At 70.1% G+C, this 115,343-nt stretch carries 99 protein-coding genes and 2 pseudogenes (1 of these 101 running past the window's edge); 48 read left to right on the top strand and 53 right to left on the bottom strand.

Translation table 11 applies throughout. The annotated features are described in order from the left end of the window. The 3 genes from LY13_RS12990 to LY13_RS12980 all read right to left on the bottom strand — a co-directional run. Nucleotides 1–1,571 carry the 5' portion of a HelD family protein gene (locus tag LY13_RS12990; RefSeq protein WP_253828662.1) on the bottom strand. 589 nt of this gene lie to the left of the window's left edge, so only the first 1,571 of its 2,160 coding nucleotides appear in the window; its start codon is at nucleotides 1,569–1,571; its stop codon lies off the left edge, out of view. 67 nt (nucleotides 1,572–1,638) lie between these two features. Then, nucleotides 1,639–3,129, bottom strand: a complete 1,491-nt coding sequence (locus LY13_RS12985) for a SulP family inorganic anion transporter (protein WP_253828661.1) — start codon at nucleotides 3,127–3,129, stop codon at nucleotides 1,639–1,641. Nucleotides 3,130–3,384: 255 nt separating this feature from the next. Next, a complete protein-coding gene (locus LY13_RS12980; RefSeq protein WP_253828660.1) occupies nucleotides 3,385–4,632 on the bottom strand; it encodes an MFS transporter in 1,248 nt (415 codons plus the stop codon). 165 nt (nucleotides 4,633–4,797) lie between these two features. Here LY13_RS12980 and LY13_RS12975 point away from each other — a divergent pair, with 165 nt between their 5' ends. Beyond that, the gene (locus LY13_RS12975) at nucleotides 4,798–5,169 is read left to right on the top strand and encodes a MerR family transcriptional regulator (protein ID WP_253828687.1); all 372 of its coding nucleotides are present in this window, start codon (nucleotides 4,798–4,800) and stop codon (nucleotides 5,167–5,169) included. A 6-nt stretch (nucleotides 5,170–5,175) separates the two neighbouring features. Here the strand turns inward: LY13_RS12975 and LY13_RS12970 are convergent, their stop codons facing one another. Beyond that, complete coding sequence (locus LY13_RS12970) at nucleotides 5,176–6,060, bottom strand: hypothetical protein (RefSeq protein ID WP_253828659.1); 885 nt, start codon at nucleotides 6,058–6,060, stop codon at nucleotides 5,176–5,178. A 151-nt stretch (nucleotides 6,061–6,211) separates the two neighbouring features. Here LY13_RS12970 and LY13_RS12965 point away from each other — a divergent pair, with 151 nt between their 5' ends. After that, on the top strand, nucleotides 6,212–7,825 hold the full coding sequence (locus LY13_RS12965) for a peptide chain release factor 3 (RefSeq protein WP_372493823.1): 1,614 nt from the start codon (nucleotides 6,212–6,214) through the stop codon (nucleotides 7,823–7,825). Between the two features lie 105 nt (nucleotides 7,826–7,930). Next, on the top strand, nucleotides 7,931–8,824 hold the full coding sequence (locus tag LY13_RS12960; protein WP_253828657.1) for an LLM class flavin-dependent oxidoreductase: 894 nt from the start codon (nucleotides 7,931–7,933) through the stop codon (nucleotides 8,822–8,824). Nucleotides 8,825–8,844: 20 nt separating this feature from the next. On the opposite strand, the gene LY13_RS12955 is transcribed toward LY13_RS12960, so the two are convergent. Continuing rightward, on the bottom strand, nucleotides 8,845–9,684 hold the full coding sequence (locus tag LY13_RS12955) for a helix-turn-helix domain-containing GNAT family N-acetyltransferase (RefSeq protein WP_253828655.1): 840 nt from the start codon (nucleotides 9,682–9,684) through the stop codon (nucleotides 8,845–8,847). Between the two features lie 106 nt (nucleotides 9,685–9,790). On the opposite strand from LY13_RS12955, the gene LY13_RS12950 reads away from it, so the two are divergent. Further along, nucleotides 9,791–11,233 (top strand): FAD-dependent oxidoreductase, encoded by a 1,443-nt coding sequence (locus LY13_RS12950; protein ID WP_253828654.1) that lies wholly within the window; start codon nucleotides 9,791–9,793, stop codon nucleotides 11,231–11,233. Nucleotides 11,234–11,616: 383 nt separating this feature from the next. Here LY13_RS12950 and LY13_RS12945 read toward each other — a convergent pair whose 3' ends face one another. From LY13_RS12945 to LY13_RS12925, 5 genes are all read right to left on the bottom strand, one after another. After that, nucleotides 11,617–12,693 carry an ArsO family NAD(P)H-dependent flavin-containing monooxygenase gene (locus LY13_RS12945; protein WP_253828653.1) on the bottom strand — a complete coding sequence of 359 codons (1,077 nt, stop codon included), beginning with the start codon at nucleotides 12,691–12,693 and terminating at the stop codon, nucleotides 11,617–11,619. A 58-nt stretch (nucleotides 12,694–12,751) separates the two neighbouring features. Next, nucleotides 12,752–13,159 carry an arsenate reductase ArsC gene (locus LY13_RS12940; RefSeq protein WP_253828652.1) on the bottom strand — a complete coding sequence of 136 codons (408 nt, stop codon included), beginning with the start codon at nucleotides 13,157–13,159 and terminating at the stop codon, nucleotides 12,752–12,754. A gap of 24 nt (nucleotides 13,160–13,183) precedes the next feature. Then, a complete protein-coding gene (gene arsB / locus LY13_RS12935; protein ID WP_253828651.1) occupies nucleotides 13,184–14,287 on the bottom strand; it encodes an ACR3 family arsenite efflux transporter in 1,104 nt (367 codons plus the stop codon). After that, the gene (locus tag LY13_RS12930; protein WP_253828650.1) at nucleotides 14,284–14,736 is read right to left on the bottom strand and encodes an ArsR/SmtB family transcription factor; all 453 of its coding nucleotides are present in this window, start codon (nucleotides 14,734–14,736) and stop codon (nucleotides 14,284–14,286) included. Before LY13_RS12930 ends, arsB begins: the two co-directional genes overlap by 4 nt. A gap of 217 nt (nucleotides 14,737–14,953) precedes the next feature. Next, nucleotides 14,954–15,634, bottom strand: a complete 681-nt coding sequence (locus LY13_RS12925; RefSeq protein ID WP_253828649.1) for a TetR family transcriptional regulator — start codon at nucleotides 15,632–15,634, stop codon at nucleotides 14,954–14,956. A 111-nt stretch (nucleotides 15,635–15,745) separates the two neighbouring features. Here LY13_RS12925 and LY13_RS12920 point away from each other — a divergent pair, with 111 nt between their 5' ends. From LY13_RS12920 to LY13_RS12910, 3 genes are all read left to right on the top strand, one after another. Further along, nucleotides 15,746–16,936 (top strand): MFS transporter, encoded by a 1,191-nt coding sequence (locus LY13_RS12920; RefSeq protein WP_253828648.1) that lies wholly within the window; start codon nucleotides 15,746–15,748, stop codon nucleotides 16,934–16,936. A gap of 105 nt (nucleotides 16,937–17,041) precedes the next feature. Beyond that, on the top strand, nucleotides 17,042–18,265 hold the full coding sequence (locus tag LY13_RS12915) for a cytochrome P450 (protein WP_253828647.1): 1,224 nt from the start codon (nucleotides 17,042–17,044) through the stop codon (nucleotides 18,263–18,265). Between the two features lie 92 nt (nucleotides 18,266–18,357). Beyond that, complete coding sequence (locus LY13_RS12910; protein WP_253828646.1) at nucleotides 18,358–18,561, top strand: ferredoxin; 204 nt, start codon at nucleotides 18,358–18,360, stop codon at nucleotides 18,559–18,561. Between the two features lie 182 nt (nucleotides 18,562–18,743). On the opposite strand, the gene LY13_RS12905 is transcribed toward LY13_RS12910, so the two are convergent. Then, nucleotides 18,744–20,168 carry an MFS transporter gene (locus LY13_RS12905; protein ID WP_372493821.1) on the bottom strand — a complete coding sequence of 475 codons (1,425 nt, stop codon included), beginning with the start codon at nucleotides 20,166–20,168 and terminating at the stop codon, nucleotides 18,744–18,746. Nucleotides 20,169–20,379: 211 nt separating this feature from the next. Here LY13_RS12905 and LY13_RS12900 point away from each other — a divergent pair, with 211 nt between their 5' ends. Beyond that, nucleotides 20,380–21,036 (top strand): TetR/AcrR family transcriptional regulator, encoded by a 657-nt coding sequence (locus tag LY13_RS12900; protein WP_253828645.1) that lies wholly within the window; start codon nucleotides 20,380–20,382, stop codon nucleotides 21,034–21,036. A gap of 72 nt (nucleotides 21,037–21,108) precedes the next feature. Here the strand turns inward: LY13_RS12900 and LY13_RS12895 are convergent, their stop codons facing one another. After that, nucleotides 21,109–21,711 carry a response regulator transcription factor gene (locus LY13_RS12895; protein ID WP_253828644.1) on the bottom strand — a complete coding sequence of 201 codons (603 nt, stop codon included), beginning with the start codon at nucleotides 21,709–21,711 and terminating at the stop codon, nucleotides 21,109–21,111. Next, a complete protein-coding gene (locus LY13_RS12890) occupies nucleotides 21,708–22,856 on the bottom strand; it encodes a sensor histidine kinase (protein ID WP_253828643.1) in 1,149 nt (382 codons plus the stop codon). The genes LY13_RS12895 and LY13_RS12890 overlap by 4 nt, the downstream gene beginning before the upstream one ends. A gap of 163 nt (nucleotides 22,857–23,019) precedes the next feature. Between LY13_RS12890 and LY13_RS12885 the strand changes: the two genes are divergently transcribed. Both LY13_RS12885 and LY13_RS12880 read left to right on the top strand, forming a co-directional pair. Next, nucleotides 23,020–23,919 carry an ABC transporter ATP-binding protein gene (locus LY13_RS12885; RefSeq protein WP_253828642.1) on the top strand — a complete coding sequence of 300 codons (900 nt, stop codon included), beginning with the start codon at nucleotides 23,020–23,022 and terminating at the stop codon, nucleotides 23,917–23,919. A 48-nt stretch (nucleotides 23,920–23,967) separates the two neighbouring features. Then, nucleotides 23,968–24,687 carry an ABC transporter permease gene (locus tag LY13_RS12880; protein WP_253828641.1) on the top strand — a complete coding sequence of 240 codons (720 nt, stop codon included), beginning with the start codon at nucleotides 23,968–23,970 and terminating at the stop codon, nucleotides 24,685–24,687. Nucleotides 24,688–24,816: 129 nt separating this feature from the next. Here LY13_RS12880 and LY13_RS12875 read toward each other — a convergent pair. From LY13_RS12875 to LY13_RS12855, 5 genes and pseudogenes are all read right to left on the bottom strand, one after another. Continuing rightward, nucleotides 24,817–25,374 (bottom strand): annotated as a pseudogene (locus LY13_RS12875) (MSMEG_1061 family FMN-dependent PPOX-type flavoprotein); the annotation flags it as partial. Nucleotides 25,375–25,620: 246 nt separating this feature from the next. Continuing rightward, nucleotides 25,621–26,460 (bottom strand): annotated as a pseudogene (locus LY13_RS12870) (ABC transporter ATP-binding protein); the annotation flags it as partial. Further along, nucleotides 26,457–27,566: a FecCD family ABC transporter permease gene (locus LY13_RS12865; protein WP_253828640.1), complete on the bottom strand. Its 1,110-nt coding sequence runs from the start codon at nucleotides 27,564–27,566 to the stop codon at nucleotides 26,457–26,459. The pseudogene LY13_RS12870 and the gene LY13_RS12865, both read right to left, overlap by 4 nt. Beyond that, a complete protein-coding gene (locus tag LY13_RS12860) occupies nucleotides 27,563–28,546 on the bottom strand; it encodes a FecCD family ABC transporter permease (RefSeq protein WP_253828639.1) in 984 nt (327 codons plus the stop codon). The genes LY13_RS12865 and LY13_RS12860 overlap by 4 nt, the downstream gene beginning before the upstream one ends. Before the next feature lie 15 nt (nucleotides 28,547–28,561). Further along, nucleotides 28,562–29,587 (bottom strand): iron-siderophore ABC transporter substrate-binding protein, encoded by a 1,026-nt coding sequence (locus tag LY13_RS12855; RefSeq protein WP_253828638.1) that lies wholly within the window; start codon nucleotides 29,585–29,587, stop codon nucleotides 28,562–28,564. A 385-nt stretch (nucleotides 29,588–29,972) separates the two neighbouring features. Between LY13_RS12855 and LY13_RS12850 the strand changes: the two genes are divergently transcribed. Beyond that, a complete protein-coding gene (locus LY13_RS12850) occupies nucleotides 29,973–30,401 on the top strand; it encodes a Fur family transcriptional regulator (RefSeq protein WP_253828637.1) in 429 nt (142 codons plus the stop codon). A gap of 30 nt (nucleotides 30,402–30,431) precedes the next feature. Then, nucleotides 30,432–32,636, top strand: a complete 2,205-nt coding sequence (katG, locus tag LY13_RS12845; protein ID WP_253828636.1) for a catalase/peroxidase HPI — start codon at nucleotides 30,432–30,434, stop codon at nucleotides 32,634–32,636. A 125-nt stretch (nucleotides 32,637–32,761) separates the two neighbouring features. Here katG and LY13_RS12840 read toward each other — a convergent pair whose 3' ends face one another. Continuing rightward, nucleotides 32,762–34,276 carry an MFS transporter gene (locus LY13_RS12840; protein ID WP_253828635.1) on the bottom strand — a complete coding sequence of 505 codons (1,515 nt, stop codon included), beginning with the start codon at nucleotides 34,274–34,276 and terminating at the stop codon, nucleotides 32,762–32,764. 136 nt (nucleotides 34,277–34,412) lie between these two features. On the opposite strand from LY13_RS12840, the gene LY13_RS12835 reads away from it, so the two are divergent. Continuing rightward, nucleotides 34,413–35,006 carry a TetR/AcrR family transcriptional regulator gene (locus LY13_RS12835; protein WP_253828634.1) on the top strand — a complete coding sequence of 198 codons (594 nt, stop codon included), beginning with the start codon at nucleotides 34,413–34,415 and terminating at the stop codon, nucleotides 35,004–35,006. 47 nt (nucleotides 35,007–35,053) lie between these two features. Here LY13_RS12835 and LY13_RS12830 read toward each other — a convergent pair whose 3' ends face one another. Next, on the bottom strand, nucleotides 35,054–36,250 hold the full coding sequence (locus LY13_RS12830) for a hypothetical protein (protein WP_253828633.1): 1,197 nt from the start codon (nucleotides 36,248–36,250) through the stop codon (nucleotides 35,054–35,056). A gap of 220 nt (nucleotides 36,251–36,470) precedes the next feature. On the opposite strand from LY13_RS12830, the gene LY13_RS12825 reads away from it, so the two are divergent. Further along, a complete protein-coding gene (locus LY13_RS12825; RefSeq protein WP_253828632.1) occupies nucleotides 36,471–36,872 on the top strand; it encodes a hypothetical protein in 402 nt (133 codons plus the stop codon). 52 nt (nucleotides 36,873–36,924) lie between these two features. Here the strand turns inward: LY13_RS12825 and LY13_RS12820 are convergent, their stop codons facing one another. From LY13_RS12820 to LY13_RS12810, 3 genes are all read right to left on the bottom strand, one after another. Next, nucleotides 36,925–38,250 carry an MBL fold metallo-hydrolase gene (locus LY13_RS12820; RefSeq protein ID WP_253828631.1) on the bottom strand — a complete coding sequence of 442 codons (1,326 nt, stop codon included), beginning with the start codon at nucleotides 38,248–38,250 and terminating at the stop codon, nucleotides 36,925–36,927. Nucleotides 38,251–38,445: 195 nt separating this feature from the next. Beyond that, entirely contained in the window at nucleotides 38,446–39,198 is a 753-nt protein-coding gene (locus tag LY13_RS12815; RefSeq protein ID WP_253828630.1) for a class I SAM-dependent methyltransferase, read from the bottom strand. A 521-nt stretch (nucleotides 39,199–39,719) separates the two neighbouring features. Continuing rightward, a complete protein-coding gene (locus LY13_RS12810; RefSeq protein ID WP_253828629.1) occupies nucleotides 39,720–39,998 on the bottom strand; it encodes a WhiB family transcriptional regulator in 279 nt (92 codons plus the stop codon). A 461-nt stretch (nucleotides 39,999–40,459) separates the two neighbouring features. On the opposite strand from LY13_RS12810, the gene LY13_RS12805 reads away from it, so the two are divergent. From LY13_RS12805 to LY13_RS12785, 5 genes are all read left to right on the top strand, one after another. Next, nucleotides 40,460–41,650, top strand: coding sequence for a DNA polymerase IV (locus LY13_RS12805; RefSeq protein WP_253828683.1), 1,191 nt, complete (start codon nucleotides 40,460–40,462; stop codon nucleotides 41,648–41,650). Between the two features lie 203 nt (nucleotides 41,651–41,853). Continuing rightward, nucleotides 41,854–45,360: an ATP-binding protein gene (locus tag LY13_RS12800; RefSeq protein WP_253828628.1), complete on the top strand. Its 3,507-nt coding sequence runs from the start codon at nucleotides 41,854–41,856 to the stop codon at nucleotides 45,358–45,360. 80 nt (nucleotides 45,361–45,440) lie between these two features. Beyond that, nucleotides 45,441–49,211, top strand: coding sequence for a DNA gyrase subunit A (locus LY13_RS26180; protein ID WP_253828627.1), 3,771 nt, complete (start codon nucleotides 45,441–45,443; stop codon nucleotides 49,209–49,211). 285 nt (nucleotides 49,212–49,496) lie between these two features. After that, a complete protein-coding gene (locus tag LY13_RS12790; protein WP_253828626.1) occupies nucleotides 49,497–49,778 on the top strand; it encodes a type II toxin-antitoxin system Phd/YefM family antitoxin in 282 nt (93 codons plus the stop codon). Further along, a complete protein-coding gene (locus LY13_RS12785) occupies nucleotides 49,775–50,167 on the top strand; it encodes a type II toxin-antitoxin system VapC family toxin (protein WP_253828625.1) in 393 nt (130 codons plus the stop codon). Before LY13_RS12790 ends, LY13_RS12785 begins: the two co-directional genes overlap by 4 nt. Before the next feature lie 8 nt (nucleotides 50,168–50,175). Here the strand turns inward: LY13_RS12785 and LY13_RS12780 are convergent, their stop codons facing one another. Next, a complete protein-coding gene (locus tag LY13_RS12780; RefSeq protein ID WP_253828624.1) occupies nucleotides 50,176–51,084 on the bottom strand; it encodes an RluA family pseudouridine synthase in 909 nt (302 codons plus the stop codon). Nucleotides 51,085–51,119: 35 nt separating this feature from the next. On the opposite strand from LY13_RS12780, the gene LY13_RS12775 reads away from it, so the two are divergent. After that, complete coding sequence (locus tag LY13_RS12775) at nucleotides 51,120–51,593, top strand: nitroreductase family deazaflavin-dependent oxidoreductase (RefSeq protein ID WP_253828622.1); 474 nt, start codon at nucleotides 51,120–51,122, stop codon at nucleotides 51,591–51,593. Nucleotides 51,594–51,640: 47 nt separating this feature from the next. On the opposite strand, the gene urtE is transcribed toward LY13_RS12775, so the two are convergent. The 5 genes from urtE to urtA all read right to left on the bottom strand — a co-directional run bounded on the left by urtE (nucleotide 51,641) and on the right by urtA (nucleotide 56,357). Continuing rightward, complete coding sequence (gene urtE, locus LY13_RS12770; protein WP_253828621.1) at nucleotides 51,641–52,333, bottom strand: urea ABC transporter ATP-binding subunit UrtE; 693 nt, start codon at nucleotides 52,331–52,333, stop codon at nucleotides 51,641–51,643. Next, a complete protein-coding gene (urtD, locus tag LY13_RS12765; RefSeq protein WP_253828620.1) occupies nucleotides 52,333–53,109 on the bottom strand; it encodes an urea ABC transporter ATP-binding protein UrtD in 777 nt (258 codons plus the stop codon). Before urtD ends, urtE begins: the two co-directional genes overlap by 1 nt. Beyond that, complete coding sequence (gene urtC, locus LY13_RS12760; RefSeq protein WP_253828619.1) at nucleotides 53,106–54,188, bottom strand: urea ABC transporter permease subunit UrtC; 1,083 nt, start codon at nucleotides 54,186–54,188, stop codon at nucleotides 53,106–53,108. The genes urtD and urtC overlap by 4 nt, the downstream gene beginning before the upstream one ends. Next, nucleotides 54,185–55,069, bottom strand: coding sequence for an urea ABC transporter permease subunit UrtB (gene urtB, locus LY13_RS12755; protein WP_253828618.1), 885 nt, complete (start codon nucleotides 55,067–55,069; stop codon nucleotides 54,185–54,187). Before urtB ends, urtC begins: the two co-directional genes overlap by 4 nt. A 91-nt stretch (nucleotides 55,070–55,160) precedes the next feature. Beyond that, nucleotides 55,161–56,357, bottom strand: a complete 1,197-nt coding sequence (gene urtA, locus LY13_RS12750; RefSeq protein ID WP_253828617.1) for an urea ABC transporter substrate-binding protein — start codon at nucleotides 56,355–56,357, stop codon at nucleotides 55,161–55,163. Nucleotides 56,358–56,940: 583 nt separating this feature from the next. Between urtA and LY13_RS12745 the strand changes: the two genes are divergently transcribed. After that, entirely contained in the window at nucleotides 56,941–57,237 is a 297-nt protein-coding gene (locus LY13_RS12745) for a DUF3040 domain-containing protein (protein ID WP_253828616.1), read from the top strand. Here LY13_RS12745 and LY13_RS12740 read toward each other — a convergent pair. After that, on the bottom strand, nucleotides 57,234–58,088 hold the full coding sequence (locus LY13_RS12740) for a phosphoribosylaminoimidazolesuccinocarboxamide synthase (RefSeq protein ID WP_253828615.1): 855 nt from the start codon (nucleotides 58,086–58,088) through the stop codon (nucleotides 57,234–57,236). The genes LY13_RS12745 and LY13_RS12740 overlap by 4 nt on opposite strands. 74 nt (nucleotides 58,089–58,162) lie before the next feature. On the opposite strand from LY13_RS12740, the gene LY13_RS12735 reads away from it, so the two are divergent. Further along, on the top strand, nucleotides 58,163–59,950 hold the full coding sequence (locus LY13_RS12735) for a thiamine pyrophosphate-requiring protein (RefSeq protein ID WP_253828614.1): 1,788 nt from the start codon (nucleotides 58,163–58,165) through the stop codon (nucleotides 59,948–59,950). A gap of 283 nt (nucleotides 59,951–60,233) precedes the next feature. Here LY13_RS12735 and LY13_RS12730 read toward each other — a convergent pair whose 3' ends face one another. From LY13_RS12730 to LY13_RS12720, 3 genes are all read right to left on the bottom strand, one after another. Continuing rightward, nucleotides 60,234–61,835: a flavin monoamine oxidase family protein gene (locus tag LY13_RS12730; RefSeq protein ID WP_253828613.1), complete on the bottom strand. Its 1,602-nt coding sequence runs from the start codon at nucleotides 61,833–61,835 to the stop codon at nucleotides 60,234–60,236. Between the two features lie 308 nt (nucleotides 61,836–62,143). Then, on the bottom strand, nucleotides 62,144–63,352 hold the full coding sequence (locus tag LY13_RS12725) for an acyl-CoA dehydrogenase family protein (protein WP_253828612.1): 1,209 nt from the start codon (nucleotides 63,350–63,352) through the stop codon (nucleotides 62,144–62,146). A 23-nt stretch (nucleotides 63,353–63,375) separates the two neighbouring features. Next, nucleotides 63,376–64,671, bottom strand: coding sequence for an acyl-CoA dehydrogenase family protein (locus LY13_RS12720; protein WP_253828682.1), 1,296 nt, complete (start codon nucleotides 64,669–64,671; stop codon nucleotides 63,376–63,378). A gap of 288 nt (nucleotides 64,672–64,959) precedes the next feature. On the opposite strand from LY13_RS12720, the gene LY13_RS12715 reads away from it, so the two are divergent. The 13 genes from LY13_RS12715 to LY13_RS12655 all read left to right on the top strand — a co-directional run bounded on the left by LY13_RS12715 (nucleotide 64,960) and on the right by LY13_RS12655 (nucleotide 79,186). Further along, complete coding sequence (locus tag LY13_RS12715) at nucleotides 64,960–66,240, top strand: acyl-CoA dehydrogenase family protein (protein ID WP_253828611.1); 1,281 nt, start codon at nucleotides 64,960–64,962, stop codon at nucleotides 66,238–66,240. Further along, nucleotides 66,237–67,319, top strand: coding sequence for a phosphotransferase family protein (locus LY13_RS12710; RefSeq protein WP_253828610.1), 1,083 nt, complete (start codon nucleotides 66,237–66,239; stop codon nucleotides 67,317–67,319). Before LY13_RS12715 ends, LY13_RS12710 begins: the two co-directional genes overlap by 4 nt. A 73-nt stretch (nucleotides 67,320–67,392) precedes the next feature. Continuing rightward, nucleotides 67,393–68,454 carry an LLM class flavin-dependent oxidoreductase gene (locus tag LY13_RS12705; RefSeq protein WP_253828609.1) on the top strand — a complete coding sequence of 354 codons (1,062 nt, stop codon included), beginning with the start codon at nucleotides 67,393–67,395 and terminating at the stop codon, nucleotides 68,452–68,454. After that, nucleotides 68,451–70,127, top strand: a complete 1,677-nt coding sequence (locus tag LY13_RS12700; protein ID WP_253828608.1) for a long-chain-fatty-acid--CoA ligase — start codon at nucleotides 68,451–68,453, stop codon at nucleotides 70,125–70,127. The genes LY13_RS12705 and LY13_RS12700 overlap by 4 nt, the downstream gene beginning before the upstream one ends. Beyond that, nucleotides 70,124–71,242, top strand: a complete 1,119-nt coding sequence (locus LY13_RS12695; RefSeq protein ID WP_253828607.1) for an LLM class flavin-dependent oxidoreductase — start codon at nucleotides 70,124–70,126, stop codon at nucleotides 71,240–71,242. The genes LY13_RS12700 and LY13_RS12695 overlap by 4 nt, the downstream gene beginning before the upstream one ends. Nucleotides 71,243–71,273: 31 nt before the next feature. After that, entirely contained in the window at nucleotides 71,274–72,074 is an 801-nt protein-coding gene (locus LY13_RS12690) for an alpha/beta fold hydrolase (RefSeq protein WP_253828606.1), read from the top strand. Then, nucleotides 72,071–72,826, top strand: a complete 756-nt coding sequence (locus tag LY13_RS12685; RefSeq protein ID WP_253828605.1) for an SDR family NAD(P)-dependent oxidoreductase — start codon at nucleotides 72,071–72,073, stop codon at nucleotides 72,824–72,826. The genes LY13_RS12690 and LY13_RS12685 overlap by 4 nt, the downstream gene beginning before the upstream one ends. Before the next feature lie 86 nt (nucleotides 72,827–72,912). Beyond that, a complete protein-coding gene (locus tag LY13_RS12680; RefSeq protein WP_253828604.1) occupies nucleotides 72,913–73,338 on the top strand; it encodes a nuclear transport factor 2 family protein in 426 nt (141 codons plus the stop codon). 36 nt (nucleotides 73,339–73,374) lie between these two features. Then, nucleotides 73,375–74,463, top strand: a complete 1,089-nt coding sequence (locus LY13_RS12675) for an LLM class flavin-dependent oxidoreductase (RefSeq protein WP_253828603.1) — start codon at nucleotides 73,375–73,377, stop codon at nucleotides 74,461–74,463. A 79-nt stretch (nucleotides 74,464–74,542) separates the two neighbouring features. After that, nucleotides 74,543–75,097, top strand: coding sequence for a flavin reductase family protein (locus tag LY13_RS12670; RefSeq protein WP_253828602.1), 555 nt, complete (start codon nucleotides 74,543–74,545; stop codon nucleotides 75,095–75,097). After that, entirely contained in the window at nucleotides 75,094–76,380 is a 1,287-nt protein-coding gene (locus LY13_RS12665; RefSeq protein ID WP_253828601.1) for a bifunctional 3,4-dihydroxy-2-butanone-4-phosphate synthase/GTP cyclohydrolase II, read from the top strand. The genes LY13_RS12670 and LY13_RS12665 overlap by 4 nt, the downstream gene beginning before the upstream one ends. A gap of 43 nt (nucleotides 76,381–76,423) precedes the next feature. Next, entirely contained in the window at nucleotides 76,424–78,289 is a 1,866-nt protein-coding gene (locus tag LY13_RS12660; RefSeq protein ID WP_253828600.1) for a GAF domain-containing protein, read from the top strand. Between the two features lie 156 nt (nucleotides 78,290–78,445). Beyond that, complete coding sequence (locus LY13_RS12655; protein ID WP_253828599.1) at nucleotides 78,446–79,186, top strand: SDR family NAD(P)-dependent oxidoreductase; 741 nt, start codon at nucleotides 78,446–78,448, stop codon at nucleotides 79,184–79,186. Between the two features lie 31 nt (nucleotides 79,187–79,217). Here the strand turns inward: LY13_RS12655 and LY13_RS12650 are convergent, their stop codons facing one another. After that, entirely contained in the window at nucleotides 79,218–80,528 is a 1,311-nt protein-coding gene (locus LY13_RS12650; RefSeq protein WP_253828598.1) for a TetR/AcrR family transcriptional regulator, read from the bottom strand. 163 nt (nucleotides 80,529–80,691) lie between these two features. Between LY13_RS12650 and LY13_RS12645 the strand changes: the two genes are divergently transcribed. After that, nucleotides 80,692–81,903, top strand: coding sequence for an acetyl-CoA C-acetyltransferase (locus LY13_RS12645; protein WP_253828597.1), 1,212 nt, complete (start codon nucleotides 80,692–80,694; stop codon nucleotides 81,901–81,903). Between the two features lie 15 nt (nucleotides 81,904–81,918). Then, entirely contained in the window at nucleotides 81,919–84,090 is a 2,172-nt protein-coding gene (locus LY13_RS12640; protein WP_253828596.1) for a 3-hydroxyacyl-CoA dehydrogenase NAD-binding domain-containing protein, read from the top strand. 325 nt (nucleotides 84,091–84,415) lie between these two features. Here LY13_RS12640 and LY13_RS12635 read toward each other — a convergent pair whose 3' ends face one another. Continuing rightward, on the bottom strand, nucleotides 84,416–85,423 hold the full coding sequence (locus LY13_RS12635) for a 2-hydroxyacid dehydrogenase (RefSeq protein WP_253828595.1): 1,008 nt from the start codon (nucleotides 85,421–85,423) through the stop codon (nucleotides 84,416–84,418). Nucleotides 85,424–85,798: 375 nt separating this feature from the next. Between LY13_RS12635 and LY13_RS12630 the strand changes: the two genes are divergently transcribed. The 3 genes from LY13_RS12630 (at nucleotide 85,799) to LY13_RS12620 (ending at nucleotide 88,201) form a co-directional block, all read left to right on the top strand. Next, complete coding sequence (locus LY13_RS12630; protein ID WP_253828594.1) at nucleotides 85,799–86,509, top strand: alpha/beta fold hydrolase; 711 nt, start codon at nucleotides 85,799–85,801, stop codon at nucleotides 86,507–86,509. Then, nucleotides 86,506–87,483, top strand: coding sequence for a zinc-binding dehydrogenase (locus LY13_RS12625; RefSeq protein ID WP_253828593.1), 978 nt, complete (start codon nucleotides 86,506–86,508; stop codon nucleotides 87,481–87,483). The genes LY13_RS12630 and LY13_RS12625 overlap by 4 nt, the downstream gene beginning before the upstream one ends. Nucleotides 87,484–87,649: 166 nt before the next feature. Further along, complete coding sequence (locus LY13_RS12620; protein ID WP_253828592.1) at nucleotides 87,650–88,201, top strand: flavin reductase family protein; 552 nt, start codon at nucleotides 87,650–87,652, stop codon at nucleotides 88,199–88,201. 42 nt (nucleotides 88,202–88,243) lie between these two features. Here LY13_RS12620 and LY13_RS12615 read toward each other — a convergent pair whose 3' ends face one another. From LY13_RS12615 to LY13_RS12565, 11 genes are all read right to left on the bottom strand, one after another. Continuing rightward, the gene (locus LY13_RS12615) at nucleotides 88,244–89,035 is read right to left on the bottom strand and encodes an ABC transporter ATP-binding protein (protein ID WP_253828591.1); all 792 of its coding nucleotides are present in this window, start codon (nucleotides 89,033–89,035) and stop codon (nucleotides 88,244–88,246) included. Beyond that, nucleotides 89,025–89,909 carry an ABC transporter permease gene (locus LY13_RS12610; RefSeq protein ID WP_253828590.1) on the bottom strand — a complete coding sequence of 295 codons (885 nt, stop codon included), beginning with the start codon at nucleotides 89,907–89,909 and terminating at the stop codon, nucleotides 89,025–89,027. Before LY13_RS12610 ends, LY13_RS12615 begins: the two co-directional genes overlap by 11 nt. After that, nucleotides 89,906–90,928, bottom strand: a complete 1,023-nt coding sequence (locus LY13_RS12605; RefSeq protein WP_253828589.1) for an ABC transporter substrate-binding protein — start codon at nucleotides 90,926–90,928, stop codon at nucleotides 89,906–89,908. Before LY13_RS12605 ends, LY13_RS12610 begins: the two co-directional genes overlap by 4 nt. 41 nt (nucleotides 90,929–90,969) lie before the next feature. Then, the gene (locus LY13_RS12600; RefSeq protein WP_253828588.1) at nucleotides 90,970–92,247 is read right to left on the bottom strand and encodes a TRAP transporter large permease; all 1,278 of its coding nucleotides are present in this window, start codon (nucleotides 92,245–92,247) and stop codon (nucleotides 90,970–90,972) included. Next, a complete protein-coding gene (locus tag LY13_RS12595) occupies nucleotides 92,244–92,768 on the bottom strand; it encodes a TRAP transporter small permease (protein WP_253828587.1) in 525 nt (174 codons plus the stop codon). Before LY13_RS12595 ends, LY13_RS12600 begins: the two co-directional genes overlap by 4 nt. Further along, nucleotides 92,765–93,544, bottom strand: coding sequence for a maleate cis-trans isomerase family protein (locus LY13_RS12590; protein ID WP_253828586.1), 780 nt, complete (start codon nucleotides 93,542–93,544; stop codon nucleotides 92,765–92,767). The genes LY13_RS12595 and LY13_RS12590 overlap by 4 nt, the downstream gene beginning before the upstream one ends. 133 nt (nucleotides 93,545–93,677) lie before the next feature. Then, nucleotides 93,678–94,673, bottom strand: coding sequence for a TRAP transporter substrate-binding protein (locus tag LY13_RS12585; RefSeq protein ID WP_253828585.1), 996 nt, complete (start codon nucleotides 94,671–94,673; stop codon nucleotides 93,678–93,680). Nucleotides 94,674–94,954: 281 nt separating this feature from the next. Further along, the gene (locus LY13_RS12580; protein ID WP_372493822.1) at nucleotides 94,955–96,499 is read right to left on the bottom strand and encodes an acetolactate synthase large subunit; all 1,545 of its coding nucleotides are present in this window, start codon (nucleotides 96,497–96,499) and stop codon (nucleotides 94,955–94,957) included. Between the two features lie 119 nt (nucleotides 96,500–96,618). Further along, on the bottom strand, nucleotides 96,619–98,265 hold the full coding sequence (locus tag LY13_RS12575) for an FAD-binding dehydrogenase (RefSeq protein WP_253828583.1): 1,647 nt from the start codon (nucleotides 98,263–98,265) through the stop codon (nucleotides 96,619–96,621). 773 nt (nucleotides 98,266–99,038) lie between these two features. Continuing rightward, entirely contained in the window at nucleotides 99,039–99,536 is a 498-nt protein-coding gene (locus tag LY13_RS12570) for a DUF3830 family protein (protein ID WP_253828582.1), read from the bottom strand. Nucleotides 99,537–99,549: 13 nt separating this feature from the next. Continuing rightward, the gene (locus tag LY13_RS12565; protein WP_253828581.1) at nucleotides 99,550–100,803 is read right to left on the bottom strand and encodes an aspartate aminotransferase family protein; all 1,254 of its coding nucleotides are present in this window, start codon (nucleotides 100,801–100,803) and stop codon (nucleotides 99,550–99,552) included. A gap of 318 nt (nucleotides 100,804–101,121) precedes the next feature. On the opposite strand from LY13_RS12565, the gene LY13_RS12560 reads away from it, so the two are divergent. Next, on the top strand, nucleotides 101,122–102,588 hold the full coding sequence (locus LY13_RS12560) for an NAD-dependent succinate-semialdehyde dehydrogenase (RefSeq protein ID WP_253828580.1): 1,467 nt from the start codon (nucleotides 101,122–101,124) through the stop codon (nucleotides 102,586–102,588). 196 nt (nucleotides 102,589–102,784) lie between these two features. Next, nucleotides 102,785–103,396, top strand: coding sequence for a class I SAM-dependent methyltransferase (locus tag LY13_RS12555; protein WP_253828579.1), 612 nt, complete (start codon nucleotides 102,785–102,787; stop codon nucleotides 103,394–103,396). A 33-nt stretch (nucleotides 103,397–103,429) separates the two neighbouring features. Here the strand turns inward: LY13_RS12555 and LY13_RS12550 are convergent, their stop codons facing one another. Together LY13_RS12550 and LY13_RS12545 are read right to left on the bottom strand one after the other, a co-directional pair. Then, complete coding sequence (locus tag LY13_RS12550; protein ID WP_253828578.1) at nucleotides 103,430–104,125, bottom strand: GntR family transcriptional regulator; 696 nt, start codon at nucleotides 104,123–104,125, stop codon at nucleotides 103,430–103,432. Next, on the bottom strand, nucleotides 104,122–104,847 hold the full coding sequence (locus tag LY13_RS12545) for a maleate cis-trans isomerase family protein (protein ID WP_253828577.1): 726 nt from the start codon (nucleotides 104,845–104,847) through the stop codon (nucleotides 104,122–104,124). The genes LY13_RS12550 and LY13_RS12545 overlap by 4 nt, the downstream gene beginning before the upstream one ends. Nucleotides 104,848–105,057: 210 nt before the next feature. On the opposite strand from LY13_RS12545, the gene LY13_RS12540 reads away from it, so the two are divergent. Then, nucleotides 105,058–105,975: a D-2-hydroxyacid dehydrogenase gene (locus LY13_RS12540; protein WP_253828681.1), complete on the top strand. Its 918-nt coding sequence runs from the start codon at nucleotides 105,058–105,060 to the stop codon at nucleotides 105,973–105,975. Here the strand turns inward: LY13_RS12540 and LY13_RS12535 are convergent. Next, on the bottom strand, nucleotides 105,954–107,234 hold the full coding sequence (locus tag LY13_RS12535) for an MFS transporter (RefSeq protein WP_253828576.1): 1,281 nt from the start codon (nucleotides 107,232–107,234) through the stop codon (nucleotides 105,954–105,956). The genes LY13_RS12540 and LY13_RS12535 overlap by 22 nt on opposite strands. Further along, nucleotides 107,231–107,749, bottom strand: coding sequence for a helix-turn-helix domain-containing protein (locus tag LY13_RS12530; protein ID WP_253828575.1), 519 nt, complete (start codon nucleotides 107,747–107,749; stop codon nucleotides 107,231–107,233). The genes LY13_RS12535 and LY13_RS12530 overlap by 4 nt, the downstream gene beginning before the upstream one ends. A gap of 138 nt (nucleotides 107,750–107,887) precedes the next feature. Between LY13_RS12530 and LY13_RS12525 the strand changes: the two genes are divergently transcribed. Continuing rightward, nucleotides 107,888–108,862, top strand: coding sequence for an aldo/keto reductase (locus LY13_RS12525; RefSeq protein ID WP_253828574.1), 975 nt, complete (start codon nucleotides 107,888–107,890; stop codon nucleotides 108,860–108,862). A 153-nt stretch (nucleotides 108,863–109,015) separates the two neighbouring features. Here LY13_RS12525 and LY13_RS12520 read toward each other — a convergent pair whose 3' ends face one another. Further along, nucleotides 109,016–110,386 (bottom strand): WS/DGAT/MGAT family O-acyltransferase, encoded by a 1,371-nt coding sequence (locus LY13_RS12520; protein WP_253828573.1) that lies wholly within the window; start codon nucleotides 110,384–110,386, stop codon nucleotides 109,016–109,018. A 202-nt stretch (nucleotides 110,387–110,588) separates the two neighbouring features. Here LY13_RS12520 and LY13_RS12515 point away from each other — a divergent pair, with 202 nt between their 5' ends. From LY13_RS12515 to LY13_RS12505, 3 genes are all read left to right on the top strand, one after another. Next, complete coding sequence (locus tag LY13_RS12515; protein WP_253828572.1) at nucleotides 110,589–111,590, top strand: glutathione S-transferase family protein; 1,002 nt, start codon at nucleotides 110,589–110,591, stop codon at nucleotides 111,588–111,590. Between the two features lie 22 nt (nucleotides 111,591–111,612). After that, nucleotides 111,613–113,256 carry a thiamine pyrophosphate-binding protein gene (locus LY13_RS12510; protein WP_308216322.1) on the top strand — a complete coding sequence of 548 codons (1,644 nt, stop codon included), beginning with the start codon at nucleotides 111,613–111,615 and terminating at the stop codon, nucleotides 113,254–113,256. 84 nt (nucleotides 113,257–113,340) lie between these two features. Continuing rightward, nucleotides 113,341–113,754, top strand: a complete 414-nt coding sequence (locus tag LY13_RS12505) for a CoA-binding protein (RefSeq protein WP_253828571.1) — start codon at nucleotides 113,341–113,343, stop codon at nucleotides 113,752–113,754. Nucleotides 113,755–113,821: 67 nt separating this feature from the next. Here LY13_RS12505 and LY13_RS12500 read toward each other — a convergent pair whose 3' ends face one another. Then, complete coding sequence (locus LY13_RS12500; RefSeq protein WP_253828570.1) at nucleotides 113,822–114,070, bottom strand: winged helix DNA-binding protein; 249 nt, start codon at nucleotides 114,068–114,070, stop codon at nucleotides 113,822–113,824. Nucleotides 114,071–114,076: 6 nt separating this feature from the next. On the opposite strand from LY13_RS12500, the gene LY13_RS25660 reads away from it, so the two are divergent. Continuing rightward, nucleotides 114,077–114,445, top strand: coding sequence for an SDR family oxidoreductase (locus tag LY13_RS25660; protein ID WP_308216324.1), 369 nt, complete (start codon nucleotides 114,077–114,079; stop codon nucleotides 114,443–114,445). Here the strand turns inward: LY13_RS25660 and LY13_RS12490 are convergent. Further along, a partial coding sequence (locus LY13_RS12490) for an HNH endonuclease signature motif containing protein (RefSeq protein WP_253828569.1) occupies nucleotides 114,396–115,343 on the bottom strand: 948 nt, incomplete at its 5' end. The two genes, LY13_RS25660 and LY13_RS12490, sit on opposite strands and share 50 nt — an antisense overlap.

The following is a 115,343-nucleotide window of genomic DNA, read 5'->3' as shown; positions in this document are numbered from 1 at the left end:
AACGGGTTCACCGACTGGTTGGAGTCGCCGAGGATCGTCATCTGGCACGAGAACAGTTCCCGCAGCACGGCGTACTGGACGGCCGTGTAGTCCTGCATCTCGTCGACCAGCAGGTGGCGGATGTGGCCGAACGTCTCCTGCCGGGACGTCCTGATCATCGTGTAGATCAGCGGGAACACGTCCGAGTACTCGATTTTCTTCTTGGCCAGCGGTTTGAACATGGTCCGCCGGTCGCCGTCGGCCTCGTAGAAGGCCTTGTAGACGGCGAATGCGTCCTTGTAGGGCAGCATCGCCCGCACCTGCTTGCGGACACCGTTGGTGTCGGCCGCGCTCCATGTGCCGCCGCGGTCGCGCACCTCGTTCTTCAGCAGGTGCACCGCGGTGTCGGCCACGTGGTCGAGCCGCGTGAAGATCGGCATGGCCCTGGCGTCCGTGAACGCGTCGGCCACCCAGTCCTCGGACAGCCGCTTGCTCTTCTGCGCGATCTCGGCCGGGGTGAACTCGTCGGCGATGGAGGCGATCCACTCGTCGAGGCTCGCGACGAACTCGGGGATGGCTTTGAACCGCATGCGCTCGGCGGCCGCGTCGTCGACGCGGTCGAGGAGCTTGACCACCTGCTCGCTGAACGTCTCGTAGCCGGTGAGCTTGTCGAGGAACCTGCTCGCGATCCTGTCGAAGTCGATTTCGGCGACCCGCTCCTCGCCCAGTTCGGGCAGGACGTCGGCGATGTAGTCACCGAACACCTTGTTGGGCGAAAGGATCATGACGTTGTCGGAGGTAAGCGTGTCCTTGAAGCGGTAGAGCAGGAACGCCACCCGGTGCAGTGCGATCGACGTCTTCCCTGAGCCCGCGACGCCCTGCAGGATCAGCACGTCGGCGGTGTCGTTGCGGATCACCGCGTTCTGTTCGCGCTGGATGGTGGCGACGATGTTCTTCATGCGGTCGTCGGCCGACTGGCCGAGCTCGCGTTGCAGGATCTCGTCGCCGATGTTGAGCGCACTGTCGAACATGTACTCCAGGCGCCCGCCGGAGATCTTGTACTGCCGTTTGCGCGTGATCTCGCCGTGGGCGGTGCCCTTCGGCGTCTCGTAGGAGGCGGGTCCGGTCTCGTAGTCGTAGAACAGGCTGGACACGGGTGCCCGCCAGTCGTGGATCACGATCTCCTGGGTCTCGGGGTGCGAGAAGTTGTGTACGCCGATGTAGTGCGTTGCGGCGTCGTCCTCACCGTCGGTGTGGAAGTCGACGCGACCGAAATACGGCGACTGCAGCAGCTTCTCGACCCGCTTGTGCAACATCTGCGCGTGTTCGGTCATCTTGATCGACAGGTCGACCTCGCCGCGATAGTTGGCCTTCTCGGCGAAGTCCATGTCCCGGAGGTTGTCCCACAGGTGCTTCTTGCGGGCGTCGATGTCGCCCGCGGCCTTGTCGATGTCGGCGGAGAGTCGGTCCCGCTCCTTGCTCAGCAGGTTGAGCGTCTCGGACAGGGCGTGGTGTTCCTGCTCCTCGTCACTCGTGCGCGCGCCGGTCAACGCCACCTCCTGGCCGAACCGTGGATGGAACCCTTCCGTCACGTAAGAGTAGGACATCGGGTCGGGGCGAGCCATGGCCCGCCCCGACCCGACCGCACGGGAACGCCGGTCAGTGCGCCCCGCTCAGGTTGCCCGCCAGCGTGGCGTGCCGCTTCTCGCTGTCGTCGTTCATGCCGGTGATCGTGACCGTCGTGCCGCGTGCCTCGTACTTCGTCGTGATGGCGTCGAGCGAGGCGACCGTGGAGGCGTCCCAGACGTGCGCGTCGGAGAGGTCGATGACGACGTTCGACGGGTCGCTGGCGTAGTCGAACTGGAACACCAGGTCGTTGCTGGAGGCGAAGAACAACTGGCCCGTGACGTGGTAGATCTTCGTCGTGCCGTCGGGGTCGAGCACGCTCTCCACCGACACCAGGTGCGCCACCCGGCGGGCGAACAGCACCATGGCCACGAGTACTCCGACGACCACGCCGATCGCGAGGTTGTGGGTGGCGACGGTCACGCCGACGGTCGCCACCATGACGGTGGTCTCACTCTTCGGCATCCGCATCAGCGTCTTCGGGTGGATGCTGTGCCAGTCGAACGTCCCGACCGCGACCATGATCATGACACCGACGAGTGCCGCCATCGGGATGAGCCCGACGATCTGGCCGAGCGCGACCACGAGGATCAGCAGGAACACGCCCGCGAGGAACGTCGAGGCGCGCGTGCGGGCACCCGACTTCACGTTGATCATCGTCTGGCCGATCATGGCGCAGCCGCCCATGCCGCCGAAGAAGCCGGTGACGATGTTGGCGATGCCCTGGCCCCACGACTCGCGGGTCTTGTCGGAGTGCGTGTCGGTGATGTCGTCGACGAGCTTGGCCGTCATCAGCGATTCCATCAGCCCGACGAGGGCCATCGCGAAGGCGTACGGCGCGATGATCGTGAGCGTCTCGAACGTGAACGGGACGGCGGGCACGCCGAGGATCGGCAGGCTGTCGGGCAGGTCACCCTGGTCGCCGACCGTCGGCACGGCGACGCCCGCGCTCACGGTGAAGATGGTGAGCACGACGATCGCCACCAGCGGCGCCGGGACGGCCTTGATGAGCTTGGGCAGTCCGACCATGATCGCCAGGCCTACGGCGAGCAACGGGTAGACCTGCCACGGCACGTCGACGAGGTACGGCAGCTGCGCGGTGAAGATGAGGATCGCCAGCGCGTTGACGAAACCCACCATGACGCTGCGAGGCAGGAACCGCATCAGCCGTGCGACCCCCGCACCGGCGAGCAGGACCTGCAACAGCCCGCCCAGGACGACCGCCGCGAACAGGTACTCGACGCCGTACTCACGTGCCAGCGGGGCGAGTACGAGCGCGATAGCGCCGGTGGCGGCGGAGATCATGGCGGGCCTGCCGCCGGTGAAGGCGATGGCGACCGCCATGGTGAACGACGCGAACAGGCCGACCCGCGGGTCCACGCCGGCGATGATCGAGAAGGACACGGCTTCGGGGATCAGGGCCAGGGCCACGACCAGGCCGGAGAGGGCCTCGGTGCGCAGGATGCGCGGTGACAGCCAGGTCGGGCGGCCGATTTTCGGGCGCAGGGCAGCAGGAAGTGACATCAGCTTCTTTCGTGAGAAGGAGTGCGGAAGAAGAGAGAAAGAGAGGGAGCCGCGTCGACGGGGCTCGTACCGAACGAAGACGACTCTACCGTTACGTAAGGGAAGTATCGCGGGAAATGTGACCCACGTCCGATGTGATCTGCGCCCGGTTCTGTGGCTGTGCCGCCGGCCGTGGTGCAGACGTGCGCGTTCGTCGCGTCACCCCTTGGGGAGTCCGCGGCGCGGCCTGTGGCGTGAGGTGGCGTGTGAGGTGGTTCACCGCTGCGGTGGTGCCGGCGGTGGCGTGCGCACCAGAACGGCCGCGACCGCGACGGCGACGGGCAGTGCGGTCAGCATCAGGAGGATGGGGCGGTAGGTGTCGGCGGCGTCGTGACCGACGGCCACGAGCAGCGGGCCGAACGCCGATGCGCCCACGGTGATCGAATGCACGACGCCGCGGATGGCTCCGAGGTGGCCGAGTCCGAAGCACCGGGGGAACGCCACCGCCTCGAGGGTGCGGACACCGTTCGCGCAGGCACCGAGCGCGACGCCGTAGAGCACGGCCGTGAAGCCCGGGGTCACCCATCCGGCGCCGACGGTCGCCATGGCGAGCACGAGCATGGTCAACACGATCAGTACCCGGTCGGAGAACCGGTCGGCCAGCCAGCCGAGGCCGAACGTGGTGATCAGGCCTGCGATGGTCTGCGGCAGGAACGTGGCGGCGGCCTCGGTCGCCGTCAGGCCCCGTTCGCCCAGCAGGGAAACCTGATGGAAGTTCAGTCCGGTCGTGACGAGCGAGCACACGGCGACGCCCGCGGCGACGGCCCAGAACATGCCCGTGCGCATGGCCTGACCGCGAGTCCAGTCCACAGTGGGCAGTGGTCCGCGGTGGCGGTCACCCGGGTCCGTGTCGCGGGGCGGCGGGGGCGGTGTGCGGGGGAGCAGCACCAGCGCGGCGGGGATGACCAGCAGCCACACCGCGATGCCTTCGCCGATCCACACCGCGCGCCAGTCGGCGACCGCGATCAGTCGTTCGAGCAGTACCGGCGCCAGGGAGATCCCGGCCGTGCCGATGGCGGAGCTGAGGCCGATCGCGAATCCCCGGCGCCGGTGCACGTAGACCGCGACCGTGGTCGTCGCGACGAGGTTGAGCGCGCCCTGGCCGCCGACCCGGACACCGATGAACGCCGCGGTCAACCCGGTGATCTCGGCCGCGGCGCTGCCCACGACGAGGATGAGCCCGAAGCACGCCGCGATCGTCGCCATGATGCGACGAGGTCCGTAGCGATCGATGAGACGGCCCAGGAACGGCAGGACGACGGTTCCCGAGAGCGACCCGATCAGGTACGCGGTGGACACGAGTGACCTCGACAGCCCCAGGTCCTCGATGATCGGGTCGATGAACACCGACATCGCCGCCGTCTGCCCGGGAGCGGTCAGTGCCAGGGCCACCGCGGCGGCCGTCACCACCCGGGTCGTGTGGGTCCGGCCGGGTTGGATGGCGGTCTCGGCGGCGGAGGGCACGCGTGCGGGTCCTTTCGTCGATCGGGCGGCGGCTCGCGGGCGACCGCGACGGCCGGACACTTACGTAACGGTAATCTCGTGGGGACGCTGTCGTTCGTGTGGGCGGAGCCCGAGCCGGTTACGGTCGGAGCCTTGTCGAGGAAGGGGTGTGGTGTGGCCGAACACATGCAGATCGGCGAGGTGGCCGAGCGCACGGGGCTGTCGCTGCGCACCATCCGTTACTACGAGGAGGTCGGCCTCGTCGTGCCCAGCGCCCGCAGCCAGGGCGGCTTCCGGCTGTACAACGAACCCGACGTGGACCGGCTGCTGCTGATCATGCGCATGAAGCCCCTCGGGTTCCAGCTCGACGAGATGCGCGAACTGCTCGCCATCCTCGACGCGGCGCCTGGCGACCAGGATCCGGAGGCCAGGCTGCGCGAGTTCGCCGGGATCGCCGAGCAGCGGTGCGCGGAGCTGCGGTCACGGCTGAGCAATGCCGAGGAGTTCGCCGGCATGCTTCGGGAGCGGCTGGACGAACTCGCGCGCTCGCGCTCGTAGCGGCCGCTACGGACCCCGTTCCCGTGTCACCGCAGTGGTGGTGTGCGCTTCCTGCTTGCGGGCCGCATGGGTGTGCAGGTGATACAGCGGCCGTTCGGCCGGTGCGATGCGGTATCGCCCCGGCGGCAGCGTGATTCGGCGGTCGTCGACGGCGGCGGTAGCCGCGGCCTGCAGGTACACGAACTGCGTCTCCGGGGTGGCGGTGATCGTGTCGACCGGCCCCTCGGCGGCACCGGTGAGAACACCGTAGGAGCACGGTCGTACGAACAGGTGAGTGCAGTCGCGTTCGTCACCGGAGGGAGCTCGGCGGCGGAGCGGTCCGGGCAGGTGTGCCATCTCGAACACGGGCGTGGTGACGGCATGGGTGGCGGCGTCCGCGCCCTGGAGCATGACGGTGGGGGTCGGACGTAGGCAGCTGTTGACCCGGTTCGCCGATGCGGCGACGAAGCCGGGAAGCAGGACGGGCACGTCTCGCGCGAACGCGCACCGCTGTGCGTCGCGGGCCGCCGAGCGGTGGGTCGCGACGACGAGTCGCGTGTCCGGGCCGTGCTGTGCGGCTTTCGCGTGTCCCGACGTGACCGTTTCGACCTGCACGCCGTGATCAGCCAGGAGGGATTCGATCATCGGCTGCGCCGCAACGGTGCTCGGCGCGGTGTCATGGTGCAGTGCGGTGTCATGGTGCAGTGCGGTGCCGTCGTGCAGTGCTACGAGGTCGCCGGCGGCGAGTGTGACCGGAGGTGGGAAATCCCGCGCCGGTCCTCCGTGGGGTAGCAGGGCGGCGACGGCGGTCAGCAGTCCTCGCAGGAGTCGATCCGGCTCGGGGCCGGGACAGCTCCGGTGTCCCTTCGAGTCGCCCCGGCCGTGGTCAGCGGACATTGCCGCTGTGTTCACGATCCCGCACTCTGCTCCGTTCGCGCTCGCATGGACGTGGTTGGAGGTGGCCGTGGCCCGGCAAGCCGTCCGTTTCTCGTCGGGCCACTGCCACCCGTCAAAACATACCCTAACGTAAGGGTAGGGTTGAAGGTGTCGGTGTCGAACGATGATGGAGGCGCGCGTGACAGCCACGGACGGGGACCGCGACGTACCGCACGAGGCGCGGCGCAGGCGGTCGTTCGCCGTCATCAGCCATCCCGACGCCGGTAAGTCGACGCTGACCGAGGCGCTGGCCCTGCACGCACGCGTGATCTCCGAGGCGGGCGCCGTACACGGGAAAGCCGGCCGTCGTGGTGTCGTGTCGGACTGGATGTCGATGGAGCAGGCGCGCGGCATCTCGATCACGTCGGCGGCGCTGCAGTTCGAGTACCGCGACTGCGTCATCAACCTGCTGGACACGCCGGGGCACGCGGACTTCTCCGAAGACACGTACCGCGTGCTGTCGGCCGTCGACTCGGCGGTGATGCTGCTGGACGCCGCCAAGGGGCTCGAGCCGCAGACGTTGAAGCTGTTCGACGTCTGCCGGCACCGGGGCATTCCGGTGCTGACGTTCATCAACAAGTGGGACCGGCCGGGTCGTGACGCGCTGGAACTGTGCGACGAGCTGGTCGAGCGCATCGACCTCCAGCCGATGCCACTGACCTGGCCCGTCGGTGTGGCAGGGCAGTTCCGCGGTGTCGTCGACCTCGACGACGGTGCGTTCGTGTGCTACGAACGCACCGCGGGTGGCGCGACGGTGGCTCCCGAGTACCGCATGAGCCCGGATGACGCCGAGGCCGAGGTGGGGGAGGACTGGACGCGGGCCGTCGAGGAGGCCGAGCTGCTGACCTCGTCCGACGGCGAATTCGACGCCGCGCGGTACGAGGACGCCTCCGCAACACCCGTGCTCTTCGGCGCCGCCGTGCTGAACTTCGGCGTCCGCCGGCTGCTGGACCTGCTCATCGACCTCGCCCCCGCGCCGGAACCACGCTCGGACGTCGACGGTGTGCCGCGTCCGCTCGATGCCGAGTTCTCCGCGTTCGTGTTCAAGGTGCAGACCGGCATGGACCCGGCCCACCGCGACCAGGTGGCGTTCGCGCGCGTGTGCTCGGGCGTGTTCGAGCGCGGCATGGTCGTCACCAACGCCACGACGAAACGCCCGTTCGCGACGAAGTACGTCCAACAGGTCTTCGGTCAACAACGGTCCACAATGGATACGGCGTATCCGGGCGATGTGATCGGGCTCGTCAACGCCACGGCGCTGCGGGTCGGCGACACCCTGTACTCGGGCAAACCCGCGGTGCGGTTCCCCGGGCTGCCGCAGTTCGCGCCCGCGCACTTCGCCGTCGCCCAGCCCGCGGACCTGAGCCGGTCGAAACAGTTCCGCAAGGGTGTGGATCAGCTCGCGGCGGAGGGTGTGGTGCAGTTGCTCCGGTCCGATCTGCGCGGCGATGCCTCGCCCGTGTTCGCTGCGGTGGGGCCGATGCAGTTCGAGGTCGCCTCACATCGACTCGAGCACGAGTTCTCGTGCCCGGCTGTCCTGGACCGGCTGCCCTACAGCGCCGTGCGGAAACTCGGCGACTCGTCGCAGCGCAGCATCGTCGACGCGGGCAGGCGCAGCGAGGTCCTCGACCGCGCCGACGGCACCGAGCTGGCCCTGTTCGAGGACGAGATGTCGATGCGCGTGATGCTGCGTCAGCACCCCGACCTCGCACTGGAGTCGCTGCTCGCCGAAGGGGACTGACGCGCGAACCGGCTCCGGTCGACGAGGCGTGCGGTCGACACCACGTTCCGGACCTCCTGTGATGTCCGGGCAGGACGGCCGGACGTGACGTGTGACGGTAGTGGAATGCGCATCGGAATCGGCCTGCCCAACGTTCTTCCCGGGGTGACCGGGCCGCTGATGCTCGACTGGGCACGCCGGGCGGAGGAACGCGGCTTCGCCTTCGTGTCGACGATCGGACGGCTGACGTACCCGTCGTTCGACTCGCTCGTCAGCCTGGCGACCGTGGCGGGCGCGACGAACCGGATCGGGGTGCAGAGCAACGTGCTGCTCGCCCCGTTGATGCCGGAAGCCCTGCTCGCGAAGGCCGCGACGACCCTCGGTGCGTTCGCGGGTGATCGGTTCACCCTCGGTGTCGGCCTCGGGGCACGCGCGTCCGACTACGACGCGGTGGGCGCCGACTTCCACCGGCGGGGTGCGACGTTGGACCGGCAGGTCGAACTGCTCCACGGCGCATGGGCTGGGCAGGAGGTGCTCGACGGACAGCGGATCGGGCCCACACCACCGTCCCGGCCGGGGTTGTTGTTCGGCGGGCACAGTGACGCGATGGTGCGCCGCACCGTGCGCTGGGGCGACGGCTGGACCGGCGCGACCGGCGGCGTCGACCGCAATCTGCCGGTCCTGGAACGGATCCGCGACGCCTGGGCCGACGCCGGTCGCGACGGATCCCCGCGCTTCGCGGCTCTGGTCTACTTCGGACTCGGCGACGGTGCGGAGGGCGCCGACGTCGAACGGACCGAGGCGTACCGCAACCTCTCCGGGTACTACTCGTTCTTCGGACGCGAACGTGCGGACGCGATCGGGCGCGACGTCGTCCGCAGCGCCGACGAGGTGAGCGAGGCCGTCGAAACCCATCGCCGCGCCGGCTTCACCGAGGTCACGTTGACGCCCACCCTGCCGCGTCTCGACCAGGTGGATGCCCTCGCCGAGGCCGTGGCGCCGTTCCTCGACCGAGGCTGACCCCCCCGGCCGCCACCGGTTCAGTTCACCGGTGAGCGGCGCTCCAGGAAGACCGTGTCGTGCCACCGGCCGTCGCGGCGGGCGATGCGTTCGCGCACGCCCACGGTGCGGTAGCCCGCCGCGTGGTGAAGGGCGATGCTCGCGCGGTTCAGCGTGAAGATCGACGTCTGCAAGGTCCACAGGCCGGCGTCGTCCGCCGCCATGACCTGCTTGTGCAGCAACGCCTTTCCGATGCCGCGGCCGCGGTGTTCCTCTCCGATGTAGACGGACGTCTCCGCGACGCCGGAGTAGCACTCCCGCGACGACGCCGGTGTCGCGGCGGTCCAGCCGACGACCTCGCCGTCCAGTTCGGCGACCCAGCGATGGTCCGGCAGCCACGTGGCGTCGAGGCGTCCCGCGTCCGGCACGTCCGTCTCGAACGTCGCGATGCCGGAGGCGATGCCCTCGCCGTAGATCCGCCGCACCGCGGGCCAGTCCTCGTCGTGCAGCGCGCGCACGGTGACGTTGGTGGGCAGGTCCTCCGGGCAACACGGCCGCGGACCGAGTGCGCCCATGACGGCGTCTGCGGCGTGGGGGAGTCCGCTGCAGCACGCCTCGTTGACGGTGACGACCGTGCTCGTGCCCTCCTTGTGGGTCTCGACGAACCCCACGTCGGCGAGTTTGCGCACGTGGAACGAACACGTCGACTGGCTGGTCCCGAGCAGCTCGGTGAGTGCCCCCACCGTGATGCCCTTCGGGCTGGTGGCGACCGCGTGGAGCAGCCGCACCCGAACCGGCTCGGCGAGGCACGAGAACCACTCCGCGTACGTGCTCGCGTCCGCGGTGGGCAGGACCTGGGCTTGGCGCAGCGCGATCGGCATGCCGTCAGTGTATCGATGTCCGTCGATGGTTGCCTTCATCGATCGCCGTCGATACTCTCGACGTCAGTTCGATCGATACACATCGATAAAGTCTCGTGGAAGGGTGATGAGGGTGTCCGAGCAGGGCTACGGGAACGCCTCCGGGAGGGACGAGGATCCGGTCGTCGTGGTGGGGGCGGGGCCGGTCGGCCTGGCGGCGGCCGCCGAGTTGCTGCAGCGGGGAATCGAGCCGCTCGTCCTCGAGCGCGGACCGCAGGCGGGTGCGGCCGTGGCCGAATGGGGCCACGTGCGGCTCTTCTCCCGCTGGTCCGAAGTCGTGGCACCCGCGGCACGGCGACTGCTCGAGGCCCGCGGATGGGCTGACCCGGACGCCGACGCGTACCCGACCGACTCGTGTCCGGCCGATTCGCGTCCGACCTGGGCGTATCCGACCGCAGCGCAGTGGTCTGACGGCTACCTGCGGCCGCTGGCGGCGGCGCTGGGTGACCGCGTGCGTGTCGACGCCGAGGTCACCGGGGTCGCACGCCGCGGGCGGGACCGCGTGGTGGACGCAGGCCGGGAGTCGGAACCGCTCACCGTGCATGTGCGGACGCCGCACGGCGAGGAGCGGATCACGGCGCGGGCGGTGATCGACGCGTCCGGAACCTGGCACACGCCCAACCCGCTGGGCGGCGACGGGCTCCCCGCAGCAGGCGAACGCAACGCCGCCGACCGGATCACCCACCACCTGCCGGACCTGAGCGACCCGGAGCTGCGGCGGCGCTACGCCGGACGGCACGTCGTCGTCGCGGGCAGCGGTCACTCGGCGCTCACCGCGCTGATCGGGTTCGACGAGCTCGCGGCCGAACGGCCCGACACCCGCATCACGTGGCTGCTGCGGCGTGGCCGGCTCGGCGACACCTTCGGGGGCGGCGCCGCCGACCAGTTGCCCGCGCGCGGCGCGCTGGGCGACCGCGCGCGGGCCGCCGTCGAGGCGGGGCGCATCGCCGTGGAGACGGGCTTCCGCACCGACGTCGTCGAACGCGACGATCACGGCAGGCTCAGCCTGGCCACTGTGGACGGACGTCGCGTGTCCGATGTCGACGAGGTCGTGGCGCTGACCGGGTTCCGGCCCGACCTGTCGTGGCTGTCCGAGGTGCGGCTCGAATTGGACACCACACTGCAGGCTCCCGTGCGGCTGGCGCCGCTGATCGACCCCAACGTGCACTCCTGCGGCACGGTTTACCCGCACGGCGCGGCCGAACTCGCCCACCCGGAACCGGGCGTGTACCTCGCGGGCATGAAGAGCTACGGGCGGGCGCCGACGTTCCTCGCGATGACGGGCTACGAACAGGTCCGCAGCATCGCCGCCGAACTCGCGGGCGACACCGAGTCCGCCCGCCGGGTCGAACTGACCCTTCCCGAGACCGGGGTCTGTGCCGGTTCGGGACTCGCCGACCTGCAGGCCGACGGGCATGCGGGGGAGCAGCCGGACGAGGCGGCAGGCGGTTGCTGCGAAGCGCCCGCCGAGACCACCGAGACTGCCGTCCCGGCTCGGGCTGCGCGCTGAACTCGGCCTGCGGCGGCCTGCCGGGCGGCGCGAACGCCCGGCAGGCCGCCGCAGGCCGGTACGTCACCCGCCGCCTCGGTGCGCTCCGAGCAGGGTCGCCGGCCTACGCTGGACCGTCCGCAGCGCGTGGGGTACCTTGAGACATGTGAGTTCCGCACCGCGGGTGCGGGGCGAGTCGCAAGGCCAGGTGCTACTCGGGGCAGACCGGGACCCTGGCCTTACGCATGTCTGAGGCCGGTCAGCAGCCGGTGTCCACCGAGACCTCGTACACACAGTGCTCCAGTACGGTACGGAACGGTGCCCATTCGTCCTCTCGGCTGGCTGCGTGCGAAATCCTCACAGTCAGCCGACGGCTGCTCCGCGGGTGATCCACCGGGTACGGGTCATTCCGTCCGCAGGCGCTCGGCGATGTCGGCGACGGCCGGCTTCGCGGTGCGGCTCGCACCGATCAGCGTCGCCGACGCCGGACCCGTCCAGTCGCCGTAGCCCAGCAGATGCAGCCGCGGTTCGTCGACCGACCGGGTGCCTGCCGTCTTCGGCACGCCGCGGCGAAGGGGCAGCTCCAGCGGCGCCAGGTGGTCGAGCGTGGGCCGGAATCCGGTGCACCAGACGATCACGTCGCACGGCTGCGTGGAGCCCTCGCCCGCACCGTCCGGATCTGTGTCGTCCCACGCCACACCGTCGCGGGTGAGGCGGTCGAACATCGGCCGGGCGTGGAGCACGCCGCGATCGCGGGCCTCGCGGACCGACGGAACCATCACGATGTCCCCCAGCGCCGACACGCTCTCGGCGTCGGTTCCCGCCCGGCGAGCCGCATCCCGACGGGTGGCGACGTCGAACAGCACGCGGCCGTCCACGTCGTCGGGCATGAACCGTGGAGGTCGGCGCGTGACCCACGTCGTCGTCGCGACGGTCGACACCTCCGCCAGGATCTGCGCCGCCGAGTTACCGCCTCCCACAACCACGACGCGCCGGCCGCGGAACCGTTCCGGGGAGCGGTAGTCCACGGTGTGCAGCTGCTCGCCCGCGAACTCCGCGGCACCGGGGACGGCCGGCGTCACCGGTGACTCCCAGGTTCCCGTCGCGCTGACGACGAACGACGCGTGCCAGGTGCCGTGGTCGGTGTCGACGGCGAGCCGCGGTCCCGCGTCCCGCACCCCGTGGACCCGCACGGGGCGCCGCACCGGCAGGTCGTAGCGCTTCTCGTAGTCGCGCAGATACGCCGCGACGTGGTCGGCGGTGGGGAACGGCTCCCCGTCCTGCCGCGGCATCCACCAGCCCGGCAACGGGTTGTGCTCGGCAGGGGAGAACAGCCGCAGCGAGTCCCAGCCGCGGCGCCACGCGCCGCCCGGTTCGTCCTGCGCGTCGAGCACGACGAACCGCAACCCGGCCCGGCGCAGGAAGTACCCCGCGGCCAGGCCCGCCTGACCGCCGCCGACCACGACCACGGTGTCGGTCACCGCTCACGCTCCCTCACCACTGTCACGTGTCCCGCGGCGGCGGTGGATCGCCGGGGCGTCACGACGTCGGCACCAGCTCGGCCAACAACGCCTGCACCCGGCGGTCGATGTCGTCGCGGATCGGCCGCACGTCGTCGACCCCCTTGCCCGCGGGGTCGGCCAGCTGCCAGTCCAGGTAACGCTTACCGGGGAACACCGGGCAGGCGTCGCCGCAGCCCATCGTGATCACCACGTCGGCCGCCTGCACCGCCTCGGTCGTCAACGGCTTCGGGAACTCCTTGCTCAGGTCCAGTCCGAGCTCACCCATCACCTCGCGCACGGCCGGGTTGATCGACTCGGCGGGCGCCGACCCCGCGGACCGGACGGTCACGCGGCCCGCCGCGTGGTGGTCGAGCAACGCGGCGGCCATCTGCGAACGGCCCGCGTTGTGCACGCAGACGAACAGCACCTCGGGGATGTCGGACACGGTGACTCCTTCTGGTCGGACGGATCACTGCCGAACGGACTGCGTCGGGGTGTGCGAGGGGAACAGGCGGCGCCGGAGCGCGAGCGAGACGTACACGAGCGCCACGAGCACGGGTACCTCGATGAGCGGCCCGACGACCCCGGCCAGTGCCTGGCCGCTGGTGGCGCCGAACGTCGCGATGGCCACCGCGATCGCCAGCTCGAAGTTGTTGCCCGCAGCTGTGAACGCGAGTGTCGTGGTGCGCTCGTAGTTCAGGCCGACCGCCCTGCCGAGTGCGTACGAGCCCGCCCACATCACGGCGAAGTAGATCAGCAGCGGGAGCGCGATGCGGGCGACGTCGAGTGGACTGCTCGTGATCTGCTCACCCTGGAGTGCGAACAGCAGCACGATCGTGAACAGCAGTCCGTAGAGCGCCAGCGGCCCGATGCGCGGCAGGAAGCGGGACTCGTACCAGGCGCGGCCCTTCGCGCGCTCGCCGAACCGCCGCGTGAGGTACCCGGCCAGGAGTGGAATGCCGAGGAATATCAGCACGTTCACGACGATCTGCCACGCCGACACGTCGAGATCGGCCGTGGGCAGGCCGAGCCAGGCGGGCAGTAGTTCCAGGTAGAACCAGCCGAGCGCGCCGAAGGCGACGACCTGGAACACCGAGTTCAGCGCCACCAGCACCGCAGCGGCCTCGCGATCACCGCAGGCCAGGTCGTTCCAGATGATCACCATGGCGATGCACCGCGCCAGCCCCACGATGATCAGTCCGGTGCGGTACTCGGGCAGGTCCGGCAGCAGTGCCCACGCCAGGGCGAACATGACGGCGGGGCCGAGGACCCAGTTCAGCACCAGCGACGGCCACAACAGCCGGTGGTCGCGCGTGACGGTGTCGAGCCGGTCGTAGCGCACCTTCGCCAGCACCGGATACATCATCACCAGCAGGCCGAGCGCGATCGGCACCGAGACACCGCCGACCGAGATGGCCTCGAGCGTCGTGTTCAGCCCGGGAACCCACCGGCCGGCGAGCAGGCCCACCACCATTGCGGCGGCGATCCACAATGGCAGGAACCTGTCCAGTGTGGAGAGTTTGCCGACGACGCCGCGGTCGCCCGCCGTCGTCTCCGTGGTGTCCGCGGTCATGCGGGAATCTCCGTCTCGGGGGTCGCGTCGGTGGTCGGGTCGGAGGTCTGGTCGAGCGTGATGCCTGCGGGCCGGAGCACGGCGGACAGCCGGGCCAGGACGTCCGGCGCCGCGCGGTAGTACACCCACGTCGCGCGCCGCTCGCTCGTCACGAGCCCGGCCTCGCGCAGCACCTTGAGGTGGTGGGAGATCGTCGGCCCGGTGAGATCGAACGTCCCGGTGAGGTCGCACACGCACGCCTCGCCACCCGCGTGCGAGGCGATGAGCGACAGCAGGCGCAGGCGCACCGGATCGGCGAGCGCCTTGAAGGCGGGTGCGAGCCGGCCGGCCTGTTCCTGTGACAACGGGTCGCCGCACAACGACGTCTCGCAGGGATCGACTGTCCCGACCGCCCCGACTGTCCCGACCGCCCCGGCCGTCCCGGTGAGCGCCGGCAGCTGTTTCGACATTCGTCTATCTTGACGGTCGTCGATATGACCGTCAACCGAGCGTGACCCACACCGCGCCGTGTTGCGCCCTCGGGGGACCGTGTTGCGCTTCCCGGGGACCGTGTTGTGCCCCTGGGGGCGCGTGTTGCGGATCCCGGGGATCGTGTTGCGGTTTCGCGGGACGGTGTTGTGGTTTCCGGGTGCGGCGCGGGTTCGCGACGACGTGTCCTGTCCGGGTTCAGATCCGGAGGGCGATGCTGTCGCCGAGTGCCGCGTAGGTCGTGTCGATGTTGTCGATCAGATCGGCTCGCGTCGCGGAATCCCGCTGCTGTTCCCGGGGAGCGGTGAGGTCGAACGCCGTGTGGCGGTGCTCCCGGACCCAGCGGCGCGCCGCCGTGCGCCACGCGGCCATGGCGACTTCCGCCAGCAGTCGCACCTGCACGTCCGGAGTCGTGTCGTCGCCGAGTCGGCCGCCCAGTTCGTCGGCGATCCGGTCCTGGGTGCGCAGTGAGGCCAGATCACTGTGGTCGCGCAGCTGTGGCGTGTGCGCGATCAGGCCACGGGTGGCGAGGAATCGCCGTTCCCACTCGCCGTCCATCCCGCGGACCGCCGTCGTCAGGCAGGTGTGCAGGACGTCCAGTACCGAGCCGGTCAGCGGTGCGCCCGTGATCCGGTCGAGGTAGGCGTCCCAGAGTTCGTGCTCGGCGGCCGTCGCCACCGCTTCCTTCGAGGGGAAGTACCGGAAGAAGGTCCGCTTCGACACCTCGACCGCGTCGACGAGCTCGTCCAGGGTCACGGCGTCGAAGCCGCGGTCGAGGAACAGGTGCAGCGCCGCTTCGCCGAGTGCCTCCCGGGTGCGGCGCTTCTTGCGTTCCCGGAGCGGCATCGGCCGGTCGTCGTCGGTGTTCGTCTCGTGCACGGTCCGCACGATATCGACGTTGGCGTCGCATGGCATGCGGTGTACTCTGCCGCTCAGAAGTTTTTGCCCCCGAGTGGCACATTGGGATCTCGCCGACAGTGGAGGCAGGCCATGTCCGTTCGACAGCGCAGCGCTCTGATCGTGCTGTTGCTCGCGTCGACCCTGAGCGTCATGGCGGGAGCCACCGTCATGCCGGTGCTGGACCTGATCCGGTCCGATCTGGGCATCGACGGCACCCTCGCCGGATTCGTCATCACCACACACGGCGTCGTCATCGCCGTGGCCGGCCCGGTGGTCGGCAGGCTCATCGACCGCTACGGAGTGCGGAGGCCGCTCGTCGCGGGACTGATCGTCTACGGCGTGGGCGGCGGTGCCGGCATGGCCGCCACCGACTACCCGACCTTGCTCGCGAGCCGGGTGGCGCTCGGACTGGGTGCCGCGGTCGTGTTCACCGGCACGACCGTCGCCCTGCTCTCGCTGTACCGGGGCAGTGAGCGCGATCGCGTGATGGGCTGGCGCTCGACCGCGACCACGATCGGCGGCCTCGTCTGGCCGTTGGCCGCGGGTGCGCTGGGCGGAGTGTCCTGGCACGGGGCGTTCGCCGTCTACGTCGTCGGTGTGCCGCTGGGGATCGCCGCGCTTCGTTGTCTGCCTGCAGGCGCCGACGGGGCCGCCGCGCCGGCTGACGGTACGGCCGGCGGCGGGGTGTTGCGGTTGCTGCGCCGGTATCCGGCGCTGCTCGGCTGGTACGCGCTGATGCTGATGATGGGACTGGCGATGTACTCCACGGCCGTGTTCCTACCGACGAGGCTCGCCGGTATCGGCGTGCACAGCCCGCTGTTGGTGTCGCTGTTCATGGTCGCCTCGTCGCTCACCGCCGCCGTTCTCGGGCTGTTGTACGCCCGCATTCGGGGCAGGGCGCGTCACGGCGTGTTACTGCGGGTCGCGTTCGCGTGCTGGGTGGCGGGGTTCGCCCTGCTCGCCGTGGTCGACGTCTACCCACTCGTGCTCGTCGCGGGCGCGGTGTTCGGCATCGGCAACGGGCTCCTGCTGCCGACCCTGACCGTCCTCATCGGAGACACGCCGGCGGCCGACGACCGCGGCAAGGCCACGTCGTTGTCGGGTACCGCGATGTTCGTCGGCCAGTTCGCCTCGCCGCTGGTGTTCGGGCCGCTCATCGAGGCGACGAGCGTGACGACCGGGTTCGCGGTCGCGGCGGTGTTGTCCGGCGTGACGCTGGCCGTCCTCGTGAGCGTTCGCGTTCCGGAGCCGCACGACGACCGAATTAAGGCAGCTGCTTGACTTGCTTTTCGGATGATCCCTAGCCTGTCGACGCCGGCGTGAGTGGATCGCCGCGAGAACTGACCGTTTCATCCGATTCGACGGTCCGGCAGTGTGAGGAGTCGCATGACCGCCCCCGACGTCCGGGCCGCCGCGCCCGACTACCCGGCGAAGCGCGATGCCGCTTGTCCGTTCGCGCCCCCGCCCGTACTGCGTGCGCTGGCGGAAGAAGCGCCGCTGAGTCGCGTGACGATCTGGGACGGCAGTACGCCGTGGCTGGTCACCGGGCACGAGTCGCAACGAGCGCTGCTCGGCGACGAGCGCGTCAGTGTCGATGAACACCGCGCGGGATTTCCGCTGTTCAGTCAGGCCATGCGGGACACGCTCGAACACCGTCCGGCCATGGTGTTCAATCTGGACGGTGCCGAACACCGCAGACTCCGCAAGATCCTGACGCGTGCCTTCACGGCCAAGCGGGTCCAGGCGCTGCGGCCCGCGATCCAGCGGATCACCGACGAGCTGATCGATGCGATGCTGGCCGGGCCGAAACCCGCCGACCTCGTCACGTCGCTCGCGGTGCCGTTGCCGTCGCTGATGATCTGCGAACTGCTCGGCGTGCCCTACGAGGATCGTGACTTCTTCCAGGAGCGCAGTGCCGTCGGCGTCGGGGGCACCGCGTCGGCGGAGGAGAGTGGGGCGTCGATGCAGGCCCTGACCGAGTACCTCATCGGGCTCGTCCGGTCCAAAAAGGAGACCCCTGGGGACGATGTGCTCAGCGACATCGCCGAACGTGTCACGGCGGGAGAGCTCTCCGAGGTCGAAGGCGGCCTGCTCGGTCTACAGGCGCTGGTGGCGGGACACGAGACCAGCGCCAACATGATCGCGCTCGGCACGGTGGCGTTGCTGCGGCATCCCGAACAGCTGGCCCTGTTGCGCGACACCGACGACCCCGCCGTTGTCGCAACGGCCACCGAGGAGCTGTTGCGCTACCTGACGATCCCGCAGGTCGGCCAACGCCGGATCGCGACCGCGGACATCGAGATCGCCGGCGAGGTGATCCGCGAGGGCGAGGGCATCATCATCGACCTGCCGACAGGCAACCGCGACCCTGACGTGTTCGACGCCCCGGAGGCACTGGATCTCCGCAGTCCGCAGGGGCGGCACCAGGCGTTCGGCTTCGGTCCGCACCAGTGCGTCGGCCAACAACTGGCCCGCGCCGAACTGCAGATCGTCTACGGCACGCTGTTCCGCCGGATTCCGACGCTGACGCCGGCCGTCGAGTTCGACGAGATCGAGTTCAAGCACGACGCGCTCGCCTTCGGCGTCCACGCTCTGCCCGTGACGTGGTGAGGCTGCCCGTGCCCGCCGGGGTTCGGCCGGCCGTTCCCCGGCGAAGTGACGTAGGCCGCGATGGTAGGCCGCGATGAAGGGAAGTGAATCGGATGAACGTGACCGTGGACCGCGAACGTTGCTGTGGCGCGGGAAACTGCGTGGTCCTCGCGCCGGAGGTGTTCGATCAGCGCGACGAGGACGGCACGGTCGTGCTGCTCGACCCGACGCCGCCCGAGGCGCTGGCCGGCTCCGTCGGCGAGGCCGTGGACCAGTGCCCGGGCCGTGCGATCGAGGCGTACGACATCCGGCCGTGAGCGTGTCCGCCGCGGCGGACACGCTCACGGCGCCCGGGATCCGCAACGCGGCGCCCGGGATCCGCAACGCGGCGCCCGGGATCCGCAACGCGGCGCCCGGGATCCGCAACGCGGCGCCCGGGATCCGCAACGCGGCGCCCGGGATCCGCAACGCGGCGCCCGGGATCCGCAACACGGCGTCGTCAGGCGTCGTTGCGCTTCGGCAGGAACGCTGCGACGCACAGTGCGGCGATCGCCGCGAACGCGCCGACGGCCAGCACGAGCCGGAACCCGCCTTCCGACGGGACGGCCGCGCCGCCCACGCTGACCGTCATGCTGGCCAGCACCACACCGGTGATCGCGCTGGACGTGGAGGTGCCGAACGAGCGCATCAGTGTGTTGAGGCTGTTCGCGGACGCCGTCTCCGAGACGGGTACCGCCGCCATGACGAGGGCAGGCATGGCGCCGTAGGCGAGCCCGATGCCTGCGCCGACGACGCACGTGAAGATCATGAGCTGCCAGATCTCGCCCATCAGCACCGTTCCGAGGCCGTAGCCGCAGGCGACGACGACCGCTCCGGTCATCAACGTGACCTTCGGCCCGGCCAGTGCGGAGATCCGTGCCGACACCGGCGACATCGCCATCATGATCAGGCCGTTCGGTGCCATGACGAGACCCGTGACGAGGATCGTCTGCCCGAGTCCGTGGCCGGTGGCCTCCGGCGCCTGCAGCAGCTGCGGCACGACGAGTGACATCGAGAACATGGCGAAGCCGAACACCACGGACGCGATGTTGGTGAGCAGCACCTGCCGGCGCGCGGTCGTCCGCAGGTTCACCAGGGGGTTGCCGGTGCGGAGTTCCCACCGGCCCCACAGCGCCAGCACGACGACGGCGACGGCGAACAGTCCGAGGGTCGACCCGCTGGTCCAGCCCCAGTCCGCACCCTTCGAGATCGCGAGCAGCAGGCACAGCAGTGCGACGGACAGGCCGACGGCGCCGGGCAGGTCGAAGCGTCCGCCCACGCGCACCGGCGATTCCGGCACCAGGGTTGTGATCAGCACACCCGCCGCGAGTCCGAGGCCCGCGGCCACCCAGAACATGACGTGCCAGTCGGCCCGTTCGATGAGGAACGCCGACGCGGGCAGACCGAGTGCGCCGCCGACGCCGAGGGAGCCGCTCATCAACGCGGTGCCCGAGCCGAGGCGTTCCCGGGGGAGGACGTCGCGCATGATGCTGATGCCCAGGGGGATGACGCCTGCGGCGAGGCCCTGCAGCGTTCGGCCGATCACCATCGTCGGCAGGCTGCCGGCGAGGGCGCAGAACACGGAGCCGGTGATCTGCAGGCCGATGCTCAGCAGCAGCATGCGGCGTTTGCCGTACATGTCGCCGAGTCTGCCGACGGTCGGGGTGGCGACCGCGCCCGCGAGGAGGGTCGCGGTGATGGCCCACGCCGTGTCGGCCGGAGATGCGCCCAGCAGTGCGGGCAGTGTCGGCACCAGCGGTACGACGAGTGTCTGCATGAGCGAGACGAGGATGCCGCTGAAGGCGAGGACCATCACGACCGCCTGCGACGGGGCCGGTGCCGTGGCCTTCTCGTCCGCCGGCTGTGCCGTCACGGTGGGGGACATGGGCGAACTCCTGGGAAGTCGGGGGTTCGGCCGGGACGTCGGTGTCGCGCCGCGAGGGGCGTCGGCCGTGGGGCGGACCGGTGTCGAGCGTCTCGGCCTCCGAGACGAAACTCAGTCACGTGCCTTAATTTAGCATGGACAAGCTGTCGCTGTGCATCACCCGGGTGTGCGGCGCGTACGCTGCCGCGAAGTCGCTGGGAGGTGTTGTGTCGTGGTGACCGACAACGGAGTGGAACGGACGTCGCGGGCCGCCGCGACCCGGCAGTTGATCATCGAGGCCGCCGAACGGCTCTTCGCCGAGTACGGCGTGACCGCCGTGTCGAACCGGCAGGTCAGCGAAGCCGCGGGACAGGGCAACAACACGGCCGTGGGCTACCACTTCGGCGGCAAGGCCGACCTGGTGCGCGCGATCGCGCGCAACCGGCATCAACAGGTCGAACACCGGCGTCAGGAGATGGTGGAGCAGGTCCGCGGCTCGACCGAGGTTCGTGACTGGATCGCGTGCCTCGTGCTGCCCACGACCCGTCACCTCGCCGCATCGGGCTCGCCGACGTGGTACGCGCGCTTCGCCGCGCAGGCGGCCACCGAACCGGCCTTCGCGGAGGTGATCTCCGTCGAGGCGATGAACTCACCGGCACTGAACGAGGTCCGCGACGGACTGGAGGCCTGCCTGCCGCGGCTGCCCAGGGACGTCCGGCACCAGCGCGCCGAGATGGCCCGGACCCTCATGGTGCACACCGTCGCGGACCGGGAGCGGGCGCTGGCCGAGGGCACGGAGCCGTCGGCGGAATCCTGGGAGGCGGCCGCCCACGGCCTGATCGACGCGCTGACCGGCCTGTGGATTGCCCCGGTCACGCCGATCGACTGACCCGGACGTCGGCCTCCTGCAGCGCCCGAGAGGCCGTCCGGCCGTGCATCCGCCGGTCACGCCACGCGCGGGTCACAGCCAGTCGCGGTTGCGTGCGTACCGTGCCGCGTCGTGCCGGGTGCGGGTCTGGGTCTTCCGCATCGTGGTGGACAGGTAGTTGCGGACGGTGCCCTCGGCGAGGTGGAGCTGTGCCGCGATGTCGGCGACCGAGTACCCCTCACTCGTTGCCCGCAGCACGTCGACCTCCCGGTCGGTGAGGGGACAGTCGTCGACGACGGCGAGCGCGGAGACGTCCGGGTCGATCCAGCGCTTTCCCCCGTGGAGCGTCGCGATGACCGACGCGATGTGCGCCGGCTCGGCCGATTTGCTGACGAACCCCTGCACGCCGAGTTTGAGCGCCTTCCGGAGCACCCCGGGCCGTGCGTGCCGGGTGAGCATCAGAATCACCTGGTCCGGCAGCTCGTCGCGGATCCGCGTGACCGCTCCGAGCCCGTCCAGCCCCGGCATCTCCAGATCGATGACGAGCACGTCCGGCCGGTGACGGAGCGTCTCCCGCACGGCGGCCTCGCCGTCCCCGGCCTCGGTGAGCACGGTGATGTCGCCTTCCATCGGCAACAGGGACGCCATCGCCTTCCGCAGCAACGCCTCGTCGTCGGCCAGTACCACCGTGGTCACGCCGATTCCTCCTCGCCGGCGCCGGTTCGCGTCGCGTGCGTGGCGGTGACACCGAACTCGGCCGCGGTGACGAACCGCCCGTCCCGCTGCTGCACCGTCAGAGCGCCGCCCGCGTCGGCGATGCGGTCGGTGAGCGTCGCGAGTCCACTGAGGACGGGCCGGGTGTCCGGAGCGCCGTCGTTGACGATCGTGATTCCCGCGGGTGAGAGAGTGATGCGCACTCGTTCGGCCTGGGCGTGCCGGAGGATGTTCGTCGTGGTCTCGCGCAGCACCTGACCGAGCAGTTCGCTGACGTCGGGGTTCGGTTCCTCGCTGCGGTCGATGTCGACGCCGATCCCCGCCGCTTCGAACAGGTTCTTCGCGTTCTCCAGTTCGGCCGTCAGGTTGAGTCGCCGCTGGGCGTGGGCGAGTTCCTTGGTGCGGGTGATCGTCTCGCCCACCAGGTCGTGGATCTCCTGGAGCTCGTTCTCGGCACGGGCGGGGTCCGTGGCGACGAGCCTGCGCGCGAGTGCGGCCTTGAGTTTGACGACGTGCAGGGTGTGGCCCTGGATGTCGTGCAGATCGCTGGCGAACCGCATGCGTTCCCCGGCGACGGCCAGTTCCGCCTCGCGGTACCGCGCCCGCTCGAGGTCCGTCACGACGTCGTAGAAGCGCTTGTTGGGAAACTCGGCCAGGGAAGCCAGCAGCAGCAGGCCACCGGGCAGGGCGACGTCGGTCAGGAGGGTCCCCGGTACGTCGTCGGTGGTCACGAGCAGGCGCAGGGCCCCGATCGCCGCACCGCCGACGGTGAGAGCCACCGTCGCGGCGATACGCCGACGCGGCAGCCGCGACACGACGAACGGCCCCACGACGAGGAGGGGGAAGAACGCCGTGCGCATGTCGGACGCCAGCGCACCGTAGAGCCACACGCCCGCTGTCAGCCCGAGGCACGGCACGGCGACCCGCAGGATGCCGCCGTGGGCCCAGTGCACGAACGCGTACGCCGCCGCCGCGACACCGACGGCGAGCACGGTCCGGTCGAGCCACGTGTCCGTGTCGACGATGAGAAGCAGGATGCCGACACCCAGGACCGGCGGCAGCAACACGGTGAGGTTGAGCTTGCGCAACCGGGTCTGGGCGTCGGTCTGATCGCCGGTGGTCGTCACTGGTCCTCGTCGGCCGGGAGTGGGCAGGTCCGCTCCCAGCATTCCGTGCCGGGCAAGCGGCCGCCAGTGACGCCACGTCACGGGTGCCCACCGGGAATGTCACGGGCAGGTCGTGACGTCGCGGCACTGCCCGCGGAGCGCCCGAGCGCGTGGAATCGACGCCATGCACACCACAGACGACACACCGGTGATCGACGTGGAGGGGCTCGACCTCGTCTACGGCGAGTTCCACGCGGTCAAGGACCTCACCTTCCACGTGCGGCGCGGCGAGTTCTACGCCCTGCTCGGCACCAACGGCGCGGGCAAGACCTCGACGCTGGAGGTCATCGAGGGCCACAGGAGACCCGCCTCCGGCACGGTCCGCGTGTTCGGCCACAGCCCCTGGGACAGGAACACCGTGCGGCCGCGCATGGGGATCATGCTGCAGGAGAGCGGGTTCTCCCCGGACCTCACGGTTGCGGAGTCGGTCCGGATCATCGGGACGTTGACCCGACGCGACGACGACGTCGACCGCGTCGTCGACCTCGTCGGCCTCACCCGGAAGGCGCGTACCAAGGTCTCCCAGCTTTCCGGTGGCGAGAAGCGCAGGCTCGACTTCGCCACCGCCGTGTACGGCACACCCGAGCTGATCGTGCTCGACGAGCCGACGACCGGCCTGGACATCCAGTCCCGCGACGAACTCTGGGACGCCGTCGACCGGCTGCGCGAGAGCGGCACCACGGTCGTACTCACCACGCACTACCTCGAGGAGGCCCAACAGCGGGCCGATCGGATCGGGCTGATGCACCAGGGCGTGTTCCACAGGGAAGGCACGGTCGCCGAGCTGACGGGCGCGTTGCCGGGCGTGATCACGTTCGGGCTGCCCGCTCCGCCGTCGGCCGGTGTGCCTGCGCTGCCGTTGCACGTCGAGCGCCAGGCCGACGGGACGTTCCGCGTCGAGACACACCGTGTTCAGAAGGACCTGCACACGCTCCTCGGCTGGGCCGAGGACCACGGCGTCGACCTCATCGGACTCGAAGCGGGCCCGACCCGCCTCGACGACGTCTTCCGCGCCATCAACTGAGCCGACTGTCCGTCCGGCTCCGCGACCTTCTCACCAGGGAGTACCTCCATGCTCGCCATCGCCTACGGCGAACTCGTCCAGCTGTTCCGTAATCGGCTCGTGCTGCTGACCAGCTTCATCATGCCGATCGCCGTCAGCGCCTTCTTCGTCCACCGGCACGAGGTGTTCGCCGACGCCGGCAGCCTCGGCTACATCGCCGCGATCGTGGTGTTCACGGTCGGTGCGTTCGGTCTGTACACCAGTGCGGTGACGACGCTCGCCTCCCGCAGGCAGAACCTGTTCCTCAAGCGGCTCCGGTCGACGGCGATCGGGGACAGCGGAATCCTCGGCGGGCTGTTGCTGCCGGTGACCGTGCTCGCGACCGTGCAGGTGACGGGCATCCTCATCGTCTTCGGCGTCGTGGCCGGAGCACCGGCGGATCCCGTCCTGCTCGCCGTGGCGGTCGTCGCGACGATCGCGATGCTGGTGGGATTCGCCCTGGCGACGGCGGGGGTGACGAACTCGCCCGAACACGCACAGGTCACGACCCTGCCGATCGCCCTCGGCATGATCGCCGTGGCGAGCTGGATCGGGCTCACCGGCGCGGAGGACCTGCAGCTGGTCAAACGACTGGTCCCCGGTGGCGCGGCGACCGAACTGGTGCTGAACGCCTGGGACGGCGGGGTCGCGCTGTCGGAATCGCTGATCCTGCTCGCCCCGACGTTCGCCTGGGTGTTCGTCGCGGCCAACCTCGCGGCGAAATTCTTCCGCTGGGAACCACGCCGCTGACCGACGGCCGCAACACGGCTCCCCGGATCCGCACCACGGTCCCCGGAATCCGCAACACGGCCTCCGGAATCCGCAACACGGCCCCGCGGATCCGCAACACGAGCCCCGGAAGCCGCAACACGGGGGTCGTCAGTCGGTGGGTGGCTCGTCGGCTTCGCGGAAGGAATCGCGGAGTGCGGAGTGGGCCTTGAGGAGGGTTCCCACGGTCGGCAGTGACCCCCGTTCCGGCCACGTTTCGGGCTCCCAGAGCTTCGATCGACTGAAAGCGCGTCCACAGTGGACGAAAACCTCCGACACCGTGACGACGACGGCCAACTCCGGCCGCGACCCCTTCACGGCGAGCCGGGCGAGGAGCTCGTCGTCACGGACGATCGCGGCGGAGCCGTTGACGCGCAGGGTGTGCTCGGTGCCGGGAACCAGGAACAGCATCGCCACGCGCGGGTTGCGCAGGATGTTGCGCATGCTGTCGACGCGCCGATTGCCGGGACGGTCGGCGAACGCGACGGTGCGCTCGTCCAGCACGATCGCGCTGCCGTGCTCGTCGCCGCGCGGGGACACGTCGACGCGGCCGTCGTCGCCCGCGGAGGCCAGCATCAGCAGCGGCGCCGTCTCGACGAACCGCCGGGACTCGTCGTCGATGGCGGGGGCCGCCTTGTCGGCGATCAGCGCGACCGGTTCGGCGACGACCTCCCGCAGCGCGGCCTCCGACGACACGACGGACCCGGCAGGCTCCGCGCCGTCGTCCGATCCGGGGTCCGCCGCATCGACGCCGTGGGCATCGACGCCGTGGTCCTTGGCGCCGCGGTCCTCGACGTCGGGGCCCACGGGGGACGGGCCGGCGTCGGCGCGGCGGGCGGTGGCCGGGTCGGTCGTGCCGTCGGTGTCGGCCGGTGTACCGACGGCCGCCGCGTCGCCGGTGACGTCGCCGGTGACGTGGTGCCTGCCGATGGGCACGATCAGCGGGGTTTCCGACACGGGGTCGTCGATCACCCGGCTCGGCAGTGCGAAGACGTCCCGCACCAGCTGCTCGGTGACGACGTCCCGTGGCGCGCCCTCGGAGACGAGCCTGCCCTCGGACAGCACGACGAGGTGGTCGGCGTAGCGGCACGCGAGGTTCAGGTCGTGCAGCACGGCCACGATCGTCGTGCCCTCGGCGTGGTTGAGGTCCGCCAGCAGGTCGAGCACCTCGATCTGGTGGGTGAGGTCCAGGAACGTCGTCGGCTCGTCGAGCAGCAGCACACCGGTGCGCTGGGCGAGCGCCATGGCGATCCACACGCGCTGCCGCTGCCCGCCCGAGAGTTCGTCGACCGAGCGCTCGGCCAGTTCGAGCGTGCCCGTCGCGCGCATCGCGTCGGCGACCGCCTGTTCGTCGGTGTCCGACCAGCGGCCGAACCAGCCCTGGTGGGGCGAGCGGCCGCGGCCGACGAGGTCGGTCACGGTGATGCCCTCGGGGGCCGACGGTGACTGCGGCAGGATGCCCAACTTCCGGGCGACCTCGCGGCTCGACAGCGAGTGGATGCTCTTGCCGTCCAGGTAGGCGCCGCCGGACGTCGGCCGCAGCAGTCGTGCCATGCCGCGGAGTAGCGTCGACTTGCCGCACGCGTTGGGGCCGACGATCACCGTGATCTTCCCCGGAGGAACGGCCACGGACAGGTCGTCGACCACCCGGCGGTCGCCGTAGCCGAGGCCGACCCGCTCGGTGTGCACGGTGGACCGCCGGGCGTCGACGGCCGCGCCGGCCGCGGGGTGTGCTGTCACGGTTGTCCTCCTCATCCGCCGTGTCCGGCGCGATTGCTTTTCGCGAGCAGCCACAGCAGGTACGGCGCGCCGACGGCTCCGGTCACGACGCCGACGGGGAACTGATGGTCGCCGAACAGGTGCTGGGCCGCGAAATCCGAGCAGAGCGTCACGAGCGCACCCACGAGCGCGGCGGGCACGACGCCGGGGCGAGCGCCGCCGAGCATGCGGGACGCGATCGGGCCCGACAGGAACGCCACGAACGCGACCGGTCCGGCCGCCGCGGTGCCGACGCCGATCAGTCCGGTCGCGACGAGCAGTAGCGCGAGCCGGGAGCGTTCGACCGGCAGTCCGAGCCCGCGCGCCGAGTCGTCGCCGAGCTGCAATGTCGGCAGTGCCCGTGCGAGCAGCAAGGCCGCGGGTACGAGCACCAGCAGGCAGCTCGACAGGGCCGTGACCTCGCCCCACGAGCTGTCGTACAGACTGCCCGTGCGCCAGAGCAGCGCCTGCTGCGCGTCGGTCATGTCGGCGCGCGTCATGAGGAACGAGACCGCCGCCAGCAGTGCCGCGTTGACACCGATGCCGATCAGCACGAGCCGGTAGCCGCTGATGCCGCGTTGCCAGGCGAGTGCGTAGATCAGCGCGGACGCGGCGACGGCACCGGTGAACGCGCCCGCGGAGACCGCGAACCCGCTCGCGCCGAACGCGACGATGGCGAGCACCGCCGCGGCGCCGGCGCCTGCCGAGATGCCGAGCACGTCCGGGCTGGCCAGCGGGTTCCGCAGCAGTCGCTGGAACACCGACCCCGCGAGTCCGAACGCGACACCCACGAGCAGGCCGGTCACCGCACGTGGGAGACGCAGGTCGAACAGCACGTAGTCGATCCGCGGTTGCTGCGCGCCGACGGGCTGCCCGGCGAGCCTGGCCAGCAGGTCCGGAATGCCGATCCGGAAGTCGCCGACGGCGAGCGCGCCGAGCAGCACCACCGTGACGGCGACCGCGAGCCCCGCCGTGACGGCGGCCGACCGCCTGCGTTCCCGGCCGCGGGCACGCGAGACGCGGGCCACGTCGTCGGACGTCGCCCGTCCGCGCCGCGGGGCCGTCGCGGGCGCCGGAGCCGGTTCGGTGGTCGTCGGGTTCATAATCGGGCCAGTTTCCTCCGTCGCACGAGCAGCACGAGGACGGGTGCGCCGAGCAGGGCCGTCACGACACCGGCCTGTACCTCGCCGGGCCGCGCGACCACCCGCCCGAGGACGTCGGCCAGGACCAGCAGGACCGGTCCGATCAGCATCGACAGCGGCAGGATGCGCCGGTAGTCGGGACCCGCCACCGTGCGTGCGAGGTGCGGCACCGCGAGCCCGAGGAACGTGATCGGACCGGCCAGCGCGGTCGAGGCGCCGGCGAGCACGACGACGGCCAGGCCGCACCACACGCGGTCGGTCGTCGTGTTCTGCCCGAAGGAGCGCGCGACGTCGTCACCGAGCGACAGTCCGTTGAGGACCTTGCCGAGCAGCAGCGCACCGGCGACGCCGACCACGAGGAACGGCAGCGCCTGGCCGACGACGTCCGGGTCGCGGCCGGCGAGGCTGCCGACCTGCCAGAACCGGAACCGGTCGTGCGTGGCCGGGTCGGTCAGCAGGACGGCGCTCTGCAGCGAACTCAGCGCAGCCGTCAGTGCCGCCCCGGTGAGCGCGAGCTTCAGCGGGGCCGCTCCGCCGCGGCCGAGCGAACCGATCGCGTACACCACCGCGGAGGCGGCCGCCGCACCCGCGAACCCGAACCACACGTACCCGGTCAGGCTCGTCACCCCGAACACCGCGATCCCCAGCACCACGAACAGCGCGGCTCCCGCGTTGACGCCGAAGATGCCGGGATCGGCCAGCGGGTTCCGCGTCACGCCCTGGATGAGCGTGCCCGCCAGTCCGAGTGCGGCGCCGACGAGCAGGCCCGCCAGGGTCCGCGGCACGCGGCGTTCGCTGACGACGAGGTGGTCGACGTCGCCCGGATCGAACGCCGTGAGCGCCTCGAACACGGTCGTCACCGGGATGTTCTTGGTGCCGACCGCCAGGCTCAGCGCGCACGCCGCCGCCAGGAGGCCGCCGATCCCCAGGAATCTCCGCACGGTCGCCGGTGAGCGTCAGTCGCCGAGGGTGCCGGCCAGCAGCGGGACGACCTCGTCGAGCGCCCACGACAGGCCGACCACCGAGTTGCTGGAGAACGCCAGCGAGATGTCCTGGTCGCTGAGCACGAGGTCGTTGCCCTTCTCGACCGACGGGATCGCCTGGTACAGCGGGTCGCCGGTGACGTCCTCGGGCTTCGCGCCGATGAGGAACACCGCGGTCAGGTCGGCGTCGAGCAGGTCGAGGCGTTCGTCGGAGATGGGCACGGTGAACCCTCGGCCGCTGGGCTGGCGTTCGATACGCGGCGAGTTGACGAACCCGAGGCGTTCCATGAACTCGACGCGGCCGTCGCCGTCGCGGTATGCGCCCCACGCGTCGGGCAGGCGCGAGGCCAGCACCATCTCCTTGCCCTTGAACTCGGGGTGCTCGCCCGCGACCCGGTCGAACTTGGCGTCGAGATCCTTCCGCAGCTGACGGGCCTCGTCCTGCCTGCCGAGAGCCTTGCCGATCATGTCGAGCTGCTGCTGCCACGTCGTGAGGTAGTCGTCGGCGCCCTCGGGCAGGCTGACGACGGGCACGCCGATCTCGCTGAGGCGGTCGTGCCGTCCGCGCTCGCCGCTCGACCGGGTGTCGAGGATGAGGTCGGGGTTGAGCGAGGCGACCTTCTCCATGTCGACCTCGAGCGTGCCGAGTTTCTGCGGTGGGCGGTCGAACTTCTGCGTCGACCACGGGCCGAGGCCGTCACCGCCGACCTCGAGCCAGTCGGCCACGCCGACCGGCTGCACGCCGAGGGCCATCGCGACCTCGGCGTCGGTCCAGCCGAGCGCCACGACGCGCTGCGGCGGCTCCTCGACGGTCACGTCGCCGAACTTCGTGGGGATCGTGACCGGGAACTGCGACGCGTCGGCTTGCGGGTTCAGCTGCTGTGCGCCGCTGTCGGAACCACCCTCGGAGCCGGTCGTGGTGCAGCCGGTGAGGACCGCGAGCGCGCCGGCGAGGAGCACGGTGAACAGACTTCGGACCAGGCGGGCGGCGCGGCTCATGGCGTCGGCCTTTCGGGGGCGGGGACGAAACGGATACGGGGCGCTTAACTGTGCCTACCCTAACTTCGAGTGTCCGCCGCCGGAACTCCCGATGACGTGCGGCGCATCACGCCCCCAAGGGCGGCGAACCCGTGAGCCCCCAAGGGCACTGTGGTTGCACTGGGTGCGACGAACTCTCCCCTTGTGCACCGGCTCGGGCGCCGGCGGAACTCGTCGACGTGAGGGGGAGATTCGGTGCTCCCGCCCACCGGTCCGGCCGCCGCGCCTCGTCGGCACGCTGACACGTGGCTGTGTCGACTGCCACCAAGGTGCCCCTGGGGGTGCGCCGTAACCCGGCCGTGCGTAATTCTTGATTCATTCAAGATTTTGGGGCAGACTGGCGGCCGTGCCTACGACCACGGATCTCGAACAGCTGCTGCGCGGGGTCTCCCTGCGTGTCACCCGTCCGCGGGTGGCGGTGCTGTCCGTGGTGCACGAACATCCTCACGCCGACACCGACTCGATCATCGGTCGCGTGCGTGAGGAGCTCGGTGAGGTCTCCCATCAGGCTGTCTACGACGTGCTGCGCGCGTTGACGGCATCCGGACTCGTCCGGCGTATTCAGCCCATGGGCTCCGTCGCGCGGTACGAGACGCGGGTCGGGGACAACCATCACCACGTCGTGTGCCGCTCCTGTGGCCGGATCGCCGACGTCGACTGCGCCGTCGGCGGGGCTCCGTGCCTGGAGGCCTCCGACGACCACGGCTTCAGCATCGACGAGGCCGAGATCATCTACTGGGGCGTGTGCCCCGAGTGTTCCGCAGTTAGTTCCTGATCAACGCTGATCCACCTGAAGGGATGTCCATTGTCCGAGAGCAACGAAGCGGCCGCGGGCGGCTGCCCCGTCCTGCACGACCAGGGTCTGCCGCACCCGACCCAGGGTGACAGCAACACGGTGTGGTGGCCGAACAAGCTCAACCTGAAGATCCTGGCGAAGAACCAGCCTGCGTCCGACCCGATGGACGAGGACTTCGACTACGCCAAGGAGTTCGAGTCCCTCGACCTGTCGGCGGTCAAGAAGGACATCGCCGACGTCCTCACGGACTCGCAGGACTGGTGGCCCGCCGACTTCGGCAACTACGGCCCGCTGATGATCCGCATGGCCTGGCACAGCGCGGGTACCTACCGGGTCAGCGACGGCCGCGGCGGTGCCGACGGTGGTCAGCAGCGGTTCGCCCCGCTCAACAGCTGGCCCGACAACGTGAGCCTCGACAAGGCGCGCCGTCTGCTGTGGCCGGTCAAGAAGAAGTACGGCAAGAAGATCTCGTGGGCCGACCTGATGGTCCTCACCGGTAACGTCGCGCTCGAGACGATGGGCCTGAAGACGTTCGGCTTCGCAGGCGGCCGCGTCGACGCGTGGGAGCCGGACACCGACGTCTACTGGGGCTCCGAGACCACGTGGCTCGGCAGCGACCAGCGGATCTCCGGCGGTGAGGAGAACCGCGAGCTCGAGCAGCCGCTCGGCGCCACGCACATGGGCCTCATCTACGTCAACCCGGAGGGCCCCGAGGGCAAGCCGGACCCGGTGGCCGCCGCGCGCGACATCCGCGAGACGTTCGGCCGGATGGCGATGAACGACGAGGAGACCGTCGCTCTCATCGCCGGTGGTCACACGTTCGGCAAGACCCACGGTGCCGCTCCCGACTCCAACAACGGCCCCGACCCCGAGGCCGCCCCGCTGGAGGCGCAGGGACTCGGCTGGAAGAACAGCCACGGCACCGGTGTCGGCCGCGACGCCATCACCAGTGGTCTCGAGGTCACCTGGAGCCCGACTCCGACCCAGTGGAGCGGCTGGTTCTTCCACAACCTCTTCGCCTACGAGTGGGAGGTCTACGAGGGCCCGGGCGGCGGCTGGCAGTGGCGTCCGAAGGATGGCATGGCCAACAACACGGTCCCCGACCCGGAGACCGGCGAGCTCAACCGCCAGCCGAGCATGCTCACGACGGACCTGTCGCTGAAGGTCGACCCGATCTACGAGCCGATCTCCCGCCGGTTCATGGAGAACCCGGAGGAGTTCGCCGACGCCTTCGCCCGCGCGTGGTTCAAGCTGACCCACCGCGACATGGGCCCGAAGGACCGTTACGTCGGCCCCGAGGTCCCGTCCGAGGACCTCATCTGGCAGGACCCGATCCCGAAGCCGGAGTACGTGCCGAGCGAGGCCGACGTGGCCGAGCTCAAGGGCAAGATCGCCGACACCGGCCTGTCGGTGTCCGAGCTCGTCTCCACCGCGTGGGCCGCGGCGTCCACGTTCCGCGGCAGCGACAAGCGCGGCGGTGCGAACGGTGGCCGGATCCGTCTGGAGCCGCAGGTCAGCTTCGAGGCCAACGAGCCGGAGAAGCTCAAGCCGGTGCTGAAGAAGCTGGAGGAGGTCCAGACCTCGTTCGGCAAGCCGGTGTCGTTCGCCGACGTCGTGGTGCTGGCCGGTGTCGTGGGCGTCGAGAAGGCCGCCAAGGCCGCGGGCGTCGACGTCACGGTGCCGTTCACGCCGGGCCGCGGTGACGCCACGGCCGAGCAGACCGACGTCGAGTCGTTCTCGCACCTGGAGCCCCGCAGCGACGGGTTCCGCAACTACTACGGCAAGGGCAACCCGCTCCCCGCCGAGTACGCGCTGATCGACAAGGCCAACCTGCTCACGCTGACCGCGCCGGAGATGACGGTGCTGCTCGGTGGCCTGCGCGTGCTGGGTGCCAACTACCAGGGCTCGAGCAGCGGTGTGCTCACGTCGAAGCCGGAGGCGCTGACCAACGACTTCTTCGTGAACCTGCTCGACATGGGCACCGAGTGGGAGCCCACCACCGACGCCTCCGAGGAGTTCGTCGGCAAGGACCGCGCGACCGGCGAGGCCAAGTGGACCGCCAGCCGGGTGGACCTGCTGTTCGGCTCCAACTCGGAGCTGCGTGCGGTGGCCGAGGTGTACGCCGCCGACGACGCGAAGCAGAAGTTCGCCGCGGACTTCGTCGCGGCGTGGGACAAGGTCATGAACCTCGACCGGTTCGACGTCCAGGCCTGATCCCGGCCTGAGACACAGCGAGCGGCCCGTCGCCCGGGGATTCCCGGCGGCGGGCCGCTCGGCGTCACGGACCACTCCGCGTCGCGGGCCACTTCGGCGTCGCGGGGCGTTCCGCGTCGCGGGCGTCAGCGCGTGACGTCGGCGGGTTGTCGCTGTCGCAGGCCGACGGTGAGCGCACCCACGGCGGCGAGCGCCGTGACGAGCAGTCCCGTGGTCGCGGCGGCCGTGAGCCCGTCGGTGTAGGCGGCCAGCGCTTCCTCGCGTACGACGGTGCGCCGTGGTTCGTCGAGCGCTCCTGCGGCGGTGAGCGTGGCGGCGACCGTGTCGGCGGCGTGGGCGGGAATCCTGCCGGTCGCCACGTCGGCGATCCCGGACGTGTAGACCGCGCTCGCGACGGTGCCGAACGTCGCGATCCCCAGTGCGCCGCCGAACTCCGTGCTCGTCTCGGAGAGCGCGGAGGCCGCCCCCGCGCGCTGCGGGGGAGCGGTCGTCAGCACGAGCGAGTTCGCCGCGGTGGCCGTCATGCCCACACCCGTCGTCAGCACGGTGTAGCCGGCGAGGAACACCGCCAGGGAATCGTCGGGGCCGCCGAAGGCGACGACGCCGAGTCCGGCGGCCGCGATCGTGAGCCCGGCCGCGAGGAGCACCGGTGGACGCGCGCGGCCCGCGAGCGCGGCACACGCCGCCGAGCCCGCGATCGCGCCCGCGAAGGTGGGCAGTGCCCACAGCGCCGACTCCAACGCCGACAGTCCGTGCACCAGCTGCAGGAACGTGAACGCCAGCGCGCCGAGGCCGGTGGTCGCCACCGCGACGACGGTGTTCGCACCGATCGCCGTCGCGAACGGGATCCTGCGCAGCAGTCCGACGTCGAACAACGGGTCGGCGGCACGCCGGGAGTGCACCGCGAAGCCCGCGCCGGCCGCGAGGGCCAACAGGGCTGCCGCGGCGGCCACGAGGTCGGCGCCGTCGTCGGCGACGCGTTTGAGCGTGTACACCGCGGCCAGCGCGGCCGTCAGCGACAGGGCGGCGCCCGCGAGGTCGAACGGTCCCGGCCTCGGGTTGCGCGATTCGGGCAGCAGCACGGGTCCTGCGACGAGGAGCAGCACCATCACCGGAACGTTGATGAGGAACACCGCTCCCCACCAGAACTGCTCGAGCAGCATCCCGCCGACGATCGGCCCCGCGACCGATCCCCCGGAGAATGCGACGGTCCACGCGCCGACGGCGATCCGGCGCGGGCCTTCGTCGGTGAACATGGTGCGGATGAGCGCCAGTGTGGACGGTGCGAGCGTCGCGCCGCCGATCGCCAGCAGGGCCCGGCCGACGATGAGCGACTCGGCGTTCGGCGCGTAGGCCACGATCGCCGAGGCCGCGCCGAACAGTGCGGCGCCCGCCAGCAGGAGGCGTTTCCGTCCGAATCGGTCGCCGAGTCCGCCCATGGTGACGAGCAGTCCGGCCATCACGAAGCCGTAGATGTCCATCGCCCACAGCCATTGCCCCGACGTCGGCTCGAGTGCCTCGGTGATCGCGGGCGCCGCCACGAACAGCACCGAGATGTCCATCGACGTCAGCAGCGCGGGCAGCAGCAGGACCACGAGGCCGCACCAGGTGCGGGCGGTGGAGGGGGAGTCGGTGTGCATGCCACTTGATTGTACGTACGTCAAAATCGTGTGCAAGATGTACGTACGTAAAAACGACCTGGTCAGCCGTGTCGACACCGTTCGAACGCCGGCCCGGTCGCGCGGCGGCCGACGTCTCCGGGGCATAGTGACGGCCATGAGCCAACGTGAGGACCTGCTGGCCGGGGCGCGACGCTGTCTCGTGGAGAAGGGCTACTCCCGCACGACCGCGCGGGACATCGCCACGGCGTCCGGGTCGCACCTCGCCTCGATCGGATACCACTTCGGCTCGAAGGACGCGCTCATGAACCTCGCCGCGCTCGAGGCGCAGAGCGAATGGGGCGACGTGATCGAACGTGCCGTGCGCGCCAGCGCCGACGCCGACCCGGTGCAGCGGCTACGGGTGGCGATGACCGAACTGCTGGCCTCCCTGCCGCACCAGCGGGAACTCGTCGTGGCGACCACCCAGGCCTACGCGCAGGCGGAGTTCGGCGACGACATTCGCGTGGCACTCGCCGAGGCGAGCAGGCAGGCCCGCACGGAGCTCGCGGCCATGGTGCTCGGCCGCGACACCACGGACCTCGATGCCGACGCCGCCGACGGGATCGGCACGGTCGTGCACGCCATGGTCGTCGGCCTCGCGGTCCAGTTCGTGCTCTCGCCCGACACGCTGCCCGACGGGGACCGGGTCGCCGCCGCGATCGTCGAGCTCGCGGGAGGCGATCACAGCGACTCGAACGGAGCCGCGTAGCGGCGGCCCCGGCACTCCGCGGCGTGGTGCCCACGGGGCGGCAGACGTCAGGACTCGCCGGAGCCGGAGCCGCTGGATTCGGAGTCGCGGGAGTCGTCGGAACCGGAGCCGCCGGAGTCGTCGGAGCTGGACTCCTGCTCCTGGTATTCGGCACGGCGGCGGCTCTCGCGGTAGCCGTAGGCCGCTTGCCGCACGGCCTGGTCGGTCTCCAGGCTCGATCCGAGTGCGCCCGCGATGCCGCCGAGCGTGGTGAACGCCCAGGCCACGGCCAGGTACGTGCCGACCCCGGTCTCGGTGCCGAGCATGCTGGTCAGCAGTGACGCCGGCAGGATCAGCCACGCCAGCAGGAAGTTGACGACGAACAGGATCAGCAGCAGCGCGACCACGCCGATGATCAGGGTCAACAGGGTCGACGCGTTGTACAGCCACGCCAGCTGTGGATCCGACCGGGTGTCGCCGCGTTTCTCCCACAGGTCGTGTGCGGCGATCAGCCAGGTCACGAGTGCCGCGATCACCGTCACCGTCGTCAGCACCTTGAACCCGATGTTCAGCTGGTCGCCGACCATCCAGATCGTGCTCGACGACAGGCCGAACGCGCTCGTCGCCACGGCGGCCGCCAGTGCCCGTGACAGGCCGAACACCAGTCGCCACGGCCGGTTGGTGCGCACCATGCCCGAGAGCAGGCGCAGTCTGCCGCGCCTGCCCGGCGTCACGTACCGCACGTCTAGGTGGCTGCCCTCGGTCTCAACGGCTTTGCGGCGGATGGGCGCGAGCAGGCCGATGGCCCTGCCGCTGAGGCCGTGCCTGCGCTGTTCGCGCGTCCGGCCCGGCTCGTCCCGCTCTTCGGGTTCGCCGAGGAGCTCGTCGATGACCTGTCGCATCACCTGGTGGACGCGCCTGGGGGTCTGCAGGCCGCCCATCCCGGGGACGGACACGACGGCCACCCCGCGGTCGTGGTCGATGTCCGCCACGACCGGCCCGTCGTCGGAGCGCACCGGCAGGTCGGTGATGCAGATGGCGTACGTCCACCCGTGGGCGTCGCATTTGTGCGCCGTCTGCTCGAGGATCTCCGACGTGCCTTTCAACGTGGCCGTCACCGGGTCGGCGTCCACTTCGACGTGCCATTCGCCGTCGAGTTGATCCGGAAGCGTGTCGGCCAGGCGGTCGGCGATCGTCTCCGGCATGTCCGGGTCCGCGATCAGGCCGAGCACCGTGGCCTGATCGCTCGCGGGATCGCCGGTCACGGCTTCCGTGTCCTCGCTGGATTGGGACGGCACTGGACCCCTCTTTCACGAACGGTGTCGCCGGCGGCGTTGCCGCTTACCACTCGCCGGTGGGCCCGTAAACCGGCGAAACCAGCCGGTCCGGCGATCGAGTGGGCGGCTACCACAGCCGATACCCACCATGACAGTTGATCACCGAGCCCGCGCGTCGGCAGGCCGTGGGCCGAGAAGGGGAGTGAACGTGACGAGACGAGCCGTACGGGTGGCCGCGACCGTGTCGTGTGCGGTCGCGGCGGCGGGCCTGGCCACGGGAACGGTGTCGGCCGCCGAGCCGGAGTCGACCTCCGGCACGGGGCGACCCGCACTCGTGCACGCGAACGCGGTGAACGAGTGCAACCTCAACGTGCGCACCGGTCCGAACCTGGAATCGTCCGCGTTGACCACGCTGACCTGCGACAACTACACGACCTGCCGTCACGCCGGCGGAGCCGAGCCGTGCGGGCCCTACGTCATCGGCGGGACCTACAGCTGTGTCGGAACGGACGGGGAGCAGGTCACCGACGACCGGTGGGCCGAGGTGACCTACCGCGCGCCCGAGGCTGCCTTCGTCGCCGTCGCCTGTGCGGCGTTCCTGGAGCCGTAGCCGTCCGTCCACGACGGCCGCCTCGCCCGGACCCGGTCGTGGGTCCGGGCGATCAGGCGGCCGCGGCGAAGTCGTCGTTGATGGACACGACGTGCCGGCCCGCCGCGGCCAGCAGGGAGGCGGCGATGGCCGCCCGGTAGCCGGACTTGCAGTGGACCCACACCTCCCCGGCGGGGATCTCGTCCATGCGCTCCAACAGCTCGTGCAGCGGGATGTGCACCGCGTCGTCGAGATGGTCGAAGTCCCATTCGGACCTGCGCCGCACGTCCAGCACCACCACGTGCCGGTGGTGGCGGACCTGGGCGAGATCGGCGAAACACGCCGTCTCGAACCACCGCAGCTCGCCGCCGAACGCCCACTCCCGGACGTTGCCGGTCGCGGCCGCCTCGAGCCGGTCGATGCCGATGCGGACGAGTTCCCGCTGCGCCTCGGCGATCTGCTCGGGCGTCTCGCCGAGCAGCGTCAGCGGCGTTCCCCACGGCAACAGCCAGCCCAGGTAGGTCGCGAAACCGCCATCGATACCGAAGTTGAGCGTGCCCGCGACGTGCCCCGCGGCGAACGCCGTCCGCGTGCGGAGGTCGACGACCCATTCACCCGCGTCGATGCGGCGCCTCAGCTCCGCGGAATCGGCGCGATGCGGGGGAGCCAGGTCCGGTTCGGAGGGTCCCGCCAGGTTGGCGGGCGCCATGTGCGCGTAGTACGCCGGGTAGACGTCCAACCCGGCGAGCAGGCTCTCCACGTAGGACGACTCGTCGACGGTCAGCGCCGGGTTGACACGCTTCTCGTGGCCGATGGTGGACGCGTCGCCCGACGTCGGCGTCGCGGAACAGAAGCTGCCGAAACCGTGCGTCGGCAGCACTCGTGTGTCGTCGGGCAGCTCGGCGGCGAGCCGCCGGGCGGAGGCGTGCTGGGCGTGAGCCAGGTCCTCGGTGTGCTCGGGGCCGAGCAGATCGGGCCTTCCGGTCGATCCGAACAACAATGAGCCACCCGTGAACACCACCGGGCTGTCATCGCCGTGGGCCGCCGCGTACGACAGGTGCGTGAACGTGTGGCCCGGCGTGGCCAGCGCGCGCACGCGCATCGCCCCGACCTCGACGACGTCGCCGTCGGAGATCGGGGTGCGCTCGAACGAGACCGGGTCCTCGGCGTTGACGTGGTACGACGCGCCGGTCAACCGTGCCAGGGCCGGCCCGCCCGTCACGTAGTCGTTGTGGATGTGGGTCTCGAACACGGCCGACAGGCGGACGCCGCGGTCCTCCAGCAACGTGAGCATCCGGTCGATGTCCCGCTGCGGGTCGACCGCGAACGCCACCTGCCCGTCGTGCACGAGATAGCTGCGATCGCCCAGCGACGGCGTATCGATGGTGAGAATCTCCATCGCCTGCTGTGTCCTCCCGGTCACTCACTGACAACGCGCCGGCGGTGCCGGGCTCCTCCCTGCACGTTAGCAGTGGGCGATCGCGCTTTCCGTTGTGTCGCTGTGAAATCGTGGCGCCGCGACGTCGTCGTGCCGTGAATCGTTGCGTCGCCGGAGCGGCGTCACGGAATTCTTACGGCAGGGCGGGGTCGGCGGTCAGGCCACCGGGGTACGCGCGACGAGCAGGATCGACTGCCCGAACGGCACCCGCACGTTCTTCTCGATCGCCTTCGTGACCGGCACGACGTACTGGTCGTACAGCGCCACGAGCTTCGGGTTCGGCGAGCCGGTGCCGCCCTTGCGGACCGCGGCCCACCAGGCGAACGCGCCCAGGAAGTTGACCGGCTTGGAGACCTCGGTCGTCAGGCCGGCACGCTGCGCGGCGGTCGCGAGGGTGCGCGGCGTGTAGCGGCGGTAGTGGCCGACCAGCCGGTCGAACTCGCCGTACAGCTGCTGGTATCCCGGCACGAACATGATGACCTTGCCGCCCGGCGTCACCGACTTCGACAGGCTGCGCAGCGCCCCGGCGTCGTCCTCGATGTGCTCGAGCACGTTGATGGCCAGCAGTGTCTCGACCGGCTCGTCGAGACGGCCGGTGCCGTCGCCGTCGAACTGCTGCACCTCGACGTCGGAGCGGTCGGCGAAACGCGTCTTCATCTGCTGCACGGCCTCGGGGTCGACGTCGGTGACGACGTACCGCTCGGCGTCGTGGTAGCCCGACACGAACTCGCCGTCACCCGCGCCGATCTCCAGCACGGAGCGTCCGGCGTACGGCCGGATCAGTTCACGCTGGTACTCCAGGTAACGGGGCTTGGCGTTGTCGCCTTCGAGGCTGCGGCCCGTCGCCGCGGCGAAGGCGCCCTGGCCCTCCTGGGCCGGCCCGTCCTGTTCTCCAACCTGCAGTGTCACGCGTTCCCCTTCCGGTGTGCCGACCCCGGGATGGGTTGGTGCCGGCGATGAGGTGGGAACCCCGCTCGTGCGGTCCGTTCGCGCACCTTCAGCGCAGCCGCCCCGGTGTCTGGGCCCTGAGTCCGTTCGTCGTTGCCACTTGGGATTCCCCACGGTAGGGCATTTTAGTTATCGAACATCACCCAGGTTGATATGTATATGTTATGCATAACCGGACATTTGTACTGTGACTGGTGACACAGGTTGGCGGATGTCTGCATGCCGGAAAACGGCGTTTTATGCATGCAGATATGCATGATGGGGGGCGCCAGGTCATGCCGGTTCGGCCGACGGGAGCGGTGCGACACCGTCGCCGCGTCGGGCGGCGACGCGTGGAACGACGGGAAACGTCGGGGGACGAGCCGAACGTCGGAGGACGCCTGGCACGTCTGGGGCGTCGGCGAACGTGCGGGACGTGGACGTCCGTGAACGAGGGCTCCGTCGGGCGATGCCGGGGGACCACCGCCCGACGGAGCCGGGTGTCACGCCGCCCGCGGAGCGGACTCGCTACGGCGGCGTGCGAACTCGCGGCGTTCCTCCTGGGTGAGGCCGCCGAAGATCCCGAAGTCGAGACCATTGTCCAGCGCGTAGGACAGGCACTGGTCCCGAACGGGACAGCGTGCGCAGACCGCCTTCGCCTGCGCGGCCTGCTGCGAACCCGGGCCCATGTCGGACACGGGGAAGAACAGTTCCGGGTCCTCGTCGCGGCAGGCGGCGTCGTGCACCCACTCGAGGCTCTGTGGCTGGTCGGACTTGTTCATGGTGCGGGCGCCCTCCTTTCGCGGCGCGACTCACGAACGACGTGTCGTCACGTCGGACGTGCTGTTCGTCGGGTGTCGTGTTCGGACGTGTCCGCTCGCCGGGACGTGTCGACGTCCGACGTGACCGTGGCGCGGCGACGCCGGGTGTGGCGACGCCGGATGTGGCGATGCCGTGGCGCGGCGATGCCCGCCGGTTGTTCCTCGGGGGGCGGTGTCGCGTGTCGGGGTCGGGCACGCGCCTCCCGTAGACCGTCTTCCGTCTCGGAGGTGACCGCGTGGCGACGAGCGAACACTTCGTCCAACGGCCGCGGCGGGCCGCTTTGTTCCACGTTCAACTTCGTGTCCGGCGCGACGTCCGTCACGTGCCACGTGCGCCACATTCGGGAAACGGTGCGGACTCGACCGCATTCGGGCAGAACCGCAACGATCACCGGCGCCGAATGTCGTGGGAGTACCGCATACTGAGTGATGTGGAGTGGGTACTGCACGTCGATCTCGATCAGTTCATCGCCGCCGTCGAGATCGCGCGGCATCCGGAACTGCGGGGCGAACCCGTGGTGGTCGGCGGGGCGGGCGACCCTGCGCAGCGCGGCGTCGTCGCGACGGCGTCGTACGAGGCCAGGGCCTTCGGCGTGCACTCGGGAATGCCGCTGCGGACGGCGCAACGGAAATGTCCCGAGGCGGTATTCCTGCCCTCGGATTCGCCCGCCTACGAAGAGGTGTCGGAACGCGTCATGGCGGCATTGCGGGAACTGCCGGTCGTCGTGGAGGTGGCAGGCTGGGACGAGGCGTTTCTCGGCGCGGAAACCGATGACCCGGAAGATCTGGCGCAGCGCGTGCGCGACATCGTGCGCCTGCGTTGCGGATTGGAATGCTCCGTGGGAATCGGCGACAACAAACTGCGCGCGAAGACCGCCACCGGATTCGCCAAACCCGGTGGTATCCGTCGGCTGACGCAGTCGGACTGGCTGCCCGTGATGGCGCACCGCCCTCCGGACGCGCTGTGGGGCATCGGGAGCCGCACGGTCAAGAAGCTCGCCGAACTCGACATCACCACGGTCGGACAGCTCGCCGAGGCCGATCGCGACGCACTGGCCGCGCGGTTCGGCCCGACCATGGGGCCGTTCTTCCGCGTGCTGGCCCACGGCTGGGGCGACCGCGAGGTCGCGGCCACACCGCACGTGGCGAAGTCGCGCAGCCGCGAAACGACGTTCCAGCGGAACCTCACGGAGCGCACCGACGCCGACGCCGCCGTGCGGGAGCTCGCCCGGCGTGTCGCCGACGACGTGATCGCCGAGGGGCGCCCCGTCGCGCGGGTGGCCGTGAAAGTGCGGTTCGCACCGTTCGTCACCCGTACCCGCAGCACCACGCTGCCCGAACCCGTCGACCCCGAACCCGTCGACCCCGAACCCGTCGACCCCGAACCCGTCGACCCCGAACCCGTCGACCCCGTGGCCGGCGGGCGGGAGGGCGACGGTCGGCGGCCCGCGACGAGTGGTCCCGGCGAGAACGTCCAGCGCACCCGGGTCGGCGACGCTCTCGAACGGGCCGCGCTGACCGTGCTGGGCCGCTTCGAGTTCGACCGCCCGGTGCGACTGCTCGGAGTGCGTGCCGAGTTCGCCGAGTCGACGACCGGCGCAGGCGAAGGATGAACTGGGTCACATATCGGTCGCCGTCGCGGGGCTGTGTGGCCGGTGGGTGCCCCGGAATGTCCGGCCGTGCGGATACGCTGCAGTACGGTGCCTTCCGCCGGGGCCGGTGAATCCGACCGGTGCCGGAAGCCCGCACGAGGCGGCTCGCCCGCGGGGTGAACGGGACGCCGCCATCGCATCACGAGACCGGGAGAGACGACCCTGTGACTGCTTCGGCCGAGACCCTGTACGGGGCCGACGATCTGACCCACCTCGAGGGATTGGAAGCGGTGCGGAAGCGGCCCGGCATGTACATCGGGTCCACCGACAGCCGCGGCGTGAACCATCTGTTCGCCGAGATCGTCGACAACTGCACCGACGAGGGCGTGGCGGGCCACGCCGATCGTGTCGTCGTCACGCTGCACGCCGACGGCAGTGTCGAGGTGGACGACAACGGCCGTGGCATCCCCACCGACAACCACGCCAAGTCGGGAATCTCCGGCGTCGAGCTGGTGCTGACCCGGTTGCACGCGGGCGGCAAGTTCGGTGGCTCCGGCTACAAGGCCTCGGGCGGGCTCCACGGCGTCGGCGCATCGGCGGTGAACGCGCTGTCGCTGCGGTTCGACGTGCAGGTCCGGCGGGCGGGCAAGGTCCACGAGATGTCGTTCGCCCGCGGCGTGGCAGGCGTGTTCGACGGTCCCGGTCCGAAGGCGAAGTTCACGCCGCAGTCGGGATTGCGCGTCGCACGCAAGATGAAGCGCGGGGAGTCCACCGGCACGACGATCCGCTACTGGTACGACTCGCGGTACTTCGAGCAGGGCGCGGAGCTCGACATCGAGCACGTGCGCACCAAGCTGCAGCACACCGCGTTCCTCGTGCCCGGCGTCACCTACGTGCTGCGGACCGCCACCGACGGCGAGGTCGGCACGATCGAGGAGGAGACGTTCCACTACCCGAACGGCCTCGCCGACATGGTCGAGTACCTCGCTCCGACCGGCGACCGTGCGGTGTCCGGGACGATCACGATCTCCGGTGAGGGCACCTACAAGGAGAACGCAGCCGACGAGAACGGCGTCATGCAGTCCAATGTGGAACGGCGGGCGGAGGTGGACGTCGCGCTGCGCTGGGGCACCGGTTACGAGCGCACCATCGAGTGCTTCACCAACACCATCCGCAACGTGCACGGCGGCACGCACCGGAAGGGCTTCGACCGGGCGCTGACGAAATCGTTGCAGGAGGCGATCTCCAAGACCAGGGGGCTGCTCAAGCCGAAGGAGGACCCGCCGACCCTCGACGACATCACCGAGGGCATGACCGCGATCGTCCACGTGCGCATCCCGGAGCCGCAGTTCACGTCGCAGACCAAGGACGAACTGTCGACCGCGGGCATCACCAAGGTGCTGCAGGGCATCGTCGACAAGGAGATCCGCGCCTGGACCGACAACCGCCGGACGAAGTCCGAGGCCAAGACGGTGCTGCAGAAGATCGTCGACGCCTCCCGGGTGCGCATCGCGCAGAAGCAGCAGAAGGACGCCGCGCGGCGCAAGACGGCGCTCGAGGGCGCCGCCATGCCGCCGAAGCTCGTCGACTGCCGCGCGACCGGCATCGCCCGCAGTGAGCTGTTCCTCGTGGAAGGCGACAGCGCACTCGGTTGCTTCACCGGTGACACGCGCGTCGCGTTGGCGAGCGGCGGGAGCAAGACGTTCGTCGAGCTGGCCGCTGACTGGGAACAGGGGATCACGCACTTCGGCTACACGACGAACGCCGAGGGGCGGGTCGTGCTCGCCCCGCTCGTCGAACCCCGGGTGACCAAACGCGGTGCGCAGCTCGTGCGGGTGCGGCTCGACAACGGCGAATCGGTTCGGTGTACCCCGGACCATCTGTTCCGGCTTCGTGACGGTTCGTACCGGCGTGCGGACCAGCTGGCGGCCGGGGATTCGCTCATGCCGCTGTACCGCAGCGTGTCCGCCAAGTCCGCAGGGGACAACCTCGACGGTTACGAGCGCGTGTGGATGAACGACCGTGAGGAGTGGGTCTACACCCACTACCTCGCGGACGGATACAACCTGCGGAACGGCTTCGACAGCCCTGCCAACGGGAACGTTCGCCATCACGTCGATGTCGATAAGCGGAACAACGATCCCCGCAACATCCGCAGGATGACGTGGGAGGACCACGCTGCGCTCCACGCAGCGATGATGGGTGAGCACGTTCGCGAGGGCTATCGGGCCTGGCTGGCCAGCGGTGGCCTGGAGTTCAAGTCGGCGATGCTGTCCGAACAGTGGCAGGACCCGGAGTTCCGAGCCGGGTGCCTGGCCCGGCTGGCCGAGCGGAACGCGGATCCCGAGTTCCGCGCGAAGGTCGAGCAGGGCTTCCAGGACTGGTATGCCTCGTTGAGCGACGTCGAGCGTGCCGAGTACGCCGAGCGGATGCGTCGCTGGCAGGCCGAGTACTGGGCGCACCCCGAGCACCGGGCCGACGCGGCGGAACGTGTGCGGATCTTCTTCGCGGAGCCGGGTCGCAGGGAGGAGTGGAGCCGCCGCTCGAAGGAGCAGTGGCAAGACGAGGAACTGCGTGCATGGCGCTCACGGAAGACGGTCGAGCAGTTCTCCGATCAGGCAGAGCGTGACCGTCAGCGTGCAGCGGTGACCGCCTGGCACGAGGCCCACCCCGAGTTCGGCCTGCGGCATTCGGTGCGCATGTCCGGCCCCGACACCGGTCACCTCGCACGGGTCCAGAAGGGGCGTGCTCGTTACGTCGAGACCGTTCCGAAGCCGGAGAGGGTCGCCCAGCAGAACGAGGGCCGCCGGATCGCTGCGCTGAAACGGCTCGCCAACGTTCTCGACGTGTCGGACGGCGAGCTGGAGGGTGCGTACGAAGCGCTTCGGCTGGACACGGCGCGGACGGGCCTCCGGTTCGAGAGGCTGCTCGCGCACTACCACGGCGACTACCGCCGACTTCGGGAAGCAGCGCAGCATGTCAATCATCGCGTGGCGGCTGTCGAGTTCCTCGACGAGACCGAGGACGTCTACGACCTGACCGTGGACCACTACCACAACTTCGCACTGGAATCGGGCGTGTTCGTGCACAACAGTGCCCGCAGTGCGCGGGTGTCCGAGTACCAGGCGTTGCTGCCATTGCGCGGGAAGATCCTCAACGTGCAGAAGGCCGGGCTCGGTGACGCGCTGAAGAACGCCGAGATCTCCAACATCGTGCAGGTCCTCGGCGCGGGCACCGGGCGGACGTTCGACATGTCGGCGATGCGCTACGGCCGGATCATCGTCATGGCCGACGCCGACGTGGACGGGTCGCACATCCGCACCCTGCTGATCACGCTGTTCGCCCGCTACATGCGGCCGGTCATCGACGAGGGCAGGCTCTACGCCGCGATGCCGCCGCTGCACAAGGTCGTCACGAAGGGCAAGAACGAGGAGACGCACTACACCTTCACCGAGCGCGAGATGCAGGAGAAGGTCGCCGAACTCGAGGCGAAGGGCAAGACGATCAAGAAGCCCGTGCCGCGGTTCAAGGGTCTCGGCGAGATGGACGCCGACGAGCTGTGGGAGACGACGATGAACCCCGCGACCCGCGCCGTCCGCCGCATCACGCTCGACGACGCCGAGGCCGCCGAGGCCGCGCTCGAACTCCTCATGGGCGAGAAGGTCGAACCACGCCGCAACTGGCTCGTCTCGTCGTCCGAACGCGTCGACCAGGCCGCGATCGACATCTGACGGCGCGGTCGTCCCCGCATCCGCCGTCCCCGCACCCGTATCCGCCGCGCCAGAGCACGAACCAGGAGCCGGAGAACACCATGGCACGCCGTAAGAACCCGACCACCCGCGTCGATCCGGCCGCGTTCGACCAGGCCGGCGCCCAGGTCTACGACAACTCGCTGGCCACGGAGATCGAGGACTCGTACCTGGAGTACGCCTACTCGGTCATCCACTCCCGGGCGCTGCCCGACGCGCGCGACGGCCTCAAGCCGGTGCACCGCCGGATCCTGTTCTCCATGAACGAGAACGGCTACCGGCCCAGCCACGCGTACGTGAAGTCGTCGCGCGTCGTCGGTGACGTGATGGGCCGCTACCACCCGCACGGCGACGTCGCGATCTACGACGCGATGGTGCGGCTCGCGCAGGACTTCTCGATGAACGTCCCGCTGGTCGACGGGCACGGCAATTTCGGTAGCCCGGACGATGGACCGGCCGCGTCGCGTTACTGCCTGGTTGGTGAAACCCGTATCCGGCTTGCGGACGGGTCGAGTCCTCGTATCGCCGACGTCGTCGATCTGCCTGAGAACTCGGAGGCGGAGGCCGACTTCGAGGTGCTCGACAAGGACGGCAAAACCGTTCGGGTGAACAAGGTCTTCAACTCCGGTGTCCATCCGACCCTGCGCATGTCCACGAAGTCCGGGTATTCACTGCGCGGTAGTGAGAACCACCTCGTACTGTGCCTCGAAGCGCCCGCCGGTGTCCCCTTGTTCCAGTGGCGCAGGCTGGACGAGGTCGAACCGGGCACGGTTGTCTGTGTGGCGCGCAACGCGTGGATGCAGGTCGTGCCCACCGCGCGGGAGTACATGCAGGGTGTGCTCGCGGGCGCGTGGGTCTCGGAAGGCTTCGCCACCGAGAACCGTGCCGGGTTCAGCAACACCGACGACCATTACTTCGACGAGGTATTGCACGCGTACGACCAGCTCGTCGGTGGGCAGCGATATGTGTACGAGCGAGAGACACGTCGGGACCGGAAGCGGATTCGTGAACTGGACATCCAGGACTATGCGGGCGGTATGGACGCGTTCCGGCGTAGCCCGCTGGCCGAGTTCATCGGACACGGGGCCAAGGACAAGTTCGTGCCGGAGCATGTCTGGACGGGCGGTTGGGGAGTCAAGCGCGCGTTCTTGATGGCCGCGTTCGAGGGTGACGGTGGTGTTCGCCAGGCCGACAACTCGTTCACCGTTCAGTACAGCACCTACAGTGAGCGGCTGGCATCCGAGTTGCAGGAGCTACTGGCAGAGTTCGGCGTCACTGCGCGGATCTGCGCCTACACCAGGAAGAGCGGTTCGGTCGAACGGCGACTGGTCATCGCGGGGTTGCGCAACGTCAAGGCGTTCGCCGAGCGCGTCGGGTTCCTGAAGACCAAGCAGGCCAAGCTGCAGGAGTTGCTGCAGCGCTCTCCGCTACGCCCGCATCGGTTGAGTGCCGACCACGTTCCGTTCGTGGCCGACTACGTACGTGGAGCTGCGGACTTCGATCGGCGCGGCAGCGGGCGGAAATGGCTCACACAGCACAACTTCGATCGGATGGAGCGTTGGGAAACCGAACGTCTCCGCATCATCGACCGGATCAAGGACACCGAGGTCCTGCAGACGATCCTTCCGATCATGGACTCCGGGTACCGGTTCGAGGAGGTCACTGAGGTCGAGGCTGCGGAGCCGGCCGAGGTGTACTCCGTGCGGGTCGAGTCGGACGATCACTCCTTCCTCGCGGGCGGTTTCGTCAACCACAACACCGAGGCTCGCATGTCGCCCGAGGCGATGCTGCTCGTCGGCGAGCTGGGTGAAGAGACCGTCGACATGCGGCCGAACTACGACGGTGAGCTGCTCGAACCGTCGGTGCTGCCCGCGTCGTTCCCGAACCTGCTGGTCAACGGTACGTCCGGGATCGCGGTCGGCATGGCGACCAACATGATTCCGCACAACCTCAGCGAGGTCATCGCCGCCGCGCGCTGGCTGATCAACCACCCGAACGCGTCGCTCGACAAGCTGATGGAGTTCGTGCCGGGACCCGACCTGCCGACCGGTGGGCAGCTGCTCGGCCTGGACCAGGTGCGCAAGGCCTACGAGACGGGCCGCGGCGTCGTGCGGATGCGCGCGACCGTGGAGACCGGCCCGATCGAAGGCAGCAGGCGGCAGGGCATCACCGTGACCGAGCTGCCGTACGGCGTGGGCCCGGAGAAGGTCATCGAGCGCATCACCGACGAGGTCAACAAGACGAAGCGGCTCTCGGGCATCGCCGACGTCAAGGACCTCACCGATCGCGAGAACGGCACGCGGCTGGTCATCGAGTGCAAGGTCGGCGTCAACCCGCAGGCGCTGCTGGCGGACCTGTACCGGCTGACGCCGCTGGAGCAATCGTTCGGCATCAACAACCTCGTGCTCGTCGACGGCAAGCCGCAGACCCTCGGGCTCAAGCCGTTGCTCGAGGTGTTCCTGCAGCACCGCTACGACGTCGTCACCCGCCGCACCCGCTACCGTCGCCGCAAGCGCGAGGAGCGGCTGCACCTGGTGGAGGGTCTGCTCAAGGCGCTCGTCGACATCGACAAGGTCATCAAGCTCATCCGGCAGAGCGACAACGCGCAGGCCGCCAAGGAGGGCCTGATGAAGCGGTTCGAACTCACCGAGATCCAGGCAACGTACATTTTGGACACCCCGCTGCGGCGGTTGACCAAGTACGACAAGCTCGACCTCGAGCAGGAGGAGGAGAAGCTGCGCGAGGAGATCGCGGAGCTGTCGAAGATCCTCGACGACGACAAGGAACTGAAGAAGGTCGTCTCGGCCGAGCTGGCGAAGATCGCGAAGGACTTCCCGACCGAACGCCGCACCGCGCTGATCGACGGCGACCTCAAGGAGGTGCTGGCCGCGTCCAAACCGGCCGGTCCGCTGGAGGTCGCCGACGACCCGTGTCACGTGGTGCTGTCGGCCACCGGGCTCGTCGCCCGCACTGCGGCCGAGTCGGAGGAGGCGCAGGAGAGCCGCCGCCGCAACGGCCGGGTCAAACACGACGCGGTGCAGGCCGTGGTCCGCACGACCGCGCGCGGCCAGGTGGTCCTGGTGACGAGCGCGGGCAGGGCGTTCAAGGTGGACGTGCTGCCGCTGCCCGTGCTGCCGGAGCAGAGCGGCACGGTGTCGCTGCGCGGCGGCATGGCGGCGAGAGAACTCGTGCCGCTGGCGAAGGGTGAACGGATCGTCGGGCTCGCCCCGCTCGGCGACCATGTCGGCGAGTCGCCGGGGCTGGCGCTGGGCACCAAGGCCGGTGTGGTGAAGGTGTGCGCCCCCGACTGGCCCGTGCGTTCCGAGGAGTTCGAGGTCATCAATCTCAAGGAGGGCGACGAGGTCGTCGGCGCGGCGTGGTTGACCGACGGCGAGGAGGAACTGGCGTTCGTGACGTCCGCGGCGTCGCTGTTGCGGTACTCGGCGTCGCTGGTGCGGCCGCAGGGGCTCAAGAGCGGCGGCATGGCGGGCGTCAAGTTGTCCGGTGACGCGGAGGTCGTGTTCTTCGGCGCGGTGCGCACGGACGACGACGAGCACGGTGAACCGTTCGTCGTCACGGCCACGGGTGAGACGGTGAAGGTGACGCCGTTCGCGGAGTACCCCGCGAAGGGCCGCGCGACCGTGGGCGTGCGTGCTCACCGGTTGCTGAAGGGCGAGGACGCCGTCCGGGTCGCGTGGATCGGCCCGCGGCCCGCGGGCAGTTCCCGCAAGGGCGACGCGGTGGAACTTCCCGAGGTCGACGACCGCCGCGACGGCTCCGGTGCTGCCCACCCCGGCCCGGAGGTCATCGGCCACCGCATCGAACGCGACTGAGCCGGGGACGGGCCGGCCTCCCACACGCGCCGTGTTGCGTCCCCAGGAGACCGTGTTGCGTTCTCCGGGGGCCGTGTTGCGGATCGCGGGGACCGTGTTGCGTTCTCCGGGCGTCGTGTTGCGGCCTCGGGTTCAGCCGGGCCAGGCGGACAGGGTGCGGGCGCTCTCGAACCGGCGGCGCCCGGTGAGCGTGTCGCCGCCCGGTGAGCGGGTCGGGGGAGCGTCGGCGCAGCGCGGTCGCTCGTGACGAGACAGAGGTAGCACATCAGATGCTACAATGGGCTCATGACGTCCATCGGCATCCGGGAGCTTCGTCAGCAAGCGTCCCACTACGTCGCCTTGGCAAAAGCCGGCGAGCGGGTCGAGGTGACCGACCGTGGTCGCTTGGTGGCCTACCTCGTGCCCGTGGAATCCGACGGGTCCGCTCTCGATCGGTTGGAGGCGGCCGGACAGTATCGGCCCCCGGCAGGGCACGTTAGTGAGCTGGGCGATCCCCCTCCGGTGCCGCACGGTCGTCGCGGCCTGACCGACGTACTCGCCGACATGCGTGGCGAGGAAGCCTGGTGATCTACCTCGACACGTCGGCCTTCCTCAAGCTGGTGTGGGCCGAGGCCGAAACGCCTGCGTTGCGTCGGATGGTGGGCGAACGTTCGGACGAACACGTGGTGTCGAGCGCGCTGCTGTCGGTCGAGACCAGGCGAGCAGCGATCCGCCAGGGTGGAGGCGCCCTGCCTCGTGCCGATCTCGCACTGGAGAAGGTGGGCTTGATCGAGATGAGCAGGGCCGTGGCGGAAGCTGCGGGCCGGTTGCCCGACCCGCAGCTGCGATCTCTCGATGCCATTCACCTTGCGACCGCGTTGCTCCTCGAAGGAGACCTGGGCACCTTCGTCACGTACGACAAGAGACTGGGGATGGCCGCCGAGTCGATGGGACTTCCGGTCGCGTCGCCTGCCTGAACCCGTGCTCAGCCGGGCCAGGCCGAGAGCGTGCGGGCGCTCTCGAACCGGCGGCGCCGCCCGGTGAGCGGGTCGGTGAATTCGAGGACCTTCGCCAGCAGCTGCAACGGGTTGCGGAAGTCGTCGAGCGCGGTCTCGTACGTCACCGGGTAGAACGAGTCGCCCACGATGGGCACGCCGAGCGAGGCCAGGTGCACCCGCAGCTGGTGCGTCCGTCCGGTGGCGGGCACCAGGCGGTAGCGGCCCAGGTCGTCGCGGGCCTCGACGAGCTCGACGCGGGTTTCGGCGTTCGGTTCGCCCGGCACTTCCTCGGCGGTGACGACCTCGCGGCGTTTGACGATCCGGCTCCGCACCGTGCGCGGCAGCGTGAGCCGAGGGTCGTACGGGGCGATCGCCTCGTACTCCTTGTGCACCACGCGGTCGCGGAACAGGTTCTGGTACGGCCCGCGCAGCTCCCGCCGCACGGTGAACATCAGCAGCCCGGCGGTCACGCGGTCGAGCCGGTGCACGGGGCTCAACTCGGGCAGGCCGAGCTCGTCGCGCAGCCGCACCAGAGCAGTCTGCATGACGTGCTTACCGCGGGGGATCGTCGCGAGGAAATGCGGTTTGTCGGCCACCACCAGGTCGTCGTCGCGATACACGATGCCGATGTCGAACGGTACGGGCACCTCGTCGGGCAGGTCGCGGTGGAACCACACGAACTCGCCCGGCACGTACGGGGTGTCGGTCGTGACGGCACCGGTGGCCGTGACGAACCGGCCCGCCGTGATCATCTCGTCGACGTAGGCGGGTTCCAGCCGGTGCAGCCGCTGCACCAGGTGGTCGCGCACGGTCGCCCACGTCCCGTCGACGGGGAGCCGCAGCCGCGCGGCGTCGAGTCCGTTGCGTTGCGGCAACGGCGAGACGGGGCGTTTCATGCGTTCCAGGGTACCGGCGGAGTAGGGTGCCGGTCGTGGAGCAGATCACGGATGCCGGGCCGCCGAGCGGATGGAAGCGCGCGCTGGCGCGGGCGCCGATCGTGTTCTATCGCTGCGGCCTCGGCGCACTGCTGAGTCGCCGGTTCCTGTACCTGGTACACACCGGCAGGCGCACCGGCAAGCGGCGCGAGGTCGTTCTCGAGGTGGTCACGAGTGACGCGCGCTCGATCACGGCGTGCTCCGGTTTCGGGGCGAAAGCCGCCTGGTACCGGAACATCCTCGAGAACCCGTCCGTGACCATCCAGAGCGGACGGTTACGTACGTCGGCGACCGCGACGGCGCTGGACGTCGAGACGGGCGTGGAGCTGATGGTCGAGTACGGCCGCAGGACGCCGAAACTCGCCGCACGCCTGACGCGCGTCATGGGCTACCGGGTCGACGGCAGCGACGAGGACTTCCGCGCACTGGGCCGTGAGGTCAGGTTCGTCCGCTTCGACCACGGTGGCTGACCCGGCGGCACGCGCGGCCGTGCGGGACCGCCGGGTCGGCCGCATCCTCAGATCGCCATCGCGGCGCGGACCGTCGCGTGGGAATCGTCGCCGCCGTCGCCGGACGAGGTGACCCGGCCCGAGGCGAGGACGTAGTAGCGGTCCGCCACCGACAACGCGAAACCGATGTGCTGTTCCACCAGCAGCACCGACAGGTCGTCACCGCTCGTCAGGTCGGCGATCGTGCGTTCGATCTGGGCCACGACGGACGGCTGGATGCCCTCGGTGGGCTCGTCGAGGATCAGCACGCGCGGTTCGGTGATCAGCGCCCTGGCGATCGCCAGCTGCTGCCGCTGCCCACCGGAGAGCAGGCCGGCCTTGCGTGACATCACCTCGCGCAGCGCGGGGAACAGATCGAGCAGCTCGTCGGTGCGGGCGCGTCCGCGCGGGCGGGTGTCGGCGACGAGCTGCAGGTTCTCCGCCGTCGTGAGCTGGGGGAAGCTCTGCTGGCCCTGTGGCACGTAGGCCAGTCCGCGCCGTACGCGCCGGTGGGGCCGCAGCCGCGTGACGTCGTCGCCGTCGAGCAGCACCCGCCCCCGCGACGGTGCGAGCAGTCCGACGGCGGCGCGCAGCAACGTCGTCTTGCCCGCTCCGTTGTGGCCCATCACCGCGGTGATCCCGCCTTCGGGCACGTGCACGGTCGCGCCGTGCACCACGGTCGTGCGGCCGTAGCCCACGTGGAGGTCGTCGAGTTCGAGCATCACGCCACCGCCTCGTCGGAGTCGTTCGCCGCGTCGGTGGGCGCGGTGCCGAGGTAGACCTCCTGCACCCGTGGGTCGGACTGCACCTCGGCCACACTGCCTTCGGACAGCACCGAACCGGCGTGCAACACGGTCACCGAGTCCGCGAACGAACGCATGAAGTCCATGTCGTGCTCGACGACCACGACCGTCCGGTCGGCGCCGACGCGGCGGAGCAGTTCGCCGGTCCTCGTGCGTTCCTCGCCGCTCATGCCCGCGACGGGTTCGTCGAGCAGCAGCACCCGCGCGTCCCGGACCAGGAGCATGCCGATCTCCAGCCACTGTTTCTGACCGTGGGACAGCGTCCCCGCCTTGAGGTCGCGGTGCGCCGTGAGCCCGACGGTCTCCAACGTCTCGTCGATCCGCTCGGGTGTCCGGCCACGGGCCCGCAGCATCGTCACGGGGCCGCGTTCGGCGCCCGCGGCGATGTCGAGGTTCTGCAACACGGACAGGTCCTCGAACACGCTGGCGGTTTGGAACGTCCTGCCGACACCGAGCCGTGCGATCCGGTGCGCCTTGCGGCCGAGGAGTTCGGTCCTGCCGAACCGGATCGACCCGGCCGCGCGGGCGAGGCCGGTGATCGCGTCGACGAGGGTCGTCTTGCCCGCGCCGTTCGGGCCGATCAGGAAACGCAGATCCCCTTGCAGCACCGTGAGGGACACTCCGTCGACGGCGCGGAAGCCGTCGAACTCCACCCGCACGTCGGAGAGTTCGAGGTAGTCGGCGGTCATGCTCATACCGTGGCCTCCTGTCGCTGCGGTGCGGGTTCGGTCGCCGGGGTGGGCCGCCGTCGCCACAGTGCCGACACGGAGGCGAAGCCACGCGGCAGGAATGCCACGACGACCACGAACAGCACGCCCTGGAAGTACGTCCACATCGAGGGGAAACTCTCCGACAGCGACGTCTCGGCCCAGGCCACGATCAGCGCGCCGAGCGCGGGGCCGAACAGGGTCGCGCGGCCGCCGATCGCCACGCCGATCAGGAACCCGATGGACGGGACCACGCCGACGTCGTCCGGCGAGACGATGCCCGCGATCGGTACGAACAACGCTCCGCCGATGCCTGCCATGACGGCGGCGATCACGTAGGCGACGGTCTTGACCAGTGCCGGGTCGTAGCCGAGGAACCGGACACGTTGCTCCTGGTCGCGTACGGCCACGAGCAGTTCGCCGTAGCGCGAACGGTAGAGCTGCCAGGCGGCCAGCAGCATCAGCAGCAGTGCGCCGGAGGCGATGAAGAACAGCATCCGTTTGTTCACCGGGTCGAACAGGTCGTAGCCGAAGAACGAGCGGAAGCCGTTGAGCCCGTTCGTGCCGCCGGTGGTCGCCTGTTGCCCGATGAGCAGGATCGCGAACGCCGCGGCGAGTGCCTGCGAGAGAATGGCGAAGTAGGCTCCGCGCACGCCGCGCCGGAAGATCGCCCAGCCCAGGACGAACGCCACCGCGGCCGGGATCGCCGCCACGGCGACCAGGGTGATCACCGGTGAGCGGAACGGCTCCCACCACAACGGGACCTCGCCGTTGCCGTAGAGCTGCATGAAGTCGGGGACGCCGCCGGGGCCCGCGTCGTCGAGCTTCATGTGCATGGCCATGACGTAGGCGCCGAGTCCGAAGTAGACGCCCTGGCCGAGGGTGAGCATTCCGCCCCGGCCCCAGGCGAGGCCGATGCCGACGGCGACCATCGCGAAGCACACGAACTGGCCCAGCAGCGACAGCCGGAACGTCGACAACACCGACGGTGCCACGGCGAACAGTGCGACGGCGACGGCGGCGAAACCCGCGAGGGTGGCGCCGTGGCGCCTCACGATCGGGGTCATACCAGACTCCTCGTCTTCACGCTGAAGATTCCCTGCGGCCGGGCCTGCAGGAAGACCACGACGACCACGAGCACCGCGACCTTGGCGAGACTGGCCGTGGTGGAGTACTCGAACGCGGCCTGCAGGGTGCCGAGGCCGAACGCCGCGATCACGCATCCCTTGATCTGGCCGATGCCACCGGCGACGACGACGAGGAACGCGTCGACGATGTAGTTGGTGCCGAGCGTCGGCCCCGTCGAACCGAGCAGGGTCAGGGCCACACCCGCGACACCCGCCAGGCCGGAGCCGATGAAGAACGTCATCCGGTCCGTCGCGCGGGTGGACACGCCGACCGTCTCGGCGAGGTCGCGGCTCTGCACGGTGCCGCGGATCCGCCTGCCCAGCGGGGACGTCTTCAGCAGCACGCCGAGGCCCACCACGGCCGCGACGGACAGCACGATGATGAACAGCCGCGCCGACGAGACCTGCAGCAAGCCGAGGTCGACGTTGCCCGAGAGCCAGCCGGGCGCGCGGACCTCCACGTTCGGCGCGCCGAAGATGTCGCGGGCCAGCTGCTGCAGGATCAGTGCCACTCCCCACGTGACGAGGAGCGTGTCGAGTGGGCGGTGGTACATGCGCCGTAGCAGGGTCGCTTCGAGCAACACACCGAGCGCGCCGCCGACGAGGAATCCGGCGGGCAGCGACACGAACAGGGACAGTCCGGCGTCACCGACGACGCTCTGCACGACGAACGCGGTGTAGGCGCCCGCCATCATGAACTCGCCGTGCGCCATGTTGATGACGCCCATCTGGCCGAACGTCAGCGCCAGTCCCAGCGCGGCGAGCAGGAGCACGGAGCCGAGCGACAGTCCGGCGAAGAGCTGAGCGAACAATGCGTCCACGAGGGTCCTTTCGAACCGGTGGGTCCGGGCAGGTGCGGGTGGTGCCGGGGCGCCCGTGCGCAGGGCGCCCCGGCGCGACTCAGCCCGCGACTCAGCCCGCGGACAGGCCCTCTGCCCAGTCGTAGCTCTCGAGGAACGGGTCCGGTTCGATGGGCTCTCCGGAGTCCCACACGGTGTGGATCAGGCCGTCGTCGCCGACCGCGCCCACGCGGGACGTCTTGGCGATGTGCTGGTTGTCGCCGTTCACGGTGACCGTGCCCTCGGGCGCGTCGAACGTCACGCCGCCCGCGGCCTCGCGGACGTCGTCGGTCGCGAACGACTCGGCCTTCTCGACCATTTCCTTCCACAGATACAGCGAGGTGTAGGCGGCCTCCATCGGGTCGGAGGTGACGCGGTCGTCGCCGTACTCGGACCGGAACGCCTCGACGAACTTCTCGTTCTCCGGGGTGTCGACGGTCTGGTAGTAGTTCCAGGCGGTGAGCTGGCCTTCGAGGTTGCGCAGGCCGATGCCGTCGACCTCCTCCTCGGCGATGGACACCGACATGACGGGCATGTCGTCGGCGGTGAGTCCGGAGTTGCGGTACTCCTTGAAGAACGCGACGTTCGAATCGCCGTTGAGCGTGTTGAACACCGCGTCGGCGCCCGCCGCCTTCACCTTGTTGCTGATGGTCGAGAAGTCGGTGTGGCCCAGCGGGGCGTACTGCTCGCCCGCGATCTCGATGTCGTGGGCCTTGGCGTACTGCTTGATGATCTTGTTGGCCGTGCGCGGGAAGACGTAGTCCGAGCCGACGAGGAACAGCGATTCGGTGCCCTGCTCCGCCAGGTAGTCGAGCGCGGGCACGATCTGCTGGTTCGTGGTCGCACCGGTGTAGAAGATGTTGTCCGACGCTTCGAGGCCCTCGTACTGGACGGGGTAGAACAGCAGCGAGTTCGCCCCTTCGACCACGGGAAGCATCGCCTTGCGGGACGACGAGGTCCAGCCGCCGAACACCGCGGCCACACAGTCGTCGCTGATCAGCTTGCCCGCCTTCTCCGCGAAGACGGTGGGCTCGGACGCGCCGTCCTCGCTGACGACGTCGAGCTGTTTGCCGAGCACGCCGCCACTGTCGTTGATCTGCTCGGCGGCGAGTTGCAGCGAGTCGTGCACCGTCTGCTCGCTGATGGCCATCGTGCCGGAGAGCGAGTTGACGAACCCGACCTTGACGGAATCACTCGAGGTGTCCACACAGGACTCCGGCGCCGCTGCGTCGCCGCCCTCGTCGACGCGGTTTCCGCACGATGCGAGCACGAATGCGGCGGTAACGACCAGCGCGGCGCCGCGCCGTGCACGCCCTCGCCCTGCTGCGGTTCTCACGAAGCTCACGGAGGAATCGCCTTTCCCGTCGGGGACCGAGATGGTGACGCGGACGCGGCGGGGCCGGGTCCCCGGAAGGAGCCGGCGCCGGCCGTCGCTGCGTCGCCGGCTCACGCTAGAAAGCCCGTGTTTCCGGAACCCGCCCTGTCGTATTGCCGCGTGATCACGTCGGGGAGGCGAGGTGGGAGATGACCGAAACGTGGTGTTCACCGGGTTCCGGTGGGGAGGGCCTGCGATGTGGAACGCCCGGCACGCCCACCGACGGGAGGCGTGCCGGGCGTTCTCCTCGTCCGGGCCTCCGCAACGAGGGGGAGGTGCGGAGTCCCGGGGGCTGTCCGGCCCGTGGTTCTCCTCACGATACGGCGCCGCACCCCGCCGGACCATCGGCTGTGCGGACGATGCGGTACCCGCGAGTGCCCGACACGCCGGGCATCCCCGGTGCGCCCAGCGGGATTAGCGCCGCCCGGCGACGGGTAGTCGGCGCGGGACGCGGAGGAGACGAGCGAGGGAGTTCGCCATGCTGAGTCGTCGCGAACGTGAAGAGCTCGAGCGTATCGGCGGCACACTGCGAGACGACGATCCCGAGCTGGCGCGTGCGTTCGGCCGTGGGGGCCCGCCGCGCCGGTGGGCGGGTGGCCGGGTGTTGCGCCGCGGCCTCGACATGTTCGCCGGTGTGCTGATCGTGCTGGGCCTGGTGACGCTGAACTTCGGCCTGGTGTTGCTGGCGGCGATCGTGCTGGTCATCGCCGCGTTCGCGCACGTGCAGGGGTGGGGCGACCCGTGGCGCTCCCCGAGTGACCACGGGGACGGTTAGCTCGGCACGGCGGCCTGCCACGTCTCCCCGGTGATGCGTTCGTAGGCCTCGGCGTAGCGGGCACGGGTGGCCGCGACGATGTCGGAGGGAACCTCAGGGCCGGGCGGGGTCTTGTCCCAGCCGGTCGAGGTCGCCCAGTCGCGCACGAACTGCTTGTCGAACGCGTGCTGCGGCTGCCCCGGCCGCCACTCGTCGGCGGGCCAGAAGCGGGACGAATCGGAGGTCAGTACCTCGTCGCCGAGGGTGAGCACCCCGTCGGCGTCCCAGCCGAATTCGACCTTGGTGTCGGCGACGATGATGCCACGTTCGGCCGCGTGCTCGGCGCCCGCGCGGTACAGCTCGAGCGTGAGCGCGCGCAGTCGTTCCGCCGTCTCGCCGCCCTCCTGTGCGACGACGTCGTCGAAGGTGATCGCCTCGTCGTGCCCGGCGTCGGCCTTCGTCGTCGGCGTGAAGATCGGCTCCGGAAGTTCGCTGCCCTCCACGAGCCCGTCGGGCAGTGCCACGCCCGACACGGTGCCGCGTTCGCGGTACTCCTTCAGGCCCGATCCGGACAGGTAGCCGCGCGCGATGCACTCCACCCTGACCATGGTCAGCGGCCTGCACCGCAGCGCTCTGCCCACGAACTCGTCCGGGACGTCGGTGGCCGACAGCACATGGTTCGGGACCAGGCCGGCGAACCGCTCGAACCACCAGCGCGACAGCTGCGTGAGCAGCGCACCCTTGTCGGGGATCGGCGTCGGCAGGGTCACGTCGTAGACGGAGATCCGGTCGGAGGCGACGAGCAGGATGTCGCCGTCGTCGTCGTACAGATCCCTGACCTTGCCCGCGTGGATGTGCTTCACGCGCCTCATCGTACGACCGGGTTGCCGCGGCGCCCGGTGGGTAGCCCCGGGACGGTCGACAGCAGTCGAGGACGGGAGAAGTGATGGCGGAAACGGTCGGCGACCAGATGCTGCGCAGGCTGCGGGAATGGGACGTCGAGCAGGTGTTCGGCTATCCCGGCGACGGCATCAACGGCATCGTCGCCGCGTTCGGCGAGGCCGGCAACCGGCCCCGGTTCGTGCAGTCGCGCCACGAGGAGATGTCGGCCTTCTCGGCCGTCGGCTACGCCAAGTTCAGCGGGAACGTGGGCGTGTGTCTCGCCACATCGGGCCCGGGCGCGATCCATCTGCTCAACGGGCTCTACGACGCCAAGCTCGACCACGTTCCGGTCGTCGCGATCGTCGGGCAGACGGCGCGCACGGCGATGGGCGGCAGTTACCAGCAGGAGGTCGACCTGCAGCCGTTGCTGGCCGACGTGGCCTCGGCCTACCTGGTGGAGGTCAACACCGCCGAGCAGCTGCCGAACGCGCTCGACAGGGCCATGCGCACCGCGTGGGCGCAGCGCACCGTCACGGCCGTGATCGTGCCGGGCGACCTGCAGGAACAGACCTACAGTCCGCCGCAGCACGAGTTCAAGCACGTGCCGTCGGCGCCGCCGAGCACCCCGCGGTCGGTCGCCGTGCCGCCGGAGGACGAGATCGCCCGTGCCGCCGAGGTCCTCAACGCGGGCGAGCGGGTGGCGATCCTGGCGGGTCAGGGCGCCCGCAACGCGGCGCACGAGGTGAGCCAGGTCGCCGAGCTGACCGGCGCGGGTGTCGCGAAGGCCCTGCTCGGCAAGGACGTGCTGTCCGACGAGTTGCCGTACGTCACCGGGTCGATCGGACTGCTCGGGACACGGCCGACGTACGAGCTGATGCGCGACTGCGACACGCTGTTGATCGTCGGTTCGAACATGCCTTACAGCCAGTTCCTTCCGGAGTTCGGTCAGGCCAGGGCGGTGCAGATCGACGTGGACGCCGGCGTGCTCGGCATGCGCTACCCGACCGAGGTGAACCTCGCGGGCGAGGCGAAGGCCACGCTGCGTGCGCTGTTGCCACGGTTGCAACGGAAGAACGCGGCGTCGTGGCGCTCGACCATCGAGTCGAACGTCTCCGAGTGGTGGGACACGATGCGGCAGCAGGCCATGCTCGGCGCCGCACCGGTGAACCCGCAGCGGGTGGTGCACGAGCTGTCGGCACGGCTGCCCGAGGACGCGATCATCACGGCCGACTCGGGGTCGTCGACGAACTGGTTCGCGCGCAACCTGCGGATCCGCGGGAGGATGCGGGCGTCGCTGTCCGGCACGCTCGCCACGATGGGCGCGGGCGTGCCGTACGCGATCGGGGCGAAGTTCGCCCACCCGGACCGGCCCGTCGTCGCGCTCGTCGGCGACGGCGCGATGCAGATGAACGGTCTCACGGAACTGCTGACGATCGCCCGGTACCGCGAACTGTGGGACGACCAGCGGCTCGTCGTCTGCGTGTTCCACAACGACGACCTCAACCAGGTCACGTGGGAGCTGCGCGCGATGGGCGGGGCGCCCAAGTTCGAGGAGTCGCAGAACCTGCCGGACATGTCGTACGCTGCGTTCGCGGCAGCGCTCGGCTTCGACACCGTGTCGATCGACGATCCGGAGCAGCTCGGCGTCGCGTGGGACCGTGTGCTGGGTGGCCGTGGTCCGGCGTTGCTCGATGTGCGGTGCGATCCCGAGGTGCCGCCGATCCCGCCGCACGCCACGCTCGACCAGATGACCTCGACCGCCCAGGCGCTCGCCAAGGGCGACCCCAACACGTGGCACGTCCTCATGCAGGGCGCGAAGACGAAACTCCAGGAGTTCCTCCCCGGCCGCTGACCGCCGTGTTGCGGATCCCGGGCCCCGTGTTGCGGTTTCCGGGGCGCGTGTTGCAGGTTCCGGAGTCCGTGTTGCGGGTTCGGGGGCGCGTGTTATGGGTTGCGGAGTCCGTGTTGCACATTCCGGGGCGTGTGTTCTGCAGTCGGGCACGCGTGTTCTGCGCCCGGGCGGCCGAGGTCCCCGACTGGTGGGTGCCGGGGCGATGCCGACGACGGGTCCGAACTCGGCGGCTACGGACCGATCCCGGCCCCGGTCGTCCCGCCGAGTTCGACGACCCGGGTCGTCAGGATGCGGCGACACGCTCCTGGATCCGGGCGACGACCGCACGCGCCGACACCATCGCGCCGTGCTGCCAGGCGATGGCGTGGCTGAGGTGGTCGCCTGCGAAGTGGATGTTGCCCGTCGGTTCGAGCAGCCGTTCGTAGTCGGCGCCGTTCTGGTCGCGCCAATGGACCCACGCCCCCTCGGAGAACGGCGCCCGGGCCCAGTTCTGTGAGAAGGAGGCCGTGATGCCCTGCGTGTAGACGTCCCCGAAGATCTTCCGACCCTGTGCGACGGCACGCTGAAGACGTCGATCCGGCGTGAGCGCGCCGTAGCTGTCGGCGTCGCCGCCGGTGTTGTAGTAGCCGATCATCACGCCCTTGTCGCCGTGATAGCCGTAGGACGGGTGCCAGATGTTCGACAGGTCGGTGTCGGCGTTGCTGATCCCTCCGTAGATGCGGTAGTCCTCTTCCCACCAACGGCGGTCGTACTCGATGCCGAGCTTCCCGGCGTTGCTCACCTGCGCGGACCTGAGCGCGGCGATCACCTCGGACGGGAGGTTGCTGGGGATCTCCGCCGCGAGGTGCGGCGGGATGGTGTTCACGGCGAAGTCGGCCGTGATCGTTCTCGTCGCACCGCCCTGCCGGTAGGAGACCTCGACCCCGTCGGCGGTGTTGCGGTAGGCGACGACCTCGGTGCCGTAGCGGAAGTGCCGTCTGCCGATCGCGTCGGCGAGGGCGTAGGCGATACGGTCCATGCCTCCCACCGGCTGGAGCATCACCATAGCCTGGTCGAAACCGAACTCGAACGAGAAATACCGGCCGACCCCGGACGCCAGTACATCCGACAACGCATAGGGCGTGGTCTCCACGCCGGATTCCCGCCCGGCACCGGGCTGAACCTCGTATCCACGCCTGCTCGTCCCCGTGTAGGCGAAACTCGCGGCCGGGTCGCCGTCCACTTTGTCCCCGAGGTCGCCGAAGCCGCGCAGGAACGCGATGAGCTGCTCCTTGTCGCTGTCGGTGACGTAGGCGTCGAGCGCGCCCTGATCCGTGGCCTTGGCCAGCAGCTCGGAGGTGTATCCGTACACGTCGGCCTTGGCGGCCCGGTGCCGGACGGCCTCACCGTCCAACCCGTGGTCACCCTCGCGGTACAGGAACGCATCGGCGTTCTGGTTGTTGAAGACCTCGAGGTCCACGCCGAGTTCCTTGCAGTAGTCGAGCGTCACGTGCATCTGCGGAATGCGCCCCGGCCCGGTGTTCATGTACTCGCCCTTCGAGAAGGCCGCTCGCTGCCGGTTGCCGTCGAGATCGGTGTAGCGGTCGCCCCCGCGCACCGTCCAATTGCGGCCACCGGGCCGATCGCGCCCCTCCAGGACGGTGACGTCGTAGCCGCCCTTCAGCAATTCGTACGCCGTCGTCATCCCGGCGATGCCGCCGCCCATGACGACCACGGATCGTTTCCCGTGTCCGCGCAGGGCGTTCTTGTCCAACGGGGTGAACGGAGGTGTCTGCGCCGCGAGGGCCGCGGGATTCAGGCCGAGGGCGCCCATCGACGAGAACATCACACCGGTTCCGCCGGCGATTCCGATGTTCCGCAACAGGTCACGGCGAGTGATGCTCAAAGCTGTCTCCCAACGTTCGACATGCCGCTGTGCTCGGAGGTCCGAACGTTAGGGGAGCTGAATTTCGTCGCCGTTAGTTGTCGCGGCTGCGCGTGACGTGCCGGTTACGTCTCGTTGTCGACAGGGTCGAACGGACCACTCGCCGTGCTTCTTCCGGCGGATCATGCGGGCGCAGCGATGTGCGGAGGAGGGCTGTTCCCGTCACGGGCACCGAACACAGAAAACCGCCCGGCTGCAGGGGTGAGGGGCAGCCGGGCGGTCGTGGGGAGGGCGGTCGCCGGGGGAGGGACGGCCGCCCACCGGGTCGGTTACTTCAGTTCGGCACTCGACTTGCCCAGCAGGCGGCGGGCGATGATGAGCTGCTGGATCTGCTGGGTGCCTTCGAAGATGTCGAGGATCTTCGCGTCGCGGCTCCACTTCTCGAGCAGCGATTCCTCGGTGTAGCCGTACACGCCCGCCAGCTCGACGCAGCGGAGCGTGATGTCCACACCGGACCGGCCCGCCTTCGCCTTGGCCATGGATGCCTGCAGCGAGTTGGGCTTTCGGTTGTCGGCCATCCACGCCGATTCCAGCGTCAGCAGGTACGCGGCCTCGTAATCGGCCTCCAGCTGGAGGAACGTGGCGGCCGCCGCGCTCTGGGTGTTCGCCGGCTTGTCGTAGTCGATCTCGACGCCGGCCTCGTCGAGCACCCGGCGGGTCTCCTCCAACGCCGCCCGCGCGACACCGACCGCCATCGCGGCGACCAGCGGGCGGGTGTTGTCGAAGGTCTGCATGACCCCCGCGAAGCCGTTCTTCGTGTCGATCTCCGGGCTGCCGAGCAGGTTCTCCTTCGGCACGCGGCAGTTCTCGAACCGCAGCACCGCCGTGTCGGAGGCGCGAATGCCGAGCTTGTGCTCGAGCCGCACGACCTCGAAACCCGGCGTGCCCTTCTCGACGACGAACGACTTGATCGCGGCACGGCCCTTCGACTTGTCCAACGTGGCCCACACGACGACGCAGTCGGCCCGCTCACCCGCGGTCACGAAGATCTTCTCGCCGTTGAGGACGTACTCGTCGCCGTCGAGCTCGGCGGTGGCGCTCACCGCGGCCGAGTCGGAACCGAAGCTCGGTTCCGTGATCGCCATGGCGGCCCACTTGCCCTTGAACCGTTCCAGCTGCTCGTCGTCGGCCACCGACGCGATCGCCGCGTTGCCGAGGCCCTGGCGCGGCATCGACAGCAGCAGCGCCACGTCGCCCCAGCACATCTCGATCGCACCGAGCACGGTGGACAGGTTGCCGCCGTTGCGGTTGCCCTTGTTCTTGTCGTCGTCGCCCGCGCGGACGCCGGAGGCTCCCGCGCCGCCCTCGCCGGACGAGTTCAGCCCGTCCAGCAGCGACGCCAGCATGTCCAGTTCGGACGGATAGGCGTGCTCGGCCCTGTCGTACTTGCGGGAGTTCGGCCGGAACACCTCCGCGGCAGCCTGGTGCGCCTGGTTGACCAGCGCCTTGGCCTTCTTGGGGATCTCGAGGTTGATCACAGCAAGCCCTTTCTGCGCTGTCTCTACAGGAGAACGATGCCGTCGACGGCGCCGATCGCGCGCAGGTCGCGATACCAGCGCTCCACCGGGTGCTCCTTGGTGTAGCCGTGCCCGCCGAGCAACTGCACGCCCGCGCTGCCGATCTGCATGCCCTTGTCCGTGGCGAGCTTGCGGGCGAGCGCGACTTCGCGGGCGTAGGGCCGGCCCTGCTCGGCGCGCGAGGCCGCGCGCAGCATCGTCAGCCGCATGCTTTCCAGTTCGATCGCGATGTCCGACACCTGGAACGCGACACCCTGGCGGTGGCTGATCGGCTCGCCGAACGCCTCCCGCTCGTTGACGTACGGGATCACGTAGTCGAGCACGGCCTTGCCCGTGCCGCACGCGAGCGCCGCCCACCCGATGCGGGACAGGCGCACGACGTCGGCGAACACCTCCCGCTCGCCGCCGCCCAGCAGCGCGCCCGCGGGGAGCTTCACGTCGTTGAGGACGAGCTTCGTCGTCGCGGCGCTGCGCAGGCCCATGGCGGGTTCGGCCTCGACGGACACGCCCGCGGTCGACGATTCGACGATGAACAGCGCGGGACCGCGGCCTTCGAGGTCGGCGGAGACGACGAACAGCTCGGCGTCCGCGCCGCGCGGCACGAGCGACTTCACGCCGTCCAGCCGGTAGCCGTTGGGGGTCCGCTTCGCGCGGGTCTTCGGTGCGAACGGGTCGAACAGCGGGGTGCGCTCCTGCAGCGCCAGCGCCGCGGCGGGCACGTTCTCGCCCGCGAACGCGGGCACGTAGGCCGCCTGCTGGTCGGCGTCGCCCCACTGCACGAGGGCGTTGCTCACGGCCGACGGCGCGAGCACCGCCACGGCCAGGCCCATGTCGCCGTGCGCCAGCGACTCGGCGACCAGCGCGTTGGTGACGACCGAACGCTCGGAGCCGACCCCGTCGAGCTCCTCGGGAATGCCGATCTGCGTCACGCCGAGCTCGGCGGCGCGGCCCAGCAGGCCGTCCGGGGGCGCGAGCTTGTCGTCGGCCTGGGCCGCCGCGGGCCGGAGCTGTTCCGCGGCGAACTCGTCGACCGTCTCGACGATCATCTGCTGCTCGTCGGTCGGGTCGAGGTCGAACAGCCCCGAATCGGGCGCCTTCTCGAGGCGGGCGGGCTTGCCGAGCCGCGTCGTCGCCTTGAACGTGCGATTCGCCGTGCCCACCGCCTGGAAGCCGGCGCGAGTGGCCGACGAGACGATGTCCTCCACGGGCTTGCGCAGCCCCGCGCGGTCGATCAGCTTGCTGCCTGCCAGCCGGTTGAGCGCGGCGAGGCCGAGCCCCATGGCGTCGCGCCCCTGCTGCGGATTCTGTCGAGCCACAGTCATCCCCTTCGGTTACCTACTCGCGAGTAGGTTAACTCGAACAGCGATGACTCGCCAGTAGGGGGCCTCGCGGCGCCCTACTGCGACTTCGGCCACGCCGACTGTGGAACCCCACAACGGCCGCCACGGGCACGTCTGGCTCGTGGCCACGCGCCGTTTCTAACGTCGGGGTGCGGCCGGGCGTCGGAAGCAGGCCACCCCGCGGGCCGCACACCCGAGGAGCGTCGCTCCAGTCGAAGAGGACGGCAGATGACCTGGGACTTCTCCACCGAACCCGAATTCGAGGCGAAACTGGACTGGGCCCGCGGGTTCGTCCGCGACGAGATCTGCCCACTCGAGGTGCTCGACCTCGACCACGCCACGTTCCGCAGGCTCGCCGAGTCGTTGCAGCAGCAGGTCAAGGCCAACGGCCTGTGGGCGGCGCACCTCGGCCCCGAGCTCGGTGGCCAGGGGTACGGCCAGCTCAAGCTCGGCCTGCTGCACGAGATCCTGGGCAGGAGCGAACTCGCGCCCTACGTCTTCGGCTGCCAGGCGCCCGACTCCGGCAACGCCGAGCTGATCGCCATCGCGGGCAACGCCGACCAGCGCACACGGTGGATGGAACCGCTGCTGCGCGGGGAACTGCTCAGCGCGTTCTCCATGACCGAACAGGGCACCGGGTCGGACCCGAAACAGTTCACGACGTCGGCTCGCCTCGACGGCGACCACTGGGTGCTGAGCGGCCGGAAGTGGTTCGTCGGCAACGCCTCACGCGCGGACTTCCACATCGTCATGGCGGTCACCGAGCCGGACGCCGAACCGCATGCCCGCATGTCGATGCTGCTCGTGCCCACCGACGCAGCCGGTGTCGAGACGCGCGAGATCGGGCTGATGAACGATCCGGACCACAAGAACCCCGTGTGGTCGCATTGCGAGGTCTTCTACCGCGACGTCCGGGTGCCTGCCGAGAACCTGCTGGGGGCGCGGGGCCGGGCGTTCGCGCTGGCCCAGCAGCGGCTCGGCCCCGGTCGCATCCACCACTGCATGCGCTGGCTCGGCGTGTGCAGGCGGGCGTTCGACATGCTGTGTGAGCGTGCCGTCAGCGTTGACGTGCACGGCGGCCCGTTGTCGGACAAGCAGACGATCCAGAACTGGGTGGCCGACTGCGCCGCGGCGATCGAGTCGACACGGCTGCTGACGCTGTACGCGGCGTGGAAGATCGACCGGGTCGGCGCCAAGGAGGCGCGCACCGAGATCGCGATGATCAAGTACCACGGCGCGACCGTGCTGCACGACGTCATCGACAAAGCGATCCAGGTCCACGGCTCGCTCGGGTTCTCCACCGACATGCCCCTGGAACAGATGTACCGGTGGGCGCGAGCCGCTCGTATCTACGACGGCCCCGACGAGGTGCACCGGGTGACGGTCGCGCGCAGGCTGCTGCGCGACTACACACCCGCCGCCACGCCCACCGAGCACGTCCCGACCCGGCGCGAAGAGGCGCTCGCGCGGTTCCGCGACCACCTCGAGCTCGCGACGGTGGCCTCATGACCGCGTCCGACGAGGTGCTCGCCGCGCCGCTGCAGGACTGGCTGACGGCGAACACGCCCGGCGTCGGACCGTGGCGGCTACGCAGGCTCTCCGGCGGAAACTCGAACGAGACGTGCCTGCTGACCTGCGTCGAGACACGATACGTGTTGCGCAGGCCGCCGCGGAACGCACTCTCTGCGTCGGCGCACAACCTCGAGCGGGAACACCGGGTGCTCGGCGCGTTGTCGGAGTCGGCGGTGCCCGCGCCGAGGCCGGTGGCGCTCTGTGAGAACCCGGCGGTACCGATGGCGCCGTTCCTGGTGATGGAGCACGTACCCGACGCCGTGTCCGTCACGACCGAACTGCCCGCCGCGTACCCCGGCGGCCCGTCGGCCGTCGCGCGGATCGCCGAGGAGGTCGTCGACGCCCTCGCCGCGGTGCACGGTCTGGACTGGGGGGCGGCCGGTCTGGACGGGTTCGGCAAGCCGGCGAGGTTCCTCGAACGGCAGGTCCCCCGGTGGTACCGGCAGTGGCAGAGCATCGCGCGACGACCGTTGCCTGCGCTGGAACGGGTCGCCGACTGGCTCGAACGTAACCGTCCCGACGACGCCGCGCCCGCCCTGCTCCACGGCGATTTCCACCTGGACAACTGCCTCGTCTCGGCCCGCGAACCGCGGCTGCTCGCCGTGATCGACTGGGAGATGGCCACGATCGGCGACCCGCTGTTGGACCTGGGGCTGCTGCTGGCGTTCTGGGGTGAGCGGCCGGTCGACCCACCCGGGATGCCTGCGATCCAAGCCGTGTCCCGTGCGCCGGGCGCACCGCCGCGGGAGGCACTGCTCGACCGGTACGAGCAGGCCATCGGTCGGCCCGTCCGGCACGTCACGTACTACCGCTGCCTCGCCCTTTTCAAGCTCGCCGCGATCGTCGAAGCGGCCCGCTCACAGCGCGTCGCGGGCGACCTCGACACCCCGTACGCGCGGGCGCTCGAATACGACGTGCCCGCGCTGCTCGACGAGGCCGCGGCCGTCGCGGGCATCGCCACCCGCGCGGGCGCGACCAGTACGGCGGCCGCTGGAGTTTCCGACAACGGCACCTGATCGTGACTCTGGTCACGCCTCTCCGGGCCCGGCACCGTCGAGGTCGGCAGGAAACGTCGACAAAGGAGACGACGTGGACACGAACCGCGATTGCACCTTCGGGCTCTGGTACGACTTCCGTAACCCGCCGCAATGGCACCGGCCGTTCAGCACCCTCTACCGCGAGGTCCTCGACCAGATCGCGTGGGCGGAGAGCCTGGGCATCGGTTCGGCCTGGCTGACCGAACACCACTTCGTCGAGGACGGGTACACGCCGTCGCCGTTCGCACTGGCCGCGGCCATCGGGGAACGCACGTCGACGTTGCGGATCGGCACGAACCTCATCGTGGCGCCGCTGCACAATCCCGTCCGGCTCGCCGAGGACGCGGCCACGCTGTCGCTGCTCACCGGTGGCCGGTTCGACCTCGGACTGGGCCAGGGCTACTGGGCCCCCGAGTTCGCCGCGTTCGAACGCGAGCTGAAGTACCGGCCGAGCCTGCTCGAGGAGAGCGTGGCGCTCATCCGGCGGGCCTGGGCCGGTGACGACACCCCGTTCAACGGCAAGCGGTTCCGCCTGCCGGGCGTGCGCGTGACACCCGTGCCGGAGCGCACGCCGAAGCTGCTCGTCGGCGCATTGGCCGAACCCGCGATCGAACGTGCGGCGCGCATCGCCGACGGTTTCCTCAGTACACAGAACCCGCACCAGGAGTCCTATCTGGACGCACTCGACCGGATCGGTGGATCCAGCGCCGACGCCGAGATCTACGCGGGCCAGTGGACCGTGATCGCCGAGGACCCGGAACGGGAATGGGCGCGTATCGGTAAACACGCGCTGTACCAGCTGAACAACTACATCTCCTGGGGCGCGTTCGGCCCACCCGACCAGGTACCCCAGTTCGCCGACGCCGACCAGATCGTCGCGGCCGGCGCGTTCCAGTTGTGGGATCCCACCACGGCGGTCGACGAACTCACCGCGTTGCTCCGCGCCCGGCCGCAGATCAAGGACGTGCACTTCTGGGCCCAGCTGCCGGGGGAGTCGGTCGAGAGCGGCTCGGCGCGGATCGAACTGCTGGCCACGAAGGTCATGCCGGAGGTCAGGCGGCGACTGGCGGCGGAGGCGCCTGCGGGCGCGGCCGCGGAGAGCGGGGCGCGGTGAACTCGCCGTTACTGCTCACCGAGTTCCTGCACCGGGCGCGCGCGTCGTTCCCGGGTAAGGAGATCGTGGAGTACTCGGGGAGCGAGTCCACACACCGTTACACCTACCGCGACTACCACGAGCGGGTCGTGCGCCTGGCCGGAGCGCTGCGTGAACTCGGCGTGCGGCCGGGCGATCGGGTGGCCACGCTCGCGTGGAACCACCACCGCCACCTCGAGCTGTACCTGGCGGTACCACTCGCCGGTGCGGTGCTGCACACCGTCAACCTGCGGCTCGAACCGGCGGAACTCGACTACATCCTCGGCCACGCCGACGACCGGGCGCTCTTCGCCGACACGGACCTGTTGCCCGGAGTCGAACGAGCACGGGACGCGCGCCCGGACATGACGGTCGTCGTCACCGACGGCCACGCGCCGGGAACACTGAACTACGAGGATCTGATCGCGTCCGCGTCTCCGCTGGCCGATCCACCCGCCGTGAGCGAACACGACCTGGCAGCGCTCTGCTACACGTCCGGCACGACCGGTTCCCCTAAGGGCGTCGGCTACTCGCACCGTGCGCTGTACCTGCACACCTTCGCGGCGTGCCTCGTCGACGGGCACGCGATCAGCGAACGCGACACGGTGCTGCACGTCGTTCCGATGTTCCACGCCAACGCCTGGGGCATCCCGTTCGCCGCCCTCATGACGGGCGCGAACCAGGTGCTGCCGGGCCCCCGTCCCGCCGCGCCCGGCATCGCGCGGGCCGTCGAGGCCGAACGGGTCACCTACACCGGCATGGTGCCGACGGTCGCGGTCGACCTGCTGGCCGAGGCCGCACGGACCGGTGCGGACCTGGGCAGCCTGCGGGCGCTCGTCCTCGGTGGGTCACCGCCGACCGAGGACCTGGTGCGCTCGCTCGAGGAACAGCTGCGCGTGCCGGTGTTCCAGGGCTGGGGGATGACCGAGATCTCGCCGATGGGCACTTTCTCGCGTCCGCTGCCCGCCACAGAGGACGACCCCGACGCGCGCAGGGCGCAGATCCGCAAGCAGGGCAGGCTGCTGCCCGGACTGCGCTGGCGGCTCGTCGACGACGACGGGCGCGACCGCCCCCACGACGGAGTGTCGCGCGGGGAACTGCTGATCCGCGGGCCGTGGGTGGCCACCGCCTACTTCCGGGACGAGCACCCCGAGAGCTTCGCCGACGGCTGGCTCCGCACCGGCGACATCGCGACCATCGACCCCGACGGGTACCTGGAGATCGTCGACCGTGCGAAGGACCTCATCAAGAGCGGCGGCGAATGGATCAGTTCGGTGGCGCTGGAGGAGGCGCTCACCGCTCATCCGGCCGTCGCCGAGGCCGCCGTGGTCGCGGTGCCGCACGAACGGTGGCAGGAACGCCCGCTCGCGTTCGTGGTGTTCGCCGGTGGTGCGGACACCGACGTGGGCGAGGTCCGGGAGTGGCTGCGGGAGCAGGTACCGCGCTGGTGGGTGCCCGAGGACGTGATCGCCGTCGACGCGCTGCCGCGCACGAGCGTCGGAAAACTCGACAAGACGTCGCTGCGTGACCGGGCAGACCGGGGCGCGCTCGGTACCGGCGGTGTCGGCACGAGCGGGGCCGGCGCAGGCGAGCATGCCCCCGCGGGCAGGGCCGTTGCCGCGGGGCCGGCTGCGGACGGCCGGGGGCGGTCATGAGGTTCGGCGTGTTCTACGTGCTCGAATGCCCCGACCACGACTTCACCCGTGCCTACCGCGAGATGCTGGCGCAGATCTCGTACGCCGAACATCTGGGTTTCGACGAGGTCTGGCTCGCCGAACACCACGGCAGCGACTACGGTTCGATGCCGTCGCCGCAGGTGGCGGCCGCGGCCGTCGCCGAGCGGACGAACCGGATGCGCATCGGTATCGCCGTCAGCAACCTGACCTTCGACTGGCCGGTGCGTGTCGCCGAGGACTACGCGATGGTGGACGTGCTCTCGGGCGGCAGGCTCGACTTCGGTGTGGGTCGCGGTTACCAGCCGGGGGAGTTTCACAACATGGGCGTCGGCGACCGGCAGGCCGTCAGCCGTGCGGTGTTCGGGGAAGCGCTGGAGATCATCCGCGGGCTGTGGAGCAAACCCCCGGGACGTCCGTTCTCGTTCCACGGTGCGCACTTCGACATCCACGAGGTCGACTGCAGGCCTACGCCCGTGCAGCGACCGACACCGCCCATGTATGTGGCCTCGATCAGCCCGGAGACGTTCGACCTCGTCGCCTCGACCGGCTGCAACCCACTGGTCACGCCGACGCTGACGACGCTACCCGAGCTGAGCAGGCTTATCGTCGACCTCAAGCGCAGGCTCGTCGACGCCGGCCGGGACCCGTTGTCGTTGGACTTCCCCATGAACTGGCAGATCCATCTGGCCGAGACCGCCGAGCAGGCGATCGCCGACGTGGCCGGGCCGCTGTCCTGGTACTACCGCACCGTTCTCGACCTCATCCCGAGCGGACCTGCCACACCCGCCACGTACGAGCGCTACGCCGAACTGGCGGCAACCTCCGACGAGGCGGGCGGCCCGACGGTCGAGGGCATGCGTGAGAGCGGCGTCGTCTATGCGGGCGATCCGGATGGACTGATCCGCGAGATCGAGACGCTCTACCAGGAGACCGGCCTGCAGCACCTCATCTGCTGGATGCGGTTCGGCGGGCTCGAACACGAGAAGGTTCTGCGGTCGATGGAGCTGTTCGCGGAACACGTGATGCCCCGGTTCCGGGATCGGCCGCCGGTGGTGCCCCGCGCGCTGCGGGAGGAGATGACGGCGGCCGGTTGACGGTCGCAGGCGAGAAAGAAGGGTGAAGCTCATGGCATATCTCGAGGTCGAGGGAAGTCGCCGGATCTACTTCGAACACCATGAGGGGGACGGAACTCCGGTGGTCCTGGTGCACGGCTGGGGCGCGACGGGCCGCTGTTGGGACACCGTCGCTCCCGCGTTGCGGGCGGCGGGTCACGAGGTCGTGATCGTCGACCTGCGCGCGTGCGGCAGGTCGGACAACGACTTCTCCGACGTGTCGATCGCCGCGCTCGGCGCCGACGTCGCCCTGCTGTGCCAACGGTTGTCGCTGCGGCGTCCGGTGCTCAACGGCTGGTCGCTCGGCGGTGCGGTGGTCGTCGACGCCGCCTCGCGGCTCGGTGAGAACCTCGGCGGCCTCGTCCTGACCGGCGGTGCCACCCCGCGGTATACGTCCACATCGGACTGGCCGCACGGCGGGACGGTGGCCGACGTGCAGGGCGTCCTCGACGGACTCGCCGCCGACCGGGCGACCACTCTCAAGGGCGTGGCGGGTGCGGTGTGTGCCAAGCCGGTCGGTGACGAGGTCGTGGTTTGGCTCTGGGGAATGTTCCTGGAGATGGGACCGTGCGGCGATGATTCGCTGCGTGACCTGGCCGAGATCGACCAGCGTAAGACGCTCGGCGCAGTGACCGCGCCCGCGCTCTTCCTGCACGGCACGGACGACGGCTTCACCGCGCACTCGGGTGCCGAGGCGGCGGTCGAACTGTGCTCGGACGCGCGGCTGGTGTCCTTCCCCGGGTGTGGGCACGCCCCGTTCCTCGAGGACCGCGACGCCTACCTCGCCGAGCTGACCGGGTTCCTGAACCGATGAGCACGTGGCTGGTGACGGGCGGCTCGCGCGGTATCGGCCGGGCGGTGGTCGACCACGTCACCGCGGCGGGCGACACGGTGGCGACCTTCTCGCGGTCGGCGCCCGCGAGAACGCCCGCCCATCCCGAGCGGGTGTTCGAGGTGAAGGCCGACGTGACCGATTCCGAGTCGGTGCGCAGAGGAGTCGACACGGTGCTCGAGCGTTACGGCTCGATCGACGTCGTGGTCAACAGCGCAGGCGTGCACCACGGCGGCCGGGTCGACGCTCTCGACCGGTCGGCGTGGGACGAGGTCGTCTCGACAAACCTGACCGGCGCGTTCGACGTGTGCCGGGCCGTCGTGCCCGTACTGCGGCCGGGGGCGGCGATCGTCAACGTCGGGGCGGTCGTGGGATTCCGCGGGTTTCCCGGTGACGTGGCGTACGGCTCGGCCAAAGCGGGGCTCAGCGGCCTCACCCAGGTGCTGAGCGTCGAACTCGCCCCGAAGGGGATCCGCGTCAACCTCGTCGTCCCCGGTTTTGTGGACACCGACATGACGGCAGGGCTGACGCAGAAGGCACGGGAGCGCATCGTCGACACGATCCCCGCGGGCCGCACCGGCAGGCCGGAGGAGATCGCCGAGGTGATCGCGGCCGTCGCCCGCTCGACGTACATGACGGGCGCGACGGTGCCCGTCGACGGTGGTCTGCTGGCCACGTTCGGGGGAGGCCGGGGCTCCGGTGTTGTGCCGGACTCCAACGGCACCGGGAACTGACCGTTCTCCCCGAGCTCGCGCGGTCACTAGCGTCGGGCGCGGGTCAACACCGAGTCCGGCGTGACGCGTTCAACGAGGAGCTGCATATGACTGCCGGAAGTGTCGCCGAGTCCATCGAGGCGAAGAACAAGGAACTGGTCGCATCGTTCATGACGGATTTCTCGTCGGGCGACGTCGACAGGATCCTGTCGTATCTGACCGACGACGCCACGTGGTGGGTCGCGGGGAACATCGACGGGATCTCCGGGACGAAGAGCAAGAAGGAGTTCGGTGAGATGGTCGCCGGGATCGCCTCGTCGACGGTGACCGGCGCGATCACGCTGACGCCGCTGGCCTGGACGGCCCAGGGCGAGCGCGTCGCAGTGGAGACGGAATCGTACACCGAGCTGAAGAACGGCCGGGTCTACAACAACCTCTACCACTTCTTGTTCGTCGTGCGTGACGGTCGGATCGCGAGCGTCAAGGAATTCCTGGACACCGAGCACACGCGGGCGATCTTCGTCGCGCCGTGACGGGCCCGCCCACCAAACCATTAGGGAGATTTCGACATGGACGTCGGTATGCTTCTGGTTTTCCAGAACTGGTTCGAGAACATCAGTGACGAAGAGGTGTTCACCCGCGAGTTGCAGATGGGTGTGGACGCCGAGAAGTACGGTTTCGACTCGGTGTGGTCGGCCGAGCACCACTTCGACGACTATTCGATGTGCCCCGACAACCTGCAGATCATGGCGTATCTCGCGGGGCAGACCTCGCGCATCAAGCTGGGCACCGGCGCGGTGATCCTGCCGTGGAACGACCCGTTGCGGGTCGTCGAGAAGGCCACCATGCTCGACAACATGTCGAACGGCCGCGTGCTGCTCGGCATGGGCCGCGGACTGGCCAAGATGGAGTACGAGGGTTTCCGCGTCGACATGAACGAGTCGCGCGACCGCTTCGACGAGGCCGCCGAGATGGTCATCCGCGGTCTGCGCAGCGGCTACGTCGAGAACGACGGCCCCTACTACAAGCAGCCGCGCGTGAAGGTGCGGCCAGCGCAGGGCAACCGGTCGTGGGAGGGCAGGCTGTTCGGTGTCGCGATGTCCCCGGACTCGATTCCCGCGGTGGCCCAGCTCGGCGCCCAGATGATGACGTTCATGCAGTACGACTTCCCGCAGCACGTCGAGGCGGTCGAACGCTGGCGAGGGCTGCACCGCGAGGCGCACGGCACCGAGCCCGGGCCGCCGCTGCTGCAGGACTTCGTGTACTGCCACGAGGACCCGGAGGAGGCCAAGCGCCTGGCCCACGAGCACATCTCGCAGTACTTCCTCTCGGTGATCAAGCACTACGACTTCGCGGGCTCGCACTGGCGTGAGACCAAGGGGTACGAGGCATATCAGGTCGGTGCCGACATGATCCGCGAGGCGGGCATGGAGAACGCGGCGAGCGCCTATGTGGACGCGAACGTCTACGGCACGCCCGAGGAGATCGTGGAGAAGTACGCGGCGCGGCGCGACCTCGTCGGCGACTACATGGCCAACGCGGCGTTCTGCTTCGGCGGTCTTCCGCTCGACAAGGCCGAGGCCAGCATGAGGTTGTTCGGCGAGAAGGTGGTCCCTGAGCTGCATAAGATGACGTCGAAGACCCCGGCCGGGGTGTGAGGACCGCGTGGTCGCCGGGTGCGGTGAGCCGCCCGTGCCCGTGCCCGGCGACCACGTGTCGAGGAGCTGGGAGTCGCAAGTGGACACGACGATGGCCGAGCGGCAGGTTCCGCTGGGCGAACGGTTCCGGGACGTGATGGCGGGAGTCTGTACGCCGGTGTCGGTGGTGACGGCCGTCGATCCGGCGGCAGCGGCGTCCCTGCCCGGCGATTCCCCGGCAGGCACGCCGCGCCCGCACGGGACGACCGTCAGCGCATTCGCCTCGCTGTCGATGGAGCCGCCGATGGTGCTGGCCGCGCTCGACCTGCGGTCGGACCTGCTGGCGTTGCTCGAACCCGGTACTCCGTTCGGGGTGAACGTGCTGGGCAGCGACCAGTCCGAGTTGGCGGTCCGGTTCGCGGGTAAGGGCAGGGACAAGTTCGACGGCGTGACCTGGAACCTCTCCGGTGGCGTGCCGCGACTCGAGGGCGTGCCGGGCTGGCTGGCCTGCCGGGTCGACCGCCTGGTCGAGGGCGGCGACCACGTGATCGCACTCGGCCTCGTCACCGCGGCGGAACGGACGGACACGCCGCCACTCACATACCACGCCCGGGAGTTCGGGACCCACACCACGACGGAGGGAGGCGGGCGATGACACGGAAGACACGGTCGTCGCCGAGCGAGGCGGTGCAGGACGCCGTCGCGGCGCTTGCGGCGGGCGAGCTGGTCGTCGTGGTCGACGCCGACGATCGGGAGGCCGAAGGCGACCTGGTCGCAGCGGCCGGTGCGCTGACCGAGGAACAGATGGCGCTGATCGTGCGCCACTGCACCGGTATCGTCTGCGCCCCGATGCCCTCCGACCGGGCCGACGAGCTGCGGTTGCCGCTGATGGTCGGCGACAACACCGACCGGCACGGCACGGCCTTCACGGTCAGCGTCGACCATGTCGCCACCGGTACCGGCGTCTCGGCCGCCGACCGGGCCGCGACGGTGCGGGCACTCGCCGACGCGGGCGCCCACCCGGACGAGCTGCGCAGGCCCGGGCACATCTTCCCGTTGCGTGCCCGCCACGGCGGCGTACTGGTCCGCGCGGGTCATACCGAGGCGGCCGTGGACCTGGTCGGCATGGCCGGTGCCGGGGACGTCGCGGTCATCAGCGAACTGGTCGCCGACGACGGCGCGATGCTGCGCGGACCCGAACTCGAACGGTTCGCGGCCGACCACGGTCTGGTGCTGCTGCACATCGCCGATCTGGTCCGCTATCGGCGCGCGACCGAACACCTGGTGGAGCCGGTCGCGAGCTCGACCATGCCGACCGAGTTCGGGGAGTTCCGCGCGATCGCCTACCGCTCCACGATCGACGGCACCGAGCACCTGGCGCTCGTCAAGGGCAACGTCGCCGAGGCGGGCCGGACGGAGTCGGGTGCGCTGGTGCGGGTGCACAGCGAATGCCTCACCGGGGACATCCTCGGCTCGTTGCGGTGCGACTGTGGGGCCCAGCTCGAGCAGGCGCTGCGCGCGGTCGCCGACGAGGGCTGTGGCGCGGTCATCTACCTCCGCGGGCACGAGGGCAGAGGCATCGGTCTGGCGCACAAGATCCGCGCGTACTCGCTCCAGGAGCAGGGGATGGACACGGTCGACGCCAACCTCGCGCAGGGACTGCCCGTCGATTCACGCAGCTACGGGGTCGGCGCGCAGATTCTCGGTGACCTGGGAGTGCGCCGGTTGCGGCTGATCACCAACAACCCCGCCAAGTACAGCGGACTCGACGGGTACGGACTCGACATCGTCGGCCGGGTGTCACTGCCGGTGACCGAGACGCCGCACAACGTCCGGTATCTGCGGACGAAACAGACCCGCATGGGGCACGAACCGGCAGGCGACCGGGTGCACCCCGTCGTGGGTATGGACCCGGGCAGCAGGCGTACGGCAACGTAATGGGAGGGGGAGAACCGGCGTTCCGGCGACGAAGGCGGTCTTCATGGGTGACTCGACGGCGTCCGCCCTGCCGCCCGTGAGCCCAGCCGACCCGGCCTGGCCCGGTTCGTGCGCACCGGACGGGGGCCGTCGGGAACGCGACGTGATCGCCGCCTTCAGCGAGATCACGACCGAGGCCATCACCACCACCCAGCTGGAAGGCCTGCTCGGTCTGCTCGGCAGGAAGTTGTGCCATCTGCTCGGCGTGATGCGCTGCTCGGTGTACCTGCGCCGCGACGACGGCCGGTTCCGTGGCGCCGCGGGCTACTGCGAACGCGACGGCGACATCTCCGCTGCCGTGCAGGCGCAGGAGGCGGGAATCCAAGGTGACCGGTTCAGTCGCGAGGTCATTGACACCGCAGCTCCCGTGCTGATCAGCGACGTCACGAGTGATCCACGACCGCATCGGCGCACGATGGAGCACTGGCGGGTGCGGGCGATGCTCGGCGTGCCGCTCGTGTTCGACGACGAGGTCATCGGGCTCGTCTTCGTCGACAATCTCGATCAGGAGCACGCCTACACCTCGGACGACGTCGCACTGGCCGAGCTGTTCGCGCGGCTCGGCGCGCTGTTTCTGCGGCAGGCGATGCTCAACGCCGACCTGACCCGCAAGGCCGCCGAGGTGGCGCGGCAGAAGAACACGCTCGCGTACTTCGCCGACGTCCACCGCCGGCTGACGGGCGCCGTACTGGACGGGGCGAGCATCCAGACGGTCGTCGAGCTGCTGGGCGAGCTGTCGGCGAAACCCGTGGTGCTCTACAACGAGGACTTCCGGGTCCTGGCGTGGTCGGCGCCGGAGGCGCTCAAGATGGACCAACCGCCGGTGCTGTCGTCGCGGATCCGGCAGATCCCCTCGGTCCGCAGTACGTTGGCCGGGCTGAGCGCAGACTGTCCCTCGGCCGTCGTGCCGCCTACCCCGGCTCTCGGACTTGGCCGCAGGCAGCTGATGTGCAGGCTCATCATCGAGGGCAGGCCGAGCGGCTACCTGGCGATCGTCGAGGTGGGCCGAGGACTGGAACGACGCGACAGCAAACTCGCCGAGCACGGCGCGACGGTGCTCTCGCTGCAGGTCCTGTCCGAACGTCGGCAGACCGAGGCAGAAGGCCAGGCACGGGAGGACTTCCTGTCGGACCTGCTGCACCGCGAGCGCGACGCCGAACAGCTGCAACGGCGCGGGCCGCAGTTCGGGGTGAACCTGTCGCAGCCCCACGTGCTGGTCCGGTTCTCCCTCGATTCGGCCGACCAGAACGTCAGCGTGTCGGCGGGCCGCAAACTCGTCGGCAACCAGCTCGCCCGCGAACTCTCCGCCCCGCCGCCGCCCGCGGTGAGCCTGCCCGGAGCCGTGATCGCGTTGGTGCCGCTCGACGAGGCCGGCGCGCCGGAGGACCTGCGTATGGCCGTCGCCGCGGTGCGTAATGAGCTCGCGCCCCGGCTGAACGTGCGTGCGGCGGCGATCTCGGCCGTGTGCCGAAGTCCCGAGGATTTCCCGCTGGCACACCGCGAACTGCGGGAGATCGACGAGCTCGCGCGCTCGTTCGGCTGGCAGGGCGGGGTGGTGACGGCCGATGAGCTCGGCCTGTTCCGCGTCATCGCGGCCACCGGGCGGGTGAAAGAGGCCGTCCACTTCGCACACGAGTTCATCCGCCCGCTGCGCGGAAGCGGCGACGACACGTTGATCGACACCTGGCGGACGTTCGTCACCACCGAGGGCAAGGTGCAGGCGACCGCGACCGAACTCGGCGTACACGAGAACACGATCCGCTACCGGCTCGGCAAGATCCGCAAGCTCGTGCATCGCGACCCGACCGGGCTCGACTGCTTGCTGCAGGCGCGGTTCGCCTTCCAGATTCTCGACCTTGCGGGATGGTGACCGGGACGCCGGTAGCTGGGTTCCGTTGTCGGATTCCGTTGTCGGGACCTACATCGGGCAGGCCCCTGCGACGGTGGACCGGCCCGCACCGTGCGGAGTTCCCTCTGGGGCGAACGGTCCTCACCGACGAGGACCCGCACCTCGAGGAGGTCGACCATGCCGGTAGCACTGGTCACCGGAGCGGCACAGGGAATCGGGCGGGCGACGGCGCGGCGGCTCGCGGCCGACGGGCTGCACGTTGTCTGCGCGGACATCCAGGACGCAAGCGCAACGGTCACCGAGATCGAAGGTGACGGCGGCAAGGCAGAGGCGGTCACGCTCGACGTGCGGTCGGCCTCGGGGTGGAGCGAGGCCGTGTCCGGGGTGCTCGACCGGCACGGGCGCATCGACCATCTCGCCAACATCGCCGGCGTGGTGAACATGGTCAGCTCGGACACGGTCGTCGGGCTCACCGAGGAGGGCTGGGACTACGTCGTCGACACGGACCTGAAGGCGCCGTGGCTGGGAATGAGGGCGGTCATCCCGAGCATGATCGAGGCGGGTGGTGGGCGCATCGTCAACATCTCGTCGCTCGCGGCGCTCCGAGGGCTGCCGAACCTCGCCTCCTACAGCGCGGCCAAGGGCGGCGTGGCGGCCCTGACCCGGCAGGCCGCCTACGAGTACGGCGACGCGGGCATCCTCATCAACGCCATCGCACCGGGAACCATCGACACGCCCATTCTCGGCGACATCACGCCGGAGATGAAGCAGGCCAACGCAGCGGCACACATCGTGGACCGGCTGGGCAAACCGGAGGAGGCCGCCTCGATGGTCGCGTACCTGTTCCGGGAAGGGTCGTTCCTCACCGGTGTGGTCTACCCGGTCGATGGCGGATGGTCGGCGAAAGGCAACTTCTGACCGGACTCCGGTGGCCGTCCCGGAGTCGGCGTCAGGGTCCGGCCGGACCGGTTTCCGCCGCATCCCGCTTGCGGGTGTGCTCGCCCAGGACGGTGCCCATGAGTGTCACCAGCTCGGCCGGAAGGTGGGGCCTGCGGTTCACCCGGCGGGTCCGGGTGAGGTCGTTGGCGACCGTCAGTGCCGCGTGCACGGTGATCTTCGCTTCGCGGGTGTCCAGTTCGGGGCGCGCGGCCTCCAGCAGGCCGACCCAGCGGGACACGTACTCGCGCTGGATGCGCAGCAGTTCGGGGCGGTCGCGCTCGTCGATGTGCACCCGGTCCACGGAGAACGACACGAGCAGTTCCGGCTGGCCGGTCAGCGTCGCGACGTAGGACTCGGCGAGCCGGTGCAGTGCGGGCCACGGGCCGTCGGAGCGCAGCGCGTCCTCGGCGGCGAGCAGCAACCGGTCACCGGCCCGGCGGCCGATGGCGCCGAGCAGGCTCGCCTTGCTGGGGAAGTGCCGGTACACGCTCGGCCCGGCGATGCCGACCGCGCGGCCGATGTCGTCCATGCTCACGGCACTGAACCCGTGGGCCGCGAACAGCTCCGTGGCCTCGGTGAGGATCTGTTCCCTGCGCGACGGTGCGGGGAGCGGATCGGGGGCGGACCCACCGGCCGTGGCGGCCCGGGCGGAGGCACCGGCGGAAGGCGCAGTACCGGCGGGGGATGCGGAGCCGGTGTCGTCGGGGGCGGGCAGGTCGGTGTCGAGCACCCGGGTGGCGATGTCCACGAGCAGCGTCTCGAACCGTCGTTTCGGCACGCTCGTGCGGTGCACGGACACGCTGCCGAAGACCGACAGCGCCGCCCAACACAGCAGCTCGGCGTCCTCGGGCGGCAGCTCGGGCCGGACCCGCAGCAGCACCTTCGTCCACGTCGCGAGCATGGCGCCGGAACGTTCCCGCAGGTCACGTTGGGTCTCGCTGTCGAGGTGCCTGCCCTCCCAGCGCCACAGCGCGGCGGCGTCGCGGCGTTCGACCGACTTGGCGGCCAGCTCGGCCAGCAGCGTGGCGACCTGGTCCGGTGACGGCGCCTCGCCGTCCGGCGACGCGGCGTCCGTGGCGGCCTCGACCTCGTCCAGGCCCGCCCGCAGCACGTGCGCGAGGATGGCCTGCTTGTCCTTGAAGTGCCGGTACAGCGCGGGCCCGGTGACGCCCGCCGCCGCGGCGATGTCGTTGATCCCCACCCCGTGGTATCCGCGGCCGCGGAACAGCTCGGCCGCGACGGCGGCGAGCTGCGTCTTGCGGTCACGTGGCCGTTTGTCGCTTGCGCGCGGCCGTTTACCGCCGGGTGGTGTCCGTGCCATAGGTGAGACAACCTTAGCGCGACGTCTTCAGCTGACAACCCATTGACACCATGGGAATAAGGCGGATTATGTTAGTAGCGATTAGCACCGAATCTGGATGCATGGACACTGTCGACCATGTCGGCTGCGTGCCTGCCGTCAGCCCCGAGGAAGGACCGTTGGTGTGAGTACAGAGGCGTTCATCTACGAGGCGATCCGCACGCCTCGTGGCAAGAACAAGGGCGGAGCCCTGCACGGGACGAAACCGATCGACCTGGTCACGGGCCTGATCGACGAGATCAAGAGCCGACACCCGGGCCTGGACCCGGCCAAGATTGAGGACATCGTCCTCGGCGTCGTCTCGCCCGTCGGTGACCAGGGTGCGGACATCGCGCGCGGCGCCGCGATGGCGGGCGGTCTGCCCGACAGTGTCGCGGGCGTGCAGCTCAACCGGTTCTGCGCGTCGGGTCTCGAAGCCGTCAACCAGGCCGCTGCACGCGTACGCTCCGGCTGGGAGGGGCTGCTCCTCGCGGGCGGCGTCGAGTCGATGTCCCGCGTGCCGATGGGCACCGACGGCGGCGCGATGTTCACCGACCCGGCCACGAACTACGACACCTACTTCGTGCCGCAGGGCATCGGCGCCGACCTGATCGCCACGCTCGAGGGCTTCTCCCGCGAGGACGTCGACCGCTTCGCCGTCCGCTCGCAGGAGAAGGCCGAGGCGGCGTGGTCCGGGGGTTACTTCGCCAAGTCGGTCGTGCCGGTCAAGGACATGAACGGCGTGACGATCCTCGACCACGACGAGCACCGCCGTCCCGGCACCACCGTCGAGGACCTGGCCAAGCTCAAGCCCGCCTTCGAGGGCATCGGCGAGATGGGCGGCTTCGACGCGGTGGCGCTGCAGAAGTACCACCAGGTCGAGAAGCTGAACCACGTCCACACGGGCGGCAACTCCTCCGGCATCGTCGACGGCGCCGCGCTCGTGCTGATCGGCAACGAGCAGGTCGGCAAGGACCTCGGGCTGACGCCGCGTGCGCGCATCGTGTCGACCGCGATCACCGGCTCCGACCCGACGATCATGCTCACCGGCCCGACGCCCGCCTCCGAGAAGGTGCTGGCGCAGGCGGGCATGACCACCGACGACATCGACCTGTTCGAGCTGAACGAGGCGTTCGCGTCGGTCGTCATGAAGTGGATGAAGGACCTGAAGCTGCCGGAGGAGAAGGTCAACGTCAACGGCGGCGCCATCGCGATGGGTCACCCGCTCGGCGCCACCGGCGCGATGATCCTCGGCACGATGGTCGACGAGCTGGAGCGGCGCCAGGAGCGGCGCGCGTTGCTGTCGCTGTGCATCGGCGGCGGCATGGGTATCGGCACGATCATCGAGCGTGTGTGAGGGCGAGCGACAACAATGACTGAAGCCAAGACCATCCGCTGGGAGCAGGACTCCGACGGCATCGTCACGCTGACGATGGACGACCCGAAGCAGTCGGCCAACACGATGAACGCGGACTACCGCGAGTCGATGGGCGTCGTGCTCGACCGTCTCGAGTCCGAGAAGGACTCCATCACCGGTGTCGTGCTGACCTCCGCGAAGAAGACGTTCTTCGCAGGCGGCGACCTGAACGACCTGATCAAGGCGACGCCCGACGACGCCGCCGAGATCACGGACATGACCAACGAACTGAAGGCGCAGCTGCGCAGGCTCGAGACGCTGGGCAGGCCGGTCGTCGCCGCCGTCAACGGCGCGGCACTCGGCGGTGGCCTGGAGATCGCGCTGGCGTGCCACCGCCGGATCGTCGCCGACGTCAAGGGCACGGCCATCGGCCTGCCCGAGGTGTCGCTGGGCCTGCTGCCCGGTGGCGGCGGCATCGTCCGCACGGTGCGCCTGCTCGGCATCCAGAGCGCCGTGATGAACGTGCTCGTGCAGGGCCAGCGGCACAAGCCGGGCAAGGCGCTCGAACTGGGCCTCGTGGACGAGCTCGTGTCCTCGGTGGACGAACTGCTGCCGAAGGCCAAGGCGTGGATCAAGGAGAACCCCGAGGGCGGCGTGCAGCCGTGGGACCAGAAGGGGTACAAGATCCCGGGCGGCAGCCCGTCGAACCCGAAGTTCGCCGCCAACCTGCCCGCGTTCCCCGCGAACCTGCGCAAGCAGCTCAAGGGTGCGCCGATGCCCGCGCCGCGCGCCATCCTGGCCGCCGCGGTCGAGGGCGCGCAGGTCGACGTCGAGACGGCGGGCCTGATCGAGACGCGTTACTTCGTCAGCCTCGTCACCGGCCAGGTCGCGAAGAACATGACCAAGGCGTTCTTCTTCGACCTGCAGGCCATCAACGCGGGTGAGTCCCGTCCCGACGGCTACGACCAGTACCAGGCCAAGAAGGTCGGTGTGCTCGGCGCGGGCATGATGGGTGCGGCGATCGCGTACGTGTCGGCGAAGGCCGGCATCGACGTGGTGCTCAAGGACGTCTCCCAGGAGAACGCCGAGAAGGGCAAGGGCTACGCCGTCAAGCTCGAGGAGAAGGCCCTGGGACGGGGCAAGACCACGCAGGAGAAGTCGGACGCGCTGCTCGGCCGCATCACGCCGACCGCCGACCCGGCCGACCTGAAGGGTGTCGACTTCGTCATCGAGGCCGTCTTCGAGAGCACCGAGCTCAAGCACAAGGTGTTCCAGGAGATCGAGGACGTCGTCAACCCGGACGCGGTGCTCGGTTCCAACACCTCCACGCTGCCCATCACCGGCCTGGCCGAGGGTGTGCAGCGGCAGGAGGACTTCATCGGCATCCACTTCTTCTCGCCGGTGGACAAGATGCCGCTCGTGGAGATCATCCGCGGCGAGAAGACCTCCGACGCCACGCTGGCGAAGGTCTTCGACTACACGCTGCAGATCAAGAAGACGCCGATCGTCGTCAACGACAGCCGTGGCTTCTTCACCTCGCGCGTCATCGGCACGTTCATCAACGAGGCCGTGGCGGCGCTCGGCGAGGGCGTCGAGCCCGCGACGATCGAGCAGGCCGGTGCACAGGCCGGGTACCCGGCACCGCCGCTGCAGCTGATGGACGAGCTGACGCTCACGCTGCCGCGCAAGATCCGCCTCGAGACCAAGGAGGCCGTCGAGGCCGCGGGCGGCACGTGGGAGCCGCACCCGGCGGATGCGATCGTCGACAGGATGGTCGACGAGTACGACCGCAAGGGCCGTTCCACGGGGTCGGGCTTCTACGACTACGACGACGAGGGCAACCGGACGCAGCTGTGGCCGGGCCTGCGGGAGGCGTTCAACTCGGGCAGCGGCGACGTGCCGTTCGAGGACCTCAAGGAGCGCATGCTCTTCGCCGAGGCCCTCGAAACCGTGAAGTGCTTCGACGAAGGCGTGCTGAACACCGTCGAGGACGCCAACATCGGCTCGATCATGGGCATCGGATTCCCGCCGTGGACCGGTGGCGTGATCCAGTACATCAATGGCTACGAGGGTGGTCTGAAGGGCTTCGTGGCGCGCTCCAAGGAACTCGCCGCGCGCTACGGCAACCACTTCGAGCCGCCGGCCTCGCTGGTCGCGAAGGCCGAGAAGGGCGAGATCTACGAGTGATCGCCCGCGCCTGAGCCGGGTGTCCACGCCCACCGGTTGAATCGGGCGTGAACGCCCTCCGGCTCAGCCGGTTGTGAACGACACGGCCCCGGTCGCGAACTTGGCGACCGGGGCCGTGTTGCGTTCTCGGGAGCCCGTGTTGCGTTCCTAGGGGCTCGTGTTGTCGACTCCCGGGACCGTGTTGCGGCCGCCTGTCAACCGGCCACCGCCCTCATTGACGCGTTGCCGCGCGGCTGCGTTCTCGGGGCTCGTGGTGCGCTGCAACGCCGTCGTGCCGAGTTCCCGGGTGTTGCCACGGTTCCCCGGGCTGTGCCACGCAGGCAGGTCACTCCGTCGCGGGGCCGGGCATGTGCAGGCCCGCCACGTCGTTGACGATCGTGCTCGGCAGGCCTCCGCGCAGCGCGGTGTCGAGCGAGGCGAGAGCTCCCGCGGTCATCGCCTCCCGCGACTCGAGTGTCGACCCGGCGAGGTGAGGAGACAGAAACACGTTGTCGAGCTCGGCCCAACGATGCTCGCCGGTGAGCGGTTCGTCACCGAACACGTCGAGGGCCGCGGAGGAGATCTCACGGCTGCGGAGAGCGGTGTGGAGTGCATGCTCGTCGACGACGGGACCGCGGGCTCCGTTGACCAGCACGCCGCCGGATCCCAGGAGACGTAACCGGCGACGGTCGATCAGCCCGCGGGTGTCCCCGGTGAGCGGAACGTGCAGGCTGAGGACGTCGCTCCGGGTGCAGAGTTCGTCCACACCGGACACCCGCTCCAGCGGAAGGCCCGCGCTGTCGGCATCGGTGACCGGCCTGCGATGGTGATAGAGGATCGGCGCGACTCCGAACGCAGCGAGCCGCCGTGCGACGGCCAGGCCGGTGCGCCCCATCCCGAGGATGCCGACGGCACGCCCCGCCAGGTCGTGAAGCCCTTCGTCAGCCGCGGCGGTCATCCACCACTCACCGCGGCGGGTGCGTTCGTGATTGACCAGGGCGTTCTTGACGACCATGAGCATTGCCATGACGGTCCACTCAGCGACCGCCCGGGTGTTCGCTCCGGGTGTGTTGGCCACCGGGATTCCGAGTTCGCGGGCGGCATCGACGTCGATCGAGTCGTGGCCCGCCGTCGGTTGCACGATCAGGCGGCACCGTTCGGCGAGCGCGAGCGTGGCGCGGTCGAGGCGGAGTTCGCCGGTCCAGTCTCCGAGCACGAAGTCGGCGCCGGTGATGAGGCTGTGGAGTTCATCCGCCGTACGGGGCTTGACGAACCGCAGGTCGTGCTCGGGGAGGCCGCTTCCGTGGCGGCGGTGTACGGGGGCGATGACGTCCCGAGGGCTTGTGCTGAGCACGATCGGAGAGTGCGGCGAGGACATGGAACTCCCGGGCATACGGTGAGCGGTCGCCACCAGTGCAGCAGTGCGGATTTTCCGTCGCGTCAGCGCCGTGTTAATCGTTTTTCCGGAGTGTCCTATCCGTTTCGGCGATGATTCTCCGACGTCCACCACGTGCGCCTTCCTTCGCGGCGGGGTGCCGCAGGACGTATCGATTCTCCAGATGGGGAATTTCTGGATTCGATGTTTGACCGGAATCGACGGCGCTTCGAGACTGGAATTTCGATATCTCTGTGCGGAGGACGCGTGATCACGAGGGAATTCAGTCCGGGATATGTAACGACGGACGTCGGGCGGGTGCATTACGTCGAGTGCGGGAGCGGAGTGCCGCTGGTGTTGTTGCACCAGACGCCGCGTTGCTGGGACGAGTTCGCGTCGGTGATGCCGCTGCTCGACGGCTACCGGGTGATCACGCCGGATCTGCTGGGGTTCGGCGCGTCGGGGCCCGCCCCGGAGAACACGATCGAGGAAGCGGCCGCCTCGGTCACCGGCCTGCTCGATGCGCTGGGGGTGGGGGAGTTCCACCTCGTCGGCCACCATTTCGGCGGGCTGGTGGCGTATCACGTGGCGGCCGTGGTGCCCGGGCGTGTGCGGTCGCTGGTGCTGTCGTCGACGCCGTACGTCGACGCCGACGAACGCAGGCGCAGGGCCTCGGCGGAACCGTTCAACGTGGTGCCTCCCGTCGACGACGGTGCGCACCTGGCCGCACTGTGGCAACGCCGCACCGGGTTCCTGGCCGGAGCCTCCCACCGGGTTCTGAGCCGGTACGTGCGGGATGTCCTGGACCATGCCGACGCCGACCGCGGCCATGCCGCCGTTGCGGCGTACCGGTCGGAGGACCGGGTGGGTGCCTACTCGGGGCCGGTGCTGTGCGTCGCCTCGGCGCGTGACCCGCGGGCCTTCCCGGCGCGACATCGCATCGCGGCCGCGTTCCCGCAGGCGGGCCAGGTTGTTCTGGAGAACGGGGACATCTCGTCGCCGGAGACGGTGCCCGAGGAGTTCGCCGCCGCGATCCGCACGTTCCACGCCGGGGCCGGCGCATGACGGCGCCGACGATGCGGGCCGTCGTGGTCGACGCCGTGGGCGGGCCCGACACGCTGACGCAGGCGGTGGTGGCACGACCGGCCGCGGGCGAGGGCGAGGTGCTCGTGCGCGTCCGTGCCGTGGGTGTGAACAATGTCGACGTTCTCCAGCGTCGCGGTGTCGTACCGGCACCGCGTGGCGGCATCGGCGGGCTCGAGTGCGTGGGCGAGGTGGCCGAGGTCGGCGCCGGGGTCGAACGGTTCTCCCCCGGCGATCGGGTCGGTGTGCTGTTGCGTTCCGGTGGCTACGCCGAGTTCGTCAACGCACCCGAGGGTGCGTGCATCTCGCTGCCGGAGACGCTCGACGACGTCACGGCCGCGACGTTGCCGGAAGCGCTGGCCACGTCGTGGTGGAACCTCGTTCACCGGGGACGGCTGAAGGCAGGGGAGCGGCTGCTGGTGCACGGCGTGTCGGGCGGTGTCGGGGTGCTGGCCGCACAGGTCGGCAGGGCACTCGGCGCCGACGTCGTCGGGACGGCGAGTGCGTCGAAGGTGGATCGGTGCCGCGCCGTGTGCGGCGTGGACGTGCTCGACCATGCCGGCGACGTGGCTGCGGCGGTCGGGGCGGGCCTGCCCGGTGGGATGGACGTCGTCCTCGACAACCAGGGCGGCCCCGCGCTGGAGGCGAATCTCGGCCTGCTGGCGCCGCTCGGACGGCTCGTCGTGGTCGGCACGCAGGCCGGCGGGCCCGGGACGGTCGACCTGGCCGCGATGATGCGGCGGGGTGTGGAGGTGTCGTCGTCGAGTCTCGGCATGCTCGAGACGTCGGTGCGGTCCCGGTTGTGCGCCGAGGTGGCCCGCGAGGTGCTGCCGCTCGTCGAGGCCGGCGTCGTGACCCCGGTCGTCGACACGGTGTTCCCGCTCCGTGACATCGCGGCCGCCCATCGACGATTCGACGATTCGGCAAAATTCGGCAAGGTCGTCGTCACGCTGTGAGTTCCTCGCGTGATTCCGGGGAGTCTGCGTCATCTTCCGGACAGATGAGCTGCAGAAAAAAGAACTGTTGGTCCGATGGCGGGCGGCGTTGAATTATGGACGTATGAGCCAAAACGTCGCTTCCGCCCGTGCCGCGTCCCATTTCGCGAAGCTGGGAGGAATTCGAGTGTCCGATGATGTCGCCGCCGACTCCGCCGAGGTGGCGCGCGCCTTCGTGAAGGCCTGCAGCCGTACCGCGACGCCGGTCACGATCGTCACGTCGGCCGATGTGTCCCGGGAACTGGGGCAACGGGAACTGGGGCAGACGGTCTCGGCGTTCAGCCGCGTTTCCGACGATCCGCCCGTGCTCGGCGTCTGTATTCAGCAGCGCAGCCCTCTCAACGACGTCATCGCGGTCAGGGAAGCGTTCAACGTCTCGGTGCTGGCCGCGGGGCAGGACCGGGTCGCCGACACGTTCGCGGGCAGGGAGGCCCCAGGCAGGCCGCGATTCTCGTTCCGCGACGACGAGTGGTCCGGTGGCAGCAACGGTCTTCCGCTGCTCGACGGTGCCGCGGTGTCGTTCGAATGCGGGCTGCTGGGCGTGCAGGACATCGGCACGCATGTCCTGCACCTGGGCCGCGTGGTGACGGCCCGGCACGGGGACGCCGATCCGCTCGTGCACCTGCGCGGGTCGTATCGCACACTCGCCGGTGAGTCGTGCCCGATCGCGCCGGCCTGACGATCGTGCGGGGCCTCTCGGCTTCCGGCCGGGAGGCCCCACTCAGGACCACAGGTGTGCGGTGACCTCGCGTCGGAGCGCATTGAACTCGTCCGAGGTGCGGTCGCGTGGCCGGGCGAGGTCCACGTCGACGACCGCCGTGATCCGGCCCGGTCCCGCGGCCATGACGACGACACGGTCGCCCAGCACGATCGCTTCCTCCACCGAATGCGTGACGAACACGGCCGTCTTGCGGCGTTGCTCCCAGATGCGCAGCAGTTCGTCCTGCAAGCCTGACCGGCGCTGTTCGTCGAGTGCCCCGAACGGCTCGTCCAACAGCAGGATCCGAGGGTCGATCGCGAGGACCCTGGCAATGGACACCCGTTGTTTCATTCCTCCGGACAACTGGTGTGGGTAGTGGTCCGCGACGCGCTCGAGACCGACCGTGTCGAGCATGTCGTCGACGATCCGCCGGATCTCGGCCTTGGGGAGCCGCTTCTCACGGAGTCCGTACGCGATGTTCTTGCGGACGGTCAGCCACGGGAACAGGGCGAAGTCCTGGAACACGACACCCTTGTCCGGCGACGGACCGGTCACCGGACCGCCTGCGACCGACACCGTGCCCGCGGTCGGCAGGTCGAAACCGGCGATGAGGTTGAGCAGCGTCGACTTGCCGCATCCGGACGGGCCGAGCACGGTGATGAACTCGTCGGGGGCGATGTCGAGGTCGACGCCGTCGAGCGCGACGAAGTCGCGGCCTGCCCCGGGAAACGTCTTGCTCACCCCACGGCAACCGATCATGGGCTGCGGCGGGTCGTCGACGAGGGCGGAGGCGAAGGTCGGTTCATCGGACATCGGGCGCCCATTTCAGTACGGGCCGTGCGGCCAGGTTGAGCAGCTTGTCGGACAGATAGCCGAGGAGGCCGACCGTGAGCATCGCCACCACGATCACGTCCATGCGCCCGAAGTAGTAGGCGTCCCAGAGACTGAAGCCGAGTCCGGATTTGACGGCCACCATTTCCGACACGATCACCAGCACCCAGGCGAGCGCCAGGCCCACGCGGAGTCCGGTCAGCAGTGACGGCAGAGCCGATGGCAGACCGACCCGCCAGAGCGTCCTCTGCGGACTCGTGCCGAGCATGCGTGCGGCGGACACGAGCACGTCGGGCGTGCCCCGTGCTCCCGCGGTCGCGTTCAGCACGATCGGCGGGAAACAGCCGAGCGCGATCAGGAAGATCGAAGCCGTGGGCTGGATTCCGAAGAAGACCACTGCGAACGGCACCCAGGCGGTCGTCGGGATCGGCCGGAGAATGTCGATGACCGGCTGCAGCAGCATTCGGGCCCATCGGGACCAGCCGATGAGCAACCCGACCGCGGTTCCCGCGACGGCCGACAACGCGAATCCGAAGAGGACTCGCTGAGTGCTGGCGTACACCGACGGCAGCCAGGTGCCACTGTAGGGATCCGCGGCCGCGTCGGGACCGCCTGCGGCCCAGGTCCACCACGTCCGCGCGACAGTGTGGGGCGCGGGAACCGACCGGGCGTCGATGAGCCCGGACACCACCGCGAGCTCCCACAGCACCACCAACAGCACCGGGACGGCCAGGTACTGCGGCCGGATCCGCAGGCGCGGCCCGGTGCGACGCGGTGTGGCTGCTTCTGCGGTCGCCTCCGGGGAGCCGCCGGAGGCGGTCCGTGCGGCAGGTCCCGCCGCGTCGGTCGCCCTCATTCGGTGGCGCCCAGATCGGCCGCTCGCCGCCCGGTGACGCGCTCGAGCGGGCCGTAGTCGAAGAACTCGCTCACGCGGTCGCTGGTGTCGTCGAGCAGTCCGTTGTCGGCGAACTCGGCGATGATGTTCTCCGCGGACGCCTGCGGCAGTTCCAGGTCCATCTCGCCCGTCTCGATAGCGGTGCGGGAGACTTCCGCGCTCAGGCCGGTCTGCTGCCGCAGGGCCTCCACCCAGGCGTCGACGTCGGCGCCGAGCGCCTCGGTGCGTTCCTGCAGGCAATCGACCAGTGCGTCCGTCACGTCGGCGTCCTCGGCCGCGAGCTGTTCGGTGACGTACAGCAGCGCGGTCGCGTCACCCAGGGCGCCGTTCTGGATGTCGAAGGGCGGTTGTACCCCGTAGCCCTCGGTCACGGCGGTCGACCCGTTCGGTTCCCAGGCCACCATCGCGTCCACGTCGCCGTTGCGCAGCGCCGTCTGCAGCGGCGGGCCCGCACCGGCGAACGGGACGAGTTCCATGTCCGCGACGTCGACGCCGTTCTCCCGTAGCGAGGCGCGGAAGAGCATCTCGACGAAGCTGTTGGGCGGGATCCCGATCCGTGCGCCGCGCAGGTCGTCCCAACGCTCGATGCTGGATCCGCTGGCCACCGTAATGTGTTCGCCGCCGCGGTACACGCCGGACACGGCACGGAAGTCCTCGAACCCGTTGTCGAGCATCTGGCCGAGGTTCTGGTACCCCATCATCGCCGCGTCGACCTGCCCCTGTTCGAGGCCACGCTGGATCTCGGCGAACTGCTTGAACGAGCTGAGTTCGATCCGGAGCGTGTCGGACTCGCATTCGTCCATGGTCCACACGTTCGCCGCGTGGACGTCGTGCATGAAGCCGACGGTCACGCTGCGCCGATTGTCGTCGGCGGGCGGCTCGCTACCGGCGAGGGTGCAGCCCCCGAGTGCGGCGGTGAGGGCGCCGACCGTCAGGACGGACGTCGTGAGGCGGAGCAGGGAGCGCTGTGTCGGTCTCACCGAACCTCCAGGGTGGTGTCGATGCTGCGAGGGATGCGGGGTCATTGCCCGACGGCGTCGGGTAGCCAGGTGGCGAGGTCGGGGAAGACCATGACGAGCACGAGCACGGCGACCGCGGCCGCGAGGAACGGGACGTTCGCACGGAACACGTGCCACGGGTCGACCTTCGCGAGCTTCGCGGCGACGACGAGTGACATCGCCACGGGCGGGGTGATCTGGCCGATCACCACGGTCAGCACGATGACGACACCGAAATGCACCGGGTCGATGCCGACGGCGAGGATCGTCGGCAGCAGCACGGGCATGATGACGGGGATCAGCGGGTCGAACAGCATGCCCGCCACGACGGCGATCGACACCAGCACGACCAGGTAGCCGAGCTGTACGTCGCCCGGTACGACCGAGACGGCGAACTCGGTGAGCGCGGCGGGCAGGCCGGCCGAGGCGAGAACGGCGCCCAGTGCCACGGAGACTCCGACGATCAGCATCACCTCGCCGGTGAGCACGGCCGCGTCGACGAGGCAGCGATACAGCGTCCGTCCGTCGAGTGTGCGATACACCAGTGCCGAGACCGCGACCGCGTACACGGCGGCGAAGGCGCTCGACTCGGTGGGCGTGAACACGCCCAGGACGAGGCCGAGCACGACCAGTACGGGCACGCCGAAGGCCGGCACCGCCGATCGCAGTGTCCGGAGGATGTCAGCGGCCCGCAGCGGGGTGCGTTCGCCCCAGCGGTTGCGGGTGGCCTGCACCGCGACCACCGTCATCAGTGCCGCGGTCAGCGCCAGGCCCGGCACGATCCCGGCAAGGAACAACGTGCTCAGTGACGTGCCGGTGGCCGCCGCGTAGAGGACCATCGGTGACGACGGCGGCATCAGCGGTCCGACGCCCGACGAGGACGCCGTCACGGCGGCGCCGTACGCGGCCGGGTACCCGCCCCTGCGCATCTGCGGGATGATCGTCGAGCCTGTTGCGGACAGATCGGCCACGGACGTGCCCACCATGCCGCCGAAGAAGAGACTTGTCGACACGTTGACCTGGGCGAGACCGCCCGGTAGGGGTCCGGTGAGGGAACGGGCGAAGGCGAACACCCGGTCCGCGATTCCTCCGGCGTTCATCATCATGCCCGCGAAGATGAACAGTGGCATAGCCAGCAGTACGAAGCTGCCCATGCCGTCCGCGACCTGCTGCGGATAGTGCAGCGCCCACGAGCCGTCGACCAGCGAGAACACTGCGACACCGGCGGCCATCGAGACGATCAGTGGGGTGCCGAGCACCAGCAGTCCCACGATGACGGCGAGTGTGAGTGCGAGGGTCATCCGGCGGGCTCCTCACGTTCGCGCAGCACGACGGCGCGCGCGGAGGTCAGCCGCGCCAGGACCGTGAGCGCACCCGCGGCGGCCCCCACCGGGATCGCGGCGGTGAAGAACCCGCGCGGCAGCCGGAGATACGGCGTCGCGTCTCCGCCGAAGTCCACGACGTACTGCAGCGAGAACCAGGCGAGATGCAGCAGCACCGCGGCGGTCACGAGCTCGGTGACGATGCGGACCCCGACTGCCACCCGTACGGGCAGCTTGGTCACGAACGTCCGGACCGCGATGGACTCGTGCCTGCGCACGCCCAACACGAACCCGAACATGGTCAGCCACAACAGCAGGCCGGTCACGACCTCCTCCACCCAGGGCAACGGCATGTCGGCCAGCTGCCGCAGGCACGCGTTGGCGAACAGCATCACGACGATCACCAGAAGGCACAGCGCAGCCAGAGCCCCGAGCGTCCGGTCGACCACGTCGCCGCCCGCGGCCGCTCGGGTTCCGGACCGTGGCCGGGTTCCTGTCATGAATGGCTCCCGACCGTGCCGGTGCGCTCGAACAGCGAGCCGAAGCCGGGTTTCGCGGCCGCGATACCCGCCAGCCGCAGGCAGTACCAGAACGAGGCCTGCACCGCGCTGACGACCGGCTTGCCGAGTGCGTCCTCCAGCGCCGCGACGGCGCCCACGCTCGCGAGGTTGGTGCAGCTGATGAACACGGCACCGGCCTGCGGCGTGTCGGCCTTCACGGCCAGGTCGTACACCCGCTCGAGCGGCACCTCGGCCAGGGCGTGATCGTCGGTGATGCCGAGCGCCGTCGACGAGACGACGGGGTGCCCGTTCTCCCCGAAGAAACGCGCAGCCCGGTCGACGACCTCCTGCCGGTACGGCGTCACCAGCGTGATCGGCCCGGCGTCGACGGCCCGCAACGCGGCGATGCTCGCGGTCGACGTCGTGGTGCAGCGTCCGGTCAGGCCGGTCCACGACGTGAGCGTCGCGGACAGTTCCCGGTCCCACGCCGTGCCGTGCAGGAAGGACGCGCTCGTGCCGCCGAACAGCAGCACGTCGAGTGGTGCCTGGCTGACGAGGTCCGCTGCCTGCCGTAGCTCGGGCGAACGCATCATCGCGTCGATGCCGTCCACGGTGACCTTCGGTAGTGTCACCCGACTCGTGTGCACGGTGACACTCGGTGTCGCCATCGCGTACATCTCGGCTTCCATCAGCGTGCTGGAGGCCATGTAGATCAGGCCGACACGGCTCGCGGTGTTGAGCGCGCCGAGCGGGAGCTGCGGGCGGGTGGTGGTCATGACGCCTCCGAGCCGGTCGTGGGGTCGAGGATCGTGTGCGTGGCCGGGAAGGCCGGGGATACGACCGCCGCGGCGGTGTGCTGGGGCGGAGCGGTGTGTTATGGCGGAGTGCCGCGGCGGGTGTGCCCGGGGCTCAGTCGTCCGCTCGGGCGAGCACCCGGTCCGCGAAGTCGTCGGGAATGCCGTCGGCAATCTCCTCGCGGACGCCGGCGACCTTCCGGCGGAACGCGTCCACGTCGGCCTCGTTGATCTGCATACCCTGTTCCTCGAACTTCGCCTTCAGCGTGCGGTCGGCTTCGGTACCGGCTTCACGGCTGATCTCCGCGGCGTCGGCGGCGGCCTGCTCCACGCCGGTCCGGAGGTCCTCGGGCAGGCCGGACCAGCTCTGCTCGTTCATCGTCAGGTACACGGGGCTGTAGATGTGTGAGGTCAGCGAGAGGTAGCGCTGCTTCTCGTGGAAGGAGAACGCGTCGACGACCTTCAGCGGATTCTCCTGGCCGTCCAGGACTCCCTGGTCGAGAGCCAGGTAGGCCTCGCCGATGTCGATCTGGGTCGGTGCCGCGCCGAGACTCTCGAACAGCGAGACCCGGGCAGGACTTCCGGGAACGCGGATCTTCAGCCCGGACAGGTCCGCGGGCGTCCTGATAGGACGCTCGTTGTTGGTGATGTGCCGGAATCCGTTTTCGCCGAAGGCGAGGACCCGGGCTCCGATCTCCTCGCTCAGGGATTCGCTCATCTCTCGGCCGAATTCACCGTCGAGGAACTCCGTGGCCTCGGTCCGGTCGGTGAACAGGAACGGCACCTCCATGATGTCGAAGATGGGGTCGAGACCGGCGACGGAACCGCTGACGGCGGCGACGTCGACCGACCCTGCGCGCAGTTGCTGCAGTACTGCTTCCTCGTCACCGGTGGCTCCGCCGGACTGCACCGTGACGGACACCTGGTCGCCCAGGGTTTCTTCGAGGCGGTCGGCGAACGTCAGCAGCATGTCCGCGAGCGGGTCGCCTTCACTCGTCTCCACGGCGAGGGACAACTGGGTGCGCCCGTCGTCGGAGGCGGACGTGCATCCGGCGAGCAGGAGCAGCGGCACCAGTCCGCCGATCACGGCTTTCGTCGTCTGTGTCCTCATGGCGTTCCTCTCGGCTGGATCCGCGATGTCGGCATGCGCGGGAAAGCGGTGGAACCACCTTTGCGAGAAGGGAACACGCAGGTCAAACAGGCAAATTCGGCGGACGGCATCTGCGGATCAGATGCGGAAATCGAATCGTCACCCACGCGCCGAACGGCGTAACAGTTACGTCATCGCGGCCGGTCGCCGGAGCCGTACCACGACGGCGGTTCTCCCGGTGTCGGGCGTGGGAGGAGCGGTGCCGGGCTGCGGGCGGGAGTACGACGCGTGCGGCGGGCGGGTTACAGGAGTGGTGGGATGCGGGCGTCGATGAGGTGGGGGCCGGGTTCGGCCACGGCGCGGCGGAACCGGTCGGCGAGCTCCTCCGCGGTGGTCGCCGTGGAGGCCGGCACGCCCATGCCTTCGGCGAGGCTCGCGAAGTCGATGTCCGGAGTGGACAGATCGAACAGCCCGGCCTTGGCGGGATCGACGTCGCCCGCGCCCGTGCGCTGCAGCTCCATCCGCAGGATGGCGTAGGCGCGGTTGTTGAGGATCACCGTCGTCACGTCGAGCCCCTCGCGGGCCTGCGTCCACAACGCCGAGATCGTGTACATCGCACTGCCGTCGGCCTCGAGGTTGATGACCGGCCGCTGTGGCGCCGCGACGGCGGCTCCCGTCGCCACGGGGATGCCCTGTCCGATGGCGCCGCCGGTGAGGGACAGCACGTCGTGCCGCGGCGCACCGGCCGTCGCGGCGGCGAGCAGCAGGCCCGAGGTGTTGGTCTCGTCGACGACGATCGCGTCCTCGGGCAGCAGCGCGCCGACGACGTCGGGCCAGGTGGCCACGAGCAGCTCACCGGTCGGCAGTTCGGGCCGGCGTGCGGGCGCGAGCGCGGGTTCGGCTCCCGGGGCGACGAGGTCGGCCAGCTCCTCGAGCGCCGCCGTGACGTCCTCGCCCGGAGCGGCGAGGGTGTGCAGCTCGGCGCCGGACGGCACGAGGTCGCCGCGCTTGCCGGGGTAGGCGAAGAACGTCGTGGGCGGCTTCGCGCCGGCGACGACGACGTGCCGAGCGCCGGCGAGTTGCTGTTCGGCCTGCTCGGGCACGTACCCGAGACGTTCCACCGTCGGCAGCCCGGCCCCGCGTTCCAGCCGGGCGGGGAACGTCTCGACGAACAGCCGCACGCCCAGCGCCTCGGAGATCCGGCTCGCCGCACGCAGCGCGGGCTCGCGACACCCCTCGCCGCCGAGCAGGATCACCACCGGCTCACCACTCCGGCACACCGACGCGACGTCGTCCACAGTGGACGATCGGGTGGGCAGGGTGGGCGTGATCGGCCGCCCGGGAGCGGCGCCCTCGCTCCACGAGGCGTCGGCGGGCAGGATCAGCGTCGTCACACTGCCGGGCGCGTCCTGCGCGGCGGCGAGCGCGGCCGCTGCGTCCGTGCCGACGTCCGCGGACGCCGTCGACCGGAACACCGGCCCGAGTGTTGCGGCGACGGCGTCGATGTCGGACTCCAGCGGTGCGTCGTACTGCTTGTGGTACGTCGCGTGGTCGCCGACGACGTTGACGACCGGCGAATGTGCGCGGCGGGCGTTGTGCAGGTTGGACAGGCCGTTGCCGAGCCCGGGGCCGAGGTGCAGCAGCGTGACACCGGGGGTGGCGGTCATGCGCGCGTAGCCGTCCGCGGCACCCGTGACCGCACCCTCGGCGAGGCCGAGCACACCGCGCACGCGCGGCTCGGCCTCCAGCGCCGCGACGAAGTGCATCTCCGACGTGCCCGGGTTGGCGAACACCACCTCGACCCCGGCGCCGGCCAACGTGGCCAGCAACGCCTGCGCGCCCGTCATGCCGTCGTTCATGCGTGTCCTGCCGCCTTTCGTGCACGTGCCCGTTCGATCCACGCAACCCCGCGCCGGTGGGCGCTGCCGCCGAGCGCCCGCCGGCGGCCGACCCGCGGCCGGCTCGTTCAGCCCGCCGCAGCGAGGGCCTGGCCCGCGCGCCTGCCGGTGAACAGGCAGCCGCCGAGGAACGTGCCCTCCAGCGAGCGGTAGCCGTGCATCCCGCCGCCGCCGAAACCGGACGCCTCGCCCGCGGCGTACAGACCGGGCACCGGCTCCCCGGAGTCGGCCAGCACGCGGCCGTCGAGGTCGGTCTCCAGTCCGCCGAGCGTCTTCCGGCTCAGCACGTGGAGTTTCACCGCGATGAGCGGGCCCGCCTTCGGGTCGAGCATCCGGTGCGGCGAGGCGACACGAATGAGCTTGTCGCCGCGGAACTTCCGGGCCCCGCGCAGTGCCGTGACCTGCATGTCCTTCGTGAACTCGTTGCCGATCTCGCGGTCGCGGGCCACGACCTCGTGGCGGATCGCCTCCACCGACAGCAGGTCCTCGTCGGTCTTGGCGTTCATGCCACGCACGAGGTCGGCGAGGTTGTCGGCGACGACGAAGTCGGGCCCCTTGTCGAGGAACGCCTGCACCGGGCCGGGCGGACCCGGCTTGACGCGCTGCAGCGTCATCCGCAGATCCTTGCCGGTCAGATCGGGATTCTGCTCGGAACCCGACAGTGCGAACTCCCGCTCGACGATCTTCTGCGTCAGCACGAACCACGAGTGGTCGTGCCCGGTGCGGCGCAGGTGCGCCAGCGTGCCGAGCGTGTCGAAGCCAGGGAACAGCGGCACGGGCAGGCGCTCGCCGGTCGCGTCGAACCACAGCGACGACGGCCCCGGCAGGATGCGGATGCCGTGCTGCGGCCAGACGGGGGAGTGGTTGTCGATGCCCTCGACGTAGTGCCACATGCGGTCGCGGTTGATCAGGTGCGCGCCCGCGGCCTCGCTGATGCCGAGCATGCGGCCGTCGACGTGTTCGGGGACGCCGGAGAGCATCGAACGCGGCGCCTCACCGAGGCGGTCGGGCCAGTTCTTGCGGATGAGCTCGTGGTTGCCGCCGATACCGCCACTGGCCACGAGGACCGCTGGGGCGCGCAGTGCGAACTCGCCGGTGACCTCGCGGGAACTGCTCTCTCCGCGGGCGACGTCGCTGGACGCCAGTACCGATCCGCTCACGCCGTCCACGGCGCCCGCCGACGTCGTCAGCTCGTCGACGCGGTGCCGGAATCGCAATTCGACCAGGCCGCGGTCGACGGCGTCCCGGACGCGCCGCACGAACGGGTCGAGGACGCCGGGGCCGGTGCCCCAGGTGATGTGGAAGCGGGGAACGGAGTTGCCGTGGCCGACGGCGCCGTATCCGCCGCGTTCGGCCCAACCGACGACCGGGAAGAACTTGACCCCCATCGCGGCGAGCCAGGCCCGCTTCTCGCCCGCGGCGAAGTCGACGTAGGCCTCGGCCCAGCGGCGTGGCCAGGAGTCCTCCTCGCGGTCGAACCCGGCCGTGCCGAGCCAGTCCTGCCAGGCGAGGTCGTGGGAGTCGCGGACGCCGAGCCTGCGCTGCTCCGGGCTGTCCACGAGGAACAGGCCGCCGAACGACCAGAAGGCCTGCCCGCCGAGGGATGCCTCGGGTTCCTGTTCGACGACGATGACGCGCTTGCCCGCGTCGGCCAGAGTGGCCGTCGCGACCAGTCCGGCCAGTCCCGCGCCGACGACGATGACATCCGCGTCCATGGGCACCTCCGCTCCGAGTCGCCTGCAGGTTACCGCCGAGGCAGCGCAGGGACACAGGGCCGCGGCCTACGGCGACCGCAATCTGCGGCGAACTCGGTCCACGGCGATCGCGGCCTGCGGCGGAACGCCGACCCGGGGAGATGCCACCGGGCCGGCGCTCCGACGAGCGAGACGAAGGGGCCGGTCCGCGCCAACGATACCGGCCCCTCGGTCACTCTCGGTGTTTCTTCGAGTGGCTCAGACCAGCCAGCCGAGCAGGTGGGAGAGGTTCGCCAGAACGGACGTGATGATGTCGCCGGCGTGCATGGTGACGTGCTGCATTTCGAGGGGCTCCTTCGTTTCTGGAGTGATTCGTTGACAGCCGTGTGTTCGCGACGCACACGTTGCTTTCGAAAGCACGGCAACGTTTTCAGCGCCGCGGTCCGGTGTCAAAACGCGCCGGGACCCCTCGACCTCGAATGCGAAATCCCTTCAGTTTAAACATGTAAGGCTTTCGTGTTTTCGTGCGGTCGGGGCGGACGGCAGGTGGTGTCACGGTGCGTGGTGACAACACCCGCGGTCACGTTCGGTAACAATGATCTTGACTCGCAACCGGGGTGGGTTGCCTCCCTGAAAGGGTGACCACAAGATCACGTCGAGTGAGTTCGGCCGAACCACCCGTTCGAGGGAACGCCGGGTGGGGAGCACCGCCGGATGCACGTCGGGGCGAACATGCGTCGGGGCGGGCACGCCGCTCGGCATGCCCGCCCCGACCGTCGGTTTCCCCGCGCGTGTCAGGCGCGCGCGTACGTCATCGTCTCGCCCTCGACGCCCCGTAGCCACATGTCCTGTGCGGCCTCCGCCATCGCGTCGAGTCCTTCCTCGATCGTGGCGAACACGTTGCCGGGCACCCAGCCCGCGTCGCCGTTGATCAGCAGGTTGTTACGGCCGTAGAAGATCGCCAGATCGGTGGCGCCCCGGTCGTTGTGCGCTTCGCTGTCGGCGTCGTAGCCGTAGGCCGGGTTGCCGATCTCCCACGGTTCGAAGCCGAAGTAGCAGACGTCGCCGGGGATCGGGGTGACCGTCGGGTTCTCCCGTCCCGGCTTCGGCTCGGGCAGCGGCGGCACGAGCGTGTAGATCTCGTTCCGGGCGTACTTCGCGTGATACGCGGCGCCGCTCTGCGGCAACGCGTCCCACACGGCCCGGCACGTCCGTGGCGCCTCGTCCTCGAGCAGGCGCGCGCGGCAGGACACGCCGCGCTTGTCGAGCGTGATCGTGATGTACCTGCTCATTCCGCGGCCACCGTCACTTCGTCACTTCGGCGACGACTCCGGACCAGATCTCCAGTGCCTCGTCGATCTGCTCCGCGGTGACGACGAGCGGCGGGATCATGCGCACGACGTTCATGTACGCGCCGCAGGTGAGCATCAGCAGGCCACGCTCGGCCGCGAGCTTCTGCGCCGCCTGCGCCGTGGTGTTGTCCGGCTTGCCGTCGGCGGTCGTGAACTCGGAGCCGACGAGCAGGCCGAGGCCGCGCACGTCACCGATCGCGGGGGTCTTGTCGGCGACCGCCCGTGCGCCCGCGAGCAGCTGCTCGCCCCGCTCGGCGGCGTTGGCGACGAGGTTCTCGTCGCGGATGACGTCGAGGGTCGCGACGGCCGCCGCACACGACACGGCGTTGCCGCCGTAGGTGCCGCCCTGCGAGCCCGGGAACGCCTTCGCCATCAGGTCCGCCGACGCGGCGACGCCCGACAGCGGGAAGCCGCTCGCCAGCCCCTTGGCGATCGTGATCACGTCGGGCCGGACGTCGAAGTGGTCGTGTCCCCAGAACTTGCCGGTGCGGCCGAATCCGGTCTGGATCTCGTCGACCACGAGCAGGATGCCGTGCTCGTCGGCGCGCTCACGGAGGCCCGCCATGAACTCCGGGTTCGCGGGGACGTAGCCGCCTTCGCCGAGCATCGGCTCGATGACGAACGCCGCGGTCTCGCCCGGTGCGGTCGCGGTGGCGAAGAGGTAGTCGAGCTCGCGCAGGGCGAAGTCGGTGGCCGTCTTCTCGTCCCACCCGTAGTGGTAGGCGAACGGGAACGGCGCCATGTGCACGCCGCCCATCAGCGGGGAGATGCCCGCGCTGAACCGCGTGCCGGACGTGGTCATGGTGGCGGTGGCGACCGTGCGGCCGTGGAAGCCGCCCTGGAACACCACGACGTTGGGCCTGCCGGTGGCCTGCCGGGCCAACCGCAACGCGGCCTCGACGGCTTCGCTGCCGGAGTTGGCGAAGAACAGCGAGTCGAGACCCGCGGGCAGCACGTCGCCGAGTCGCTCCGACAGCTCGAGCAGTGGTTTGTGCATCACGGTCGTGTACTGGCCGTGGACGAGTTTGCCGACCTGTTCCTGCGCCGCGGCCACCACGCGCGGGTGGCAGTGGCCGGTGCTGGTGACACCGATGCCCGCGGTGAAGTCGAGGTGCCTGCGGCCGTCGGTGTCGTAGAGGTATGCGCCTTCGCCGTGGTCGACGACGACCGGGGTCGCCTGCTTGAGCAGTGGGGACAGCGTGGCCATGACTGCGGCTCCTTCTCGGGTTCCGGGGGCTGACCTCGACCGGCGTCGGTGTCACCGGTTGCCGGACACAGTGGTCCCGGTCCAGGCTCGAACCCGGCGCCGTCGGGGCGCGGTTCCGGGTTCGGGGCCCGCCGCCCGACGGGGTTGTAGATTGTCAACAATGTTCGTAGCATAGCCGTGCAGGCGGCGCAACGACGCCTCGTCCGCAGGTGCCGGGTTCGCGCGCCTCCGGAGGAGGCGGGGTGGTCATGGGTCGGCTGCGCGCGGACCGGGAACCCGACCGCGAGCGGGATCTTCGACGAACTTGGGAGCTGTGGCATGAGCACGGTCAGTGAAGCCGACGTCGTCTCGGCGGTGAACAAGGAACTGTTCATCGGCGGCAAGTGGGCCCCTGCTGCCGGGAACGCGACGTTCGACGTCCACGACCCGGCGACGGGGGAGGTGCTGTGCGCGGTCGCCGACGCGTCGCCGCAGGACGGCATCACCGCGCTCGAGGCCGCGACCGCCGCGCAGGCCGACTGGGCCGCGCACCCGCCGCGCGAGCGCGGCGAGATCCTCCGGCGCGCCTACGAGAAGCTCATGGCGCGCCAGGACGAACTCGGCCTGCTGATGACGCTCGAGATGGGCAAACCGCTCGCCGAGGCCAAGGGCGAGATCGCCTACGCGGCCGAGTTCTTCCGCTGGTTCGCCGAGGAAGCGGTGCGGATCGACGGCGGCTACGCGGTCGCACCCAACGGCAGCGGGCGGTTCCTCGTCACCAACCAGCCGGTCGGCCCGTGCCTGCTGATCACCCCGTGGAACTTCCCCATGGCGATGGGCACGCGGAAGATCGGCCCGGCCGTGGCCGCGGGCTGCACCATGGTCATCAAGCCGGCCGCGCAGACGCCGCTGTCGATGCTGGCGCTCGCCGGCATCCTCGCCGAGGCGGGGCTGCCGGACGGCGTGCTCAACGTCGTCACGACCACGCAGGCGGGCGGCGTCATGGAGCCGATGATCCGCGACGGGCGTGCGCGGAAGCTGTCGTTCACCGGGTCCACGGGGGTCGGCCGCAAGCTGCTCGAACAGTGCGCCGACACGGTGATGCGCACGTCCATGGAACTGGGTGGCAACGCGCCGTTCCTCGTGTTCGAGGACGCCGACCTCGACGCGGCCGTCGACGGTGCGATGCAGGCGAAGATGCGCAACATCGGCGAGGCCTGCACGGCCGCCAACCGGTTCTACGTGCACAGCTCGGTGGCCGACGAGTTCTCCCGCAAGCTCACCGAGCGGATGGAGGCGCTGCCCATCGGCCGTGGGACCGAGGACGGCGTCGTGGTGGGTCCGCTGATCGACACGGCCGCGATCGACAAGGTCTCGGAGCTCGTGGGCGAAGCGGCGCAGCGGGGCGCGACGGTGCTCACCGGAGGGGCCACTGTGGACGGTCCTGGCAACTTCTACCAGCCGACCGTGCTGACGGGGGTGCCGCGCGAGGCCAGGATGACCTCGGAGGAGATCTTCGGCCCGGTGGCGCCGATCTCGACGTTCGAGACGGAGGACGAAGCGCTCGCGGCGGCCAACGACACCGAGTTCGGCCTCGTCGGCTACGTCTACACCCAGAACATCACCCGCGCGCTCCGCGTCAGCGAGCGGATGGAGACCGGCATGGTCGGCCTGAACCAGGGCGTCGTGTCGAACCCGGCCGCGCCGTTCGGCGGCGTCAAGCAGTCCGGGCTCGGCCGTGAGGGCGGCACCGTGGGTATCGACGAGTTCCTCGAGACCAAGTACATCGCGGTCGGTGGCCTGTGACCACCTGCTGAGACACCGGGCGTGCGCGCCGGGCCTCGGAAACGGGTGGGACGGTGGCGTGCGTCCTGCGGTGCGCCGGCTGCCGCTATGCTCTCCCGGTCCGTCCGGATCGTTTCGGCCACCTCTGCGCTGGCCGGGCCCGGATGTGACCTTTGACACGAAGCGGAAGGCCGAGGTTGTCACGGATGGTGTGGTCATGCTCGATGGTTTGAAGCGCTCGCTGCCGCCGTTCGTCGCGGCCGCCGTCCGCAACCCGAAGTCCGTCGGCGCCGCCGCGCCGAGTTCCCGCGCGCTCGCCGCGCGGATGGCGTCGGCCGTGCCCGACACGGTCGCCACGCCGACGGTCGTGGAGATCGGCGCCGGTACCGGCGCGTTCACCCGGGTGGCGCGCGAGCGCGTGGCCGGCGGCGGCCGCTACATCGCCATCGAGCGCGACGAGCGGATGGCGGGCCACCTGGAACGCGGGAACCCCGGCGTCGAGGTCGTGAACGGCGACGCCGCGGAGCTGGGCAAGATCCTGGCCGACCGTGGCGTGAGCAGCGTCGACGCCGTGCTGTGCGGCCTGCCGTGGTCGCTGTTCCCCGTGGAGCTGCAGCGCCGGATCCTCGGCGAGATCGCCACGGCCATGGCGCCGCACGCGGTGTTCACGACGTTCGCCTACGTCCACGCCGCGCGGATTCCCGGCTCGAAGCGGTTCCGCGCCGAGGTCGAGGCCGTGTTCGAGGACGTCGAGGCGCAGGCGCCGGTGTGGCGGAACCTGCCACCCGCGATGACCTACCTGTGCCGCAACGCGCGCGGGGTCGGCTGACCCGGTCGAGCTCCGCCGGTCGGGCTCGGCCGGTCAAGCTCCGCCGGTCTCGGCGGCGCGGTCGTCGGGCGCGAGCCGTTTCACGGCGTCGGCCATGTGCTCGTCGAGCAGGCGCAGCAACGTCGCTTCGTCGCCCGCGCGCAGCGCCGCGATGATCGCGTGGTGCTCGGCGACGCGCTCGTCGGTCTCGTAGTCGTCGGTCGGGTAGGTGCGCTGCAGTTCCGTCAGGCACATGCGTGTCTCGATCATCAGTGTGCGGGCCATGCGACGCAGCCGTGGGCTGCCGGAGGCGTCGATGAGCGCCTCGTGGAACCGCAGGTCCGCTTCGGACAGTGCGGTCGGATCGCCCTCGGCGTCGGCGTCGGCCATCCCGGCCACGGCCTCTGCCAGGGTGTCGGCGATCGCGTCCCGGTCGGGCGCGCGCACGACCAGCGTCGCCGCCGCGCGTTCGACCGCCGAGCGTGCGAGGTAGACGTCCCGGATGTCCCCGGGGCCGAGGTCGACGACGAACAGGCCGCGGTGCCGTTCACTGCGCAGCAGCCCTTCGGACACGAGCCGCTGCATCGCCTCACGCAGCGGGCCGCGGGAGACCTGGAACCGGGATGCGAGTTCCGCCTCGCCGAGCTGCATGCCCGGTGCCAGCGTTCCCGCCATGATCGCTTCCCGCAGCCTGCGGGCGATGATGGCGGCGGTGGATTCCCGGTTGACCGGTTCGATGTCGGCGATCATCGGCGCCTGCCCGTGCGCAGCAGGGTGCCCAGTCCGTCGTAGGTGCCGGTGGCGCCCGCGATCCGCAGACCTTCCCACACGGTGACCTGGTTGGCGGTGAGTACGGGTTTGCCCAGCCGGTGTTCGAGGTCGTCGACGAGCGCGAGGGTGCGCATCGCGGTGTCGGGGATCAGCAGCGCGTCGGCGTCCGGGTGGTCGTGGCGCACGGCCAGGTCGACGACCCGTTCGGCGGGCAGGTTCCCGACCTCGGCGGCGGTGTCGATGTCGGCGGCCGACGCCGACACGACCTCGATGCCGGCGCGGCCGAGGAAGTCGGCGAACAGCCTCGCGACGTCGTCGGGGTAGCTCGCTGCGACGGCGACCGTGCGCACCCCGAGCGTCTGCGCGGCGTGGACGAACGCCAGGGACGTGCTCGACGCGGGGAGCCCGCCCGCCGCCTCCGACAGTCCGGCGACCTGCTCGGCGGCGCCGTCCCAGCCGTAGACGAAACTGCCGCTGGTGCAGGCCCAGACGACGGCGTCGGGCGCGTGCTTCGCCAGCAGTGCGGCACCGTCCGACAGGCGTGCGGGGGAGCCGAGGTCGAGCAGCTCGGGCACGGCGTGCAGATCCGTGCCGTAGATGTGCTCGACGCGCAGTGCGGTGCCGTCGCCGAGTATCCGTTCGGCCAGTGGGTAGTCGTCTTCCGCGGCGTGGTCCGGGTAGACGAATCCGATCGTGGGCACGAGGCACCTCCTCGGCGTCCGTGGGGTCCACGGTGGACACGGCCGGTGACCGGTGGTGGCGGCCGTTCGGTGATGGCGATGCGACCCGAGGGGAACCTCGGATTGTTGACAATCATACGACCCGCACCTAGCGTGTCAACGGTGAATGCGGTGACCGAGTCCGGCAAGCCCGTACTGACCGTGCTGACCGGCGACGATGCGCCCCCGGACATGGCTGCCGTCGAGCAGGAGGCCGAGGTCCGGTACACCGATGCCGCGGGCCTCGCCGACGCGCTGCGCGGGGCCGACGCGCTGTTCATGTACCAATTCCTGTCCACGGCGCTGCCGTCGGCGTGGCATGCCGCCGACCGGCTGCAGTGGCTGCACATCGCCGCGGCGGGCGTGGACCCGGTGATGTTCCCCGAACTGCGGTCCAGCGACGTCGTGCTCACGAACGCGCGCGGGGTGTTCGACGACTCCATCGCCGAGTACGTGCTCGGCCAGGTGCTCGCTTTCGCCAAGGACATGCCGACCTCGCTGCGCCTGCAGGACGCCCGCACCTGGCGGCACCGCGAGACCGAACGGATCGGCGGAGCCTCGGCCGTGGTCGTCGGCACCGGGCCCATCGGCAGGGCGATCGCGCGGCTGCTGCGGGCGGCGGGACTGCGTGTGTCGGGCGCGGGCAGGCGGGCGCGGGACGGCGATCCGGACTTCGGCACGGTGCACACGACCGACCGGCTCGCCGAGTGTGTGGCCGACGCCGATTACGTCATCGCCGTGGCCCCGCTGACCGATCAGACGAAGAACATGTTCGACGCCGACGCCTTCGCGGCGATGAAGCCGTCCGCGCGGTTCGTCAACGTCGGCCGCGGCGAGCTGGTGGTGACCGACGATCTCGTCGCCGCGCTGCGGTCGCAGACGATCGCCGGCGCCGCACTCGACGTGTTCGACACCGAGCCGCTGCCCGCCGACCATCCGCTGTGGACGATGGAGAACGTGCTGATCTCGCCGCACATGTCGGGCGACGTCGTGGGGTGGCGGCGCGAGCTGGTCGGCGTCTTCGCGGACAACTTCCGCCGGTGGCGCGCCGGTCAGGAGCTGCGGAACGTCGTGGACAAACAGCTGGGCTACGTGCCCTCGGGGAGCTGACCCGCCGACGGGTCGCCCGCGGGCCGCCGCCGGAGCGTGCGCACCTGCCTGCTCGTCAGGGTGAGCAGGGTGACGATCGTCAGCAGGGTCGCGCCGCCGAGCAGGGTCGCGGACCTGCCGAACTGTTCGGCCAGCGGCCCCGCGGCCACCTCACCGATCGGCAGTGCGACGAACGAGCCGAGCATGTCGTAGGAGTAGACCCGCGCGAGCCGGTCGGGCGGGATGTTCTCCTGGAGCGACACGTCCCACGCGACGGTGAACTGTTCGAGTGCGACGCCCGCCAGGAACATCACGGCGAGCAGGGGAACGAACTCGGGCAACTCGGCGAGGAACACGAGCGGCACGGCCTCGACGAGCGTGACCGCCACCCCGACGCGCAGTGCGTGCCGGGGCCGCCACCGTGCGGCGAGGAACCCGCCCGCGAACGCGCCCGCGGTCTGGGCGGCGAGGACGAAACCCCACCCGCCGCGGCCCAGACCCTCGTCCGCGATCGTCGGCCCCAGTACGACGAGACAGCCCGAGACGACGGCGTTGACCACCATGAACTGCAGCACGACCAGCCACACCCACCGGCGTGCCGTGAACTCCCGCCAACCGTCGGCGAGTTCGCGCAGCGGTGCCGTGTGCGTGCCGTCGCCTGCCGCGGGCGCGTGCACACCCCGGTAGGCCAGGGCGGAGAGCGCGAAGAGCGCCGCGTTCGCGCCGAGTGTCCACCCCGGACCTGCCGCTGCGACGAGGATGCCGCCGATCGCGGCACCGCTGATGCGGCCGCTGTTGGCCGCGACCCGGACGAGCGCGTTGGCCTGGGTGAGCAGTACCGGCGGCACGGTCTGCGGGGTCAGTGCCGCCGCGGCGGGCAGCGAGATCGCCGCGACGGCACCGTTGAGCAGGCTCAGCACGACGAGCAGCGGCACACCGGCGAAGCCGCCGAGGACACTCGCGGCGATCGCCGCCTGGGTCAGCGCGGCCGCGGCACCGGTGCCCTGGAGGATCACCGCGCGCGGGAACCGGTCGGCGAGAACCCCCGCCAGCAGCAGGAACACGACGCTGGCCAGCGAGCGGGCGCCGACGACGAGTCCGAGCTGGGTGGGTGACCCGGTGAGGTCCAGGACGGCGAAGGCCAGCGCCACCGGCGCGAGGGCGTTGGCGAACTCGTCGAACGTGCGGCCGAGGAGCAGAGCGCGGAAGTCCGGCAGCCGCAGCGGGGCCGTGACCCGTGCGGACGGCGGCACGGGCTCCCGCGGTGGCGTCGCCGTCATCGCTGCCGCATCCGGAACAACGCGACCGTGGCGCTGACCCGGTGGGTGCCAGGGGTGCGGGGAGCCTTGGCGTGCATGTGCAGCAGATCGCCGAGCTCGCCGGCCAGCGCGCGGGCACGCCGCCAGACACGGTCGTCCACCCACACCTCGGCGTCGGTGGTCGAGTACCCGGCTCCCTGCTCCCGCTGGGAGGACCTGCGGCGGAGCTCGTCGGCGAGGGCGCCGAGCAGGACCCGTTCCTCCTCCGGCTCGCGGTCGAGGAACGGACCCGCGCTCGCCGGGTCGTGGCGGTAGCGCTTGGCCCGGCCGCCGCGGATCACCACGTCGCCCGCGGGCTCGAGCAGCCCCGCGGCGTGCAACCTGCGCAGGTGATAGCTGACGTTCGCCTGCTTCTCACCCAGTTCCCTGGCGGCTTCGGCCGAGCTCATCGCCGAGCCGGTGAGCAGTGAGAGCAGACGCATGCGGAGTGGGTGGGCGAGGACCCGCAGGCGGTCGAGGCTGTCGTCGTCGGTCACGGGGCCTGAGTCTCCGCGCGCCCGACAACAACAGTCAAACAGCTCTTTTGGGGTCGGAGGGTGCCGCCCGTATTCCCGTTCACCGGGGTGGAGGACCTCACGGTGCGTGAGCACTGCTCGCGGGGTAATCCTGGTGGCATGCAGACGGTCACTTTGGGCAGGAGCGGTCTCGACGTCTCGCGGATCTGCTTCGGGACGTGGCAGATCGGCGGCGACTGGGGTTCGTTCGACGCCGACGCCGCGATCGACGCCATCCGGCAGGCACGCGAGCTGGGTGTGACGTTCTTCGACACGGCGCAGGCGTACGGGTTCGGTGCGTCGGAGGAACTGCTCGGCAGGGCGCTGCGGCCGGACCTGGACCGCGACCGCGACAGCGTCGTCATCGCGACGAAGGGCGGGATCGACCCGGGCACCGACCGGCCGCGGAAGGCGACGCGGGAGTTCCTGCGCAGCGGCGTCGAGCAGAGCCTGCGGCACCTCGGTGTCGACCACATCGACCTGTACCAGGTGCACTGGCCCGACGAGCGGACTCCGGCCGAGGAGACGGCGTCGGCGCTGCAGGAGCTGGTCGACGAGGGCAAGATCCGCCACGCGGGAGTGTCCAATTACGACAGCGAACAGCTCGCGGCGTTCGACCGGACCCGGCCGGTGGAGACGCTGCAGCCGCCGTACCACCTGCTGCGCCGGGACATCGAGACGGACCCGTTGCCGTACGCGCGGGAACACGACATCGGCGTGCTTGTCTACAGCGCGCTGGGCAGTGGCCTGCTGACCGGGGCGCTGACGGCCGACGCCACGTTCGAGGCGTCGGACTGGCGCTCGCAGTCGTCGGCGTTCCAGGGCGAGAATCTGCGGCGGAACGTGGCGGTGGTCGAGGAGCTGAAGGAGTTCGCGGCGGGCAAGAACGCGAGCGTCAGCCAGCTCGCGATCGCCTGGACGCTGGCGCAGCCGGGCGTGCACGTGGCGATCGTCGGCGCGCGCCGGGCCCGCAACATCGCCGACAGTGTCGGCGCGGCGGACCTCGAACTGACCGCCGACGACCTCGCGGAGATCGACCGCATCACCGCGGCCGGTGTCCCGGTGACCGGCGCCAGCCCGGAAGGCATCGCCTGACGCTCCGTGGTCGGGGACGCGGCCGCGCACCGGTGGGCGTCCGCCCCCAAGGGCACTTTGGTGGCGTTCAATGCGACCAAGGTGCCCTTGGGGGCACTTGCGTACCGCGAGGGGCCGGCCGGTTCGGTTACTGTGGGTGGCCGGGGTTCGGGCTCAGCGGGTCGCCTTCTCCAGGTCCGTCAACGCCGCGTCGAGGTGTGTCAGCAGGCGTTGCAGGTGCGGAACGCTGCGGCGGCAGCCGGTGATGCCGACGTCGAGGTCGTCTCCGGAGGTGGTCAGCGTGATGTTCAGCGCCTGCCCGTCGAGCAGCACCGACGCGGGGTAGATGCCGTCGAGGCGCGCCCCGTTCCAGTACATCTGCTTACGTGGTCCCGGCACGTTCGAGATCACCAGGTTGAACGGCGGACGCGTGTTCCCGGCGATCCCCGGTACGGGGCTCGCCGCCAGCGGAGCCACGTTCAGTGCCGACAGCAGCAACGCCTGCAGCGGGGTGAGGTCGCGGAACACACGTTTGGCGTCGGCCGTGGACCGTGCCACGGTCTCCAGTCGTTCGTCGGCGTCCTGCAGGTCGGTGCCGAGGTTCGCCAGCAGCGCGCCGATCTGGTTGCCGGAGGACTCGCCTGCGTCACGTGGAGACCGCATCGACACCGGCACCATCGCCGTCAACGGTGCGGTGGGCAGCGCGTGCCGTTCGATCAGGTACTCCCGCAGGGCGCCGCCGCACATGGCGAGCACGACGTCGTTGCGCGTCACGCCCGCGGCCGAGGCGACCGTCCGGATTCGTTCCAACGGCCACGACTGGGCGGCGAACCGCCGCGCACCGCCGACCGGCACGTTGAACATCGTCCGCGGCGCTTCGAGCGGCAGGGTGAGGGTGCGTTCGCGGAAGGCCTCCTTGGCGACCGACAGTGCCGCGGCGGGGACACCCGCGAGCTGCCGCGCTGTTCCGGTGGCCGTCCGCAGCACGTCCATGGGGTCCGGGGCCGTGCGTGGCGTGCGCGGCCGTGACTCGCGCTTGCCCCACGGCGGCGGGCAGGAGCGGTCGTCCGGATCGTCGGACAGCACGCCGGTCACCTGACGCAATGCGGCCACGCCGTCCATCGCCGCGTGGTGGATCTTGCTGTACACGGCGAATCGGCCGTCGGCGAGCCCTTCGACGAGATGCACCTCCCACAGCGGGCGGTGCCGGTCGAGCAGGGTGCTGTGCCAGCGGGACGTGAGTTCGAGCAGTTCGCGGATGCGGCCGGGGCCGGGCAGCGCCGAGTGGCGGAAGTGGTAGTCGAGGTCCAGGTGGGGATCGCGCTGCCACGCCAGGTAACCCGCGGTGTTGACCGGTCTGCGCAGCCGCTGCTGGAAGACCTCCCGCACCGTGGTGCGCTGGAGCAGCGTTTCGCGGATCTCGCGCAGGTACTCGGGGCCGGCGTCGTCGGGCGGCGTGAACAGCTGCAGGCCGCCCACGTGCATGGGGTGTTCGCGAGACTCGATCGCGAGAAACATCGAGTCGGTCACGGGCATCAGCGACATCGGTGTCACCTCCCACGGGTCGGGGACCGCCGCCCGGAGCGTGCGGTGGCAGGAGTGTACGCACCGATGTCCGTACCGTGGCCATACCGACGGCTCCGGAGATCGGCGTTTCCACCGGGTGCCGCACACCCGGAACGGGCCGGTGCACACTCACCGTGCCCGTGCCGTGCGGCGGTGGGCGGGTACGGACTAGCGTCGGGGCATGACCATCCCGACGGACCCGGAGACCGGGGAGTTCCACCGCGCGCCCAGTGCGTTCACCGCCCGTATCACCGCCGACGGCCGCGACGGCTGGCCCGTCGAGGCGGGCCGCTACCGACTGGTCGTCAGTCGCGCGTGCCCGTGGGCGAGCAGGGCGCTGGTGGTGCGCAGGCTGCTGGGGCTGGAGAACGTCCTGTCGCTGGCCGTGGCCGATCCGATCCAGGACTCCCGCAGTTGGCGATTCACGCTCGATCCGGGCGGTGTCGATCCGGTGCTCGGCATCGGATTCCTGTACGAGGCGTACGAGAAGGCCGACCCCGCCTACGACGGCGGGATCAGCGTGCCGGCGATCGTCGACGCGGCGAGCGGGAAACTCGTCACCAACGACTACCCGCAGCTCACACTCGACCTCGACACCCAGTGGACGGCGCTGCAGCGCGACGGCGCGCCCGAGCTGTATCCGGAGGCGTTGCGTGACGAGATCGACGCCGTCAACGCCGACGTGCACCGGGACGTCAACGCAGCCGTCTACGAGGCCGGGTTCGCCACGAAGCAGGCGGCCTACGAGGACGCCTACGACCGGCTGTTCGCGCGGCTCGACGCACTGTCGGACCGGCTCTCGCGGCAGCGCTACCTCGTGGGCGACACGATCACCGAGGCCGACATCCGCCTGTTCACCACGTTGGTGCGGTTCGACGCCGTCTACCACGGGCATTTCAAGTGCAACCGCCACAAGCTCACCGAGCTGCCGGTGCTGTGGGCCTACGCGCGGGATCTGTTCCAGACGCCCGGCTTCGGCGACACCGTCGACTTCGACCACATCAAACGGCACTACTACCAGGTGCACGAGCAGGTGAACCCGACGCGGATCGTGCCGAAGGGTCCGGACCTGTCCGGCTGGTGGACGCCGCACGGCAGGGAGGAACTGGGCGGACGGCCGTTCGGCAACGGTACGCCTCCGCCACCACCGCCCCCGCAGGAGGCCGTCACCTCGGTGTCGTGAGGCCTACTCGTATCCTCTCGGCGTGGCAGCGACCGGAGGATGCACGGGAGGCGAACGGCTCGCGGACGCACTGCGCGAGCTCGAGGTCGATCGCGCGTTCGGGCTGCCCGGAGTGCACAACCTGCCCGCGTGGAATGCGTTGTCACAGCGGGGGATCCGGCTGATCGGCGTTCGCCACGAGCAGTCGGCCGCGTTCGCCGCGGACGGTTACGCCCGCGCCACGGGCAGGCTCGGCGTGGCGGTCGTGACGACCGGCCCCGGCGCGGCCAACACTCTCGCGGCGGTCGGTGAGGCGCAGGCGTCCGCGTCCCCGGTGGTCGTGATCGCCACCGACGTGCCGTCCGCCCTGCGCCGCCCGGGCGTGGTGCGCGGGGCGCTGCACGAGATGTCCGACCAGGCCGCGATGTTCGCCCCGGTGACGAAGGCGGCGCTGACCGCGGAGTCGCCCGACGACGTCGCGCGCGTGATCCGCAGGGCAGGCCGGCTCGCGCGCAGGCCGCAGAGCGGCCCCGTGTACGTCGGCATTCCCGCGGACTTCCTCACCGCGGAGGCGGCCGATCCGTTGCCCGCGGAGTCGACGGAGGTGATCCACCGCGTCGACGTCGCCGACCTGTTGCAGGCACGGGAGTTGCTGAGCACGGCCCGACGGCCGGTCATCTGGGCGGGTGGTGGCGCGTTGCGTGCGGGTGCGGGTGACGCGCTCGGGGAGCTGGCCGAAACCCTGGCCGCACCCATCATCACGACGTACGCCGCGCGGGGCATCGTGCCGCCGGACCATCCGTGCCGCGCGTCGAACCCCGTGCACACGCCCGAGGTCGGCGCGCTGTGGGACGAGGCCGACGTCGTGCTCGCCGTCGGCACCGACTTCGACGGCATGATGACGCAGAACTGGCGCATGCCGAAGCCGCCGACGCTCATCTCCATCAACGTCGACGCGGGCGACGCCGCCAAGAACTACCCGCCGGATCTCCAACTGACCGGCGACGCCCGCGAGGTCACCGAGAACCTGGCGCTGGGCATGCCGCGGCGGGCGGGTCTGCCCGAACTGTCGCGCAGACTCGACGACATCGAGACCCGCGTGCGCAGGCGCATCCGCAGGGAGGAACCACAGGCCGCGGAGCTGCTGACCGCACTGTCCGAGACGCTGCCCGACGACGCGGTGCTGGTCTCGGACATGTGCGTCGCCGGGTACTGGATCGGCGGCTTCTACCGCGTCGCGGCGCCGCGCAAGCTGGCCTATCCGATGGGCTGGGGCACGCTCGGCTTCGGGTTTCCCGCCTCGCTCGGAGTCGCGGCGGCGGGCGGTGGCCGCGCAGTGTGCGTGACGGGCGACGGCGGCTTCCTGTACGGCGTCGGCGAGCTCGCCACGGCGATCCAGGAGGCCCTGCCGCTCACGGTGGTCGTGGTCGACGACAGCGGCTACGGCATGCTCCGCTACGACCAGACGCGCGGCGGCCTGCCGCACGAGGGTGTCGACCTCGTGACGCCGGACTTCGTCGGACTGGCCAAGTCGTTCGGTGTCGACGCCGACCGGGTCGACGGGTTCGGCCGCGCGTTCCGGAGGCGGCTGCGCGAGTTCACACGCTCGGAGGAGCCGAACCTGCTCGTCGTGGCCGCCGAACTCAGCCCGCCGTTGAACACGTCGCCTCGCTGGTACCGCCGCTGACGACGCCTCGCGCGGGAACGGTGACATCGCACCGCGTGCGGTCGTCGGCGGCCGTCCGGTGGGCGGCCACGTAGGCTGGGCGGCATGACGACCGACACCGCGACCGCCGAGCGGGTGCTGTCCGAGGCCACGACGATCGCCGTGGTGGGCCTGAGCCGGAACCCGGCGAAGTCGGCCCATTCGGTGCCCGCGGCGATGCAGTCGGCGGGCTTCCGCGTGATTCCGGTCCACCCGTCGGCCGACGTGCTGCTGGGGGAGCGGGTCTACCGCACGCTGGCCGACGTCCCGGCGCCCGTGGACATCGTCGACGTGTTCCGCCCCTCCGCCGAGGCTGCGGGCGTCGCCAGGCAGGCCGCGGAGATCGGCGCGAAGGCGTTGTGGTTGCAGCAGGACATTGTCTCGGCGGAGGCGCGCGACATCGCCGCCGAGGCGGGCATGGACTACGTCGAGGATCAGTGCATCGCCGTGGTCCGCGCCCTGGCCGGCATCACGCGCTGAGCTGGGAGCCCGCGCGGCGAGGCGCGTGGTCCGTCTGGGGCTGCCCGGGCGGCTGCGGCTGCCATCGTCACGCGTGCCCGTCGGCCTCGGGGTTCGGTTTCCCCGTGCCGACGTGGTCGACCGGCACGTCCCCGGTGTGTGCCAGGCACAGTGTGTGGAGCAGACCGGCCAGGGTGTCGCGTTCGTGTTCGTCGAGGACGGCCAGTAGCCCGTCCTCGTGGGCGAAGATCGCGCCTGCCGTGTCGTCCACGATCCGGCGTCCCGATTCGGTGAGGCGCACGACGACGCTGCGGTCCTCGCCAGGCTCTCTTGACACCCAGCCCTGACGCTCCGCGCGTGTCAATCGCTGGGAGATCGCGGCCGGCGTGACGCCGTCGGCCTCGGCGAGCGTGGGGTTCTACGGCCCGGCCAAGGCTGCGGTTGCCTCCTACGCACTCGGGCTGGCCGCCGCGCTGGGCCGCGCGACATCCGCGTCAACTGCATCTCACCCGGTTACATCGCCGACACGGAGTTCTTCGCCGGGACGATGACGCCTGAGCGTGAGGAGGAGCTGCGCGCGGCCACGATGCTCGGCAGGACCGGAGTTTCCGAGGACGTCGTGGGGCTCACCGAGTTCCTGCTCTCCTCGCGCGCGGAGCATCTCACCGGTCAGAACTTCCATCTCGACGGCGGCGCCCACTCGACGCGCTGACCCGGTGGTCGAGTACGCCGACAACGGTGGGCCGGCGTCGTCCCGACTTCGGGGTGAGGACGGGGTGGCGGTGTGCCGTGTAGGTCGCCCCGTGTGGGGTTGTTATCCGGGTGGTGCCGTGGATGGGGTCGTAGTGGGTGTTCCAGCGAGGGTGGTGTTTGAGTCGGTGGTGGCGTCGGCAGCGTGGGCCGCCGTTGGCCACCGACGTGGCGCCGCCACCGCCGTCGGTGGCCCAGGGTTGTTCGTGGTCGTGGTCGCAGTGCCGAGCGGGGCGGTGGCACCAGGGCATGACGCATTCCCGGTCCCGCACCCGCACAAGCTCGCGGATTGTCGCGTTGGGTCGTCGCCGGGTGCGTCCCAGGTCGACCGGCTCGCCGGTGCCGGGGTCGCACAGCACGGCCCGCCAGATGCTGCGGGAGTTGGTCATGATCTCCCGCGCAACCGCGGCCGCGATGGGCCCGTAGCCGTCGAGTTCGCATCCCTGGTCGGAGATCGTCAGGGCCGTGTCGACCGGCACGTGCAGGTACACCATGGCTGTGGCCTCCGACGGCGCCACGCCCGGGTCGCGTCCCAGCAGCAGGTCTGCGGTCACGTCGGCGCGCAGTTGGTCGAGGGTGCGGCCGTCGCCGCTGCGGCGCAGCGACCGCGCCATTCCGTCGACGCGGGAGTAGCAGGCCGCCGCCACCTCGGCGGGTAGCTGCGCTTCGAGTGAGGACATCACGTGCTCACCCGGGGTGAGTTCGACCCGGCGTTCTGCACGCGCCGTGCGGGCACGCTCGGCCTGTCCGCCGGGGTCGACCTTCTCCACCAGCCGACGTGCCCGCTGGGCCAGGTTCCCCGGCTGCCACGCCGTCTCCGGCGCCTCCACCAGCCGTTCCGCCAGCAACGCGTCCACGGT

The sequence above is a fragment of the Prauserella aidingensis genome, assembly GCF_024171865.1.
In the GTDB taxonomy this organism is placed as follows: domain Bacteria; phylum Actinomycetota; class Actinomycetes; order Mycobacteriales; family Pseudonocardiaceae; genus Prauserella; species Prauserella aidingensis.
Note: the sequence above shows the minus strand (reverse complement) of the source record. Positions and strands in the feature narration are given on the sequence as shown.

Bases quoted from the DNA above. Each gene is read 5' to 3' on its own strand.
- LY13_RS12540 (WP_253828681.1), top strand. From the start codon at position 105,058: ATGGCTGCCGTCGAGCAGGAGGCCGAGGTCCGGTACACCGATGCCGCG.
- LY13_RS12965 (WP_372493823.1), top strand. From the start codon at position 6,212: ATGGAGGCGCGCGTGACAGCCACGGACGGGGACCGCGACGTACCGCAC.
- LY13_RS12865 (WP_253828640.1), bottom strand. From the start codon at position 27,566: ATGAACCCGACGACCACCGAACCGGCTCCGGCGCCCGCGACGGCCCCG.
- LY13_RS12975 (WP_253828687.1), top strand. From the start codon at position 4,798: ATGCAGATCGGCGAGGTGGCCGAGCGCACGGGGCTGTCGCTGCGCACC.
- LY13_RS12625 (WP_253828593.1), top strand. From the start codon at position 86,506: ATGACGGCGCCGACGATGCGGGCCGTCGTGGTCGACGCCGTGGGCGGG.
- LY13_RS12880 (WP_253828641.1), top strand. From the start codon at position 23,968: ATGCTCGCCATCGCCTACGGCGAACTCGTCCAGCTGTTCCGTAATCGG.
- LY13_RS12525 (WP_253828574.1), top strand. From the start codon at position 107,888: ATGCAGACGGTCACTTTGGGCAGGAGCGGTCTCGACGTCTCGCGGATC.
- urtD (WP_253828620.1), bottom strand. From the start codon at position 53,109: ATGAGCATGACCGCCGACTACCTCGAACTCTCCGACGTGCGGGTGGAG.
- LY13_RS12580 (WP_372493822.1), bottom strand. From the start codon at position 96,499: ATGACGGGCGCGCAGGCGTTGCTGGCCACGTTGGCCGGCGCCGGGGTC.
- LY13_RS12505 (WP_253828571.1), top strand. From the start codon at position 113,341: ATGACGACCGACACCGCGACCGCCGAGCGGGTGCTGTCCGAGGCCACG.
- LY13_RS12910 (WP_253828646.1), top strand. From the start codon at position 18,358: ATGAACGTGACCGTGGACCGCGAACGTTGCTGTGGCGCGGGAAACTGC.
- LY13_RS12680 (WP_253828604.1), top strand. From the start codon at position 72,913: ATGACTGCCGGAAGTGTCGCCGAGTCCATCGAGGCGAAGAACAAGGAA.
- LY13_RS12955 (WP_253828655.1), bottom strand. From the start codon at position 9,684: ATGCCGATCGCGCTGCGCCAAGCCCAGGTCCTGCCCACCGCGGACGCG.
- LY13_RS12650 (WP_253828598.1), bottom strand. From the start codon at position 80,528: ATGGCACGGACACCACCCGGCGGTAAACGGCCGCGCGCAAGCGACAAA.
- LY13_RS12930 (WP_253828650.1), bottom strand. From the start codon at position 14,736: ATGTCGAAACAGCTGCCGGCGCTCACCGGGACGGCCGGGGCGGTCGGG.
- LY13_RS12920 (WP_253828648.1), top strand. From the start codon at position 15,746: ATGTCCGTTCGACAGCGCAGCGCTCTGATCGTGCTGTTGCTCGCGTCG.
- LY13_RS12735 (WP_253828614.1), top strand. From the start codon at position 58,163: ATGGCGGAAACGGTCGGCGACCAGATGCTGCGCAGGCTGCGGGAATGG.
- LY13_RS12740 (WP_253828615.1), bottom strand. From the start codon at position 58,088: ATGAGGCGCGTGAAGCACATCCACGCGGGCAAGGTCAGGGATCTGTAC.
- LY13_RS12960 (WP_253828657.1), top strand. From the start codon at position 7,931: ATGCGCATCGGAATCGGCCTGCCCAACGTTCTTCCCGGGGTGACCGGG.
- LY13_RS26180 (WP_253828627.1), top strand. From the start codon at position 45,441: ATGGCACGCCGTAAGAACCCGACCACCCGCGTCGATCCGGCCGCGTTC.
- LY13_RS12565 (WP_253828581.1), bottom strand. From the start codon at position 100,803: ATGGCCACGCTGTCCCCACTGCTCAAGCAGGCGACCCCGGTCGTCGTC.
- LY13_RS12595 (WP_253828587.1), bottom strand. From the start codon at position 92,768: ATGACAGGAACCCGGCCACGGTCCGGAACCCGAGCGGCCGCGGGCGGC.
- LY13_RS12520 (WP_253828573.1), bottom strand. From the start codon at position 110,386: ATGTCGCTGATGCCCGTGACCGACTCGATGTTTCTCGCGATCGAGTCT.
- LY13_RS12615 (WP_253828591.1), bottom strand. From the start codon at position 89,035: ATGTCCGATGAACCGACCTTCGCCTCCGCCCTCGTCGACGACCCGCCG.
- LY13_RS12640 (WP_253828596.1), top strand. From the start codon at position 81,919: ATGACTGAAGCCAAGACCATCCGCTGGGAGCAGGACTCCGACGGCATC.
- LY13_RS12915 (WP_253828647.1), top strand. From the start codon at position 17,042: ATGACCGCCCCCGACGTCCGGGCCGCCGCGCCCGACTACCCGGCGAAG.
- urtC (WP_253828619.1), bottom strand. From the start codon at position 54,188: ATGACCCCGATCGTGAGGCGCCACGGCGCCACCCTCGCGGGTTTCGCC.
- LY13_RS12665 (WP_253828601.1), top strand. From the start codon at position 75,094: ATGACACGGAAGACACGGTCGTCGCCGAGCGAGGCGGTGCAGGACGCC.
- LY13_RS12885 (WP_253828642.1), top strand. From the start codon at position 23,020: ATGCACACCACAGACGACACACCGGTGATCGACGTGGAGGGGCTCGAC.
- LY13_RS12655 (WP_253828599.1), top strand. From the start codon at position 78,446: ATGCCGGTAGCACTGGTCACCGGAGCGGCACAGGGAATCGGGCGGGCG.
- LY13_RS12535 (WP_253828576.1), bottom strand. From the start codon at position 107,234: ATGACGGCGACGCCACCGCGGGAGCCCGTGCCGCCGTCCGCACGGGTC.
- LY13_RS12790 (WP_253828626.1), top strand. From the start codon at position 49,497: ATGACGTCCATCGGCATCCGGGAGCTTCGTCAGCAAGCGTCCCACTAC.
- LY13_RS12820 (WP_253828631.1), bottom strand. From the start codon at position 38,250: ATGGAGATTCTCACCATCGATACGCCGTCGCTGGGCGATCGCAGCTAT.
- LY13_RS12810 (WP_253828629.1), bottom strand. From the start codon at position 39,998: ATGAACAAGTCCGACCAGCCACAGAGCCTCGAGTGGGTGCACGACGCC.
- LY13_RS12720 (WP_253828682.1), bottom strand. From the start codon at position 64,671: ATGGGGCTCGGCCTCGCCGCGCTCAACCGGCTGGCAGGCAGCAAGCTG.
- LY13_RS12745 (WP_253828616.1), top strand. From the start codon at position 56,941: ATGCTGAGTCGTCGCGAACGTGAAGAGCTCGAGCGTATCGGCGGCACA.
- LY13_RS12690 (WP_253828606.1), top strand. From the start codon at position 71,274: ATGGCATATCTCGAGGTCGAGGGAAGTCGCCGGATCTACTTCGAACAC.
- LY13_RS12555 (WP_253828579.1), top strand. From the start codon at position 102,785: ATGCTCGATGGTTTGAAGCGCTCGCTGCCGCCGTTCGTCGCGGCCGCC.
- LY13_RS12660 (WP_253828600.1), top strand. From the start codon at position 76,424: ATGGGTGACTCGACGGCGTCCGCCCTGCCGCCCGTGAGCCCAGCCGAC.
- LY13_RS12585 (WP_253828585.1), bottom strand. From the start codon at position 94,673: ATGAGGACACAGACGACGAAAGCCGTGATCGGCGGACTGGTGCCGCTG.
- LY13_RS12675 (WP_253828603.1), top strand. From the start codon at position 73,375: ATGGACGTCGGTATGCTTCTGGTTTTCCAGAACTGGTTCGAGAACATC.
- LY13_RS12905 (WP_372493821.1), bottom strand. From the start codon at position 20,168: ATGTCCCCCACCGTGACGGCACAGCCGGCGGACGAGAAGGCCACGGCA.
- LY13_RS12550 (WP_253828578.1), bottom strand. From the start codon at position 104,125: ATGATCGCCGACATCGAACCGGTCAACCGGGAATCCACCGCCGCCATC.
- LY13_RS12780 (WP_253828624.1), bottom strand. From the start codon at position 51,084: ATGAAACGCCCCGTCTCGCCGTTGCCGCAACGCAACGGACTCGACGCC.
- LY13_RS12855 (WP_253828638.1), bottom strand. From the start codon at position 29,587: ATGAGCCGCGCCGCCCGCCTGGTCCGAAGTCTGTTCACCGTGCTCCTC.
- LY13_RS12570 (WP_253828582.1), bottom strand. From the start codon at position 99,536: ATGAGCAGGTACATCACGATCACGCTCGACAAGCGCGGCGTGTCCTGC.
- LY13_RS12715 (WP_253828611.1), top strand. From the start codon at position 64,960: ATGACCTGGGACTTCTCCACCGAACCCGAATTCGAGGCGAAACTGGAC.
- LY13_RS12600 (WP_253828588.1), bottom strand. From the start codon at position 92,247: ATGACCCTCGCACTCACACTCGCCGTCATCGTGGGACTGCTGGTGCTC.
- LY13_RS12985 (WP_253828661.1), bottom strand. From the start codon at position 3,129: ATGTCACTTCCTGCTGCCCTGCGCCCGAAAATCGGCCGCCCGACCTGG.
- LY13_RS12610 (WP_253828590.1), bottom strand. From the start codon at position 89,909: ATGAGGGCGACCGACGCGGCGGGACCTGCCGCACGGACCGCCTCCGGC.
- LY13_RS12950 (WP_253828654.1), top strand. From the start codon at position 9,791: ATGAGGGTGTCCGAGCAGGGCTACGGGAACGCCTCCGGGAGGGACGAG.
- LY13_RS12835 (WP_253828634.1), top strand. From the start codon at position 34,413: ATGAGCCAACGTGAGGACCTGCTGGCCGGGGCGCGACGCTGTCTCGTG.
- LY13_RS12560 (WP_253828580.1), top strand. From the start codon at position 101,122: ATGAGCACGGTCAGTGAAGCCGACGTCGTCTCGGCGGTGAACAAGGAA.
- LY13_RS12710 (WP_253828610.1), top strand. From the start codon at position 66,237: ATGACCGCGTCCGACGAGGTGCTCGCCGCGCCGCTGCAGGACTGGCTG.
- LY13_RS12840 (WP_253828635.1), bottom strand. From the start codon at position 34,276: ATGCACACCGACTCCCCCTCCACCGCCCGCACCTGGTGCGGCCTCGTG.
- LY13_RS12695 (WP_253828607.1), top strand. From the start codon at position 70,124: ATGAGGTTCGGCGTGTTCTACGTGCTCGAATGCCCCGACCACGACTTC.
- LY13_RS12685 (WP_253828605.1), top strand. From the start codon at position 72,071: ATGAGCACGTGGCTGGTGACGGGCGGCTCGCGCGGTATCGGCCGGGCG.
- urtE (WP_253828621.1), bottom strand. From the start codon at position 52,333: ATGCTCGAACTCGACGACCTCCACGTGGGCTACGGCCGCACGACCGTG.
- LY13_RS12515 (WP_253828572.1), top strand. From the start codon at position 110,589: ATGACCATCCCGACGGACCCGGAGACCGGGGAGTTCCACCGCGCGCCC.
- LY13_RS12575 (WP_253828583.1), bottom strand. From the start codon at position 98,265: ATGGACGCGGATGTCATCGTCGTCGGCGCGGGACTGGCCGGACTGGTC.
- LY13_RS12590 (WP_253828586.1), bottom strand. From the start codon at position 93,544: ATGACCACCACCCGCCCGCAGCTCCCGCTCGGCGCGCTCAACACCGCG.
- arsB (WP_253828651.1), bottom strand. From the start codon at position 14,287: ATGACCGCGGACACCACGGAGACGACGGCGGGCGACCGCGGCGTCGTC.